Source organism: Nonomuraea sp. NPDC050783, assembly GCF_040802095.1.
Taxonomy (GTDB): Bacteria; Actinomycetota; Actinomycetes; order Streptosporangiales; family Streptosporangiaceae; genus Nonomuraea.
In genome coordinates, this window is the sequence record NZ_JBFAHK010000006.1 from 27,474 (window position 1) to 141,550 (window position 114,077).

Sequence of the window (114,077 nt, forward strand, 5' to 3'; positions counted from 1 at the left end):
CCCGCCTGCGGCTGAACCCCCGCCTGCGGCTGAACCCCCGCCTGCGGCTGAACCCCCGCCTGCGGCTGAACCCCCGCCTGCGGCTGAACCCCCGCCTGCGGCTGAACCCCCGCTCGCGCCGCGGCTGAACGCGCCGCTCTCCGCCGCGCCGTCGTCCCGGGCGCCCGTGGGAGCATCGTCCTGACGTGACAGGACCCCTGGAGGAGACCGGCATGAGCATCACCGCGTACACCGTGACCGACCCCGTCGCCGAGCACGGGGAGGGGCCCGTGTGGTCGGCGCGCTGGGGCGGGCTGCGCTGGGTGGACATGATGGCCGGCGACGTGCTGGCGCTGGAGGGCACGACGGTACGGCGCCGGCACGTGGGCAAGGTCGCCGCGGCCCTGCGTCCGCGCGCCACCGCCGGGTACGTGGTCGCCGCCGAGCGCGAGCTGCTGCTGGCCGACTCCGACGACCTCGACGCCCCGCTGCGCGGCCTCGGCGAGGCGTGGAGCGACCCGTCGGTCAGGATGAACGACGGCGGCTGCGACCCGGACGGCCGCTTCTACATCGGCAGCATGGCCTACGACGAGGCTCCCGGGCGCGGCTCGTTCTACGTGGCCGAGCCCGGCGGGACGCTGCGCGTGGTGCTGCCGGAGGTGACGATCTCCAACGGGTTCGACTTCAGCCCCGACGGCTCGCTCGCCTACTACGCCGACACCCCCACCGGCCGGGTGGACGTGTTCGACTACGACCCGGTCAAGGGGCTGAGCGGGCGGCGGCCGTTCGCGGACGTCGAGTCGGAGCACGGCCTGCCGGACGGGCTGACGGTCGACGCCGAGGGCGGGGTGTGGGTGGCGCTGTGGCAGGGCGGGGCCGTTCACCGCTACGACCCGGCCGGCCGCCTGGACGCCGTCGTCACGCTGCCGGCGCGCCAGGTCACCGCCGTCGCCTTCGGTGGCGACGACCTCGGCCGGTTGTTCATCACCACGTCCGCGCTGGGCGTGGACCGGGCGGAGCAGCCGGAGGCGGGGGCCGTGTTCGCGGCCGACCCCGGCGTGCGGGGCCGTCCGGTCCTGACCACCACGTTGTGAGGCGAAAACCCTTTGCACCCTCCTTCCTAGTGCCTCTAGGTTCGGGCCTAGTAATCCTAGGTTCGAGGAAGGCACATGAACCCCGTCACCGAGCGCGACCTGCGCGCGTCCTTCGTCAACTGCTCCAAGGGGGAGGCCCGCAGGCTCGGCCTCCCGCGCGACCTGGCCGCCGCGCCCTGGCCCGACCTCGACTTCCTCGGCTGGCGTGACCCGGGCGCGCCCGAGCGCGCCTACCTGGTGGCCGAGCGCGGCGACGGGCTCGTCGGCGTCGCGCTGCGCCTGGCCCAGGACGTACGCAGGAGCCTCGCCAAGAGCACCCTGTGCTCGGTGTGCGTGACCCCGCACGCGGGCACCGGCGTCGCCCTGTTCACCGCGCCCCGGGTCGGCGCCGCCGGCCGCCAGGGCAACACGGTCGGCGTCTACATGTGCGCCGACCTGGCCTGCCCGCTCTACGCGCGCGGCAGGAAGCGGACCGAGCTGGGCGTGCGGTTCGAGTCGCTGACGCCGGAGGAGCGGGTCGCGCGGGCCGTGGCCAACCTGGACGCGTTCCTCGGCCGGGTGCTCGACGGCACCCTCGCGGGCGCCTGAGCGCGGGACGCCGGGCCTGGTGGGGGCCCTGGTGGGGGCGACGCCCAGTGGCGCCTGCGGACGGGAAGGGCCGTCCGCGGCGACTCCGGCTCCGCGAACGGCCGCCGGTGTGGAACGTCGCCCATGTCTTGGACCCTCCGCCCCCGCCGTGCGGTTCCATCCCGGAGAAGAAAGGTTTCATCCTCCGGGAAAAACCGGCACCCCGGGCGGCGGCGTCAGGCGGAGCGGCGCCGGTCGCGTGGGACCAGGGCCGGGGCGGCGTGGTGCAGCACCGTGTCCCGGGTGATCACCACCCGGGCCACGTCGTCCCGCCGGTCCGGCACCTCGTACATCACGTTGAGCAGCACCTCCTCCAGGACCGCGCGGGCCGCCCTGGCGCCGGTGCGGCGCAGCAGCGCCTGCTCGGCGACCGCCGCCACCGCCTCCTCCGTGAACTCCAGCTCCACGCCGTCCAGCTCGAACAGCCGCCGGTACTGCCTGATCAGCGCGTCGCGCGGCTCGGTGAGCATCCGGACCAGCCCGGCGCGATCCAGCGGGCGCAGTGTCGCCAGCACCGGCAGCCGCCCGGTCAGCTCGGGGATCAGCCCGTAGGCGACCAGGTCCTGCGGCATGACGTGGGAGAGCACGTCCTCGTCCGGCGGCCGGTGGGGCGTCCCGCCGAACCCGGCGGCCCTGCGCAGCGCCCGCCGCTCGATCACCCGCTCCAGCCCGGCGAACGCGCCCCCGGCGATGAACAGCACGTTCGTGGTGTCCAGGGCGATGAGGTCCTGGTGCGGGTGCTTACGGCCGCCCTGCGGCGGCACGTTCGCCACCGTCCCCTCCAGGATCGTCAGCAGCGCCTGCTGCACACCCTCGCCGGAGACGTCGCGGGTGATCGACGGGTTGGCGGCCTTGCGGGCGAGCTTGTCGATCTCGTCGAGGTAGACGATGCCGGTCTCGGCCCGCCGCACGTCGTGATCCGCCGCCTGGACGAGCCTGAGCAGGATGTTCTCGACGTCGTCGCCGACGTAGCCGCTCTCGGTCAGCGCGGTGGCGTCGGCCGTGGCGAACGGCACGTCCAGCATCCGCGCCAGCGTCCGCACCAGGTGCGTCTTGCCGCTGCCGGTCGGGCCCAGCAGCAGGATGTTCGACTTGCCCAGCTCGACCGGGTCATCCCTGGAGGCGGGGGAGCGCAGGCGCTTGTAGTGGTTGTAGACGGCCACGGCCAGCGCCCGCTTGGCCCCGTCCTGGCCGATGACGTACTGGTCCAGGAACGCGTGGATCTCGCGCGGCCGGGGCAGCTCGGGCGCCCGCCCGCCCGGGGCCACTGGCTCCTCCTCGGCCACGAGCTCGGTGCACTGCGCCACGCAGCCGTCGCAGATGCAGACCGAGGCGGGCCCCGCGATCAGCCGCCGCACCTCGTGCCGGTCCCTGCCGCAGAACGAGCACGCCGGCTCGCCTGACCGTGCCATGTCCTCAGCCCGCCCTCAGCCCGCCGCGCCCAGGGTCACCGGCAGGGACAGCAGCCGCGCTGTGCCCGGGTCGGGGGCGCGCGGCGGCTCCCCGGCGAGCGCCAGGCCGGGGAAGCGGTCCAGCAGCGCGCCGAGCGCGACCGCCGTCTGCACGCGGGCCAGCGACGCCCCGGCGCAGAAGTGCGGCCCGTGCGCGAAGCCCAGGTGCCCCGCCGGCTCCCGCGTCACGTCGAACCGGTCCGGATCGGCGAACACCCGCGGGTCGCGGTTGGCGGCCGGGATCGCGACCGTCACCGGCTCGCCCGCCGGCACGGGCACGCCGCCGATCTCGATCTCCTCCGTCGTGAAGCGGGGGATGGTCAGCAGTTGCGGCCCGCACCAGCGCATCAGCTCCTCGACGGCGCCCGGCATGAGCTCCGGGTCGGCGCGCAGCGCGGCGAGCTGGCCGGGGTGCTCGTGCAGGACGGCCACGGCGTTGGCGATGAGGTTCGTCGGGGTCTGCCCGGCCAGGACGAGCTGCCACACCAGGGTCACCAGCTCGGCCTCGGACAGCCGGTCGCCGTCCTCCTCCTGGACGCGGGCCAGCTCGGAGATCAGGTCGTCGCCCGGCTCGGCCCTGCACCGGGCCACCGCGGCCCTGGCGCCGTCCAGGATGCGGGGGATGGCCTGCCCGAACGCCTCGCCGTGCCCCGCCGCGACGGCGGCGCCCCACTCGCGCCAGGCCGGCCGGTCGGCGGCCGGGATGCCGGTCAGCTCGCAGATCACCTCCATCGGCAGCGGCCGGGCGAAGTGCTCCAGCAGGTCCACCGTGCCGTCGGGGCCGGCGCGGCCGGGCAGCTCGTCCAGCAGCGCCCCGACGACGCGCTCGACGCGCGGCCGGAACTCGGCCGCCCTGCGCGGCGTGAACGCGGGCGCGACCAGGCGGCGCAGCCGGGCGTGCTCGGCGCCGTTCATCTCGGTCATCGTGCGCATGTAGGGCAGGCAGTCGGCGGGGACGTCCGGCCGCAGGTAACTGTCCTCGTTCGTCCGCAGGCGCGGGTCGGACAGGACCGCGCGGCCCTCGGCGTGCCGCAGCACCACCCAGAACGCGAGCCCTGGCCCGACCAGCCGGGCCACGGGGGCGTCGGCGGCCGCCCGCACGTAGGCGGCGCCGGGGTCGCGCAGCAGCGCGGGGTCGGTCATCTGGAGCTCAAGCACGCCGGACATGGCACCTCGGATTTCGGATGATCTCATCATTTGAGTGTTCACGGTATCCTGACCGCCGGGTCACGGCAATCGAGGAGGGCGATGGTCCGGCTCACCAGAGCGCAGGCGCAGGAGCGCAACAGGGCGAAAGTGCTGGCCGCGGCCAGGGCGGAGTTCGCCGAGCGCGGATACCGCGAAGCGAAGATCGACAACATCGCCGACCGCGCCGAGCTCACCCGCGGCGCGGTCTACTCCAACTTCCCGGGCAAGCGCGCCCTGTACTTCGCCGTGCTGGCCGAGCTGGCCGAGTCCGCCACGCCGCCCGCCCCCGAGGAGCCCGCGCTGACGGTGCAGGAGGCGCTGGGGGCGGTGGCCCGCGCCTGGGTGACCCGGCTGCCGCTGGCCACCGACGACGAGCGCGGGCCGAGCCGGCTCGGCATGGACCTGATCCCCGAGATCCTCGCCGACGAGTTCACCCGGGTCCCGTACGCGCAGCTCATGAAGCTGAACGCGATCCTGCTCGGGCTGGCGCTGGAGCGGCTGCGGCCGCCGCCCACGCCGGACGGGCGGCTGGTACGGCTCGCCGAGGCCGCGCTCACGGTGCTGCACGGGGCCGGGCAGCTCGCCGCCGCGGCGCCGGGGTTCGTGGAGCCGTTCAACGTCGTGCGGGCCTGCGAGCACCTGGCCGGGCTCGACCTCGGAGACCGGTGGTTCGTCGCGCCCATGCTGCCGCGCGTGTCGGCGGGCGACGAGCCGTGGTCGCCCCCCTCGCCCGTGCCGGACGCGGTCACCGGCGAGCCCGCCCCCCTGGAGGCCGACGGGGTGGTGGCGGTGCTCGGGCTGCACCGGCTGTCGGCCGTCGAGGACGCCGTACGGGCCGCGTCCCCCGGCGCAGGGGTCACCGCCGTCGTCGTCACCGGTGAGCCGGCCGAGCTGTTCCCCCTGGCCCGGCTGGCCCTCGCCGACCTGTGCGGCTGCCTGCGCCAGGCGTTCCCCCGCCCGGCCTGGCCGCGGCTGCGGGTCGTGTACGACGAGTCCGGCGAGCTGGCGGCGGCGGCCGGCGTACGCGAGGTGAGCGACGCGACCGAGACGGCCCTGCGCGTCGAGGGGGGCCGCGTCACCCTGCGCGCCGACGGCTACGGCGCCTGCCACGCCGCCGCCCGCCCCCGTTGAGGCGGGCCCGGGCGGCGGGCTCCATTCGGGTGGTGCCGTCCCTGTGACCCCGCTTCGGAGGGGCGGATCGCCGTGGTATGAGCGGTCTCTGATAGGAAAGACGCTCATGTCGGTCTTTTCATCGCATGTGCCGGGTCAGGAACCCGTCGCGGACCCGGATCTCGTCGCCAGGCTCCGGGCCGCCGGCTGCGTGTTCGCCGAGGAGGAGGCCGAGCTGATCCTCAGCACCGCCCGCACCCCCGGCGAGGTGGCCATCATGGCCGAGCGGCGGATCTCCGGGCAGCCGCTGGAGCACGTGCTGGGCTGGGCCGAGTTCTGCGGGCTGCGGCTGGTGGTGGAGCCTGGGGTGTTCGTGCCGCGGCCGCGTACCGCGTTCCTCATCGGGCAGGCCGTCGCCCTGGCCCGCGCGCTACCCGGCACGCCGGTCGTGCTCGACCTGTGCTGCGGCACGGGCGCGATGGGCGCCGCGCTGGCCGCCGGGGTGGAGCGGCCGGTGGAGTTGCACGCCGCCGACCTCGACCCCGCCGCCGTCCGCTGCGCCCGCCGCAACCTGCCCGGCGCCCACGTCCACGAGGGCGACCTGTACGAGCCGCTGCCCGCGGCGCTGCGCGGCCGGGTGGACCTGCTGATCGCCAGCCCGCCGTACGTGCCGTCCGACTCCGTCGGCCTGCTGCCGCCCGAGGCCCGCCTGTACGAGCCGCTGACCGCGCTCGACGGCGGCGGCGACGGCCTCGACGTCGTCCGCCGGGTGATCGCCGGCGCGCCCGGCTGGCTGGCCCCCGGCGGGCACCTGCTGGTGGAGACCAGCGAGCGCCAGGCCGCCGCGACCGCGCTGGCCGCCGAGCGGGCGGGGCTGACCGCCCGCGTCACCGGCTCCGACGACCTGGACGCCACCGCCGTCATCGCCACCGCCCCGCACCACTGACCGCACACCGCCACCATCACCCGGCCACTCGGGGTGAATCGGGGGCGATCGCCATCCGGGCCGCGCCGCCGGCCCGGCCGTCTCTCCGTCGGGCCGGCCGTCTCTCCGTCGGGCCGGCCGTCTCTCCGTCGGGCCGGCCGTCTCTCCGTCATCTCGCCTGCCCCGCCGTCATCTCGGCGCGGCCGCTCTCGGGGGTGCTCTCCTCCGGTCGCGGGGCGGCCGGGGTCCTCCTGCCGGGGGCCAGGGGGACGGCGAGGAGGGACGCGGCGGCGGCCAGGGCGTACACGGTCTCCCAGTTCGAGGCGGCGAGCACGACGGGGACGAGCAGCGGCGTGAGGAAGCCCGCCCCGAACAGCGTCGTGCCGAGCAGCCCCAGGGCCGTCCCCGCCCTGGACGCCCCCGACATGGCGGCGATCTCGGTGTAGGCGACGCCGTGCCAGGAGTTGGCCAGCAGCCCCGCGACGGCGAGCGCGGCGACGGTGACCGGGGTGGGGGCGCCGGTGAGCACGGCGGCGCCGGCCATGGCCACGCCGCTGAGGACGCCGATGCCGCGCAGGTACCCGCGGCGGTCGCCGCCCCGGTCGGTGCGCCGCCCGGTCCAGATGCGGGCCACGCCGCCGCCGACCTGCGCGATGAGCACGGTGGCGCCGGCCAGCGCCGCGCCCTCGCCCTTGACGTCGTGCAGGAAGATCGCGGTGAAGGAGAGCACGGCGAACTGCGGCACGGTGAGCAGCGCCCCGGCCAGGGCCAGCCGCCAGACGTCCCAGCGCAGCAGCGGCGAGCGTCCCGCCCGCGGCCCGCCGTCCCGGGCGGGGCCGGGCGCGGCGGGCGGCTCGTGCAGCCAGCGCCAGGTGGCCGCCGCCGCCAGCAGGCACATCGTGGCGGGCACGGAGTAGGCGGCGCGGAAGCCGTACGTGCCGGCCAGCCAGGGCAGCAGCGCGACGCCCACGGCCCCGCCGGCGGGGATCGCGGTCTGCCGCACGCTCATCGCCAGGCCGCGCTCCCCTTCGGCGAACCACGTCATGATCGCCCGCCCCGACGCCCCGTTGACGCTGCCGCCCAGCGCCCCGGCCAGCAGCAGCCCCGCGCCGAGCGCCACCGCGCCCGCCCCGTCGGCGGGCGTGACGGCGGTGGCCATGACCGCCATGAGCACGCCGGTGGACGTCAGCCCGATCAGCAGCACGCGCCGGTCGCCGAACCGGTCGGTGAGCAGCCCCCAGGCGATGTCCGACACCGCGACGCCGAGCCCCAGGCAGGCCAGGACCGCGCCGAGCGCGCCCGTGGACAGGTGGTAGCCGGTACGCATCGCGATCCCGGTGACCGGGATGCCGGAGAACATCGCCGCGAAGCTCCCCTGCGCCCCGACCCCGACCGCCAGCACCACCCATCGGTGCCGGGGCCCGTACCGGCGCGTGCCTTCTCCCATCACGACCTCCAGAAGTAACCGCAGACAACGGTTACTAACTCTGGCGGTACCGGAACTAACCTGTCAATCCGGTTATCATGGACGGGTGGACTTCACCTTCGTCAGCGGCAACCTCGGGCTCGACCTGGCCGGCACCGTCGGCCACCGGCGCGGCGCGCGCGTGGACCTGCTGGCCACGCCCGGCGACCTGGCCCGGTGGACGGTCGCCGCCCAGCTCCTCACCTCCCCGCCCGACGTGGACGCGGACGGTCTCGCCGAGGCCGTGGCGCTGCGCGAGGCGATCTACCGGCTGGCCACCGCCGCCCGCACCGGGGCGCCGTACGCGCCGGCCGACCGGGAGACGCTCAACCGGGCCGCCGCCCACGAGCCGGCGGGCGTGCTGCTCGCCGCGCACGGCCTGGAGCGGCGGGGCGACCTGCGGGCCGCGCTCTCCACCGCCGCCCGCGCCGCCGCCGAGCTGCTGGGCGGACCGCAGGCGGCGCTGGTCCGCGAGTGCGAGGCCGCGCCCTGCACGCGCCTGTACGTGGACACCTCCCACCGGCGCACCCGCCGCTGGTGCGACATGCGCGGCTGCGGCAACCGCGCCAAGGCGGCCGCCTTCCGCGCCCGCGGCAGGACCACCTGACAGCGGCACACCCGGAGCCCGCGGCTTCACCCGCCTGATGGGGGGCTGCCCTGAGCCGGCTGCTTTCCTCGTCTGACGGCTGGACGCCCGGAGTCGGCGGGCGCGGGCCGTGGTTTCACCGGTCGGCCGGAGGGGCGTCCGGAGCCGACAGGCGCGGGTCGTGGCGTCAGGCCGTCGTGGCGGCCGGGCCGGGGCTCGGCGCCGGGGCTGCCCCGGTCGGGTGGGTCGCGCTGTCCGGCCACACCCGCCCGGTCAGCGACGGCAGCCTCTACCCGGCGATCAGCCGCCTGGTGGGAGCCGGTCTCCTGGAGCGGCGGGCCGAGCCGGGCGCCTCCGCGGCCCAGCGCCAGGTGCTCAGCCTGACCGGCGCCGGCCGTACCGAGCTGCTGCGCCGGCTCCGCGAGCCGGCCGATCACGACATCACCGACAGCACCCGCTACTTCACCATCCTGGCCTTCCTGTCGCTGCTGCCCGACGTCGCCGACCAGCACGCCGTGCTGGCCCGGCGGCTGAGGTTCCTGGAGCAGCCGGCCGGCTTCTTCTACGACGGCGACCGGCCCGTACGCGCCCGCGACATGGACGATCCCTACCGGCGCGGCATGCTCGTCATCGCTGGCGCCACCAGCCGCGCCGAACGCGCCTGGCTCCGCGAGACCCTCGCCGGAGGCGGCGCCGACCCGCGCGATGCCGCATCCCGCGGCGCCGACCCGCGCGGCGCCGACCCCGCGGGCTCGCACTCGCCGTGAGCCCGGCCCGCCCTGACCCCGGCTCCGCCGGTTCCCTTAGCGCTGTTACAGTGACGGGCGATGGCACCCAAAGGACTGGCCCGCGAGAGCGTCGTCCGCGCCGCGCTGGAGCTGCTCGACGAGGCGGGACTCGACGGCCTGACCGTCCGCCGCCTGGCCGCGCGCCTGGGCGTGCAGAACCCCGCGCTCTACTGGCACTTCCGCGACAAGCAGGAGCTGCTCGACGAGATGGCCCGCGAGCTGCTGGCCCCCGGCATGGGCGGCCCGCGCGAGGGTGAGGGCTGGCGCGAGTGGCTGGCCCGCCGCGCCCACCACTACCGGGGCGTGCTGCTGGGCCACCGCGACGGGGCGCGGCTGATCGCGAGCGGCGACCCCGGCCTCACCGTGGCCCGCGCCTTCGAGAAGGAGCTGGAGATCCTGACCGGCCTCGGGTTCACGCCCGCCCAGGGGCTGCACGCCATCAGCACCGTCAGCCACTACACGCTCGGCTTCGTCCTCACCGAGCAGGCCCGGCGCGAGCGGGTGGCCGCCGGGCGCGGTCCCGACTACGCGGCGTACGCCGCCGAGTTCCCGCTGACGCTCGCGGGTGCCCGGGAGGGGGGCGAGCCGGCCGGGGACGAGGCGTTCGCCCGGGGGCTGCGGCTCATCCTGGACGGCGTGGCCGCCGCCCTCGGCTGACGGCGGCGTTCCCGCCAGAGCCCGTCTCCCGCGTTCCCGCCGGGGCCCGTCTCCCGCGTTCCCGCCGGGGCCTTCTCGGTGTTCTCCCCGGGACGGAGGGACCAACGGCCCTGCGATCCGGGACTTCGTCCCCGGGCGCGCCGCGCCCGTCCCCGCCAGGCTGGGGGAGGCGCAGGGGTTCCGCCGCGGGGCCGTGCCGGGGGAGGGGGAGGCGGATGTACGCGCTGGTGGTGTACGAGTCGATGGCCGGCAACGCGGCGAGGGCGATCGCCGAGGCCGTGGCCAGAGGGCTGGCGGACGGGATGCGGGCGGAGGTGGCCGAGGCCGCCTCGGCGCCCGCGACCATCGGCGAGGACGTGGGGCTGCTGGTCGTGGGGGCGCCGGCGTACGCGTTCTGGATGAGCGGGGCCTCGACCCGCCGCTCCGCCGCGCGGCAGGCCGGGGGCGCGTCGCCGGGTGTTCAGGGGTGCGGGGTGCGCGAGTGGCTGGGCGTGTTGCGTACGTCGTCGGCGTCCCTTGAGGCGGTGGCGTTCGACGTCCGTGTCGCCAGGCCGCGCCTGCCCGGGTCGGCGGCGCGGGGTGTCATCAGGCGCTTGCGCCGGGCGGGGGTGCGGCCGGCCGGTCCGGCGTGGAGCTTCTACGTCACCGGTACGCGGGGGCGGCTCGTGGCGGGCGAGCTGGGCCGGGCCAGGGAGTGGGGCCAGAGCCTGGCCGCCTCCCACGCCGTCCGGGTTCCCTGACCCGGCGTACCCCACACCGTTTCCGCCTCCTCCCCGGCTATCCGCTCCTGGGTCAGCCTCCGGATCACCCGCCCTCGGGCGCCCAAGGCGGCCGGATTTTCCTTAGGGGGCATTTTTATTGTGTGACATGTCGGAATTAGCCGTCTTAATGGCATCTACCTGCGTGGACTTCCCGGTAAATCCGCGATTTCATTCTCCCGTCATCGCCATTCCATGATGGGAGATAAATGGTTCACAGGCGGAGAACAATGGCGATCGCCGTCATTCTCGCAATGGCGGCGACGGTCGCCGCGCACCCGGCGGCGTCGGCGGCGCCGGCGGCGGTCACGCGGCGGGAGCCCGTCCGGATCACCCGCTTCCTCGGCGAGCAGCGGCTGCCGCACATGGCCCGCCTGGACGGCACCACCGTGGGCGGCCTGTCCGGCCTCGACCGCGACCCCCGCACCGGCACCTGGTACCTCATCTCCGACGACCGCTGGCGCTACAACCCCGCCCGCTTCTACACCGGCCGCCTCGACATCGACCGCCTCACCGGCGCGTTCACCGGCGTGCGGCTGACCGGCGTCACCACGCTCACCCGCGTCGACGGCACCCCCTACCCCGGCTACGGCAAGCCCGGCTCGGCCGACCCGGAGTCGATCAGGTTCGACCGCTGGAGCGGCCGGCTGCTGTGGGGCGACGAGGGCGACAGGCCCGACACCGACAACCCGGACATCCCGCTCTCCCAGCCCGCCGTCCGCCTCATGGACCTGCAAGGACGCCACCTCCACCGGCTCCCGCTGCCGCGCGGCCTGCGGCTGACCGCCGCCGCGCGCGGGCCGCGGCGCAACTTCGGGTTCGAGGGCCTGGCGGTCACGCCCCGCGCGTTCACCGCCGTCACCGAGGGTCCCCGCCACGAGGACGGCCCGCTGCCCACCGCCGAGCGCGGCTCGACGGCCCGGGTGACCGTGTGGAGCCGGCGGGGCGCGCTGCGCGCCCAGTACGCCTACCCCCTCGACGCGCTGGCCGCCGCGCCCGTCCCGCCCACCGGGGGCGCCGACAGCGGCGTCTCGGAGATCCTGGCCGTGGACGAGCACCGCTACCTCGCCCTCGAACGCTCCTGGATCCAGGGCACCGGCTACCGCACCCTCCTGTACGCGTTCGACCTGCGCGGCGCCACGGACGTCCTGGGCCGGCGCTCCCTGGCCGCCGGGCCGCCCTACCGGCCGGTGGCCAAGCGCCTGGTCCTCGACCTGGGCCGGGCCGGCCACCCCGCGGAGAACTACGAGGGCCTGGCCTGGGGCCCGCGCCTGGCCACCGGCGAGTGCACGCTGGTCATCGGCTCCGACGACAACTTCAGCCAGGAGGAGAGCACCCGGTTCCTGGCCTTCGGCGCGACGGGCTGCCACTGACCCGCCGGTCCGCTGACCCGCCGGCCCGCCGGTCCGCCGGCCCGGGGACCTACGGCCCTGTCGCCCCGAGCCGGCCCGGCGCACCCTCGAAGGGAAGGAGGTGGCATCCGCCATGACCGTCATCGTCGCGCCCCCGTACCTCACGGACGAGGCCAGACGGGACTGGGACCTGCTGCAGGAGCCCACCGGCCGGGTACGGGCGTTCGACCCCGACCAGGCCGGCCTGCTGCCCGAGCCCGCCCGCCGCTGGCTGCTGCACGCCGTCGCGCCCGGCACGCCGCTGCTGCGCGCCGTCGTCCTCAGCACGCACGGCACGATCAGGCTGAACGGCTGGCGCGACTTCCGCGCCCAGCAGGTGCTCGCCCCCCTGAAGGGGTACGTCTGGACGGCCGACACCCGGCTCGGGCTGCTCCCGGTCCGCGGCTTCGACCGTTACCGCGCCGGAGCGGGCGAGCTGCGCTGGAAGTCGCTCGACGAGCGCGAGGCGGTCGCGTCGGTGCCGGTGGACGGCGAGGAGCACGAGGTCCGCCTGACCGTGGCCGCCGACGGGCGGCTGGAGCGGGTCACCGTCCCGCGTTGGGGCAACCCGGACAGGGGCGCCTGCCGGCGGCACCTGTTCGGGGTGGAGTGCCTGGACGAGCTCACCTTCGACGGCTTCACCGTCCCGGGGCGCGTGCGGGCCGGCTGGTGGCCGGGCACCCCGCTGTGGGAGGAAGGCGAGCTCGTCCGCTTCACGATCGACGACGCCGTCTACCGGTAGCGGCGGCCGGTCAGGTGCCGGAGACGGCGGCGGTCACGGCGGTGGCGAAGCCGCGCATGCCACGCGCGTTGGGGTGGAAGGGCGCGGCCGGGGAGGCCGGGACGTACGGCTCGATCCAGCGGGTGCTCGCCGACGCGCAGGGGTCGTGGCCGACGCTCGGCGTCTGCAGGTCGATGAAGCCGACGCCGGCCGCCGCGGCCTGCTCGGCGAGCATCTGGTTGAAGTACTGCAGGGTGGCGCGGATGTAGTTGGCGTCGGCCCGGATGATCGGGACGCGCGGGTAGCAGCCGTTGGGCGGGGCGTAGGTGGCGTAGCCGACGACGAAGATCCGGGCCTGCGGGGCGCGGGCGCGGATGTCGGCGGCGAGCCGCACCAGCGTGGGCCGCAGGGCGTCGGTCGCGACGCGCCAGCTGTCCTGGCCGTTGACCACGTAGTCGTCGTTGCAGGCGTCGCCGACGGGCGGCGGCAGGATGTTCAGGCAGTCCTCGATGAAGTCGGTCAGCCCGACGTCGTTGGCGCCGATCTGGACGGTGACCAGCGTGGTGTCCTGGCTGAGCGCGTCGAGCTGCGGCGCCACCGAGCCGAGGTCGGTGCTCTGCGACTGGTACATGTGGGTGGTCTTGGCGCCGGAGCAGGTGACGTCGCGCAGCGTGCGGGCGCCGATGGCCTCGGCGGTGAGGTGCGCGTAGTTGTGGTCGGAACGCCAGCACCCCAGGTCGGGGACGACCTGGTCGGGGATGAGCGGTCCGGCCGCGGCCGAGTCGCCGAGCGCCACGTAGACGTCGTCCGCGGCGGCGGCCTGGGCGGGTGGTGAGATCGCCAGCAGCAGCGCGGCGGCGGCGAGCAGGGTGAGGATGCGTCGGGGCATGGGAACTCCTCCGGCGAGGGGTGAATGGGGGGTGCGGAGTTCTCGATCAACAATGGGCCGCGCCGGTCGTTCTGTGAATGCGGGCGCGGTGAAACCACGCTGTCATCGGCGCGACATGAGCCACACCCCTATGGGCCCTTGCGTGCCCCTGTTTGTTACACAAGGGCCCGATGGGGGGCAGAACGTTCCGGTCGTGGTGCCGGCGTCGCCGCTCGCCGGGGTGGTGAGCGAGGTGTTGCCGCCGGGCTGCCACTGGTCGGCGGTGTCGGGGAAGCCGTCCTCCCGCCGCTTGACGCACTTCCACTCGACGGTCGTCTCCGGCGGCAGGCCGGTGACGGTGCCGGTCCAGGCCGGGTACGCGGTCGGCGACAGCTTGACCGCGTCGGCCACCGACCACGCCCCGAGCTGCGGGACGCCGCCGACGGCGTAGACCGACTGGCCGGGCCTGGTGGTGCCGTTCTCGCAGCGGAACGTGGCCGACACCGGCGGCTGCCCCAGCGTGAACGCGAACGTCCGCGCCGCCGTGACGGGCATGCCGGCCGACTTGGCGACCACCAGGTCACCGCCCGCGTTGTACCAGCCGCTCGGCGCCGCGTCGAAGGCGGCCCTGGTCGGCAGGCGGGGGAGCGCGGCGCCGTTCAGCGTGACGGCGGCGGCCTGGGTGCCGGTGACCAGCTCGACGACGGCCTGGCGGCTGTCCGGCGCGCCCGCGTAGGAGCCGTCGGCCGGCTCGACCGTGACGGTGGCCGTGTCGCCGGTCCGCCGCTGGCTGATCCGGGTGGTGCGGACGTCCCCGGCGCGGTAGGCGGTGGTGGCGCCGTCGTCCTCGTAGAGGGTGAAGGCGGTGGCGGCGGTGTCGGGGTAGACGCGGGCGACCAGCTCGTCGCGGGTGGTGCCGTCGGTGCGGCGGCCCAGGACGTTCATGGTCCTGTCGTCCACGTGCATCTTGGGCAGGATCGCGCCGGCCCGGGCGAAGGCCGGCAGGCGGAAGACGCCGTCCACCCACAGCGGCCGGTCCATGAACCACTGGCCGGTGCTGGTCAGCCTCTCTCCGGTGTGGTAGTCGTACCAGGTGCCGGCGGGCAGGTACACGTCCCGCTCGCGCTCGCCGCGGCCGGCGACGACGCCCACCAGCAGGTCGCGGCCGATCAGCTTCTCGCCGCCCATCTCGCGCAGGGCCGGGTCGTCCTGGTGGTAGAACGCCGGCGGCGGCACGACCGGCTCGCCGTAGAGGTGGGCGCGGTGGGCCAGCGAGTAGTAGTAGGGCGTCAGCTCGTAGCGCTGGCGGAGGTTGGCCAGGTTGCTGGCGACGTGGCCCACCTCGTCCGGGGCGGTGTGCCGGCAGTTGCACGCGTTGTCGGTGTGCGGGCGCACCGGCACCTCGAACCACGCGGCGTCGGCGAACCACTGCGTGTAGAGCTCGTCCAGGTCGGAGTTCAGCTCGTCGCGGTGGAAGCCGCCGACGTCGGAGCCGTAGTAGTCGATGCCGGACATGGACATCTGCATCTGCGCGTTCTGCTGCTGGGCCAGCGCGGTCAGCCGGGAGCCGATGTCGGCCGACCACATGGCCACGCCGAACCGCTGCAGGCCGGCCGCGCCCGAGCGGGTCAGCATGAACGGGCGCCGGTCGCCGGAGGCGTACCCGCGGGCGACGCTCTCGGCCCACTTGAGGTTGTAGAGGTTGTGGTAGTCGGCGTGGGCGTGCTCGCCGGGCAGCAGGCCGGCGGTCCAGTCGCCCGGGTCGTACATCTCCGGCTCGCCGAGGTCCAGCCAGTGGCCCATGACGCCGGCGTCGACCAGCGGCTGCCGCTTGAGCGCGTGCCAGTAGTCGCCGGCGGCGTCCCGCGTCCAGTCGATCATGCCGCCGCGGCCCCACCAGTCGTTGCCGGTCAGGTACACGGGGGCGCAGGACGGGCAGCCGGCCCGGACGAGGTAGCCGCGGGCGGCGAGGTCGGCGTGCTCGGGCAGGCCCCGGCCGACGTAGGACTCCTCGATCGTGATCAGGCCGAGGCCCTGCCGGTCGCGGTAGGCGGCCAGGTGCGCCGCCGGGTCGGGGAAGGCGGCGGGGTCCCAGGTGAGGGAGCCCATGCGGGTGTTGTCGGACCCCTGCCGCACGCCGCCGAACCACTGTAGGTCCAGCACGAAGCCGTCCACGGGGAACGCCGCCGCGCGCAGCCCGGCCAGCCGGGCGTCGATCTCGGCCCAGTCGTCGTAGCCGTACTCCGACACCCACAAGCCGAACGCCTTCTTCGGCGGCACCGGCGGCCGCCCGGTCAGCTCCAGGTAGTCGGCGCGCAGGTCGGGCAGGCCGGGGCCGGTCATCGTGTACCAGCGGAGCTGGTCGCCCCAGGTGTCGACGGTCCACGGGTCGCCGGCCAGGTTCCACTCCTGCTTGTAGACCTGGTCCAGCAGCAGCCCGTAGGTGAGGTCGCCCGCGCCGACCGCGAACAGCACGGGGATCTGGGCGTTGCCGACCGGGCCGTTGTCGGTGTCGAACACCATCGCGTTGCCGAACGGCCCCCCGGGGCCGCGGACGCGCCCCACCCAGTCGCCGTCGGCGCTGCCGCCCATGAAGAACTGCTCGCCCAGCCCGTACGCGTTCCGCATCGCCCCCTTGGCGATGGTCAGGCCCTTCCACGCCTGGGAGAGGTTGCGCGGGCACGCCTCGTACAGCAGCCGCGCCGGGTCGGAGACCTTCACGCACAAGGTGCCCGCCGCCACCTCGACCTTCATCGCGGAGGTGGTCATGGTGGCGCCCGCCTGGGTGAAGCTCTCCGGCCCCGGGTAGTCGGTCCTGGCGACCTGCGGGGTGACGGGGATCGGCGTGCCGGTGCCGGGCGGCGGGCCCTGGGCCAGCTCGAAGTGCACCAGGTCGTCGTCCAGGAACTCCACCACCAGGTACGCCGGCCCGCTGGTGAACTCCACCCGCCGCACCGCCGCCTGCGCGGACGACGACACCAGGGCCAGCGGCGCCACCGGCACCAGCAGCGCGGCCAGGACGAGCAGCGAGCCTCTCATGGCCGGGCCACCACCAGATGGTCCAGGTTGATCCCGCCGGTGTCGGCCGCGCCGTAGGCGACGGTGACGCTGTGGGGGCCGGCGGTGAGCGGCACGGCCAGCGTGGCGGTGTCCCAGGTGTCCCAGCCGGGCAGGGCGGGCAGGGCGAGCGTGCCGGCGGCGGCGCCGTCCACGTGGATCGTGCGGGTGGCGGCGACCGTGGTGGAGTAGCGGAAGCGCAGCAGGTGCCCGCCCGTCGCGTCCGCGTTGACCTGGAACGTCAGCGCGTCGCCGGGGGTGGCGAAGCCGTCCGCGAAGCCGGTGCCGGTGTAGCCGGGGTGGTCGGTGCCGACGGTGGTGCCGGTGCCGGTGGCGAACTCGGCCTCGTAGGCCGCCTTGTCCACGCCGGCGAGCGTGACGGTGCGGGCGGCGGCGGCGCTCGCCAGCTTGACGTGGGTGAGCTGCCGGGCCGGGTCCCACCACCAGCCCTCGGGCGCGGCCTGGAGGCCGGCGAGGCCGGCCCGGGGGGTGGCGCCAGTCACCGACGCCGGGCGGGTGCTGGCGACCTGGAGCGTGCCGGTGGTGGTGAGCGGGGGCACGGTGACGGTGACCGTGTGGGCGGCCCAGTCCGCGGCCGAGGTGAAGGTGCGGACGGCGCCGGCGGCGTCCTCGAAATAGGCGTACGACGTGGTGCCGGCCGGATGGATGCGGAAGGTCAGGTTCTGGTAGGCGTCCACGCTGTTGCCGATCTCGCCGCCCAGCAGGTAGCCGTCGCCGAGGTTGAGTGGGATGATCGCGCCCGGCCTGGCGTAGACCGGGATGGTGTCCAGGCCCGCGCCGTAGGTCTTGACGCCGGGGCCGGTGAAGCGGCCGCCGTTCCACAGGTCGGTCCACTCGCCGGCGGGCAGGTAGACGTCCTTGACGGTGGCGCCCTGCGTGGTGACCGGCGCCACCAGGAGCTGGGAGCCGAACAGGTACTGCTGGTCGCGCGCCGCCGCGGCCGGGTCGCCGGGGAAGGCGAAGCTCATGGCCCGCGCCATCGGCGCGCCCGTCCCGGCGCTCGCCCTGGCCTCGGTGTACAGGTACGGGACGAGGCTCATGCGCACGCGGGCGAACGTGCGGAAGATCGGCAGCACCCGGGTGTCGCCGGTGCGCGCCTGCACGTTCCACGGCGTGCGGGCCTCGGACCGGCCGGGGTCCGACTTCTCCGAGTGGTACTGCATGATCGGCGAGAACGTGGCCTGGGCCGCCGAGCGCAGGTACAGCTCGGCGCTCGGGAAGTCGCCGGTGAAGCCCGCCAGGTCCCACGCCGTGTACGGCACGCCCGACTGCCCGGCGCTGAGCTGGGCCCGCACCGCCTCCTGGAAGGCGGGGAAGCTGGAGTTCTGGTCGCCCGCCCAGAAGATCGACCGGGTCTGCGCGCTCGTGGTGCCCGCCCGGCTGAAGATCGCGCCGTCCGGCCTGCGCTCCCTGACGTAGGCGTCGTAGGCGCCGGTGTAGCTGTTGGGGTAGGCGTTGTGCATCTCGTCGCCGCGGCGGCCGTCGGCGAAGCGCACGTCCCTGCCGAAGACGGCCTCGCTGCCGTCGGTCTTGAAGCCGTCGATGCCGACCTCGTCCAGCAGGTAGTCGCGCTTGCCCATCCACCAGGCCGTGGCGGCCGGGCTGGTGAAGTCGGGCACCATGCTGTCGCCGAACCACTGGCCGGTCGGGATCCGGTAGGGGGCGCCGGTCGCGTCGCGGGCGACATGGCCCTGCGCCTGCGCGTACGCCTTGTCGTTGAGGTGCTGCTGCGGCGCGGCCGACGGGTTGACGTCGAAGTGCTCCTTCAGCACCGGGATCTGCCACAGGACGACCTTGATGCCCCGGGTGTGGGCGTCGGCGACCATCGCCTTCGGGTCCTGCCAGGCGGTGCCGGGCGGGAACGTCAGGTCCGCGTAGCGCGGCTTCTCGCCGCCCGGCCGCGGCGCGTACGTCGCGCCGTGCCAGAGGTAGAACGTGGCCTCGTCGCTCCACTGCTCCAGCACCATCGCGGTGTGCGGGACCCGGTGGGCCGCCACGTTCGCCAGCTCGCGGGTCACCTCGGCCTGGGTGTTCCATTCGTTGGCCGACATCCACACCCCGAACGCCCACTTCGGCGGGAGCTGCGGCCGGCCGGTGAGCGCGGTGAAGCTGTCCAGGATCTCGGCGGGCGTGCCGGTGAACAGGTGGTAGGTGAGCGTGGAGTCCAGGGCGCCGCCGGTGTCCACGGTGAAGCCGGCCAGGTCGTCCAGGTGGGTGTGGAGGTTGAAGACGGCGTAGCGGGTGCCGGCGACGTGCAGGCCGTAGCCGGCCGAGTTGAGGAAGAACGGCACGCTCAGGTAGGTGCGGCGGGTGGCGCCCTGGTCGCGGTACTGGTTGTAGACGTAGTTGTGCACGTCGGTGCCGCGCTGGTCCAGGCGGTCGTAGCGCTCGCCGAAGCCCTCGAAGCGCTCGCCCGACGGCGACAGGAAGTGGTCCTCGATCCTGGTGATCGTGGTGGCGCCGTCGCTGGCCCAGCCGAGGTTGCGGAAGACGGCCGGGTCGGACTGGCGGGTGATCGGCGTGGTGCCGTCGCCCTGGAGGACCGACAGCCGGTACGGCGACTTCTGGATCTCCAGCACGAGCGAGCCGGTGGAGATCGTCAGCGTGCCGGGGGAGTCGGCCACCTTGTAGCCGGGCAGGCCTGAGATGCCGAGGCCCGCGCCGCTGGGGGCGATCTGCGTGGCGAAGCGGCCGGGCGCGGGGAAGGCGAAGCGGATCCTCGGCGTGAAGTCGCCCGCGCTGTCGCCGGTCGTGACGTCCACCGACGTGCCGTTGTCGGCGAACGCGGTCACCTCCGTCACCGTGCTCCACGAGGTGACCGTGAACGCGAACGGGCCGATGCCGCGCCGCCCGCCGCCGTTCACCTCGGCCTCGACCGTGTAGGAGACGCGGTCGCCGCGGGCGAACGGGCCGAGGTCGGCCCGCCAGTAGCTGTTGCCGCCGCTGTTGTGGTCCCAGGCCGCGCCGACCGGCGGCTGGGCCGTGCCGTTGCGCGTCCAGCTCACCCGGACGCTCTGGCCGGGCTCGACCGGCCAGGTGGTCGCGTTGATCCGGACCAGGTCGCCGGCCATCGGGTCGCGCGGGGAGCGCTCCGTGGGCTCGCTGGAGTAGAGGTCGTCGATGCCGGTCGGGTTGTGGTACACACCGTCCAGCGCGTCGGCGAGGGAGGAGGGCATGAGGGACGTCGAGACGACGTCGGCCGACCGTGACCGGCTCATGGCGGACGCTCCTTAGGGCACGGGGGTTCAGGGCACAGGGGTTCAGGGCACAGGGGTTCAGGGCACGGGGGAGAAGACAGGGGACAGGCGGGACCAGTGCTCCGCCGCGCACAGCACGGGCGGCTGGTCGAAGGGGGCGGGCAGGGTCACCGTCCGGCCGCCGGCCAGGGTGCGGCCGGTCCAGGCGTCCACCCAGCCGCCCGCGGGCAGGTAGGCGTCGATCTCGCGGGCGCCGGGCCCGGTCACGGGCACCACCAGCAGCGCGTCGCCCAGCTTGAACTGCAGCGGGTGCCGCCAGATCGCCGGATCGCCGGGATGGTCGAAGAACAGGCCGCGCATCAGCGGCGCGCCGCCCGCGCAGGCCGCCCGCGCCTGCTCGGCCAGGTACGGCACCAGCCGCTCCCGCAGCCGGGCCAGCCGCCGGAACACCGGGACCACCCGCTCGTCACCGGTCCTGGCGGCGACGTTCCACGGCGTGCGGTCCCTGCTCGGCGTGCGGTGGTGGTTGAACTCCGAGTGGTACTGCATGATCGGCATGAACGCGGCCGCGCCGGCCGCGCGCAGGTAGAGCTCGGCGTCCGGCACCGGCCCGGAGAAGCCGGCCAGGTCCCAGCCCCAGTAGACGATCCCGCAGGCCGAAGCGGTGATCCCGGCCCGGATCGAGGCGCGGAACGCCTCCCAGGTGGAGTCCTCGTCCCCGGCCCAGAACGCGCCGTGCGGCTGCGAGCCGGCGAACCCCGCCCGGCTGAAGGTCACCGGCGGCCTGCCGCAGGCGCGCAGCAGGTCGCCGAAGGCGCGCGCGTAGTGCACGGGGAACAGGGCGTTGCCGGCCGCGCCGTCACGCCCGTCGGCGTAGCGCAGGTCGTGGCCCCACGCGTGCTCGCCGCCGTCGGTCTTGAACCCGTCCACGCCGACCTCCTCGACCAGGTAGCGGCGCTTGGCGGTCCACCAGTCGCGCACCCGCGGCGAGGACAGGTCGGGCACGAGCGCCAGCGGGAACCACCAGCCCCGGTTGCGATAGGGACGGCCGTCCGCCTCGCGCACGCCGTAGCCGCGCTCGACGAGCTGCCGGGCGTCCACGGCGGCCTGGTGGCGGGGGTGCGGCCGGGTCCGCTGCAGCGGGATCTGCCACAGCAGCACCCTGACGCCGCGGCGGTGCGCCTCGTCCACCAGGCCCTTCGGGTCCGGCCACGGGCCGTCCTGCGGGAAGGCGTAGTCGGCCAGCCGGTGGGGCTCCTCCGACGGCTCGTACACCGCGCCGCGGAACGCCGTGAACGTGCTCTCGTCGCTCCACGCCTCGATGACCAGCACGCCGACCGGGACGCCGTGCTCGCGGTGGGCGTCCAGCTCGGCCAGGACCCGCTCCTGGGTGTTCCACTCGTTGCCGCTGGCCCACAGCCGGAACACCCACGGCGGCAGCTCCGAGGGCAGGCCCACGCCGTCCTCGGCGAGGAAGGCGCGCAGCACGTCCGCCGGGCGGTCCCCGTCGTGGAAGCGCACCTCCAGCTCGCCGTCGCGGCCCACCTCGGCCTCGACGGCGATCCGGTCCCGGCGGGCCGCGCCGACGTCGTACCAGGTGCGGCGGGAGGTCCGCACGTGCCAGCCCCAGCTCGCCGGGCCGCCGACGACCATCGCGTACGGCATCGGCAGGTACGTGCGGCCGTGCCGGGCCTGCGCCTTGTACTGCTCGAAGACCACCGCGTCCAGGGCGCGGCCCCGCTGGTCCACGGCGTCGAACCGCTCGCCGAAGCCCACCACGTGCTCCCCCGGGCCGAGCGGCAGCTCGAAGCGCACCCGCAGCGGGCCGTCGCCGTCGGCCAGCCAGCGCACACTGCCCGGGACGACCCGGCCGGCGCCGGTGACCGTCAGCTTGCCGCCCGCCGCCGACCAGGTGGCCGCCGTCACCGCGAACCAGCCGGTGCGGCGGGTGGCGCCGGTGGCCGTGGTGGCGCGGAAGCGGTAGGCGTAGCGGTGGCCGCCGCGCAGCGCGGGCGTGCGTACCGCCCACGCGCCCGCCGTCGCCCGCGCGGCCCTCGCCTGCGCCGCCGCCAGATGCCCGCCGCCCTCCACCCCACCAGCCCCCGCCGTCCCCGCTCCGGCCGCGCCCGCGCCCGCGCCCGTATCCGCGGCCGTTCCCGCGGTGCCGGGGGCGGGGCGTCTGGTCAGGGGGAGCTCGACGGGGGCGCCGCCGTCCACCGTCCACTCGCACACCACGGCGGTCACCGCCGCCGCGGCCCGTACCCGCAGCTCGACGCGCTCGCCGGCCAGCGGCCGGGCCGGGACGCGCTGGTCCTCGCCCTCCGCGTACGGATGCCCCGAGCCGTGGGGCCGGTGCCGGATCACGACGTCACCCCCAGCTCGTCGGCCAGGATCAGGTACATGCCGTGCGACCACAGCAGCGGCGTCGCCACCGGCCCCCACCGCTCCAGCCACTCCCGCCGCCGCTCCGGGGCCAGCAGCGGCCCGGCCACCTGCTCGGGCAGGTCGCCCTCCGGGGTCGCCTGCGCCGCCATCCACCCCAGGTACCGCGCCGCCTCCACCCGCCGTCCCGCCCGGGCGTGGTTCCAGCCGAGGAGCCCCGACAGCAGCGGCCACCGGCCCCCGCCGTAGAAGGTGTCGGCCAGGTAGCGGTACACGCCGCCGTCGCGGGCCAGCCGCCGCTCGACCTCGGCGACCGTGGCCGCGCCGACCGGATGCCCCGCCGGGTACAGCCCGAACGGCTCCACGCAGGCCAGCAGGCTCGCGTCCACCGCGTCGCCGCCGAGCCACTTGCGCAGGTGCCCCTCCGGGGTCACGCCCTCGCGCGCCACGAGCCCGGCGATGCCCGCCACCGCCTCGCCGGCCGCCGCCGACTCCGACGCGCTCAGCACGCCGAGCGCGGCGGCCGCCCGCAGGCCCGCGTGGACCGCGCCGAGCGTGGCCACGTGGCGCTGCTCCAGGTGCTCCTCCCACCAGTCGTAGCAGGGCCGGTGCCAGAACGCGCTCAGGTAGCGGGCCGCCGTCCTGACGCCCTTCTCGACGCCGGCCGGCGCCGTGCCGTGCCGGGCGGCGTGCTCGCGCAGCGCCCACAGCCACGTGCCGTACCCGTCGAGCTGGAAGTCCCACCAGGCGTCCGCGCCGGCCACGCCGTCCAGCGTGAACCGGGTGGGCAGCATCTCGGCGGCCGGGATCGGCTCGCCGCGCGCCGCCCGCGCCACCAGCGCCTCCACCTGGCCCGCGCGGTCCCCCACCACCCGCGCGGACCAGGCGTGGAAGGCGTCCGCGCCGGCCACGTCGCCGTGCCTGCTCGCCCCCTCGGCGATGAACGCGCCGTCGCGCAGCCACGAGTAGCCGCGGTAGGCGGAGAAGGTGGGCGAGGCCGGGTAGGCCCCGGAGGGCGCCTGGAAACGCCTGATGACGTCGAGGCTGTGCGCGACGAGCGACAACGGAACTCCCCTCGGTACGGCCGGACGGGACGGCCCGGCCGGGCGGCGCGGCTAGCCGAGCAGCGCGTCCACCTCGGCGGCGGCCGCCTTGAGCGCGGCCTGGACCGACGTGCGCCCGGCGGCGGCCTCGCCCAGTTGCCTGGTCACCGCGTCCTGCATCTCCTGCTGGCGCTTGATCACCGGCGGCAGCGCGATGGACTTGAGCGAGTCGAAGACCGCCTGCCGGTTGGCCGGCTCGGGGTCCTTGAGGTAGCCGGCCAGCACCCGCTGGTCGGAGATCGGCGGCAGTTCCCACGACGAGCGGATGCGGGTGGTGGCCGCGACGTCCGAGGCCGACAGGTAGCGGGCCCAGGCCCACGCCTCCTTGGCGTGCCTGGTGGTGGCGGAGGCGGCCACCGCGTTGTGGAAGACGGCGCTGGCCTTGGCCCGGTCACCCGGCTCGACGACGATGTCCCACCGGAACGGCACGTCCTTCAGGCCCGCGAACTGCCAGATGCCGTTGTGCCACAGGGCGAGCTTGCCGGACTTGAACAGGTTCGTGTCGTAGTCGGCGGTGCCGCCGATCTCGGCCTCGGTCGGCATCGTCCTGCCCACCTTCGACACCAGCCAGGTCGCGGCCCGGACGCCGGCCGGGCCGTCGAAGGTCGCCTTCCTGTCGTCGGGGGACAGGAACGCGCCGCCCGCCTGCTTGAGCGTCTTGTAGAACTCGAAGAACTGCACCGGCTGGAAGTCGCCGAACACGCCCTTCTTCCGGTCGGTCAGCCGCTCGGCGGCGGCCTGCTCGTCGGCCCACGTCCAGGAGGCGGTGGGCGGGGCCACGCCGGCCGCCTCGAACAGGTCCTTGTTGTAGAAGAGCACGACCGTGGAGAAGGAGGCGGGCAGCGCGTACTGCTTGCCGTCGTGCTTGAAGGCGTCCAGCGACTGCGGGGCGTACCCCGAGGTGCCGCCGTCGCCGGCCACCGTGCCGAGGTCGAGCAGCGAGCCGGCGGCGGCGTAGGTGACGAAGTTCTCGTAGTTGAGCTCGAAGGCGTCCGGCGCGGTGCCGCCCGCGATGCTGGTCTGCAGCTTGGTGAAGTACTGGTCGAAGGGGGCGGTCTCGACCGCCACGGTCACGCCCGGGTTCTCCTTCTCGAAGGACCTGACGATGGTGTCGAGGTCCTTGAGGTGGTCGGGCGCGGCCGAGAAGGTGGAGTACCGCAGCGTCACCCTGCCGTCCGCGCCGGTGGAGCCCCGGCTGGCCGAGCCCTGCGAGCAGGCGGTGGCGAGCAGCAGCGCGGCCGCGGCGCCGGCCGTCGCGATCCTGAGATGTCGTGACATGGGGTCTCCTTCACTTGAGCCCGCTCTGCGCCACGCTGGCGATGACGTGCTTCTGGGCGAAGACGTACAGGACGAGGATCGGGACGACGCTGACGACCGAGCCCGCCATCACCACGTCCCACTGCGTGGTGAACTGGCCGTGCAGGGTGGCCAGGCCCAGCGGCAGCGTCATGAGTTCCGGCGACTTGATGATGATCAGCGGCCAGAGGTAGCTGTTCCAGCTCGCCATGAAGCCGAAGATGGCGAACGTGGCCAGGGCCGGCCGGATCAGCGGCAGCACCACGAACACGAAGATGCGCACGTGCCCGGCGCCGTCCAGCACCGCCGCCTCGTCGAACTCCCTGGGCACCTGGTTGATCGCCTGCCGCAGCAGGAACACCCCGAACGCCGAGGCGAACGTCGGCGCGAGCAGCGCGTAGTACGTGTCCACCAGGTTGAACAGGCGCATCTCCAGGAACAGCGGCACGACCAGCACCGGCAGCGGCATCATCAGCGTCGCCAGGTAGACCGCGAACAGCGCGCCCCGCCCGGGGAAGGGCAGCCGCGCGAAGGCGTAGGCCGCCATCGCGCTGGTGAGCAGCTGGGACGCGGTGGAGGCGGCGCCGATCCAGGCGCTGTTGAGCACGATGCGCCAGAACGGAAGCGTCTCCAGCAGCCGGCCGTAGGCGTCCAGGCTCGCGCCCTCGGGGGTGAGGTCGGGCGGCACCGCCAGCACGGCGTCGCCCGGCGTGACGGAGGTGATCACCGCCCAGCCGAACGGGAACAGCATGGCCAGCGCGCCGAGGCCCACCAGCAGGTAGCGGATCGCCCTAGCCATAGGTCACCCACCGCCGCTGGCCGCGGATCTGCACGACGGTCACCAGCAGCACGAGCACGAACAGCAGCCACGACAGCGCCGAGGCCGCGCCGGCCCGGCCGTAGCGGAAGGTGAGGTCGTAGATCTGCGAGACCACCACCTGCGTCGTGCCGCCCGGCCCGCCGTTCGTCATGATCTTGACCTGGTCGAACACCTGGAAGCCGTTGATCAGCGAGATCACCACCACGAAGAACGTCGAGGGCGACAGCAGCGGCAGCGTGATGTGCCGGAACCTGCGCCAGGCCGTCGCGCCGTCCACCATCGCGGCCTCCTGGTACTCGCGCGGGATCGCCTGCAGCCCGGCCAGCAGGATGATCATCACGAAGCCGAGGTCCTTCCACGCCGAGGCGAGGATGATCGACGGCATCGCCCAGCCGGGATCGGTCCACCAGCCCGGGCCGTGCACCCCCGCCAGGCCGAGCGCCCGGTTCACGATGCCGCTGGCCGGGTTGAGCAGCCACTTCCACATCAGCGCGACGACCACCCAGCTCGTGATCACCGGCAGGAAGTACACGCCGCGCAGCAGGGCGCGGGCGGGCATCGCGTGGTCGAGCAGCAGCGCCAGGCCGAGACCGCCGGCGTAGACGAGGGGGAGGTAACCCGCGATGAAGTACAGCGTGTGCAGGAACGCGGCGCGGGTGCCGGGGTCGCCGAGGAGGTCGGCGTAGTTGCGCAGGCCCACCCAGCGCATGTCGGTGATGAGGTCCCACTCGTGCAGGCTCGTCCAGAGCGAGCCGGCCATCGGGATCAGCGTGTAGAGGGCGAGCGGGACGAGGCTCGGCAGCAGGAAGAACGCGACCGTGCCCGCGTAGCGCCAGCGGCGCCGCCGCGGCGAGGGCGGAGCAGGAGGGTGCGGATCCGGTGGGTGCGGATCCGGTGGATGCGGATCCGGTGGATGCGGATCCGGCGGGTGCGGATCCGGCGGGCGTGGATCAGCCGGTCCTGCTCGCCCGCCGTTCATAAGGCGGCTTCGATCAGGCGGGCGCGGACCAGGCGGCCCTGCTCGCCCGCCGCGCCGGCCGCGTCGAACGGGGTGGCCAGCACCAGGGCCGCCGCGCCCTGCGCCCAGCTCGTGTCACCCCAGCTCTCCACCTCGACCGGGATGCCGCGCCGGTCCGGGTACAGCTGCGCCCGCAGCGCCGGCTCGAAGCCCGGCCGCCACAGCGGCCAGCCGGCCGTGCCCTCGCCCAGCACCACGACCACCTCCGGGTCCACCACGTTGACCAGCCCCGCCGCCGCCCGGCCCAGGATCGCCCCGGCCTCGGCGAACACCTCGCGCGCCGCCGGGTCGCCCGCCTCGGCGGCCCGGGCGAGCCCGGCCACCGAACCGGTCCCGGCGCAGCCCCTGGCGCGGGCCGCGGCGAGCAGGCCCGCCGATCCGACGAACGCCTCCAGGCAGCCCCGCGCCCCGCACCCGCAGCGCGGCCCGCCGGGATCGACCGGCAGGTGGCCGAACTCGCCCGCGCCCCCGCGCGCCCCCCGGTAGATCCGGCCGTCCGCGACGATGGCCGCGCCGACGCCGCGCCCGATCGTCATCACCAGGAAGTCGCGGTGCGTGCGGCCCCGCCCGTACAGGCGCTCGGCGGCGGCCAGCGCGTTCACGTCGTTCTCCACCAGGACGGGCAGTTCGAGCCGGCGGCGCAGCCGCTCGCCGACCGGCATGGCCTGCCAGCCGAACGTCGGTGTGCTGACCGTCCCCACCGCCTGGTCGTCCACGCTGCCCGGCACGCCGACCCCCACCCCGAGCAGCGGCGGCGCCTCCGGGATCGCGCGGACCACCGACTCCACCGCACCGGCCAGGTGGTCCAGGGCGTCGGGGGCCGCCGGGTCGTAGGGGACCTGCCAGGAGCCGAGCACCTCGCCGTCGAGCCGGACGTCCACCAGCACCAGGTGATCGGCCGTCACCTTCACGCCCAGCGCCCGCCCGGCGTCACCCACCAGCCCGAGCCGCCGGGCCGGCCGGCCGCCGCGCGAGGGTCTGTGGTCCAGCTCCTCCAGCATCCCGTGCCCGATGAGCTCCTTGGTGAGCTGCGTGACGGTGGCCGGGCTGAGGTCCAGCTCGCGGGCCATCTCGCTGCGGCTCAGCGGGCCCAGGGTGCCGAGGAGGGCGAGGATCGCCGTCCTGGTGAGATCGCCGCGGTCCGTACCTGCCATGTGTCCGGACTTTCTTCAGCAATAAAGTTAGTGGTGAAGATAGTGAGCCGCCGTCCCTCTCCTGTCAAGGGCCCGCTGCCGTGCCGGCGGTGCCGGTGACGCATCACGGGGCGCGATGTGGGTATGTGAAACGTCTGACGCTCACTCCTCCGGTGGGACGGTGATCCGGCTGCTGAACCAGCAGGAAGACGGCGACCCGGACGGGGGCCCGCTCCCTCCGGCGCAGCCGCCGGAACTCGTACGGGCGGCCCGCGCCCATCTGACCGACCGGTACGCCACCGGCGTCAACCGCCTGTTCTGGCAGACCCGCAAGCAGCCGATGCCCGACGTCGAGGCGATCACCGAGGCCATCGGCGCCGCGAGCCGGGGCCGCGCCGCCGAGCCGGACCTCGCCTCCGCCCTGGTGGTCGTCCAGGCGCTCCGGCTCGACGTGGACCGGCTGGAGCACCGGCTGCTCCTGGCCGCCCGCGCCGCCGGCCTCGACTGGGCCGGCGTCGCCGCCGTGCTGGAGCTGCCCTCCGCCGAGGCGGCCGAGCGCCACTTCGCCCGCCTCCAGCGGCGCTCCCGGCAGCCGGCCGACGAGGTCGAGTTCCGGTTCGGGCCCGGCACGCCGCCCGTCCAGCAGGCCCAGCAGACGGGCCGCCGCGCCGAGCGGGTCGCGCACCGCGCCCACGAGGCGGGGGAGCGCGCCCAGCAGGTCCGGCGGCGCTGGCAGGACCTGGTGACCTGGCGTCCCCAGCCCGAGACCGAGGACGGCGGCGCCTGACCCGCGCCTGATCCGTGACCGGCCCCGCGCCTGGCTCGCGCCTGGTCCGCGCCTGGTCCGCGCGTGGCCCGTGCGTGGCCCGTGCGTGGCCCGTGCGTGGCCCGCGCGTGGCCCGTGCCGGGCCCGCGCCTGCCGGGCTCCGTCCGCGGTCGTTTCGGCGCCGCCACCTGGGGAACCAGAGGCCGATGCCTCTCGACAACACCCCGCTCATGCTCCTGGAAGGCTACGGCTGGCTCCCCGCCCGCCGCCGCGAGGCCCCGGACGGCGTCGCCCGTACCCGCGTCCTGGGCCGCCGCGCGACGGGCCTGTGCGGGCCGGAGGCCGCCCGCTTCTTCTACGACGAGGACCACGTCCGCCGGCACGGCGCCCTCCCCGAGCCGGTGCGCGGCACGCTGACGGGCCACGGCGCCGTGCACACCCTGGACGGCGCCGACCACCGCGTCCGCAAGGCCATGTTCCTGTCGCTGATGACCCCCGACGGCGTCGCCGACCTGACCCGCCGCACCACCGCCGCCTGGGACGAGGCCGTGGCCGAGTGGGCGGGCCAGGACCGGGTCGTGCTCTTCGACGCGGCCGCCCGCGTGCTGGGCCGCGCCGTCACCGGCTGGGTGGGCGTCCCGATGACCAGCGCCGAGGCCGACGACCTGGCCGCCGACTGCGTGGCCATGGTGGACGGCTTCGCCACGCCCGGCCCGCGCCACTGGCGCGCCCGGCGGGCCCGCGCCCGCCAGGAGGCCCGGTTCGCGCGCCTGCTGGAGGACGTGCGCCGCGGCGCGGTCCACGTGCCCGCCGACTCGGCGGCGGCCGCGGCCGCCCGGCACGCCGACGCCCACGGCGAGCGGCTCGACCCGCGCGTGGCGGCGGTGGAACTGCTCAACGTCATCCGGCCCACCGTGGCCGTCACCTGGTTCGTCGCGTACGCGGCCCACGCGCTGCACCGCTGGCCGGAGCACCGGGCGCGGCTGCGCGCGGGCGACCGGGCCTTCGCCGAGGCGTTCAGCCAGGAGGTGCGGCGCTTCTACCCGCTCGCGCCGTTCGTCGGCGGGCTGGCGGCGCGCGACCTGACCTGGCGCGGCCACGACATCCCCGAGGGATCGCTGGTGCTGCTCGACCTGTACGGCCAGAACCACGACCCCGGGCTGTGGCCCGAGCCCTACACCTTCGACCCGGAGCGTTTCCTCGACCGCCCGATCGACCCCTACGAGCTGGTCCCGCAGGGCGGCGGCGACCCGCGCACCAGCCACCGCTGCCCGGGTGACGACATCACCGTCACGCTCCTGCGCGAGCTGGTGATCCGGCTGGCGCGGCTGGAGTACGACGTCCCGCCGCAGGACCTCGGCATCTCGCTGCGCCGCATCCCGGCCCGCCCGGCCGACGGGATGGTGCTGGCCGGCGTGCGCGCGCACGCGGAGACGGCCGCCCCGGCCAGGTAACCGCGCGCCCGGACCGGTGGCCGCGCCTGGGCCGGTAGCGGCGCCCGGGCCGGTGGCGGCGTGCCCCGCCCGATGGCCGCGCCCGGGTCGGTGGCGGCGTGGCCCGCCCGGTGGCCGGGCAAGTGCGGTCAGGTGCCGGCCAGGTCGCGGGCGGCGGTCCTGGCCTCGGCCAGGGCGGTGTGTTCCGCCTCCACCAGCCGCCGGCACGCGGCCACCTCCTGCTCCACCCGCTGCTCGTCCCAGCCGAGCAGACCGGCCATCAGCTCGGCGATCAGCGGCGCCGCCTGCTCGGCCAGCTCGCTGGACTCGATGAGCATCCGGGTGCGCCGCGCGACGATGTCCTCGGCGTGCAGCGCGCCCTCGTGGGTGACGGCGTAGCACACCTCGGCCCGCAGCCACGGTCCCGGTTCGATCAGCGGCTCGGCGAGCGCGGGGTCGCGGGCGACGAGGTCGAGCACCTCCAGGGCGAGGGTGCCGTAGCGGCGGACGAGGTAGCGCACGGTCTCGGGTTCGAGATCGTGGTCCTCGGCCAGCCGGTCCACGGACAGCTCCAGCGCGGGCAGCCCGTCGGCGCCGATCAGCGGCAGCCGGTCGGTGACGGAGCCGGGCACGTCGTAGCCTTCGAGCGCGGCGTCGATCACGTCCCTGGCCATGATCCGGTACGTCGTGTACTTGCCCCCGGCGATCGCCGCCAGGCCGGGGATCGGCACGTCCACCACGTGCTCGCGGGAGAGCTTGGTCGTCGAGGTGCTCTCGTCGGCGGCCACCAGCGGGCGCAGCCCGACGAACAGGCCCACGACGTCGTCGCGGGTCAGCGGCCTGGCCAGCACGTCGTTGGCGTGCTGGAGGATGTAGTCGACGTCCTCGCCGGTGGCGGCGGGCTCGGCGCGGTCGCCCTCCCACGGGGTGTCCGTGGTGCCGACGATCCACCGGCGCCTGGTCCACGGGATGATGAACAACACGCTCTTCTCGGTACGGATGATCATGCCAGTGTGCGAGTCGATGGCCTCGCCGGGCACCATGACGTGCACGCCCTTCGACATCCTGACCCGGAAGCCGGGCTCGGCCCCGCCCGGCAGGGAGGTCACCGGGCCGGTCCACACGCCGGCGCACACCACCACGGCGTCGGCGGTCACCTCGATCTCGGCGCCGCTCTCCTCGTCGCGGACGCGGGCGCCGACCACGCGCTCGCCGCGCTCGTCGCGCAGCATCTCCGTCACCGACGTGCGCGTCGTGATCACCGCGCCGTGCGCGGCGGCCGTGCGGGCCAGGGCGAGGGTGAAGCGGGCGTCGTCCACCTGGGCGTCGTAGTAGATCATGCCGCCGCTCAGCGCGTCGGTCCGCAGGCCGGGCACCAGGCGGCGGGCCTCCTTCAGCGACAGGTTGCGGTGCCGGGGCATGGGCCGGCGCACGCCCTCCAGCGCGTCGTACAGGGTCAGCCCCGCCGCCACGTACGGCTGCTCGATCACCCGGTTGCGGATCGGGTACAGGAACGTGACCGGCCGCACCAGGTGCGGGGCCAGCCGCGACACCAGCAGGTCGCGCTCCTTCAGCGCCTCGCGCACCAGCTTGAAGTCGAACTGCTCCAGGTAGCGCAGCCCACCGTGGATCAGCTTGCTGGACCGGCTCGACGTGCCGGCCGCCAGGTCCCGGCTCTCCACCAGGGCGACCCGCAGGCCGCGCGAGGCGGCGTCCAGGGCCGCGCCCGCGCCCGTCACCCCGCCGCCGACCACCAGCACGTCGAAGGTCCGCGCGCGGAGCTGGTCGAGGTGGTCCTGGCGGCTGCGCGCGTCGAGCGCGCTGGTCATCCCCATCGCCATATGCTCACTTTCCGTGACAGATCGCGTACGAGTCGTATGCATTCCCTGAAAGGGGGAAGGCTCACCTGAGCTGAAGGGAGGTGGCGGTGGCGCCACGCAGCAGAGAGCTGGCCGGTGAGCTGATCGCCGAGTTCGCCGGGACGATGGTGCTCATCGTGTTCGGCGCCGGTGTCGTCGCGCAGGTCGTCGCGGGCGGTCTCGGCGGCCACGACAGCATCGCTTGGGCCTGGGGCATCGGGGTCATGCTCGGCGTCTACGTCGCCGGCCGCACCACGGGGGCGCACCTCAACCCGGCGGTCACGCTCGGGTTCGCCGTCTTCCGCGGGTTCGAGTGGCGCAAGGTCGTGCCGTACGCGCTGGCCCAGACCGCCGGCGCCTTCGCCGGCGCGCTGCTGATCCGCTGGAACTACACCGAGGTCCTCTCCGCCGTCGATCCCGGCCACACGCTCAAGACCCAGGGCGTGTTCTCCACACTGCCGGGCAACGGCACCCTGCCGGTCGGCCAGTGGGGCGCGCTGCGCGACCAGGTCATCGGCACCGCCGTCCTGCTCTTCGTGCTCTTCGCCCTGTCCGACACGCTCAACATGGCGCCCGGCGCGAACCTCGGCCCGTTCGTCGTCGGCCTGCTCGTCGTCGGGATCGGCATGGCGCTCGGCACCGACGCCGGCTACGCGATCAACCCGGCCCGCGACTTCGGGCCGCGCCTGGCGAGCTTCCTCACCGGTTACGGCGGCGCCTGGCGCGACCAGTACGGCGGGCTCTACTTCTGGGTGCCCATCGTCGGCCCGCTGGTCGGCGGGGTCATCGGGGCCGGCCTCTACCAGGCGTGCATCGCCCGCCACCTCCCCCGGGAGGCGGACCGCGACACCGTGAAGCCGTCCGACTGAGGGAGTACGAGATGCCTGACTTCGTGGGCGCCGTGGACCAGGGCACCACCAGCACCCGGTTCATGATCTTCGACCGCGAGGGCGCCGAGGTCGCCAAGTTCCAGCTGGAGCACGAGCAGATCCTGCCCCGGGCGGGCTGGGTGGAGCACAACCCGATCGAGATCTGGACCCGGACCGCCGCCGTGATCCAGACCACGCTGCAACGCGCCGGGCTGAGCGACCGCGACCTGGCCGCGCTGGGCCTGACCAACCAGCGCGAGACCACGGTCGTGTGGAACCGGCGCACCGGCCGGCCCTACTGCAACGCGATCGTCTGGCAGGACACCCGCACCAGCGGGATCGCCGCCGCGCTGGAGCGGGACGGCCGGGGCCAGGTCATCCGCGACCGTACGGGCCTGCGGCCGGAGGCGTACTTCTCCGGTGGGAAGATCCAGTGGATCCTGGAGAACGTCGAGGGCGTGCGCGCGGACGCCGAGCGCGGCGAGGCCGTCTTCGGCACCACCGACACCTGGACGTTGTGGAACCTCACCGGCGGCCCCAACGGCGGCGTGCACGTCACCGACGTGACCAACGCCAGCCGCACCATGCTGATGGACCTCGGCACGCTCGACTGGGACGAGGAGCTGCTGTCGTTCTTCGGCGTGCCGCGCGCGATGCTGCCCGAGATCCGCCCGTCGTCCGACCCCGGCGCCTACGGCGTCACCTCCCGCTACGGCCCGCTCGGCGGGGAGGTCCCGCTCACCGCGATCCTCGGCGACCAGCAGGCCGCCACCGTCGGCCAGGTCTGCTTCTCGCCGGGCGAGGCCAAGAACACCTACGGCACCGGCAACTTCCTGCTGCTCAACACCGGCACCGACCGGGTGCGCTCGGACAGCGGCCTGCTCACCACCGTCGCCTACAAGTTCGGCGACCAGCCGGCCGTCTTCGCCCTGGAGGGCTCCATCGCGGTGACCGGCTCGGCCGTGCAGTGGCTGCGCGACCAGCTGCACATCATCACCTCGGCGGCCCAGAGCGAGGTGCTGGCGCGGCAGGTCGCCGACAACGGCGGAGTGTACTTCGTCCCGGCCTTCTCGGGGCTGTTCGCGCCGTACTGGCGGGCCGACGCCCGGGGCGCCGTGGTCGGGCTGTCGCGCTACAACACCGACGCCCACCTCGCCCGGGCCACCCTGGAGGCGATCTGCTACCAGAGCCGCGACGTGGTCGAGGCCATGCAGCGGGACTCCGGGGTGGTGCTGGACGTGCTGCGGGTGGACGGCGGCGTGACCGCCAACGACCTGTGCATGCAGCTCCAGTCCGACATCCTCGGGGTGCCGGTCAGCCGGCCGGTGGTCGCCGAGACGACCGCGCTGGGGGCGGCGTACGCGGCCGGGCTGGCGGTGGGCTACTGGCGGGATCTCGACGAGCTGCGCTCCCACTGGGCGGAGGACCGCCGGTGGGAGCCGTCGTGGGGCCCGGAGGAGCGGGAGCGGGCGTACGCCGGCTGGCGCAAGGCCGTCACCAAGTCCTTCGGCTGGTTGTGACGGCGAGCCGGTCGCGGATCATCGGCGTGACCAGGCAGGGAAGCCTCCCTTCCCGGCGGCGGCGTTTAACGATCGGCCGCCGGGTAACCGGAGAAGGGCCCGTGAAAGTTTCACCTCCGACTCCCACCAGCGCGGGCATGACGGTTATGAGCATGCGGTTCGAGCTGCGCTGCCCGGTCAGCGCCGATCTAGGCTTCATCCGGGACCTCGTCGAGGTCTGCGGACGGCACGCCGGTCTCCAGGGTGAACGGCTGGAGGAGCTGGTGCTGGCCGTGAACGAGGCGGTCACCAACGTCCTCGACCACGGCGGCCGGGCTGGCCTGGTCACCGCGCGCGGGCACGACGACGGCATCACCGTCGAGATCCTGGACACGGCGGGGCGGCTCAGCCGCGAGCACCTGGCCGGGGCACGGGTGGACCCGACGCGCGGGCACGGGTTCGGGTTGTGGGTGATCCAGCGCCTGTGCGACGAGGTCACGCTGGAGCAGACCGGGCTCGGCTCCCGGCTCAGCCTGACGGTCCACCGCCCGGCGGCGGCGCCCGCGACCCGGCACCACGGCGAGCGCTCCGGCAGGCACGGCGACGGGCACGCGGTCCGGCACGACGGGCACGCGGTCCGGCACGACGAGCGCGCGGCACGGCACGACGGCGAACGCCGATCGGTGTCCTGACCAGGGCCCGCCGGGACCGACCGGGGCCGACCGGGGCTGATCAGGGCCGACCGGGGCCGCTCAGGGCCGGTCCGGCTGCGGGTCCCTCTCCGGCTGCGGGTCCCTGCGCGCGTTTGCGGCCTCCGGCACGGCGACGCCCGCCGAGTACAGCCGCAGGTCGCCGCCGACCTGCCAGCCCAGCAGCACCAGCAGCTTGCCGACCAGGGGAGTGGCCGGTCGGAGCACGACCCGGCGCGGCGCGGGCAGCTCGGCCGCGCAGGTCACGATCAGCCGCAGCCCGCCCGCGTCGATGAACGCCAGCGCGCCCAGGTCGAGGTGGAGGTCGCCGTCGCTCATCCGCGCGGCCCACGTCAGCGAGCGGGCCAGCAGGTGGCGGGTGTCGCGGTCGATCTGGCCGCTCAGCCGCAGCCCGAACGGGTGCAGGACGGGTGTGACGTAGGTGTCACCGCCGGCCAAGGAGATCATGGCCCCTCCTGACGAGGGTCTCGGGGCACAGCCGGGCCACCGCCCACCCGCGTTGCCTGCACTCTACCCTCCGGCGGCGCGTTCCATGTCGCGCCCGCGCTCCGGGCCGGGAGGGTCGGGAGGATCAGGAGGGATCAGGAGGGGTCAATAGGACTGGACCTCGATGAGGTGCCCTTCCGGGTCGCGCAGGTGGGCGGTGCGCAGGCCCGGCCCCCACTCGGGCCGGTCCTGGGGGGCGGCGGCGAGCGTCGCGCCGTGCCGGGCCAGGCAGGCGGCCGCGGCGTCCACGTCGTCCACCCGCATGACCAGCATCGCCGCGTCCTGCGCCGGCGGGGCGCTCTCGGGCAGGCCGCCGGTGCCGACGGCGGCGGCGACCGCCGCGCGGGCGAACAGCACGAGGCCGGTCCCGCCGTCGAGGTCCCAGTTGGCGTAGCCGGCCGCGGGGATCACCTTGACCGGGTCCACGCCGTGCAGCTCGCGCAGCACCGCCGTGTAGAAGGCGACGCCGGCCGGGAAGTCGCGCACGAGCAGGCGGGGGTAGAGGGCGTCCATCCGGGTCCTTCCATTAGTGGGTGACTACCAACTATTGGAAGGAGCCTACTATGGGGCGGCATGGAGCTGCCGCCGACCCTGCTGGAGACCACCACGTTCGTGCTGCACAAGGTCGGCGTGGCCGGCCGGCGGGCGGTCGCGGCGCGGCTGGCCGCCGAGACCGGGCTGAGCCTGTGGGAGTTCGCCGTGCTGGCCACGCTCGCCGACACCGGCCCGGCGGCCCAGCGCGAGGTGGGCGGGCGGCTCGGGGCGGACCCGAGCGACATGGTACGGATCATGGACGGCCTGCTCCGCGAGGGCCTGGCCGCCCGCGAGCGCGACCCGGCCGACCGCCGCCGCTACCGGGTCACCCTCACCCCGTCCGGGCGCCGGCGGCTGGCCCGGGCCAGGGCGGCCGTCGCCGAGACGGAGCGGGAGCGGCTGGCGCCGCTGTCACCGGACGAGCGCGCCCAGCTCCACGGCCTGGTGGCCAGGTTGTTCCACGGAGCGGGCGGCTGACGGCCCTCAGCCCAGGTGCCCGGCGATCTCCGCGATCTCGCCGGTCTGCGTCGTGATGATGCGGCCGGCCAGCTCGCGGGTGGGCTGGTGCCGGCCCGCCGCCTGGACCTCCTTGGCCATGTGGACGCCGTGCTCCAGATGCGCGGACATCATCGTCAGCCACCCCTGGTCGAAGCCCGGCCCGGCCTTCAGCTCGGTGGCCGCCGTCGAGGGCTCCTCCGCCGGCACCGGCTGCTTCCAGGACGTGAGCCAGCCCGACATGGTGGTGATGTCGGCCTTCTCGCCGGGGATGATCCGGGCGCTCAGCTCCCGCACGTACGCGCCGGACCCGCGCTCGGCGGCCAGCTCGGCCAGGTGGATGGTCTCGCGGTGGTGGGCGATCATCTGCTGGCTGAACCGTACGTCGGCCTCGGAGTAGCCGGGGTCGGCGCCGGCCGCCGCGCAGCCGGTGAGCATCGTGAGCGAAGCGATCAGCAGGGCCGCTGCGGCCGTCCTCAAGCGCATGTACGGGGGTACGCGGCGGGCGGCCCCCGGGTTCAGCGCCGGCCCGGGGTCCGATGCCGGTGCCGGTGCCGCCCGCCGTTCAGGCGGGCAGCCGGGCGGCGAGCGCGGCGGCCAGGGTCAGCTCCTCGGCGAGCAGCCCCGCCGAGACGAACAACGTCGGCGCGCCGGGCGGCGGCGCCCCCTGGCCGGTCAGGACGCGGTGCAGGTCGGTGTCGCAGCCCGGCACGCCGGCGTGCTCGGCCACCACGTACGGCCGTCGCCCGGCCAGGGACGGCGGACCGGCGTCGATCGTGTTGACGTGCGCGCCCGGCGCCGGAGGCGGCCCGGCGGACAGGGCACCGGGGACGCAGGCGCACACGATGTCGGCCCCCTCCACGTCCTCGGGGCGGCCCGGGACGGCCGCGCAGCCCTGCTCGGCGCTCAGCTCCTCGGCCAGCCGCGCCGCCCGCCGGCCGTCCTCGGCGACGACGCGCACCTCGCCGGGCTGGCGCACCGCGAGCACGGCCCGCGCGTGGGCACGGGCGTGCGCGCCGGCGCCCAGCACCACCAGCGTCCCGGCGTCGGCCGCGGCCAGGTGCCGCGTCGCGAGCGCGCTGGCCGCCGCCGCCCGCAGCACGGCCAGCGCGCGGGCGTCGAGCAGCAGGCGGGCGCGCAGGCCGGCGTCGAACAGCACGAGCACCGCCGCCGTCCCGCCCGGCGGGGCGGTGAGGCGGGCGGCGGACCAGGGGCCGTGGGCGGCCGCCGCGAGCAGCAGCTCGCCGCCCGGCAGCGCGGCGCGGGCGGCGGTCGCGTCCGGGGCCGGCGGGCCCGCGCGGAAGGCCGCCTCCAGCGCCATCACCGCGTGCTCCATCGGCAACATGCGCCCGATCTGCTCGCCCCCCAGGTACGGCGGCCCCGCCACGCGCGCCTCCCCTCCTGTCCGCCGACGTGCCGCGCCAGTCTCCACCAGCCCCGCACCGCCCGACAGGGCCCCGGGCACGGTGAACCGGCGGGGGAGTGGTCGCCGCGCACATCCCCGGCGCTCCCCGCCGGGTTACCGTCGCGGTCACCGCCTTGCAGAGAGGAGCTCGCCCATGAGCCGATACCGGGTGTCCATGGATATCGGCGGCACGTTCACCGACGTCATCGGGTACGACGAGACGACCGGCCGCTACCACGTCGGCAAGTCGTCCACCACGCCCGACGATCTGACGAGGGGCGTGCTGACCGCGCTGGAGTCCCTGGTGGACTCACCCGCCGACATCTCGTTCACCGTGCACGGCACCACCCAGGGACTCAACGCCTTCCTCGAACGGCGCGGGGTCAAGGTGCTGCTGCTGGCCTCCAAGGGCGCGGGCGACCAGTACCACATCGCCCGCGGCCCGCGTACCCGCCTGTACGACCTGCACTTCCGCAAGCCCGAGCCGCTCGTCCCCAAGCGCGACATCGTGGAGATCGGCGGCCGCTTCGACGCGGCGGGCGAGGAGCTGGAGCCGCTGGACGAGCAGGCCGTGCGCGAGGCCGCCCGCCGCTACCGCGAGGGCGGGTTCGGCGCGATCGCGGTGGCGTACCTGTTCAGCTACCTGGACCCGGCGCACGAGCTGCGGACCAGGGACATCCTGCTGGAGGAGCTGGGCGGCGAGGTGACGGTGTCGCTGTCGCACGAGGCGGCCAAGGAGTGGCGCGAGTACGAGCGCACCTCCTCGGCCGTGGTCGAGGCGTACACCGGCCCGGTGGTGCGCCGCTACCTGGAGCGGCTGGAGGCCAACCTCCAGGAGCGCGGCCTGACCGTCCCGATGCACGTCATGCAGTCGTCCGGCGGCATCCTGACCGCCGAGTCGGCCCGCCGCCGCCCGCTGCAGACGCTGCTGTCCGGCCCGGTCGGCGGCGCGATGGGCGACGTGGAGCTGGCCCGCGCCATCGGGCGGCCCAACCTCATCGGCGTGGACATGGGCGGCACCTCGTTCGACGTGTCGCTGGTCATCGACGGGCAGCCGGACATCTCGCCCGAGGCCAACATCGAGGGCCTGCCGATGCTCATGAGCGTCGTCAACATCCACACCATCGGCGCGGGCGGCGGCTCGGTGGCCTGGCTGGAGGCGGGCGGCCTGCGGGTCGGGCCGCGCTCGGCCGGCGCGACCCCCGGCCCGGCCTGCTACGGCCGCGGCGGCACCGAGCCGACCGTGACCGACGCCAACCTGGTGCTCGGCCGCATCGACCCGGACTGGTTCGCCGGCGGCACGCTGGAGCTGGACACCGAGGCGGCCCGGCGCGCGCTCGACACCGTCGGCCGGGGCCTCGGCCTGGACACCCTCGCCATCGCCGAGGGCGTCTGCGACGTCGCCAACGCCAAGATGGCCCAGGCCATCAGGACCATCACGGTCTCGCGGGGCATCGAGCCGCGCGAGTTCACGCTGGTCGCCTTCGGCGGCGCCGGCCCCATGCACGCCGTCTTCCTGGCCCGCGAGCTGGGCATCAAGGAGGTCGTGGTGCCGCGCTTCCCCGGCGCGTTCTCCGCCTGGGGCATGTTGCAGACCGACATCCGCAAGGACTTCTCCGACACCTACTTCCACCTCGACGCCGACCTCGACGGCGCCGACATGGCGGCCAGGCTGCGCGCGATGTCCGCCGAGGGCCTGGCCTCGCTGGCCGGCGAGGGCGTCCCGGAGGACAACCGCCGCGTCGAGCACGCCGTGGACATCCGGTACGCGGCCCAGGAGTACACCCTCACCGTGCCGCTGGCCGACGCCGACGAGCCGGCCGCCGAGGGCTTCGTCGAGACCATCGCCAAGCGCTTCGCCCAGCAGCACGAGACCCGCTACGGCCACGCCAACCTGGGCGCGCCCATCGAGTTCGTGACGCTGCGCGCGACCGCCTTCGGCGACCTCGGCCGCGGCGCCGCCGAGCGGGTCGAGCCGGCCGGCGGCCAGGACTTCGCGCACGAGACGCGCGAGGTCGTCTTCGACGGGCAGGCCCGCCCGACGATCCTGGCCCGGCGCGAGGCGCTGGCCCCGGGTCACACCTTCGAGGGCCCCGCGATCATCGTGGAGAGCACCGCCACCACCGTCGTCCCGCCCGGTTTCTCGGTGTCGGTCGACCCCATCGGCTCGCTGGTCATTCGCAACACCCAGGAGGAGCAGTGACGGACACCAGGACCGTCGACCCGGTCGTCGTCGAGATCATCCGCAACGCGCTCGCTGCCGCGGCCGACGACATGAACGCGACGCTCATCCGGTCGGCGTACACGCCCATCATCTACGAGTGCGGCGACTGCGTCGTCGCCCTGCTGGACGACCAGCACCAGGTGCTCGGCCAGTCCGCCGGCCTGCCGATCTTCCTGGGCAACCTGGAGACCTGCACCAAGGCCACCGAGGAGCAGTTCGGGCGGGAGGTGTGGCAGCCGGGCGACGTGTGGATCCTCAACGACAGCTACCTCGGCGGCACCCACCTCAACGACGTGACCATCTTCGGCCCGGTGTTCGTGGACGGGGAGCTGGTCGGCTTCACCGCCACCCGCGCCCACTGGATCGACGTCGGCTCCAAGGACCCCGGCGGCTCCATGGACTCGGTCAACATCTTCCAGGAGGGCCTGCGGCTCGGGCCGCAGAAGCTGGTCGAGGGCGGCGTGGACGTCCACGGCGCGATGAGCACGATCGCCACGAACGTGCGCTTCCCGTACCAGACCAGCGGCGACATGCACGCGATGATCGCCACGATCAAGATGGGCCAGGCCCGCCTGGAGGAGATCGTGCGCCGGTGGGGGCTGGAGACGCTCCGCGCCGCCCGCGACGAGATCTTCAACCAGACCGAGGTCCTGGAGCGCGAGGTCATCGCGGCCATCCCGGACGGCGTGTACGAGGCCGAGGGCTGCCTCGACAACGACGGCATCGACCTGGACACCCCGATCCCGATCAGGCTGCGGATCACCGTGTCCGGCTCGGACATCGACTTCGACGTCCGCGACTCCGCCGACCAGACCGTCGGCCCGGTCAACTGCGGCGTCGCGCAGACCGTCTCGGCCTGCCGGGTCGGCTACAAGCTGCTGGTCAGCCCGGACGTGCCCGGCAACGGCGGCTCGTTCCGCCCGATGAGCGTGCAGGTCAGGGAGGGCTCGGTGTTCGGCGCGGTGGCCCCGGCCGCCTGCCAGTGGTACTTCTCGCACCTGGGCCTGCTCATCGACATGGTGGCCAAGGCGCTGGCCCCGGCCATGCCGGACAAGGTCGCCGGCGCCAGCCACGGCGACTCCATGATCGTCCTGCTGGCCGGCACCGACCCGCGCACCGGGCGCGACTACGTCAGCCTGGAGGCCACGCTCGGCGGCTGGGGCGCCTGGGACGGCTCCGACGGCGAGACCGCGCTGATCAACAATGTGAACGGTTCGCTCAAGGACATCCCGGTCGAGGTGTTCGAGACCCGCTACCCGTTCCGGATCGGCGAGTACCGCATCCGCCCCGACTCCGGCGGCGCCGGCCGCTTCCGCGGCGGCAACGGCGTGGTCCGCGAGTACACCGCGCTGCACGACTGCACGGTGTCGCTGTGGTTCGAGCGCTCGCTCACGCCCGCCTGGGGCCTGTTCGGCGGCCACGACGCCACCCCGCCGGAGATCGTGGTCAACCCCGGCCGCGAGGACGAGCGCCGCCTGCTCAAGTGCAACGGCATGAAACTGAGGAAGGGCGACGTCATCCGCTGCGCGACCGGTGGCGGCGGCGGGTTCGGCGACCCGGCCGGGCGCGACCCCGAAGCGGTGCGGGCCGACCTGCTCGACGGGCAGGTCTCGGCCGGGCGGGCCGGCGAGGTCTACTCCCTGCCCGCCTGACCGCCCGCCTGGAGCTCCGGGAGGAGCGCGTAGCAGGCGAGGTGGAGCGCCAGCCGCTGGTCGGGGTTGTCGAAGTCGACGCCCCGGCCGCGGATGCGCTCCACCCGGCCGAGCACCGTGTTGCGGTGCAGGCCGAGCCGGGCCGCCGCCCGCCCGGTCGAGCCGCCGCAGTCGAGCACCGCGGCCAGCGTCACCACCAGGACCGGGCCGTCCGGCGCGGCCAGCAGGCCGGCCAGCACCAGCCGGGCCGCGGCGGCCAGCTCCGCCTGGCCCAGCGTGCCGAGCAGCGCCCGGTAGCCCAGCTCGTCGAACGTGCGGACCTCGCCGTGCCCGAGCCGGACCGTCGCGCCCGCGGCCAGCACCGCCTGCTCCAGCGAGGCCCGCAGCCCGTCGCCGCCCTCGGCGGCCCGGCCCACGCCCGCGCTGAGCGGGACCGGGACGCGCATCCTGGCCAGGTGCCTGCGCAGCGCCGCCGCGACCTGGCCGGCCTCGGCGTCCGGCTCGGTCCACCAGCTCGCCCAGCCGTCCCGCCACGGCGCGAGCGGCAGGTCCGGCAACACCTCCTGCCAGGCCGACACCACGCCCGGCGACAGCGCGGCGCCGTCCAGGGCGGGATCGGTACGCAGGAAGACCGCCACGTGCCGCCCCTCCAGCCGCCAGCCCGGCAGGTCCACCCCCGGCGCGGCCGGCGCCTCCCGCCCCGGCCGGGCGAACAGCGCGGTCAGCGCGGCCCTGGCCTCCTCGGCGCGGTAGACGGCGCTGACCCGCTCGCGCGCCACCGACGTCGTCAGCGGGGCGCGGGCCAGGCGCAGGATCAGCCGGACGCTCTCGGCCCACGCCGGGGCCGGGGGAGCGGCCAGGCCGGCGACGAGGTCGGCCCAGCGGCGGCCGTCCGGGCCCGGCACCTCCACCCGCACCTGGTGCTCGGCCCTGGCCGCCGCGCCCTGGCCGGCCAGGACGTGCCCGTCGGGCAGCAGCAGCGCCGCCGACACGCCGGGCACCTCCGTGTTGATCACGCCGAGGATGCCCCGGGCGCTGCTGCGCTCGGTGAACAGCTCCGCGCAGCGCGCCGCCAGCCGCGCCCGCGCCGCCTCGGGGCTGGCCACCGCCGCCGCGAGCTCCAGCGCGTACGCGGAGGTGTCCTCGCCCACCGCGAACACCGGCAGCCGCATCCGCGCCGCGAGCTGCGCCGTCGCCGGCTTGGGCCCGGCCTCGGCCGGGCTGACCAGGCAGGACGCGCTGCGTTCCCACGCCAGCCGGAGCGCCGACTCCACCACCCACGCCCCGTGGCCCAGCGTGCCGGACAGCACGACGACCGTGCCGGGGCCGTAGGAGCGGATCTGGTCCAGCTCCGACACCAGCGCCACCCGGGAGACCCGGCGCGTCAGGTCCTCGCCGACCAGCATCCGGGCGCGGCCCAGCGGGCCGTACCTGACCAGCTCGTCCACGGTGAGCTGCTCGGCCACGCGGGGCCGTCGCGGGCTGCTCAACGGCCGGCCTCCTTCGGGTGCCGCAGCGGGAAGCCGAACGCGCCGGGACCGCCGAGCGCCAGGCCGGGGATCGTGTGCCACAGCGGCGCGGCGGGCACGACCAGCACGTCCACCTGGTCGCCCGCGGTCAGCCTGCCGGGGCCGGTCATGCGCAGCGTGCCGCGGTCCAACAGGCACAGCAGGTCGGGGACGGCCGCCGCCAGCGAGCCGTCCGACAGCGCCAGGATCAGCTCGTTGTGCGCCTCGATGCGGATGAGGCGGCCGCTGTCGTGGTCGTGCACGGCCAGGCCGACCGGGTTGCCGGGGAACAGGGCGGCGGCCTGGCGCACCGAGGGGCCGATCTCGACCAGCCGCCCGCCGCCCAGCACGCTCGCGCCGGTGGCGGCGGCCAGCTCGGCCAGCAGCCGCTCGTGCGGCGCCACCTGGCCACCCCGCAGCCCGGGGCCGCCGGGGGAGCCGGGAGAGTCGAGGGGGCCGGGAGAGCCGAGGGGGCCGGGGGCGCCGGGAGAGCCGAGGGGGCCGAGGGCGCCGGGGGAGCCGTTCCAGGAGGGGCGGGCGGAGGCGGCGTGGGCGTGTAGGACGCGGCCGACCTCCAGCACCCGGCTCATCGAGCCGGGGATCGCCGCCCCGGCCAGCCGCCCCACCCGCGTCGGGTAGAGCGCGCACAACAGCCAGCCGCCCGCGCTCTGCGCCACCACCCTGGCCAGCCGCTCGGCCCGCGCCGAGCCCGTCTCCAGCAGCAGCGCGTCGTAGCCCGCGCTGACCGCCGCCATGGGCGCCAGCGGCAGCCCGGCCAGCTCGAACGTGGTCTGGTGGATGAGCGGGAACACCCGCCCCATGCCGTCGCAGTCGATCAGCGGCAGCCCGAGCAGCGCCGCCGCGGCCACCGGGAACAGCGCGTTGACGCTGGCGGCGTTGAGCGGCAGCACCGCGCCGAGCGGCCCCCCGCACCGGCCGGCCAGGCTGCGCGCCAGCACGGCGGGCTCGTCCCCGGAGGGCGGCAGCTCGGCCATGGCGGTGGTGGAGCCCATGGCGCCGATGGCGGCGCAGACGGTGCCGGGGTCGAGGCCGGCGGGCGGCACCAGGCGTACGGGCCCGGCGTGGGCGAGGACGTCGCCGAGCCAGACCCCGGCGAAGTCGATGCCCTCGCCGGCGGCGCTGGTGGAGAAGAACTCCGCCCCGGCCAGCAGCGCGGGCACGTCCGCGGCGGTGATCAGCCGCTCGCTCACGCGCTCTCTCCCGCCTCGCCGCCCGCGCGGACCATCAGCCGGTAGGAGCCGCTGCGCAGGAAGGACATCGACACCGCCCGGGAGCTGACCACGCGCTCGCTGCCGAGCCGGGCGCCGCTCTCGGCCACCAGCGTCAGGGCGCGCTGCTCGGCGATGCCGCGCTGACGCTCCAGCTCCTCGCCGGACTCGGCGTACACGACGGAGTCGAGCCAGGCCGTCGGCTCGGTACAGGCCGCCCCGACGGCGGCCAGCTCACCGCCGGGCAGCACCATTCCTTCCGGTGCGGGCAGGCGGGCCGCGGCGGCGCGGGCCCGTTCGGCCGCCTCGCCGCCGCGCATCGCCGCCACCACGGCCGGGCGGGGCTCGTGCTCGGCCAGCAGCGCGAACGCCGCCGCCGAGGCCGCGGGCGGGCCCGGCAGGCGGGTCAGCGACGCGGTGGGGATCGCCATGCGCACCCCGCCCGGCCCCGGCCGGTCGACGGTGACCTCCGGCAGCCCGCCCGCGACGTGGCCGACCGCCAGCGCGTCCGGCAGGGCCAGCCCCACCAGCGCGTCGGCCGCGCCGGCCAGCCGGGCCGCCCCGGTCAGGGCCACGGCCTCCGACGCCGACAGCGCGAGCACCGGCAGCAGCCGCAGCCGCTCGGCGGAGACGCGCCCGCCGTCGCCGGCCGCGAACCACGTGGACACCTGCGGCCCGACCAGCTCGCCCACCCGTACGCACCGCTCGGCCAGCTCGGCCGCGCGGGCCAGCAGCGCCGCGTTGATGACGGTGGCGGCCTCCCTGTCGAGCAGCCCCAGCCCGCCCACCTGGTGCGACAGCGACACCCGGGCGTCGGGGCGGGTGTCGTAGATCAGCTCGGCCGCGGCCAGCTCGTGGTCGGCGCAGCCGGGCGCGCCGCTCGCGGTGACCGCCAGCGCGGGGATGTCGCGGGCGGCGGCGCACTCGGCCAGCACGGCGTACACGTCGAGCGGCGCCAGCTCGACGCCGAACAGGTCGTGCCCGCCGACCACCGCGCCGCGCCGCGCCTGCAACGCGCGCAGCAGCGGCGAGGGGTGGCCGGAGCCGAGCCCGGCGGCGGGCGGCCGGGGCACGATGCGCACCGCCGCGACCGGCGTGCCGGCCAGCGCGGGGTCGAGCTCGGCGGCGACGTCCCAGGTGACGGAGGCGACGCGGGCGCCGCCCGCGAGGTCGCGCAGCATGCGGGCCAGGACCCGCTCGCTCGCGTTGGGACCGGTGGCGTGGCGCACCTCGCCGCCGCCCGCCGGGCCGCCGACGAGGGCGGCGTGCGCGCGCCCCGCACCCAGCAGGATCCCGATCCGCGCGCCCTCCACCTAGCTCCTTCGGCCTCGCAGCAGCCGGTCGAGGCTCACCGCGCCGAGGATGAGCGCACCCTGTACGACCTGCTGATATATCGTATCCCAGCCCAGCAGGTTGAACCCGTTGCCGATCAGCGTGATGAGCAGGACGCCGATCAGGCCGCGCCAGATCGCGCCCTCGCCGCCCATGACGCTGGTGCCGCCGACGACGGCCGCGGCGATGGCGGTCATCTCCATCCCGGTGGCCAGGCTCGCCTGCGCCGACCCGCCGCGCGCGGCCAGGACGAGCCCGCCGAGCGCCGCGCACACGCCGCTGATGGCGAACACCGCCACCTTGATCTGCCCGGTCCTGATGCCGGACAGCCGCGCGGCCTCCTCGTTGCCGCCGATGGCGTACACGCGGCGGCCGAACGTGGTGCGCGACAGCAGGACCCAGCAGACCGCCACCACGGCCAGGAACAGCAGCGAGGCCGCCGTCACCCCGCCGAGCACGGTCGGCCAGCTCAGCGCCTGGAAGGCGGTGGCCCGGTCGTCGGCCGGGTAGACGATCGCGCCCGCCGTCAGGATGACCGCCACGCCCCGGTAGATGATGCTCAGGGCCAGCGTCGCGATGAACGAGTGCACCTTGATCCGGACGACCACGATGCCGTTGACCGTGCCGAGCACCGCGCCGGTCAGCACGCCGGCGGTCATGCCCGCCCCGACCCCGGCCGCGTTCGTGACCGCGACGGCCACGATCGCCGACAGCGCCAGCACCGCGGTGATCGACAGGTCGAACGAGCCCGAGATGATCACCAGGGTGGCGGCGGTGGCCAGCAGCCCCACGACGGCGGCCTGGTCGAGCAGGTTGACCAGGTTGCCGGCGGTCAGGAAGGTCGAGGTGCTGAGCGACAGCACCACGACGATGAGGACCACGCCGAGCACGATCCCCAGGTCGCGCAGCCGGGCCGAGCGGCCGGGCGCGGCTTTCACGTCCGCTTTCACATCCGCGGTGGTGGCGGTCATGCGTTCTCCTCAGAAGGTTCGGTGTCGGGGGTGTCGGCGAAGGCCAGCGCGATGACCTGCTCCGGGGTGGCCCGGCCGCGCGCGAACTCCCCGACGAGGCGGCCGTGCCGCATGACCAGCACCCGGTGCGCCAGGCCCAGCACCTCCTCGACCTCCGAGGAGACCACCAGCACCGCCATGCCCTCGGCGGCCAGCTCGACCAGGAGCCGGTGGATCTGGCCCTTGGCGCCGACGTCCACGCCGCGGGTGGGCTCGTCCACCATGAGGACCTTGGGCCGGTCCATGAGCCACTTGCCGAACAGCACCTTCTGCTGGTTGCCGCCCGACAGCGTCCACACCGGGCCGCCGAGGTCGGAGCCGCGCACGTCGAGCCCGGCCAGCATGGTCCCGGCGGCCTCCCGCTCGGCGCCGCCGCGTACGAACCCGGCCTGCTGCCGCGAGCCCAGGCTGGCCAGGGCGACGTTCTCCCGGACCGAGCGGCCCAGCACGAGGCCCTGGTCCTTGCGGGACTCCGGCACCATGGCCAGGCCGGCGCGCATCGCGCGGGCGGGCGAGCCCGGGGCGACGGCCCGGCCGTCCACCTCCACCACGCCCGCGTCGGGCGCGTCCGCGCCGAAGAGCGCCCGCAGCGTCTCGGAGCGGCCGCTGCCCACCAGGCCCGCGATGCCGACGATCTCGCCCGCGCGGATGTCCAGCGACACCTCCCGCACGGCCGTGCCGCGGCTCAGGCCGCGCGCGCTGAGCAGCACCGGCGCGTCCGGGCGCACCGGTCGCGGCTCGGGGTAGAGCAGTTCGATGGGGCGGCCCACCATGTCGGCGACCAGGCTCTGCGGCGTCTGCCCCGCGGCCGGCCCGGTCTTGATGTGCCGGCCGTCGCGCAGCACGGTGATGTCGTCGCAGACCGACAGCACCTCCTCCAGGAAGTGCGAGATGAGCACCACGGCCGCGCCGTCGGCGGCCAGGCGCCTGATCACCTCCAGCAGGCGCTCGGTCTCGTTCCTGGTCAGCAGCGCGGTTGGCTCGTCCATGCCGATGACCGACGCGCCCGAGGCCAGCGCCCGCAACACCTCGACCTGCTGCTGCGCGGCGATCGGCAGGTCCCGCACCAGCGCGGACGGGTCCAGCTCGAAGCCGGTCCTGGCGGTCAGCTCGGCGAACTCCCGCCGGTTGGCGCGCCGCCGCCGCCAGCCCAGGCGGTTGCGCCAGCGGCCCAGGTACACGTTGTCCAGCACGGTCATGGCCGGCACCAGGGCCAGCTCCTGCGAGATCAGCGTGAACCCGTGCCGCAGCGCGTCCCTGGGCGAGCCGACCGCGATGGGCCGCCCGTCCAGCAGGACGCGGCCGGCGTCCGGGGTCACCGCCCCGCACACCGCCTTCAGCAGGGTGGACTTGCCCGCGCCGTTCTCGCCGAGCAGGCCGTGCACCCGGCCGCCGCGCAGGGTGAACGACACGTCGCGCAGGACCGGCACGCCGCCGTAGGACTTGCCGAACCCCTCCAGGTCGATCCTCACCGGCGGGCCCTCCTACTCGTCGTACTCGCCGGTGACGCCGGCCAGCGCCTCCTTGGTGCCCTTGCCCTCGTTCGGCGCGAGCGCGGTCTCGCTGTTGGCCTCCTGCACCTGCCCGCCGCGGGCCTTGGCCAGGCCCAGCTCGGCCGCCTTGGCGCCGGCGGTCTTCTCCGGCAGGTAGTAGGTGGCGAACCAGCGCCCGTCCTGGACGGCCTTGACCGCCTGCCGGGAGCCGCCGTTGCCGACGAGCAGCACGCCCGTGCCCTTGACCACGCTCTCGGCGCCGGCGACGGCCTGCGAGCTGCCGATGACCACGTCGACGTCCGGCTGGGCCTGGAGCACGTCCTGCATGGCCTTGCGGCCGCTCTCGCGCGTGTAGCCGCCCTCGACGCGGGAGACCAGCTCGACGCCGTCGGCCGCCTCCAGGGCCTTGACCGCGGCCTCGGTGCGGGAGTTGTCCAGCGGCAGCGACTTCAGGCCCTCCAGGTAGGCGACCTTGCAGGGCTTGAGGTTCTTGCTCCGGCAGGCCGCCACGCCCAGCTCGCCGAGCTTCCTGCCGTTGTCGGCGGGCACGTCCACGAGCGTGATCACGCCGGGGACCTGGGAGCGCGTGGTGTCGTAGGCGGTCCCGACCGGCGTGAACTCGGCCACCACCGTGATCCCGGCGGCCACGGCCTGCTTGAGCGCCGGCACCACGGCCGCGCCGTCGTTGGCCTGCACGACGAACACGTCGAAGCGCTTGCTGGTGACCGCGTCCTGGATCTGCTGGACCTGCGTCTGGGCGTCGAAGTTCGGGTCGAAGAACTCGGCGGTGGCGTTGTCCGCCTTGGCCTGCTCCTCGATGCCGTTCCAGGTGGCGACGGCGAACGCGTTCGCCCGGGCGAAGCCGAAGAAGGCGATGCGCTTCCGCGCGCCGGCGTCGCCCTGGGCACTCTGGGCGCCCTGGGAGGCCGTCGCGGCGGTCCCGGCCCCGGCGGCGCCGCTCCCGGACCCGGGCGCGACGCACGCGGCGGAGAGCGCGAGGATCGCGGCGGCGGCGCCGGCGGCCGTTCCTGTCCTTCTGATCTGCCCGTATTTCCTGATGTGCATGGGCTTCCCTGTTTCTCGGTGCGCGAGGTGCTGGAAACTGTAGAAAGCCCCTCGCGGGCCCCCTGGGCACCGCGCACAAGCAGGCCGCGCGCCACTGTGCGGCGCGCCGGGAGGCGGCCCGCCGGGCCGCCCGACGCGCCCTCGGCCGCCCTCGGTCCCGCGTGCGCGCGCGAGGCGGTTAGGGTGGGCTTCCTGCGCGCTGGCGCGCTGACGGAGCAGTCACGAACGGATGGTCGGTCATGGGTGGCAAGCCGGAACGGCGGGTGGCGGTGTTCGGGGCCGGGTACATCGGTCTGGTGACCGGCGCCTGTTTCGCCGAGCTAGGGCACCGGGTGGTGGTCAGGGACATCGATCCCGAGAAGGTCAGGCTCCTGCGGGCCGGTGACGTGCCGATCTACGAGCCCGGGCTCGGTGACATGATCACCCGCAACAAGGAGCGGCTGACGTTCACCCTGGACCTGGAGGAGGCGCTGGACGGCGCCGAGGTCGCGTACGTGTGCGTGGACACCCCGCCGTCGGCCTCCGGCGACGCCGACCTGTCACGCGTGTGGTCGGTGGTGCGCTCGCTGGCGGGCGCCCGCGAGCTGCGGGCGGTCGTGGTGAAGTCCACCGTGCCGGTCGGCACCGGGGCGCGGGTGCGGGCCGTCCTGGACGAGGCCGGCCTGTCGCACGTCGGCTACGCCTCCAACCCGGAGTTCACGGCCGAGGGCACGGCCGTCAACGACTTCCTGCACCCCGACCGGGTCGTCGTCGGCGCCTCCGACGAGGCGGTCGCGCGGCTCGTCGCGGAGCTGCACGAGGGCGTGGACGGCCCCGTCGTGACGATGGACGTGCGCTCGGCCGAGATGGTCAAGCTGGCCTCCAACGCGCTGCTCGCCACCAAGATCAGCTTCATCAACGAGATCGCCACGCTCTGCGAGAAGACCGGCGCGGACGTCACCGAGGTCGCCCACGCCGTCGGCCTCGACCACCGGCTCGGCCCCCACTTCCTGCGGGCCGGCATCGGCTGGGGCGGCTCCTGCTTCCCCAAGGACTCCGAGGCGCTGCGGCAGCTCGCCAGCAACACCGGCTACCACCTGCAGCTCCTGTCGGCCGTCATCGAGGTCAACAACCTGCAGAAGCGGCGGGCGATCCGCAAGCTCGCCGACGAGCTGGGCACGCTCGAGGGAGCCCGGGTGGCGCTGCTGGGGCTGACGTTCAAGCCGGGCACCGACGACATGCGCGAGGCGCCGAGCACGGTGCTGGCGGCGCGGCTGCTGGCCGAGGGGGCCGAGGTGCGCTGCTGGGACCCGATGGCCCGGCCGGGCACGGCCGAGCCGTGGGCGTCCACGACCCGCCACCCCACGCCGGAGCAGGCGATGGCCGGCGCGGACGCGGCGATCGTGGTGACCGAGTGGCCGCAGCTCAACGACGTCGACTGGGCGGGCGTCGCCGCGGGGATGCGGCGGCCGGTGCTCTACGACGGCCGCAACCTGCTGGACCCGCCCGCGATGCGGGCCCTCGGGTTCACCTACATCGGGGTCGGCCGGCCGTAGCGCCCGCTCAGTGCTCCACCGTCAGGACGATCTTGCCGACGTGGGCGTGCGCGTCCAGGTAGCGGTGGGCCTCGGCCGCCTCGGCCAGCTCGAACGTGCGGTCCACCACCGGGCGGAAGGCCCCCGAGCGCAGCCCCGAGGCCACGAACGCCGCCGCCCGCCGCAGCCGCTCGGGTCGCCGGGTCGTCTCGTGCACCGTGTACGTGCGCACGTTGAGCGCGGGCATGCCGAGCTCGATGCCGGGGTAGGGGGTCGGCTCGCCGCTCAGCGCGCCGACCACCATGAGCGTGCCCTCGTCGGCGACCAGCCGGGCCAGGGCCGTCATGCCGGGCCCGGCGACGGCGTCCAGGACGAGCTCGGCGCCGCGCCCGCCGGTCGCCGCCCGCACCCGCTCCAGGATCTCGGCCTCGGGGACGTCCGGGCCGGTCACGACGACCTCGGCCGCGCCCTCCTTCAGCAGCGCCTCCCGCTTGGCGGCGCTGCGGGTGAGGGCGACGGGCACGGCCCCGATGCGCTCGGCGACGTGGATGGCCGCCAGCCCGACGCTGCTGGAGGCGGCGTTCAGCACCACGGTGTCGCCGGGGCGCAGGCCACCCACCTCGATCAGCGCGCCGTAGGCGGTCATGTAGGGCATCCACACCGCCGCGCCGTCCACCGCTCCTGACGCGCCGGGCCGGCGCAGCACCGCCGCCGCGGGCACGATCGCCCGCTCGGCGTAGACGCCGTAGTCGTTCTGCGAGAACGCCGGCACCACGCTGACCTGGTCGCCGGGGCGCAGCCCCGCCACCTCCGGGCCGACGGCCTCGATCTCGCCCGCCGCCTCGGTGCCGAGCCTGGCGGGGAAACGCCGCACCGGCTCGATGTAGTGGCCGGAGCGGAACAGCGCCTCGGCCCGGTTCACGCCGATCGCGTCCACCCGGATGCGGACCTCGCCCGGCCCGGGCTCGCCGACCGGCACGTCCGCCAGCCGCAGCACCTCGGGCCCGCCCAGCTCGTCGAACAACACCGTCCTGGCCATCACGGCTCCTCGCTCTAAAGGGGTTCGTCAGCAAGCACTCATAGGCAAGCATGAAGTACGACGGCTGTCAAACTTCGATCCGTGTCGTACTATGGGCTCATGGACGACGACCGCATCCCGCCCCACCCCGACCCCCGTGACGTCACGCTGCAGCAGATCCTCGAAGCGCTCGTGGACCCGGTACGGCGCAGCATCGTCACCCAGCTCCGCGCCGCCTCGGCCGACATCAAGTGCGGCTCCTTCGACCTGCCGGTGAGCAAGTCCACGGCCACCCACCACTTCCGCGTCCTGCGCGAGGCCGGCCTCATCCGCCAGTACTACCAGGGCACCGCCCGCATGAACGCGCTGCGCCGCGACGAGTTCGACGCCGCCTTCCCCGGCCTGCTCGACGCCATCGTGGCCGCCGAGCGCGTGCCGGCCTGACCGCCCCGCCGGGAGGGTCAGCAGGCGGCGGCGCGCCGCCGGAGCAGGGCGCGCTCGCGGGTGTTGCGGGTCAGGGCCGCGGCGCGCTCGAACTCGGCCCGGGCCTCCTCGCGGCGGCCCAGCTTGAACAGCAGGTCGCCGCGGACGCTGGGCAGCAGGTGATAGCCCTTCAGCGCCGGCTCGCCGACGATCTGGTCCAGCAGGGCCAGACCCGTCAGCGGGCCGTAGGCCATCGACAGCGCCACCGCCCGGTTCAGCTCGACCACGGGGGAGCGGAGCAGCTTGGCCAGCTCCTCGTAGAGGGCGGCGATGCGGGTCCAGTCGGTGTCGGCGGCGACGACGGCGCGGGCGTGGCAGGCGGCGATGGCGGCCTGGAGGGTGTACGGGCCGGGCTCCCCGCCGGCCAGCTCCTCGGCGCGCCGCAGGGCGGCCAGGCCGCGGCCGATGAGCAGGCGGTCCCAGCGGGTGCGGTCCTGGTCCAGCAGCAGGATCGGCTCGCCGTCCGGGCCCACGCGGGCGGCCGAGCGGGAGGCGTGGATCTCCATGAGCCCCACCAGGCCGTGCACCTCGGCCTCCCCGGGCATCAGCCCGGCCAGGACGCGGCCCAGCCGCAGGGCGTCCGCGCACAGCGCCGGCCGCAGCCAGTCGTCGCCGGCCGTGGCCGAGTAGCCCTCGTTGAAGATCAGATAGATGACCTCCAGGACGGCCGCCAGCCGGCCGGCCAGCTCGCCGCCCCGCGGCACCTCGAACGGGACGCCCCTGTCGGCCAGCGCGCGCTTGGCGCGGACGATGCGCTGCGCCACCGTCGGCTCCGGCACCAGGAACGCGCGGGCGATCTCCTCGGTGGTCAGGCCGCCGAGCACGCGCAGGGTCAGCGCCACCCGCGCCTCCATCGACAGCGCCGGATGGCAGGCCGTGAACACCAGCCGCAGCAGGTCGTCCTCGATCTCGTCGGGCTCGGGCGGCTCGCCGGCGGCGCCGTCCCGCTCCAGGCGGCGGCCCAGCTCGGCCAGGTTGCGGTGCAGGCGCTCGTTCCTGCGGATCAGGTCGATGGCGCGGCGCTTGGCGACCGTCATCAGCCAGGCGCCCGGGTTGCGCGGCACCCCCTCCGCCGGCCACTGCTCCAGGGCGGCGACCAGCGCGTCCTGCGCCAGCTCCTCGGCCAGGCCCACGTCGCGGACCAGCCCGGCGAGCCCCGCGATGAGCCGCGCGGCCTCGATCCGCCACACCGCCTCGACCGTCCGGTGAGCCTCGGCGGAGGCGGTCCTCACGGCGGGCGACGAGGCGGGCGGTGGGGTGGGAGACGTCACGGGACCCATCCCACCAGCGGCACCCCGCACCCGCAACCCGGGACCCCGGCGCGGGCGGGGGCCGGTCAGGCGTCGGGATCGTCCACGCCCAGGCGTGCCCGCAGGGTCCGCTCGCGCTCGCGCTCCTCGGCCGGCATCGACTCGTCCGGCGCGTCGGCCGGGTCGAAGACGCGCCACACGTCGAGCCCGGTCCCCTCGTGGCCCGGCGGCACGGGCACCCGCAGGGCCCACTCGATCGCCTCCTCCCTGGACTTCACCTGGATCAGCCAGAAGCCGGCGATCAGCTCCTTGGCCTCGGCGAACGGCCCGTCGATCGCGGTCGCCCTGCCGCCGCTGTAGGCGATCCGCGCCCCCTGCGAGCTGGGGTGGAGCCCTTCGGCGGCCAGCAGCACCCCGGCCTTGGCCAGCGCCTCGTTGTAGGCGTGCATGTCATCGACGAGCTGCTGGCTGGGCAGCTCCCCGGCCTCGGTCGCGGCGTTGCCCTTGCCCACGATCATGAACTTCACGGTCTGCTCCCTCTTCCGGGCGGATACGGCCTGTCGGCGACGCGTCGAACGGCATGCCGCCGGATCGACACCACCCCCGATTCTCGTCCAGAGGCGGATCAGCCGATCTGCATGACGACGGCCTTGGGCTCGGTGAAGAACTCGCGGCTGAACGTGCCGCCCTCGCGGCCCACCCCCGAGTCGCCCGCCCCGCCGAACGGGGCCCGCAGGTCGCGGACGAAGAAGCAGTTCACCCAGACCGTGCCGGCCCGCAGCCGGGCCGAGACGCGGTGCGCCCGCGACAGGCTCTCGGTGAACAGCATGGCGTTGAGGCCGTAGCGGGTGCCGTTCATGAGGGCGACGACCTCGTCCTCGGTGTCAAACGGCGTCACGGTCACGACCGGGCCGAAGATCTCCTCGCGCTGGTGGCGGCCGGTGGCGGGCATGCCGGTGACGATCGTCGGGCGGACGAACCACCCGTCGCCGAGCCCGCCCGCGTGGATCGTGCCGCCCTCGGCGGCGACGGTCTCGACGTAGCCGCGCACCTTGCGGTAGTGGGTCTCGGAGGCCAGCGGGCCGATCTCGGTGCTGTCCAGCTTCGGGTCGCCCAGGCGCATGGCCCCGGCGGCGGCGGTGAAGCGGGCCAGGAACTCCTCCAGGACCGGGCGCTGGACGTACAGGCGGGAGCCGGCCAGGCAGACCTGCCCGGCGTTGGTGAAGATCGCCCGCAGGGACCAGCTCACGGCGTTGTCCAGGTCGGCGTCGGCGAAGACGGCGTTGCCGCCCTTGCCGCCGAGCTCCAGGCTGACCGGGACCAGGTTGCGGGCGGCGGCGGCCGAGATGGCCCGCCCGGTCGCCGACTCGCCGGTGAAGGTGATGCGGTCCACGCCGGGGTGCTCGGTCAGCGCCTGCCCGGCCGATCCGGGGCCGTGGCCGTGCACGACGTTGAGCACGCCGGGCGGCAGGCCCGCCTCCAGCGCGAGCCGCGCCAGGAGGGTGGCCGAGGCGGGGGAGTCCTCGGCGGGCTTGAGCACGACGGTGTTGCCCCAGGCGAGCGCGGGCGCGATCTTCCAGGTCTCCAGCATGAGCGGGAAGTTCCACGGCGCGACGGCGGCGGTGACGCCGGCCGGCTCGTAGCGGGTGTAGGCGTGGTGGCCCGAGTCCATCGGCAGGGTCTCGGCGGTGGACAGGCGGGCGTGGTCGGCGAAGAAGCGGAGGTTGTCGGCGGCCCGCGGCACGTCGTTGCCGCGGCTCTGGGAGATCGGCTTGCCCATGTCGCGGGTGTCGGCCAGGCCGAGCCGTTCGGCGTCGGCGAGGACGAGGTCGGCCAGGCGGTGCAGCAGCCGGCCGCGCTCGGCGCGTCCCATGCGCGGCCACGGCCCCTCGTCGAAGGCCCGCCGGGCCGCCGCCACGGCCCGCTCCACCTCGGCCGGGCCGCCGAGCGCGACCTCGGCCCACGGCTCGCGCGTGTAGGGATCGACGTCGGCGAACGTCTCGCCGCTCGCGGAGGCGACCTCCGCGCCGTCGATCACGTGCCCGAAGAACTCCATGTCACCCGCCCTCGCCGATCGCGTCGCGCTCGGCGAGCGTCCGGTCGCCGGCCGCCCAGTGGGTACGCGGCACCTCGCGGACGATCACCCGGATGCTCTGGGCCGGCGAGCCGATGGAGCGCTCGACGGCGGCGTGCAGCTCGTGGATGAGCGCCCGGATGGCGGCCGGCTCGCGCCCGGCGGACAGGGTCACCTCGACCAGCGGCATGTCAGTCCTCGTTCCTCGACGGCAGGGGGCGGCGGATCTGGGGCTGGGTGTGGACGCGGCGGGTCGGGCCCTGCCACATGTCGATCGAGCCCGGCTCGGCGGGGTCGAAGTAGCGGGGGCGCCAGGCGTCCTCGTCGGTGATGAGGCGCACGCCCCATGAGTACTCGTAGGTGATGCCCTCGGGGCCCTTGAAGTAGACGAAGACGGCCGTGGACTGCGGGTGCCGGCCGGGGCCCATCTCGATCTCGACGCCGTTGGCCTCCAGGAAGTGCCAGTTGCGCATGACGTCGTCGAGCGAGTCCACCTGGAAGTTGATGTGGCACAGGCCGGGCCTGCTGCCCTGGAAGACGGCCAGCTTGTGGTGGACCTGGTCGATGCGCATGAGGCAGGCCCAGTCGCCGATCCAGTCGGAGACGCGGGCGTTGAACAGGCCCGACCAGAAGCGGTACGCCTCGCGCACGTCCGGCGCGTCCAGGCACAGGTGGCCGAACTCGGTGATGCCGGCCTCGCGCCCGTGCCGGACCGGCGCGGTGAGCGTCACCTGGTCGATCACCAGGTCGATCCGGTTGCCGAACGGGTCGTCGAAGGACAGGAAGTCGCGGACCCGGCGCGAGCGGGCCTCCTCGGCGCCGCCCCGCGCGACGGCGACGCCCGCCTTCTCCAGCTCGGTCTCGGCGGCGGCCAGCGCGTCCTCGTCGCGGACGGCGAAGCCGGAGCTGATGACGCCGGACTCGCCCCCGACCAGGGCGAGGCAGTGGTGGCGGTGGTCGGCGCGCAGGTAGGCGACGTCGTCCTCGCGGGCGGTCAGCTCCATGCCGACGACGTCCACCGCGAAGCTCACGGCGGTGTCGAGGTCGGCGGCGCCGGAGCGGACGTAGGCGATGTCCGTCAACTCGATCATGAGGACTCCTGGAGGTGGGACCAGATGCGGGGGAGCAGCTCGGGGCCTGCGGCCCGCCACGCCTCCTGCTCGGCGGGGCTCAGGGGGACGGGGGTGCCGGCGGCGGTGGCGGTGGCGTTCATGCGGGCGCTGGCCTCCAGCACCCACATGAGGGCGACGGCCTCGCCGACGCTCGCGCCGGTGGTGACCGCGCCGTTGCCGCGCAGCACGAGGGCGGGGGCCCCGCCGAGCCGGTCGGCCAGCGCCCGCCCGCGCGCCCGGTCGCGGACGAGCACCGCGTCGTCGAGCACGGGGACCTCCGGCCCGAGGAAGGCGCCCTGCCCGTGCAGCGGCCGGATCGGCACCCCGGCCGAGGCCAGGGCGGTGGCGGTGGGCGGCTGCGCCCGGCAGATCGCGCCGGCGCCGGGCCGGGCGCGGGCGATCTCGACGTGGATCCACGCCTCGCGGGGCGCGCCTCCGGGCAGGTCGCCGGCGTCGAGGTCGAGCACGGCGTACGGGGAGTCCTCGGTCAGGGTGCCGAGGGGGACCGGCGGCGTCATCAGCAGGCGCCCGTCCGCGATCCGGGCGGAGACGTGCCCGAACGCGGTCACCAGCCTCGCCGCCGCCAGCGCCCGCCCCGCCCGGGCCAGCTCCGTGCGCACCGCCGCAGCACCTCCCCGGTCGCTCGTCCGCCCACGCGGAAGATCGCCCGCGTACGACAGGGAGGACAATACCTGTATCTCCATACATGTTCCAGGGGAACGAGTCAGCGCCTCCCTATGCTGGTGGGCATGTCGCTTCAGCACGCGCTGCTCGGCGTCCTGGAGGCGCGCCCCATGAACGGGTACGAGCTGACCCGCTTCTTCGAGGCCGCCCCGCGCTGGGTGTGGTCGGCGCCGCAGAGCCAGATCTACCCGACCCTGCGCCAGATGGAGGAGGCCGGGCTCATCGAGGGCCAGAAGGAGATCCGGGGCACCAGGCTGAGGCGGACCGTCTACTCGATCACCGAGCGCGGGCTGGAGGAGCTGCGGACCTGGCTCGGCACCGCCCACCCCCCGCCCCCGGCGCGCGACGCGTTCTTCCTGCAGGCCCTGTTCTTCGACATGATCGAGCCGGACCGGGCGGCGTCGGTGCTCAAGGCGTTCATCGCCGAGCAGGAGCAGCTCGCCGCCGAGTGGCGGGCGCACCGGGAGGCGCTGCTGGCCAAGGACACCGACCTGCTCAGGGAGCGGCTGAAGAACCGCCCGCCGGCCGAGCACGACCGCATCGCCGCGCTGAAGGCGCACGTGTTCGCGGGCCAGATCGCCGTCGCGCGGGCCCGCGCCGAGTGGGCCCGCGAGAGCCTGCGCCTGCTGGAACAGGACCCGGGCCGGTAGCCGCCAGGGGCCCGCTCCCGCCGGTCACCGGCCGCGATCCCCGCGGGCCTCGCTGGGGCTCAAGCGGCGGGGGTGACGACGGCGGCGGCCTGGTCGAGGAAGGCGCGGGCGGCGGGGGAGCAGGCGGCGCGCGAGGTCACCGCCAGCGCCAGCGTCCGGGTGGTCCGGGGCTCCAGCGGCCGGGTCACCACCGTGCCGAGGTCGGCGGGCAGGCCCAGCGTGGGCACGATGCTGACGCCGAGCCCGGCGGAGACCATCTCCAGGATCGCGCCTGCCCCGCTGGCCTCGAAGGCGATGTCCAGCGCGGCGCCCGCCTCCCGCGCCGCGCCCGTGATGAGCGGCCGGCAGCCCGCGGTGGTGAGGATGAACGGGTGCCCGGCCAGCGCGGCCACGGGCACCACCGGCCGCGCGGCCAGCGGGTGCCCGGCGGGCAGCGCGGCCACCATGTCGTGCGTGCTGAGCGGCACGGTCTCCAGCCCGGGGGCGGGCAGCGTGACGACGCCCACCTCGACGCCGCCGCGCCGCAGCCACTCGCGGATGTCGTCGTCCACGCCCTCCAGCAGCCGCACGCGGATGTGCGGGTGGCGGTCGGTGAGGGCCCGCAGCAGGCGGGCGATGAGGGTGCCGGTGGCGGTGGGCAGGCTGGCCAGGCGCAGCTCGCCGGTGATCGCGCCGGCGGCGGCGGCCACGTCGGCGCGGACGAGGTCGAAGTGGCGCAGCGCCTCGCGGGCGCGCTCGACGGCGCGCCGGCCGGCCTCGGTGAGCGCGACGCCGTCGCGGTGGCGGACGAGCAGGGCCGCGCCGAGCTCGCGCTCCAGGGCGGCGACGGCGCGGCTGACGGCGGGCTGGGACATGCCGGTGTGCTCGGCGGCGGCGGTGAACCCGCCGTGCTCGGCGACCGCGATCAGTGCCCGGAGCTGCGCCAGAGTCATACCGCCATACCCTAACTGGTATTTGACCGGCCACCGTCCAGAACACGATGGTTATGGCATGGCTGAACGGATGACGATCGAGATCGACGGGTTGCGGGCGAGCTACCTCACGGCGGGCGAGGGGCCGCTGGTGCTGCTGCTGCACGGGACGTACTGGAGCCGGGTCTGGCGGCCCGTGCTGGACGGCCTGGCCGCGGCCGGGCTGCGGCCGGTCGCGGTGGACCTGCCGGGGCTGGGCCGCTCCGAGGGGGAGCTGACCCTGGAGACGGCGGCGGTGCCCCGGCTGGCGGAGTGGGCGGCCCGCTTCGCCGCGGCGCTGGGCGCGGCCGGGCCGCTGGACGTAGCCGGCCACGACATCGGCGGCGCCGTGGCGCAGCACCTGCTGGCCGCCGGGACGGCGAAGGTGCGGCGGCTGGCGCTGGTCAACTCGGTGACCTACGACTCCTGGCCGGTGCCGGGCGTGGCCCGCTTCCGCGACCCCGCGGCGGTGGCCGCGGTGACGGCCGAGGAGCTGCTGGCGGCCCGCCGCGCGGCGGTCACCACGGCGCTGGCCCGCCCGGCGTCGGAGGAAGAGCTGGCCGACTACCTGAGCCCCTGGCGGGAGGCCCGGGTCCGCCGCTCCTGGATGGCGCTGGCGGGCGCCGCCGACAGCCGCTACACGCTCGACCTGGTGCCCGCCCTGCGGGCCGACCGGACGCCGAAGCTGCTGGTGTGGGGCGAGGACGACACCTTCCAGGAGGTGCGGTACGCCGAGCGCTTCGCCGCCGAGATGCCGGAGACCGAGCTGGTCCGCGTCCCGCGCGCCGGGCACATCCCGATGGAGAACGACCCGGCCGCGGTCACCGCGGCCCTGGCCCGCTTCTTCGCCTGAGGGGGCGGGCCGGAGCCAGGCTCAGGAGGCGTACTCCGGGTAGCCGTAGCCGACGACCTGCGACTTCGGCCGGACGCGCTCCTCCACCTTGCCGTTGCCGGTGTTGCCCTCGATCGTGGAGATCGTGCCGTCCCTGTTGTCCTTGACGACGAACCCGACGTGGTTGATGTCGTCGAGGTCCTTGCTGCCGCTCCAGGAGAAGAACACCACGGCGCCGGGCTTGGCGAGGGTCCCGAAGCGGTCGTTGGCCTCGAACCACTTGGCGTAGGTGACGGTGTAGGCGTCCCAGCCGACCTGCGGGCGGGCGCCGGTCTTCTCGCCGACCCAGGAGACGAACATGGCGCACCAGGGGGCGTTGAGGTAGTCGGCGGGCCTGCCGCCGTCGCGGGCGATGGTCTCGGCGGCCCGCCGGGAGGCGGCGTACCACTGCTGGTACGGGGTGCCGCCGCCGGCGTCGTTCTCGCTGGTGCCGACCTGGGAGCGGGCCAGGGCCAGGACCTGGTCGGCGGTGACGCTGATGCGGGTCTCGTCGTTCGTGCGGGACCGGGGCGCGGCGTGGTCGGCGGCGTGGTCGGCGGCTGGGGCCTGCCCGGTGATCTGCTGCTCGGGAGCGGGGGCGCTGTCGGCGTTCGCGGAGGCGTGCGCGCCGAAGGCGCCGGCGATGACGGTCGCGCCGAGCGCGGCGCGGGCGATGCTCATCTTTCGGGCAGCGGTGATGCGGTGCTTGGCCATCGAGGGGCTTACTCCTTGCTTCCATGCCGCTTACCGGGTTAGCTGACGGGTTCGGGCGTGGAAGCTGCCCTACGGCATGTCTATGCCGATTCACCCCAAGGACGTGGGTCCCCGGTTCCGCGCACGGGCGGATTCAGCGGTCACAGGACGATCCTGTGATGCGATGTCACTCGCGATGGTCAGACATAGTCGGACAAACCGGACGTATGCCCTGAGATGCCCCACAAGGTAATACATGTGGCAAGGGGATTACAAATCCCTAAAAGTCCAGCTAGCCGAGTTGCCGCCGCGCGTCGGCCAGAAGCCCCATCATGGCAAGGGATTCGTCAAGAGGCATGATCGCCGATTCGGTCCTGCCCTCGGCCACCGCCGCGCGGACCTCGCGCAGCTCGCCGGCGTAACCGTTGTCGGCCGGGTCGAGCACGTGCTCCTCCGCCTCCGTGCCGGGCGGCCCGGTCAGCACGATCCGCTCCGGCGCCCAGAACGGCGCCGGGAGGTGCGCCCGCAGCCCGGTGCCCACCACGTGGGCGTCGTTGGGGTAGTGCGCCAGCAGCGAGGCCGCCACCAGGGCGTGCCCGCCCCCGGGATACACGAGCACCCCGGCCGCCTCCGCGTCCACCCCACTGGGCGCCAGGGAGCCGGTCACCCGCAGCTCGGCGGGCCGGCCGAGCAGGAGCTGGGCCAGCCCGAACGGGTAGATGCCGAGGTCGAGCAGGGCGCCGCCGCCCAGCTCGGGCGCCCACAGCCGGTGCGCCGGGTCGTAGGGCAGCGAGAAGCCGAACGACGCCTGCACCGAGCGGATCTCGCCGAACCGCTCGTCGGCGGCGAGCCTGCGGATGAGCGGGTTGAACCGCATCCACATCGCCTCCATGAGGAAGACGCCCGCCTCGCGCGCCAGGCGCACCATCGTCGCGGCGTCCTCCACGGTGGCGGCGAGCGGCTTCTCGCACAACACGGCCTTGCCGTGCGCGATCGCGGCCGCGGCCACCGGCAGGTGCTGGGCGTGGGGCGTGGCGACGTAGACCGCGTCCACGGCCGGGTCGGCGCACAGCTGCTCGTAGGAGCCGTACGCCGACTCCGCGCCCAGCGTCGCGGCCAGGGCCTGGGCCCGCCCGAGGTCGCGGGAGCCGACGGCGGCCACCCGCATGCCGGGCTCGGCCGCGATGGCCGCCCCCACGGTCCGCGCGATGCCGCCGGTCGCCGCTATGCCCCACGTGAAATCTCGCACAGGGCGAGATCGTAGACGGGTCAGGCGGCGTTGAAGGTGTCGGGGTCGGGTCCGAGGCGCTTGCCCTGGTTGAGGGCCCCGATGGCGGCCATGTCCTCGGTGTCGAGGATGAAGTCGAACACGTCGATGTTCTCCTTGATCCGCGCCGGCGTGGCGGACTTGGGGATGACGACGTTGCCGAGCTGCAGGTGCCAGCGCAGCACGATCTGGGCGGGCGTCCTGCCGTACTTCTCCGACAGCACCCGCAGCGCCGGGTCGCCCAGCAGGCCCTTGCCCTGCCCGAGCGGGCTCCACGCCTCGGTGAGGATGCCGTTGGCCTCGTGGAACTCCCGCATCTCGCGCTGCTGCAGGTAGGGGTGGAGCTCGATCTGGTTGAGCGCCGGGGTGATGCCGGTCTCCTCCGTCAGCCGGGTGAGGGTCCGGACGGTGAAGTTGGACACGCCGATCGCCCTGGCGCGGCCGTCCCGGTAGATCTTCTCCAGGGCCTTCCACGCCTGCACGTACTTGTCCTGCCGCGGGACCGGCCAGTGGATGAGGAAGAGGTCGACGTAGTCGAGGCCGAGCCGGGACAGGCTCTCCTCGAACGCCTGCTCGGCGCGGCCGTGGTCGCCGTTCCACAGCTTGGTGGTCACGAACACCTTCTCGCGCGGCAGCCCGCTGCCGCGCACGGCGCGGCCCACGCCCTCCTCGTTGCCGTACGCGGCGGCGGTGTCGATGTGCCGGTAGCCGGTCTCCAGCGCGATCCGTACGGCCTGCTCGGCCTCGTCGTCGGGAATCTGCCAGACGCCGAACCCGAGCTGCGGGATCTGCACGCCGTCGGTGTTGAGCATGAGCGAGTTCATACCTCCCATTGTTCACATCGCGTTCCGAGCGCCTTAAAGCGGCAGGGGTAACTTAACGGGGTCATGAACGGGCCATCACCCCCACTGGGAGGGCCCATCACCCGGCTGGGAGGGCAACGAGTGGTCGCACGGGCGTCGGCCTGGGTGGAGTCCCCGCTCCAGATGCTGTGCGCCGTCGAGGCCCACCACGCCGGGCTCCTCGGGCCCGAGACGGCCGTCGTGCCGCGCGCGGGCCTGCGGCCGCTGAAGGCCACCCGCGCGGAGCTGCGCTCCCTCGTGCTGCCCGACGGGCTGGTGCTGGCCGAGCCGCGCGAGCGCATGCCCCGCCGGGTCCAGGCCGTCGGCGACGCCTTCTCCGGCAAGGTGCAGCTGCGCTGGCTGGCGTCCTGGCCGGGCCGCGTCGTCATCGTGGACGACGGCCTGGCCACGCTGCGGCTGCTGGAGCTGCTGGCCGCCGGGCCGACCCGGCCGCTGCTGCGCGCCCGCGCCGAGCAGGCCGTGCCGCGCGCCGCGCTGGGCCTGGCCGCCGCGCTGCGGCTGCGGCTGAGCGAGGTGTCGGTCTTCACCGCGCTCAGCGTGGGCGACGAGCTGGCCGCGGCCGTCCGCGCCGCCGGCGTCGAGCTGGTCCGGCACGACTTCGCCTGGCTGCGGGCCCAGCCGCCGAGCGCCCACGGCCCGGCCGAGCGCACGGTCGTGCTCGGCACCTCGCTGGTCCGCAACGGCCTGGTCCACCGCGACCGCTACCTGCGCTGGCTGAACGAGCTGGCCGCCCAGGAGCCGCTGGCCTACTACCCCCACCGCCGCGAGGACCCGGTGGACGTGGCGCTGATCCGCGAGCGCCCCGGCATCACCGTGCACGACGCCGGCGCGCCCGCCGAGCTGACGCTGCGCGGCCTGAGCCCCGGCCAGCGCGTGCTCAGCCTCCCCTCGACCGCCCTCACCTCGCTGCGGGTCCTGCTCGGCCCGCGCGGCGTCGCCGTCGAGCCCGTGGACGTTCCCGACGACTGGTGGACCAGCAGGGCGGCCCCCGCCCTGCGCTCGCATCTGACTGGAGTGCCCGGTTGAACGTGTTGGCGGTTGCCGACTCCGACTCGTACCTGAAGTGGGCGGCCTGCCTGCTCGACGACCTGCCCGCGGGCTGCGCGACGGACCTGGTGGTGGTCCGCACGCCGATCGCGCCCTCGCCCGAGCAGATCGCCGCCGCCGTGGGAGGCCGGGCCGCGCCGCCGGTGTTGTCGGCCCGGTCGGTGCGCCGGCTGGCCGAGCGCGTCCGGCCCGACGTGATCCTCGTGGCCTGCACGGGGCCGGTGGTGGACGTGCTGGTGGCCGAGGTCCTGGACGGGCTGCGCCCACGCCCGGTGTTCGCCAGCGGGCTGCCCGGCATCTCGGTGCCGGCCACGGAGAAGGCGTGGATCTTCCGCAGCGGCTGCGACCTGTTCGTGGTGCACAGCGAGCGGGAGGCGGCCGAGTTCCGCGAGATCGCCGGGCGGCTCGGCGGGGGAGGGGCGGTCGGCCTGGCCCGGCTGCCGTTCCTGCGCGCGGGCACGGCCGTGGCGGGCGGCGACCGGGTCGTGTTCGCCACCCAGGCCAAGGTGCCGCGCGAGCGCGAGCAGCGCGAGCGCGTCCTGCGGGCGCTGGCCGGGCTGGCCGCCCGCCGGCCCGACCTGGACGTGGTGGTCAAGCTGCGCGCCCTGGAGGACGAGCGGCAGACGCACAACGAGCGCCACCACTACCAGCGGCTGTGGCGGGAGATGGGCGAGCCGGGGCGGCTGAGGTTCGCGGCCGGGCCGATGCACGAGCACCTGGCGCGGGCGGCCGGGTTCGTCACGGTCAGCTCGACGGCGGCGCTGGAGGCGATCGCGCTGGGCGTGCCGTCGCTGGTGCTCGCCGACTTCGGCGTCAACGCCGAGATGATCAACCTGGTGTTCGAGGGCAGCGGCCTGCTGGGCACGCTCGACGACCTGGCCGCGGGCGATTTCCGCGCGGCCTCGCCCGCCTGGTGCGCGGCCAACTACTTCCATCCCGCCGAGCGCGCCGACTGGGCGACGCTGCTGGCCGGGCTGGTCGCCGCCCGGCCGGGCCGGCCGGCCACGTCACTGCTGGACGGCCCCGAGCACGCGGCCGCGCGGCGGCGGGCCCGGCTGCGCGTGGAGGTGCACCCGTCGATGTTGCGGGCCGGCTACCGGGCCAGGCGGCGGGTGCGCCGCTACCTCAGGGCCCTCACCTGAGCGACGCGCGAGGGGCCCCGGGTCGTACCTCCCCCGGGACCCCCTCGCGCGTTCCTACATGGCGGCCCGGATCTTCCTCCGCAGCCGGGACAGCGCCGTCGGCCGGTCCAGGAACCCCAGCGTCTCCAGCCGCTTGCGCTTGAAGTAGCGCGCGTCGAAGGCGATCCGCTCCGGCCGCAGCCCGGGATGGGCCTCCGGCTGCATGCAGTAGCCGACCGAGCGCACCAGCTCCTCCAGCTCCACCGGCGGCGGGTCCTCGACGCTCCCGTCCGCCGACAGGCGGGGCAGCAGCGCGTCCACGACGGTGACCGGGACGCGGTTGCTGTTCTCGTACGGGGTCAGCCGCTCCAGCACCAGCCCGGTCCCGTACGAGGCGACCGGCAGCCCGAAGTAGCGCCGCGCGGTGACCAGCCCCGTCGAGAAGCAGCCGACGACCAGCTCGGGCCGCAGCGCCGCGAAGCACACCTCGGCGGGCACGCTCTCCCCGGCCACCGACAGCCGCACCCCCAGCCGGCCGGCCGCGGCCCGCAGCAGCCGCGCGTGCCGCCGCCCGGCCGCCGGGTGCGGCTTGAACAGCACGTGGTCGTGGCCGCGGGCGGCCAGCGCCCCGAGCATCGTCTCGTGCAGCCCCGCCTCCTCCTCGGCGCTCAGCAGCTCCAGCGCCGACAGGTACTGGCCGAGGACGACCGCCCGCGCGTCCGGCAGGTCCGGCGCGGTGGCGGCCACCTCGGCCACGATCGCGAGGAAACGCTCGCCGGGCAGCACCTCGGGCGGCACGCCGTACTCGCTGAGCAGCAGCGGCGTCAGCCCCGGCACCAGGTCCAGGTGCAGCAGCCGGGTGACGCGGCGGAAGATCTCGGCCGGCAGCGGGTCGCGGGTGGGGCCGTAGCTCATCAGCCCGTCGGAGTAGACGGTGATCGGGCAGTCGCGCACCAGCCCGGCGATCGTGCGGGCCGGCGGCACCGCGATCGACTCCAGCACCAGCTCCTCGACGCCGTCCAGCCCCCAGTGGGAGCGGATCAGGCGCTCCATCATCGGCACCTCGATGACCCGCGCCCGCCAGTCGGACGGGTGCAGCGGCGCGATGAGCTCGTTCCAGGAGTGCACCGCGTCGAAGCGCGAGCGCAGCGCCGCGAAGCCGGGCGCCTGGTCCAGCGGCGTGGCCACCTCCGGGACGGCCGCGTTGCTCGACACCACGAGCACGCGCCGGCCCTCGCCGAAGCGGCCGTCGTCGATCGCGGCGGCCAGCGACATCGCCCCGAACAGCGTCGAGGCGTAGAAGACCCTCACTTACGTCTCCTCCCGGTCGCGGCGGACCCGGACGTGCGGGCTGGGGGGCAGGTCGGGCACGAGGGCGCGCAGCCGCGCCTCGCGCTCGACCGACATCCGCGCCACGGCCTCGCCCACCAGCTCCCGGGGCAGCGAGCGCACCATCCGCGCGCCGCGCTCCTCGAAGCGGGCGCGCAGCGGCGGCGTGAACCGGTCGCCGAGCTCCAGGTGGTGGGCCAGCAGGGCGCAGAAGTTACGCACGGCCTTCGGCAGGAACTCCGGCTCCAGGCCGTCGAGGATCAGCTCGAAGGCGTCGAAGAAGTGGAGCTGCCGCTCGTCGCCGACCTGGGTGAGCGACCCGGCGACCTGGCGCCGGTAGAACACCCCGGCCAGCGACACCACGGCGAACGAGGCCGCCTCCCGGTGCAGCCGCCAGATCCACGGCCGGTCCTCGGCCGTGTGCAGCGAGCCGGGGAAGTGCAGCAGGTCGCCCAGCGAGCGCCGGTAGATCCCGGCCCAGGCGTAGGGGTAGTCCACCATGGTGCGCACGTCCGCCGGCAGGATCGCCCGGCGGGGGTCGAGCACCGCGTTCCTGGGCGCCGCGAGCGGGGCCCGGTGCACGACCCGCTTGCGGCCCTCGACCTGCACGTGGTCGGCGCGTACGAAGTCGCAGCCCAGCCCCTCGGCGGCCTCGACCAGGCGGGCCAGGTAGCCGGGGGCGAGCCAGTCGTCGCCGTCCATGAAGGTCACGTACCGGCCGGACGCCTTGGCCAGGCCGGTGTTGCGCGCGTCGGCCAGCCCGACCGCGGTGGCGTTGCGCACCACGGCCAGGCCGGGCAGCTCGGCGCGGAAGTCGTCGATGATGTCCGGGGTGGCGTCCACGGAGCCGTCGTCGACGACGATGAACTCGAAGTCGGGCCGGGCGTTGCGGCCCAGCGAGGTGAGGGCGTCGGCGATGTACCGCTCGCCGTCGCGGATCGGCACGACGACCGAGAGAGTGATCAACGCGGATGCTCCGGGGCCGGCGGCGGTCAGACGGTCACCCGGCGCAGGCGGGCCTTGGGGGCCTCCTCGCCGGGGAAGACGCGCTTGACGCCGTCGCCCAGGGCCTGCTCGATGATCCGGATGTCGCGCACCAGGTGCTCCAGCCCGGACGGCTCCAGCGAGGCCGCGTGGTCGGAGCCCCACATGGTCCGGTCGAGCGTGATGTGCCGCTCCACGCACACCGCGCCGAGCGTCACCGCGGCCAGCGAGATCTGCAGCCCGCGCTCGTGCCCGGAGTAGCCGACCGGCACGCCGTAGCGCTCCTTGAGCGTGATGATGGTGCGCAGGTTCGCCTCCTCCGGCGGCAGCGGGTACGTGGACGTCGCGTGCATCATGATCAGCTTGTCGGTGCCGAGGATCTCCACCGCCGCGTCGATCTCCGACAGCGTGGACATGCCGGTGGACAGGATGACCGGCTTGCCGGTGGCGGCCAGCGCGCGCAGCAGCTCGTGGTCGGCGACGCTCGCCGAGGCCACCTTGTGCACCAGGACGTCCATCTCCTCCAGGAACTCCACGGAGGGCACGTCCCACGGCGAGGCGAACCAGTGCAGGCCGCGCTCGTCGCAGTACTTGGCGATCTGCGTGTACTCGTCGCGGCCGAACTCGGTGCGCTCCTTGTACTCCAGGTACGTCATCTCGCCCCACGGCGTCTGCCGGATCTGGCCCTTCTGCTCCTCGGGCACGCAGATCGCGGGGGTGCGCTTCTGGAACTTGACCGCCTGGCAGCCGGCCTCGGCGGCCACGTCGATGAGGCGGCGGGCCAGGTCGAGGTCGCCGTTGTGGTTGATGCCGATCTCGCCGATGACGTAGACGGGCTCGCCGTCGCCCACCAGCACGTCGCCGATGGCCACCGGGCCCAGCCTCGGGCGCGCCTTGGCCTCGGCCGCGGGCGGCTGCGGGCGGGCGGCCACGACGCGGTCGCACAGCTCACGCACCGCGCCCGACCCGCCGGCCCTGGTCAGCACGACCCGGGCGGCGGCGCGTACCCGCGGGTGGGCGTCGGGGGTGGCGACCGGCCAGCCGACCTCGGCCATCGGGCCCAGGTCGTTGACGTCGTTGCCGACGTAGGCCACCCGGGCCGGGTCCAGGCCCTCGATCTGCAGCCAGTCGCGCAGCACCGTGCGCTTGTCGGCCAGGCCCTGCAGCACCGGCACGCCGAGCTTGCGGGCGCGGGCGGCCACCACCGGGTTGTGCTCGGTGGACATGATCAGCACCTTGACGCCGGAGCGGCGCAGCAGCGACACGCCCATCCCGTCGGAGCGGCTGACCAGCACCATCTCGCGGCCGTCGGAGTCCACGTAGGCGCGGTCGTCGGTGTGCACGCCGTCGAAGTCGGTGATGACGGCGTCCACGTCGATCGGCTCCGGCGTGTCCAGGAGCGGCGCCAGCGCCCGGACCAGCTCCAGGTCCTCGGGGTCGTCCACCTCGACGGCGTGCTGGACCGGCACCGGCTGGACGGCCGTGCGGCCGAAGAAGCGGTGGCCGTGCTCGCGCAGGCCGGCGGTGCGCATGACGTAGAAGGCGCCGTTCTCGCGGAACTGCGGCTCGCGGTCCTGCCGGCGCGGGCGGACGGCCGGGTCGTGGTTGACGCCCGCGCCCGCGGCGGTCCACAGGAACTCGTGCGTGGGCAGGCCCGACACCACCGAGTCGGCCTCGCCGTCGAGGACCTTGCGTACCGCGGCCGACAGGTCCTCCGGGTCGATGAACGCGCTGGTGCACTGCACGAGCACGACGACCTCGGGGTCCGCGCCGAGCGCGTCGAGGGCGTGCAGCACCGCCGACTCGCTGGAGGCGGTCGCGCCGCTGAGCTCCGCGGGCCGCTCCACCACGAGCGCCCCGGCCTCGCGGGCGGTCTCGGCGATGCGGTCGTGGTCGGTGCTGACCACGACCTGGTCCACCAGCTCGGCGCGCAGGCAGGCGCGCACGGCCCTGGTGACCAGCGGCACGCCCCCGACCAGGGCGAGGTTCTTCAGGGGAACGCCCGCCGAACCTCCGCGGGCGGGAACAACGGCCAAGACTCGCAACGGTTTCTCCTCAAGGCTTCTGACTGCAACCAGAAGCTAGAGGCCCGGATTGAACGGGCGGCGTCACCGTCATTAACGTTCCATGGGGATCCGGTAGAGCAACTCTGGCCGGCCCACCCCGCCGTACTGCGGCATGCGGACCGCCACCCCCAGCTCCACCAGGTGTTCCAGGTAGCGGCGGGCGGTCACGCGGGACACTCCGATGGCGTCGGCCACCCCCTGCGCCGCCATGCCCTCCGGCCGCCCGCGCAGCTCGGCCGCGACCGCGTCGAGGGTGTCGCCGGACAGCCCTTTGGGCAGCTCCGAGCTGCCGCGCAGGGTGCCCAGCACGCGGTCCACGTCGCCCTGCCCGACGGCGACCCCGGCCTCCTCCTTGAACCGGGCGTAACGGGTGAGCTTTTCGAGCAGTGTCGGGTACGTGAACGGCTTGAGAAGGTACTGGGAGACGCCGAGCGACACCGCCGAGCGCACCATGGCCAGGTCGCGGGCCGAGGTGACGGCGATGACGTCGCACATCAGGCCGCCCGCCCGGATGGCCCGCACCACCTCCAGGCCGTGCAGGTCGGGCAGGTAGAGGTCGAGCAGCACGAGGTCCACCGGCGTCCCGCGCAGGAAGCGCAGCGCCTCGCCGCCGGAGCGGGCCACCCCGGCCACCGCGAAGCCCGGCACCCGCTCGACGTAGATGCGGTTGGCCTCCGCCGTGATCTCCTCGTCCTCCACCACCAGGACGGTGATCGGGCCCGGCGCGGCGCTCACCGGGCCCGCTCCGGCAGCGGCAGCCGGACGGTGAACGCCGAGCCGCGCACCTCGACGGTGCCGCGCAGCCGGCGCACCGCCTGCCCGACGAGCGCCAGGCCGAGGCCGCGGCCGTCGCCCTTGGTGGTCCAGCCCCGGGTGAAGGCGGCCGGGTCGGCGAGTCCCGGGCCGTCGTCGGACACCTGGATGACGGCCTCGCCGTCCTGGACGCCGAGGCGCACCTCGACGCGGGAGGTGGCGGCGTCGATGGCGTTGTCGATGAGGTTGCCCACGATGGTGACCAGCTCGCGCGGGTCCAGGCCCCACCCGTCCGGCTCGTCGCCCAGCGCGCCGCCCGGCCCGCCCGGCCCGCCCGGCCCGCCCGGCCCGCCCGGCCCGTCGCCCGGCCCGCCCGGCCCGTCGCTCGGCCTGCCCGGCCCGTCGCCCGGCCCGTCGAGCGTGCCGTCGCGGCTGATGACCAGCTCGGCGCCGCGCTCGGCGGCCTCGGCGCTCTTGCCCAGCAGCAGCGCCGCGAGCACCGGCTCGCGCACCGCGCCCACCACCCGGTCGGTCAGCTCCTGCGCCGCGCGCAGCTCGGCGGTGCCCAGCGCCACCGCCTGCTCAGCGCGGCCCAGCTCCACCAGCGTGATCACGGTGTGCAGGCGGTTGGCGGCCTCGTGCGCCGCCGAGCGCAGCGACTCGGCGAAGCCGCGCTCGGCGTCGAGCTGGCCGGTCAGCGCCTGCAGCTCGGTGGTGTCGCGCACGGTCACCACGCGGCCGAGCCGGCTGGCGGCGCTGTTGACCGCCAGCACCCGCTCGCCCACCAGGTGGACCCGCTCGTCGTCGGCGGTCAGCACCTCGGCCAGGCCCAGCTCGTCCACGTGCCGACCCTCGGCGTCGGCGGGCAGGCCGAGCAGGAGCCGGGCGGCGTCGTTGCACAGCGCCAGCGTGCCGTCCTCGCCGACCAGCAGCAGGCCCTCGCGCACGGCGTGCAGGACGGCGTCGTGGTGGGCGTGGATGCGCCCCAGCTCCACCGGGCCGAGGCCGTGGGTCTGGCGGCGCAGCCGGGCGGTCACCAGCCAGGTGCCGGCCGCGCCGAGGCCGAGCGCGAGCGCCACGATGAAGCCGCCCCAGCCGAGCTGGCCGCGCAGCATGGCGCTGATCCTGTCCACGGTGATCCCCGCGCTGACCAGGGCCACCACCCGGCCGCCCGACAGGACGGGGGCGACCGCCCGCTCGGAGGGGCCCAGCGTGCCGGTGTAGGTCTCGGTGAACGTCCGGCCGCGCAGCGCCGGGCCGGTGTTGCCGAGGAAGCGCCGGCCGATCTCCGCGCGGTGCGGATGGGTGTAGCGGGTGCCGTCCGGCTTCATGATGGTGACGAAGTCGACGCCCGTGCCCAGCCGCACCCGCTCGGCGTACGGCTGCAGCACCGCGCTCGGGTCGGGGTCGTCCAGGGCGTCCAGGACGAGGGGCGCGGCGGCCACGCTGACCGCCACGGCCGTGGCCCGGTGGCCGGCGTCGTCGGTGAGCAGCCGGTGCGCCTGCACCAGGGCGAGCACGGCGCCGCCCGTGGCGGTGACCGCCACCACGAGCAGCTGCAGGACCAGCATCTGGCCGGCCAGGCTCCAGCGCCGCATGTGTGAGAAGACCTTTTCGTGCGGATGTCGTGAACGTAACTTACGCAATGGTGACCTGGGTCACGTACGCCGCGCATAGTCGCACGACTGGAATCTCCCTCCGATGTCGCTGGAGAAGCCCCCCATGCGCGATCGCACCCGCTATCTGTACCTGGCCGTCATCGTGGCGGTCCTGCTCGGGATCCTGGTCGGGTTCGTCTGGCCGGACGTCGGCCAGGCGCTCAAACCCCTCGGCACCGGCTTCGTGGCCCTCATCAAGATGGTGATCGGGCCGATCATCTTCTGCACCATCGTGCTCGGCATCGGCTCGGTGAGCGAGGCGGCCAAGGTCGGCAAGGTGGGCGGGCTGACGCTCGGCTACTTCCTGGTGATGTCCACGGTCGCGCTGCTCGTCGGCCTGGTCGTCGGCAACGTCATCCACCCCGGCGAGGGGCTGCGGCTCACCGACACCGCCCGGCAGGCCGCCGAGGCCGAGGCGGCCAAGGGCGCCGAGAGCGGCACCGTGGACTTCCTGCTCGGCATCATCCCCGACACGCTGCTGTCGTCGCTGACGTCAGGGTCGGTGCTGCAGGCGCTGCTGGTGGCGCTGCTGGCCGGCTTCGCGCTCCAGGCCATGAGGGACAAGGGCGCGCCGGTCCTGCGCGGCGTGCGGCACCTGCAACGGCTGGTCTTCCGCATCCTCGCCATGATCATGTGGGCGGCGCCGGTCGGCGCGTTCGGCGCGATCGCGGCCGTCGTGGGCGCCACCGGCGTCGAGGCGCTCAAGAGCCTGGCGATCATCATGGTGGCCTTCTACCTCACCTGCGTGCTCTTCGTCGGCCTGGTGCTCGGCCCGATCCTGTGGCTGGTCGCCCGGGTCCACCTGTGGTCGCTGCTGCGCTACCTGGGCCGCGAGTTCCTGCTGATCCTGTCCACCTCCTCCTCCGAGACCGCGCTGCCGCGGCTCATCGCCAAGATGGAGCACCTGGGCGTCAGCCGGACCGTGGCCGGCATCACCGTCCCGACCGGCTACTCCTTCAACCTGGACGGCACCGCCATCTACCTGACGATGGCCACGCTGTTCATCGCCTCGGCGACCGGGGCGCCGCTGGAGGTGGGGGAGCAGGTGGGGCTGCTGCTGTTCATGATGGTCGCCTCCAAGGGCGCGGCGGGCGTGACCGGCGCGGGGCTGGCCACCCTGGCCGGCGGCCTGCAGGCGCACCGGCCCGAGCTGGTGGACGGCGTCGGCCTCATCGTCGGCATCGACCGCTTCATGTCCGAGGCCAGGGCGCTGACCAACTTCGCCGGCAACGCCGTGGCCACCGTGCTCGTCGGCACCTGGACCGGCGAGTTCGACCGGGAGCGCGCCGACCGGGTGCTGGCCGGGCACGTGCCGTTCGACGAGGCCACGCTGCTCGACGAGGACGAGCGCCCGGAGCCCGGCCGCCCGGAGGACGGCGAGCGGGAGACGGCCCGCGCCTGACCGTCCCGCACCCATCCGTACCCGTCCCGTGGGCCGGCCGGGCCCCCGTGCCCGGCCGGCCCGCCGGTCATATGCCGTAGCTGACGCCGGGCAGGTTCACGCGCCAGTGCGACCCGTAGCCGATCAGGCGCCTGGCCCGGCCGCTCTCGACGTCCACGGCGTAGGCGGCGCGCTCCTTCCGCCCGTCGGCGACGACCACGACCTCGGAACTGCTCCGCCAGAGGGTGACGGCCGTCAGCCCCGGCTTCTGCGGCAGGCCGCGGACGGTCACCTTGCGCAGGGCGCGCCCGGTCCTGGTGTCCAGGACGGTCAGGATGCCCTTCTGGTGCTCGGGGAACTCGGTGGCGACCACGGTGCGGCCGTCGGGCGCGAGCTCGCTGAACATGATGTGGGGCCCCTTGAACCGCACCGGCTCGCCGCCGCCCCCGAACGGCCGCAGCCACAGGTCCGTCTTGCGGTAGCGGATCAGCTCGGCGGTGCCGTCCTTGATGCTGATCACCTCGTACACGCCCGGTATGGACGTGGTCCTCCGGCTCGCCAGGTCCATCATGGTCGCGTCCTGCTTGGTGCCCTCGCGCGGGTCGAAGGCCAGGTAGCGGCCGTCGTCGGAGAGCGTGAGCATGGCCCCGACGCCGATCCGCCGCGCGGGGACGAGCACCGGCGCGGCCCGCTCGCCGCCCTTGACCAGGTCGCGCACCACGAACGTGCCGGCGTCGCGCCGGTAGTAGGCGAACATGCGCCCGTCCCGGCTGATCGCCACGGGCGTGTCGCGCTCGCCCGTGGCGTGCAGCAGGGCCTGCGCCACCCGGTAGGTCCGGCCGCTCACGGTGACCACCCGCAGCTCCGCGACGCCGCAGTCCGCCTCATGGGTCGCCCGGTCGAAGGCGCAGGGGATGCGGTAGGAGTGGCTGATCGCCCCCACCGGCCCGTCGGGCAGGTCGGTCACCGCATCCTGGCCGGCCGGAGCGGCTGGGGCGGCCGGGGCGGCCGGGGCGGCCGGATGGGCGGCCTTCGGCCGCAGCACCGTCACCCCGGCCGTCGTCGCCGTCACCACCGCCACGGCCGCCGCGACGGCCGCCACCGTCGCCCGCCGCTGCCGCCTGCGCCGGTGCGTGGCGATCGCGGCGTGGACGAGGTTTTCCCCCAGGCTCATCGCCGGGGCCTCCTCGGCGAGGCCGACTAGGGCGTCGCGCAACCGGGTCATCGCAGTGCCTCCTCGGCTTCGGCGTTCATCAGCTCGGGCGCGAGCGTGCGCAGCCGGGCCAGCGCGTGATGGGTCTGGCTCTTGACGGTGCCGACCGAGCAGCCGAGCACCTCGGCGGTCTGCGCCTCGGTGAGGTCCTCCCAGTAACGCAGCACGATGACGGCCCGCTGCTTGCGGGTCAGCCGGGCCAGTGCCCGCCGCAGCACGAGCCGGTCCAGCGCCGCCTCGACCGGCGAGAAGCCGTGCTCGGGCAGCGTGGCGCTGGGCGACTCCGGCCTCGGCCGGCGCCGCCACGAGATGTACTGGTTGACCAGCGCCCGGCGCGTGTACGCCTCCGGGTTGCCGTCCCTGACGAGCTTGGGCCACTGCCCGACGACGTTGGCCAGCACGCTCTGGAGCAGGTCCTCGGCGAGGTGGGGGTCCCCCACGAGCAGGTACGCCGTCCGCACCAGTGCCTGTTGCCGGGCCAGCACGAACTCGCGGAAGCCCTCGTGATGATCCATGCACTCTCCTCTCGCCCGTAGCCAACGCGAGTCGGGAGGCGAAAGGTTGCAGGCGCCGGGAAAGTCAGCGCTGGATCCAGACCGCCGTGTCCGGCGGGATCGAGCCGTCGGCCGGCAGCGGGCCGCTGGACAGCAGCACCTCGCCCGCGACGCCGGGCCGCACCGGCTCCTCGCCGGTGTTGAGCACCACGACCAGGCCGGGGTCGCGCTCGATGGCCAGGACGTCCTCGGGGGAGTCCAGCCAGGCGAGCGTGCCGCCGCCGAGCGCGGGGTGCCGCTTGCGCAGGCGCAGCGCCGCCCGGTAGAGGTTCAGCGTCGAGCCGGGGTCGTGCTCCTGGGCCTCGGCCGACAGCTCCGCCCACTCCGGCGGGATCGGCAGCCAGGGGTCGCGCCAGCCGCAGCCGGGCTCGGAGGTCCACGGGATCGGCACCCGGCAGCCGTCGCGGCTCTCGCCGCGGCGCAGGAACGCCGGGTCCTGGCGCAGCTCGTCGGGCAGGTCGAGCACCTCGGGCAGGCCCAGCTCCTCGCCGTTGTAGAGGTAGGCCGAGCCGGGCAGGGCCAGCATGAGCAGGGTGGCGGCGCGGGCGCGGGCCAGGCTGCCGTGGCGGGTGACGTGGCGCGGCTTGTCGTGGTTGGACAGGACCCAGGTGGTGGGCGCGCCGACCAGCTCGGCCTCGGCGAGCGACTTCTCGATGACCGCGCGGAACGACTTGGCGTGGAAGTCGGCCATCATGAACTCGAAGTTGAACGCCTGGTGCAGCTCGTCCGGGCCGATGTAGCGGGCCAGGCGCTCGGGGGAGGAGACCCACGCCTCGGCCACGGCCATCCGGCCGCCGGGGTAGGAGTCGAGGATCGGCCGCCACTCGCGGTAGATCTCGTGCACGCCGTCCTGGTCGAAGTAGGGCACCTGCTCGTCGCCGAGCATCTCGGCCTGCGGGCCGTCCTTCTGCCCGACGTCCGGCAGGCCCGCGGCCTTGATCATGCCGTGCGCGACGTCCACGCGGAAGCCGTCCACGCCGCGGTCCAGCCAGAAGCGCAGGATGTCGCGGAACTCGGCGCGTACCTCGGGGTTGTCCCAGTTGAGGTCGGGCTGCTCGGGCGCGAACAGGTGCAGGTACCACTGGCCGTCCTCGACCTGGGTCCAGGCCGGGCCGCCGAAGATCGACTCCCAGTCGTTGGGCCGGTCGCGGAAGATGTAGCGGTCGCGCAGGCCCGCCAGGAACCAGGGGTGCCGGTCGGAGGAGTGGTTCGGCACCAGGTCCACGATGACCCTGATGCCCCTGGCGTGCGCGTCGGCGACGAGCGCGTCGAAGTCGGCGAGCGTGCCGAAGCGCGGGTCCACGTCGCGGTAGTCGGCCACGTCGTAGCCGCCGTCGGCCAGCGGGGAGGTGTAGAACGGGCTCAGCCAGAGGGCGTCCACGCCGAGGCCGGCGAGGTAGCCGAGGCGGTCGCGCACGCCGGCCAGGTCGCCGGTGCCGTCACCGTCGGCGTCGGCGAAGCTCCGCGGGTACACCTGGTACACGACGGCGTCCCGCCACCAGTCGTCGTTGCCGAGCAGCATGGGTTGTCCTTCCCCCCGGGGGCCCGAGTTCTCGGGTGATGTTCCGGTGAAGGATGTCCTGATCGTCCGACTCCGGTCAAGTGCAACTTTCCGAAACTTGCAGAAGCCGCGTTGGCGTTTGATAACGCTCTTTCGCAAGTTCTTCCAATTCTTGCAAAGAGCCGCTAACGTCCCGGAAACGTTCGGGCTTTCCCACCGCGGCGGCGCGCCCTTTCCCGCGTGCCGCCGCTCCTGCGTGACCTCAGGAGGTCTCATGCGCAAGCGTGCTCTGGGTGTGGCCGCGCTGGCGACCCTCGCCTTCACCGCCACGGCCTGCGGCGGCTCCGAGCCGGCCGCCCCCGCCGCGACGTCCGGCGCGTCCGCCCCCGCCTCGTCCGCCGCGGGCGGCGGCACGCTCGTCATCTGGGCCGACCCCAGCCGCGTCCAGCCGCTCAAGCCGTTCGCCGACGCCTTCGGCAAGGAGAACGGCGTGACGGTGGAGGTGAAGGAGATCAGCAAGGACAACCAGCAGACCTTCCTGACCGCCTCCCAGCAGGGCAGCGGCCCCGACATCATGATCGGGGCGCACGACTGGATCGGCAACCTCGTGCAGAACGGCGCCATCGACCCGGTCACGCTGACCGAGGAGCAGAAGGCCGCCTTCTCCGAGAAGGCCGTCCAGGCCGTCACCTTCAACGGCCAGATCTACGGCGCGCCGTACGCGGTGGAGAACATCGCCCTCATCCGCAACACCGAGCTGGCCCCCGACGCCCCCGCCACCATCGAGGACATGATCGCCAAGGGCAAGCAGCTCAAGGCCGACGGCAAGGTCAAGGAGGTGCTCTGCCTGCCCGTCGGGCAGAAGGGCGACGCCTTCCACGTCTACCCGATCTTCGCCTCGGCCGGCGGCGCGCTGTTCGGCACCACCGCCACCGGCGACCCGGACCCGAAGAAGGTGCTGCTCGGCGCGCCCGACTCGGTCAAGGCGTTCGAGAAGCTCAAGGACCTCGGGGAGAAGGGCGACGGCGCGCTGCGCACGTCGATCACCAACGAGAACTACATCGTCAACTTCTCCGGCGGCAAGTGCGCCTACCTCGTCTCCGGTCCGTGGGCCATCGCCGACATCAAGAAGGCCGGCGTCTCCTACGACATCAGCGCCGTCCCGTCGTTCAAGGGCGGCAAGCCCGCCACCCCGTTCGTCGGCGTCCAGACCTTCTTCGTCGCTTCCAAGGGCAAGAGCAAGGCCCTGGCCCAGGAGTTCGTCGCCAACTACGTGACCAACGTCGACGTCGCCATGGCGCTCTACAAGGCCGACCCGCGGCCCCCGGCGCTGACCGCCGCCCTCCAGCAGGTCCAGGCCGAGGACCCGGACGCCGCCAAGTTCATGGAAGCCGGCAAGGAGGGCATGCCCATGCCCGCCATCCCCGAGATGGCCGCCATCTGGGAGCCGTTCGGCATCGCCGAGAACGCCGCGGTCAAGGGCGGCGACGCGGCCGAGGCCGCCGCGGCCGCGCAGAAGGCCATCGACGGCGCGCTGAAGAACAACTGACGCCGTGTCGCTCGACGTGCGCGAGGCCGGCCGGGCGGCGGCGACGCCCGCCCGGCCCCGCCGGGAGATCACCACGGCGTTCGTGGTGAGCAGGATCGCGGTGCTCGCCGTGACCGCCGCGATCCTGCTGTACGCCGTGCCGCCGCTGGTCGCCGCGGAGTCGTGGACCGCGCTCGCGCTGCTGTGCGCCGCCGCCGCGGCCGTCGCCTGCCTGTACCTGACCAGGCGCTTCGTCCCGGCCAAGTACCTCGTCCCCGGCACCGTCTTCCTCCTCGCCTTCCAGGTCTTCCCCGTCGCCTACACGGTGACCACCGCGTTCACCAACTTCGGCGACGGGCACCGGGGGAGCAAGGCCGAGGCGGTCACCGCCATCGAGGCCGGCTCGGTGCGCCAGGCCCCCGGCTCGCCCGAGTACGGCCTGACCCCCGCCCTGCGCGGCGAGGAGCTGGTGTTCCTGCTGGTCGATCCCAAGACCAAGCAGGTCTCCCTGGGCACCGCCGACGGGCTCACCCCGCTGGCCGGGGCCGAGCTCGGCCTCACCGGCAAGGTCGTCGCCGCGCCCGGCCTGACCGTGCTCAAGGCCCCCGAGGCCGCCGCCCGCGCCGCCGACATCTCGGCCATGGCCGTGCCCACCGACGGCGGCCTGATCAAGGCCAACGGCCTCAGCCGGGCCGTCGAGGGCCGGGCCACGCTCACCTACGACGCCGCCTGTGACTGCGTGCGCGGCGACGGCGGCACCTGGGCGGCCGACGAGGAGCAGGGCTACTTCGTCAACGCCAGAGGTGAGCACCTGGCCCAGGGCTGGCAGGTGAACGTCGGCCTGGACAACTTCGCCCGCGCGCTGACCGACCGTACGATCTCCGGCTACTTCCTCGGCGTGCTCGGCTGGAACGTGATCTTCGCGCTGGCCTCCGTGCTCGGCACGTTCGCGCTGGGCATGGCGGTCGCGCTGGCGCTGCACCATCCGCGCATGCGCGGCACCAAGGTCTACCGGATCGCGGTGATCCTGCCGTACGCGATGCCGTCCTTCGCGATGCTGCTGGTGTGGCGGGACCTGTTCAACCGCGACTTCGGCCTCGTCAACCAGATGCTCGGCGCGCACGTGGACTGGCTCGGCGAGCCCGGCACCGCCCGGCTCGGGGTGATCCTGGTCAACCTGTGGCTCGGCTTCCCGTACATGTTCCTGGTCACCACCGGCGCGTTGCAGGCCATCCCGCGCGAGCTGACCGAGGCGGCCGCCATCGACGGGGCCACCCCGTGGCGGGCGTTCCGGCGGGTGACGCTGCCGCTGCTGCTGGTCGCGCTGACGCCGCTGCTGATCTCGTCGTTCGCGTTCAACTTCAACAACTTCAACGCCATCGCGCTCACCACCGAGGGCGGGCCGTTCCCGGCCGCCAGCCCGCAGGTCGGCTCCACCGACCTGCTCATCACCTACACCTTCCGGCTGGCCTTCGGCGCGGGCGGGGCGCAGTTCGGCTTCGCCGCGGCGATCTCGGTGTTCATCTTCACCATCGTGGCGCTCATCTCGGCGGTGGCCTTCCGCCGCACCCGCAAGCAGGAGGAGGTCTACGCGTGAAGCTCGCCCTCAGGCACGTGTTCGTGCTGGCCGTCTGCGCGTTCGCGCTGTTCCCCATCCTGTTCGTGGTGTCGGCGGCGATCAACCCGCTGGGCACGCTGGCCTCGACCGAGCTGCTGCCGACCGGGGCGAGCCCGGCCAACTTCGCGAACCTGTTCGCCTCCGACACCTATCCGTTCGCGCGCTGGTTCTTCAACTCGGTCTTCATCGCGCTGGTGTCGTCGTTCGCGAGCCTGCTGCTGTCGATGTTCGCCGCCTACGCCTTCAGCCGTATGCGCTTCGCCGGCCGCCGCGCCGGGCTGCTGGCGCTGCTGCTCATCCAGATGTTCCCGCAGTTCCTGGCCATCGTGACGATCTTCATGATCTTCACCGAGGTGACCGAGCTGTACCCGGCGTTCGGCTTCAACACCGTGTGGGGCCTGCTGCTGCTCTACCTGGGCGGCGCGCTCGGCGTGAACACCTGGCTGATGAAGGGCTTCCTCGACACCGTGCCCAAGGAGCTGGACGAGGCCGCCACCGTGGACGGCGCCACGCACGCGCAGATCTTCTGGCGGGTCATCATGCCGCTGGTCACGCCGATCCTCGCGGTCACCGCGCTGCTGGCCTTCATCGGCACGATGAGCGAGTTCCTCATGGCCAACGTGTTCCTGCGCGACCCCGGCAGCAAGACCCTCGCCGTCGGCATGTACGGCATGATCGCCGGCGACCACCGCAACGCCAACTTCGGCATGTTCGCCGCGGCCACGCTGCTGACCGCCGTTCCCACCGTGGGTGTGTTCCTCTGGTTGCAGAAGTACATCGTCTCCGGGCTGACCGCCGGGGCTGTCAAGGGGTAGGCGCATGCGTTACATCGACGACCCGCACCACGACGGGTCCGCCCTGTACGTCCCCGACCAGGAGCCCGAGCTCGGCGCGCGGGTGACGCTCTGGCTGCGCGCCCCGCTGGCCGCGGGCGTCAGCGGCGTGACCGTGCGCGCCGTGCACGACGGCGAGCCGCGCTACGCCGAGGCCGTGCCCGCCCCCAGGAACGTTCCCGGGCCCGGCCGCGGCGACGTGTGGTGGCGGGCCGAGATCACCGCCGTCAACCCGGTCACCCCCTACCGGTTCCTGCTGGCCACCCCGCGCGGCCCGGCGTGGCTGACCGCCGCCGGGCTCGCCCGCCACGACCTGACCGACGCCACCGACTTCCGGCTGGTCTGCCACGAGCCGCCGCCGGCGTGGATGCGCGACGCGATCGTCTACCAGATCTTCCCCGACCGCTTCGAGCGCTCCCGCCCGATGCGCGACCTGCCGGACTGGGCGCTGCCCCGCGACTGGGACCGCGACCCCGTCATCCCCCGGGGCCCGGGCACCTCCCAGCAGTTCTACGGCGGCGACCTCGACGGCGTCGTCCGGCGGCTCGACCACGTCGAGAGCCTGGGCGCCGACACCGTCTACCTGACGCCGTTCTTCCCCGCCCGTTCCAACCACCGCTACGACGCCTCCAGCTTCACGCGCGTGGACCCGCTGCTCGGCGGCGACGAGGCCCTGCACCGCCTGGCGGACGCGCTGCACGCGCGCGGCATGCGCCTGATCGGCGACATCACCACCAACCACTGCGGCGACGCCCACGAGTGGTTCACCGCCGCCGTCTCCGACGTCGGCGCGCCCGAGCGGGAGATGTTCTACTTCGACCCCCACACCGGCGAGTACGACTCCTGGTGGGGCTACAAGTCGCTGCCGAAGCTCAACTGGGGCAGCGAGCGCGTACGGACCGGGATGCGCGAGGTGCTGACCCGCTGGCTCGGCCCGCTGGACGGCTGGCGGGTGGACGTGGCCAACATGACCGGCCGCCGCGGCGCCGACGACTTCGCCCACGAGGCCGCGTCCTGCCTGCGGGCCGCGCTCGGCCCGCGGGCCGCCCTCATCGCCGAGCACAACCACGACGCCGGCGGCGACCTCGACCGCGGCGGCTGGCACGGCACCATGAACTACGGCGGCTTCACCCGCCCCGTCTGGGCCTGGCTGCGCGACCCCGGCCTGGAGCTGGAGCACTTCCTCGGCGTGCCGGGCGGCGTCCCCGAGCGCGACGGCCCGGCCACGCTGGCCACCTTCCGCTCCTTCGCCTCCCACATGTCGTGGCGCTCGCTCGTGCACTCCTGGCAACTGCTCGACTCCCACGACTCGCCGCGCATCCGCACCGTCACCGGCTCGCGCGAGCGGCACCTGCTGGCGCTCGGGCTGCAGGCCACGCTGCCCGGCACCCCCATGGTCTTCGCGGGCAGCGAGTTCGGCCTGACCGGCGTCAACGGCGAGCACTCGCGCACCCCCATGCCCTGGAACCGGCCCGCCGACCAGGACCTGGCCACCCTCGCGGGCTACCGGGCCCTGCTCGGGCTGCGCCGCGCCGAGCCCGCGCTGCGCCACGGCGGGCTGCGCTGGCTGCACGCCGACGCCGACTGCCTGGTCTTCGCCCGCGAGAGCGAGCGCGAGACGCTGGTGGTGGCCGCGCGCCGGGCCCCGGGCGAGCCGCTGCCGGTCGGGGTGCGCATGGAGGGCGTCCACGGCGCGGCGGACGGCGAGGTGATTCCCGGAGACGGACCGTCACTCTCCGTATGGCGCATCACGCACTGAACACGCTACGGTGTTCTCTGTTACTTGCCGTTTCAAATAGATCATGGTGTGCCCCGATGAGGTTGCTGTCCGTAGCCGTCATGGCCTCGCTCCTGCCCGCCGTCCCCGCCACGGCGGCCGCCGCCCAAGCGGGCACCACCTACTACGTCGACTCCAGGTCGGGCGACGACTCGGCCGCGGGCACCAGCGCCCGCAAGCCCTGGAAGTCGCTCGACGCGGTCAACGCCGCCGACCTCAAGCCGGGCGACACCGTCGCGGTCAAGCGCGGCAGCTCCTTCACCGGCCCGCTCGCCCTCACCGCCAAGGGCACCGCCGCCCGCCCCATCTCCATCAAGGCGTACGGTGAGGGCCCGCTCGCGAAGATCACCAGCACCGAGGAAGACTGCGTGGTCGTCACCGGCGACCAGTGGCGCGTCAGCGGCCTGCGCGCCTCCCGCTGCCACTGGGCCGGCTTCCGCGTCGAGGGCCACCACAACCAGCTGTCCGGCGTGCAGGCCGACCACAACATCGCCGGCGTGCAGGTCACCGGCTCCCACAACACCGTGCGCGACAGCGTCCTGACCGACAACAACCGCATGAGCGTCAACGACGTGGGCGGCGACAACGACTCCGGCGCCTTCGGCGTGCTGCTCAACGGCGACGACAACGTGGTCACCGCCAACACCATCACCGGCAGCTTCGCCAGGAGCGCCGACTACGGCACCGACGGGGCCGCCGTCGAGATCTTCGACGGCGACCGCAACCTCGTCACCCGCAACATCGCCAGGGACAACGAGACCTTCACCGAGCTGGGCGCCCGCAAGGGCAAGACCGCGACCGGCAACGTCTTCGCCTTCAACGTCGTCACCTCCACCCGCTCCCGCGGCTCCTTCCTGATCACCCGCGGCCCCCGCCACGTCGTCGGCCCCGTCAGGGGCACCATCGCCGTCCACAACTCCGTCTCCCTGCCGGCCAAGGACACCGTCGGCTGGTCCTGCCACGACGGCTGCTCGCCGGCGATCCTCAAGCTCCGCAACAACGTCATCTCCGTCGGCGGCAACGCCGGCTGGGAGGACGGCCAGGGCGCCGACGAGGACGGCGGCGTCTACCAGGGGCGCAAGGCCAGCTTCAAACTCGGCCCGAAGTCCGTGCTGGCCGACCCGAAGTTCGTCTCCGGCAGCGACCTGCGGCTGCGGCCCGGCTCCCCGGCCCTCGGCCGCGCCCTGCCGCTGAGCGCCGCCTGGTTCGGCGGCGGCCGGCCCGTGGACGCCGCGGGGCGGCAGCTCGACGGCTCACCGGACTCGGGGGCCTACCAGGCCGGACGCTAGCATGAGCGGGTGGCAGAACCAGACCTTCGCCGGCCGCTGGTCAAGCAGCTCGCTGAGTCCGAGAGCCCGCGCCGCTACTGGCACACCGCCGACGACGCCGGCCGGGTGTGGCTGTTCGAGAGCGTCGAGGGCGACGGCGAGCACTGGGCGGTCCGGCAGGTGACGGTCGGCGCCGACCGCGCCGCCCGCCGCTACTGGTGGGGCCACCTGCAGGACGAGCAGGGCTTCCTCACCGACCAGCCGCTGGAGATCTGGGATCTCGCCGAGATCAACGGGGCCGCCTTCGAGTCCGTGTGGGAGGCGGCCGGCTGATCAGCCGCGAGGGCGCGTGACGCCCTCCAGCCCGCGCACGATCAGCTCGACGGCGAGGCCGAGGCTGCGCTCGATCTCCCCGGCCTCCTCCGGCAGGTGCCCCTGCAGCTCCGACAGGATGAGCCCCGAGACGAACGCGTGCAGCACGTCGCTGGTGCGCCGCAGCTCGCCCTCCGGCACCCCGGCCAGCCGCAGGATGCGGTCGAGCACCTGCCACAGCGGCATCGTCCGGTCGGCGATGACGCGCGGGTTGTTGTGGATGTGGATCCACAGGGCCGGGTGCTGCCGCGCGTACTGGTGGTAGGCCAGCGCCAGGGCGCGCAACTGCTCCTGCCACGGCGCGTCGTCGTCGGCCGGCAGGCGCATCCGGGCCGTCGCGGTGGCGCAGATGAGCTCCACCAGCGCGTCCTTGCTCGCCACGTGGTGGTAGAGCGACATGGGGTTGACGTCGAGCTCGGCCGCCAGCTTGCGCATGGACAGGCCCTCGACGCCGCCCGCGTCCATCAGCCGCAGGGCGGCCGAGCTGATCTCCTCGATGCTCAGGGGGGCGCCCCTGCGCGCGCTTACGGCCATACACCGTATGGTAGCGTGAGCCATACGGTGTATGGCTACCTTTCAGGAGCGATCATGGCGCGCATTCCCGTCCCGCAGGGGCTGCCCCTCCTGGGCAACACCCTGCAGATCCCCTCGCACTCGCCGATGGAGTACTTCGTCGAGGTGGCCTCGCGCTACCAGGAGGAGGGCATCTTCCGGCTGGAGGTCGCCGGCCGCACGTTCGCGCTGGTTTTCGACCCCGACCTGGTGGCCGAGGTGTGCGACGAGAGCCGGTTCGTCAAGCGCATCCAGCCGCCCCTGTCGATCGTGCGCGACTTCAGCGGCGACGGGCTGTTCACGGCCGAGCAGGACGAGCCGGTCTGGGGCCAGGCGCACCGCATCCTCATGCCCGCCTTCAGCCAGCGCTCGATGAAGGCGTACTACCCGCAGTTCCTGGAGGTCGCCGAGCAGCTCGTCGCCTCGTGGGCGGCCCGCCAGGGCCAGGACCTGCCCGTGGCCGACGACATGACCCGGCTCACGCTCGACACGATCTCGCTGACCGGCTTCGGCCACCGCTTCGACTCCTTCGCCTCGCCCGAGCTGCACCCGTTCCTCAAGGCCATGGGCGGCGCGCTCACCGAGGCCATGCTGCGCAACCAGCAGCTCCCGCTCGTCACCAGGCTCCGGCGCGGCCGCGAGGAGAGCTACCGGCGCGACATCGCCACCATGCAGGCCCTGGTGGACGACGTCATCAAGGCACGCAGGGCCGGCGGTGGCGGTGGCGGCACCGGCGACCTGCTCGGGCTCATGCTGGAGGCGGCCGACCCGCGGACCGGCGCCCGGCTGCCGGACGAGAACATCCGCAACCAGGTGCTCACCTTCCTCATCGCCGGCCACGAGACCACCAGCGGCCTGCTCTCCTTCGCGCTGTACAACCTGCTGCGCGAGCCCCACACGCTGGCCCGAGCCTACGAGGAGGTGGACCGGCTGCTGCCGGGCGACGAGCCGCCGGCGTACGAGACGATCATGAAGCTCGACGTCATCCCGCGCGTCCTGGAGGAGACGCTGCGGGTCTGGTCGCCGATCCCCGCCTTCAGCGTCACCGCCATCGAGGACACCGAGATCGGCGGCTACCCCATCCCCGCGGGCCTGGGCGTCGGCGTGCTGCTGCCCGTGCTGCACCGCCACCCCAAGGCGTGGGAGCGGCCGGAGGAGTTCGACATCGACCGCTGGCTGCCGGAGCAGCGCAGCAGCCACCACCCGGCCGCGTACAAGCCGTTCGGCAACGGCGAGCGGGCCTGCATCGGCCGCCAGTTCGCGCTCACCGAGGCGCGGCTGGCGCTGGCGATGATCCTGCGCCGCTTCGCGCTGTCCGACCCGGACGCCTACCGGATGCGGATCAAGCAGACGCTCACCCTCAAGCCGGACGGGTTCACGCTGCGGGTGCGCGAGCGCCGCGCCCACGAGCGGGCCGTCCCCGCGGCTCCGGAGGCGGCGCCGGCCGAGCAGGGGGACGACGTCGCGGTCGCCGGCGTGCCGCTCACCGTCGCCTACGGCTCCAACCTCGGCACCAGCGCCGACCTCGCCGAGCGGCTGGCCGAGCGGGCCGGGCGGGCCGGGTTCGCCACCACGCTGACCACGCTCGACGAGCTGGAGCCGCCGCGCGAGGGCCTGCTCGTCGTGGTCGCCTCCTCCTACAACGGCAAGGCCCCCGACAACGCCCAGCGCTTCGACGCCCTCGACACGCTGCCCGACCTGTCCGGGGTGCGGCTGGCGGTGCTCGGCTGCGGGAACACGCAGTGGCCGACGTACCAGGAGTTCCCGCGCCGCGCGTACGAGAAGCTGACCGCCGCCGGGGCGGTGCCGCTGGTCGAGCGGGGCGAGGCCGACACCGACGGCGACTTCGACGGCGACGTGTCGGCGTGGACCGCCCGCCTGTGGGCGGCGCTGGCCGAGGAGTACGGCGCCGGCGCCGCCGCGGCCGGCCCCCGCTACACGATGGAGGTGCTGAGCGAGGCCGAGATCCGGCCCGCGGTGGTCTCCGAGCGCGCCTTCCCGCTGACCGTCGTCGCCAACGAGGAGCTGACCGGCGACCCGGCCGGGCTCTGGGACTTCTCCACCGAGGCGCCGCGGCCCGGCGTGCGCTCCATCGTGGCCCGGCTGCCCGAAGGGGTCACCTACTCGGCCGGCGACCACGTGGCCGTCTTCGCCAAGAACGACCCCGAGCTGGTCGAATGGGCGCTGCGCTGCCTGCGCGTGCCCCGGGAGCAGGTCGTGCGGCTGCGTGCCGCCGGCGCCACCCACCTGCCCGTGGACACGCCGGTGACGGCCGGGCTGCTGCTCGGCGAGTTCGCCGAACTGCAGGAGGTGGCCACTCGGGCCGACCTGGAGGCGCTGGCCGCCCACACCGGCTGCCCGTGGACCCGCCGCCAGCTCGCCGAGCTGACCGCGAACTACGCCGAGGAGATCCTGGCCAAGCGCGTCTCCCCGCTGGCGCTGCTGGAGCGCTTCCCCGCGATCGAGCTGCCGCTGCCGGTGTTCCTGGAGCTGGCCGGGCCGATCAGGCCCCGCTACTACTCCGTCTCCTCCTCGCCGCTGGCCGACCCGTCCCTGGTGCGGCTCACGGTCGGGCTGGTCGAGGGCCCGGCCTGGTCCGGGGCGGGCACCTACCACGGGACGTGCTCGGCGTACCTGGCGGGGCTGCGGGAGGGCGAGGTCTTCTACGGCTACGTCCGCGTGCCCGCGCCGGCCTTCCGGCTGCCCGCCGACCCGGCCACGCCGGTCGTCCTGGTCGGGCCCGGCACCGGGTTCGCGCCGCTGCGCGGCTTCCTGGAGGAGCGGGTGCTGTCCGGGGCCGCCGGGCGGGCCATCGTGTTCGCCGGCTGCCGGCACCCGGAGCACGACCTGCTGTACCGGGACGAGCTGGCCGCCTGGGCGGAGCGGGCGGAGGTGAGCGTGCACACCGCGTTCTCCGCCGTGCCGGGGCATCCGTACCGTTACGTCCAGGACGCCATCGCGGCGCACGCGGGCGAGGTGTGGGAGCTGCTGGAGCAGGGCGCCCACGTGTACGTCTGCGGCGACGGCCTGCGCATGGCGCCCGCCGTGCGGCAGGCCCTGCTGGCCCTGTACCGGGAGCGTACCGGCGAGGACGGCACCGCGTGGCTGGCCGGGCTGGAGGCGGAGGGCCGCTACCAGCAGGACGTGTTCGCCTGAGCGCGGCCCGCTCCGGGAGGGCGCGGTTCTTGGGCCACGATCTGCGAAAATCCCAGCTCGTCATGGGCAGACCGTGGCCGATAATCCGGACTTAACCCTTCATCTTGGGATATAAGCGCAGCATGGCCGACATATCCGTGGAACATGCCGGAAACCTTTCCACGGCACTGTGAGAGCTCTGGAAAGGGGGCGGCAATGCTGTTGCGACTGAGGGTGTCGCTGCCGGACCGGCCGGGCGGTCTCGGCCAGGTGGCCAAGGCCCTGGGCACGCTCGGGGCCGACATCCTGCAGGTCACCGTGCTCGAACGCGAGGCCGGCCGGGCCGTGGACGACTTCACCGTCTCCTGGCCGGGGCCGGTGACCCCGGCCGAGGCCCGCGACCGGCTGGCGGCCGTGCCCGGCGTGCGCGTCGAAGGCGCGTGGAGCACCAAGGAGGTGCCCGGGACGGCGCTGGACTACGACCTGATCTCGCACGTCGCCGCCGAGCCCGCGCGCGGCCTGGCCACCCTGGTGGACGCGCTGCCCGGGCTGTGCGGGGCGGAATGGGCCCTCGCGGTGGCCGACGGCGCCGTGCGGCACGCCTCGCTGTCCGCCCCCGGCGCCTTCGACCTGCCCGAGCCCCCGCCGCGCCCCGCCGCCGTGGACGCCAGCGAGCTGCGGCTGATGTTGCTGCCCGTCCTGGGCCACGGCGTGCACCTGGTCGTGGCGCGGGCCGCCGAGGCGCCCGCCTTCCACCGCGCGGAGCTGGACCGCGCCGCCCGCATCGTGGACGTCGTCGCCGGCCTGTCCGCCCGGTCCGCGTAGGTCATTGACCCGGTAAGTACCGCCTTATTAACGTGAGCTGCCTGATCAGTGTGCGGACCGGGGATCGAGGCAGATGGATTTCGAGCTGACCGACGAGCAGAAGGACTTCCGCGCGAGCCTGCGGGCGTTCGTGGACAAGGAGATCCTGCCGGTGGCCGTCGAGTGGGAGCACTCCGGCAGGTACCCCACCGAGATCGTGGAGAAGATGAAGCAGATGGGCCTGTTCGGCCTGTCCGTGCCCGAGGAGTACGGGGGCATGGGCGCCGACATGGTCTCCTTCGCGCTGGTCTTCGAGGAGATCGCGCGCGGCTGGATGGGCGTGGCCGGCACCCTCGGCTCCCACTCGCTCGCCTGCTGGATGATCAACCGCCACGGCACCGACGAGCAGCGCCGGCTCTACCTCAAGGACCTGGCCACCGGCGCCCGCCGCACCGGGATCGCGCTCACCGAGCCCGGCGCCGGCACCGACCTCCAGGGCATCCGCACGCGCGCCGTCCGCGACGGCGACCACTACGTGGTGACCGGCACCAAGACCTGGATCACCAACGCCCGCCACGCCGACCCGCTGCCCGTCCTCGTCAAGACCTCCGTCACCGAGCCCGCCCACAAGGGCATGTCCGTGCTGCTCGTGGACCCCTCGTCGCCGGGCTTCAGCGTCAGCCGCGACCTGCCCAAGCTCGGCTACAAGGGCACCGAGACCTGCGAGGTGGTGCTCCAGGAGGTGCGGGTGCCGGTGTCCGCCCTGCTCGGCGGGGTGGAGGGGCGCGGCATGCAGCAGGTGCTCGGCGGGCTGGAGATCGGCCGCGTCAACATCGCCGCCCGCGCCGTCGGCGTGGCGCAGGCGGCCTACGACGCCGCGCTCTCCTACGCCAAGGAACGCACTGCGTTCGGGCAGCCCATCGCCGACTTCCAGGCCATCCAGCTCAAGCTCGCCGACCTGGCGACCGAGATCCAGGCGGCGCGGCTGCTCACGTACTGGGCGGCGTCGCGGGCCGACGGCGGCGCGCGGGTGGACATGGAGGCCGGGATGGCCAAGTACTTCGCCTCCGAGGTGGCGTTGAAGGCGTCCCTGGAGTCGATGCGCATCCACGGCGGGTACGGCTACTCGCAGGAGTACGTGGTCGAGCGGCTCTACCGGGACGCGCCGCTGATGGCGATCGGCGAGGGCACCAACGACGTGCAGCGGCTGGTGATCGCCCGCGCGCTGATCTCCGGCAAGGGCCGCGTCGGCTGGTGACGCCCGCCCGCCCCGTGACTCCATATCCTGGTCGCCGGAGACGAGGTGCGCGAACGAGGGATGTCATGGCTCACCAGCACGGGCATGAGCACGGACATGGGCACGGACATGGGCATGAGCAGGGACATGGACATGGGCACGGGCATGAGCAGGGACATGGGCATGAGCAGGGACACGGACACGGGCACGGTGGGGGCGGGGGTCGGGCCGGGCGGGCGGTGAGAGGGGCGCTGGGGCGGATCGCGCACGCGGTGACCCCGCACAGCCACGACAGCGCCGACAAGACCGACACCGCCCTGGAGTCCAGCAGCCGCGGCATGCGCGTCCTCGCCGTCTCCTTCGCCGTCCTGATGGTCACCGCCGCCCTCCAGGCGGTCATCGTGGTGGCCAGCGGGTCGGTGGCGCTGCTCGGCGACACCCTGCACAACCTCGCCGACGCCCTCACCGCCGTCCCGCTGGCGATCGCGTTCTCGCTCGGCCGCCGCGCCGCCACCCGGCGCTTCACCTACGGCTACGGCCGGGCCGAGGACCTGGCGGGCATCGTCATCGTGCTGATCATCGCCGTCTCCGCGGCCCTGGCCGGGTACGAGGCGGTCCGCCGCCTGCTGCACCCCGAGGACGTCCGCGCCCTCGGCTGGGTGGCGGCCGCCGCGGTGGTCGGCTTCCTCGGCAACGAGTGGGTGGCCCGCTACCGCATCAGGGTGGGCAGGGAGATCGGCTCGGCCGCCCTGGTCGCCGACGGCCTGCACGCCAGGACCGACGGCTTCACCTCGCTGGCCGTCCTCCTGGGCGCGGGCGGCGCCGCCGTCGGGCTGCCGGTCGCCGACCCCGTCGTCGGCCTGCTGATCACGGTCGCCATCTGCTTCGTCCTGCGCGACGCGGCCCGCGAGATCTACCACCGCCTCATGGACGCCGTGGACCCGGACCTGGTGGACGCCGCCGAGGGCATCCTGGCCACGGTGGACGGTGTCCGCAAGGTCGGCTCGGTGCGCCTGCGCTGGATCGGCCACGCCCTGCACGCCGAAGTGGAGATCCAGGTAAATCACGATATGTCTGTAGTGGACGCCCACGCGGTCGCGGTCGAGGCCGAGCACCGCCTCATCCACGACCTGCCCCGCCTGCGCGCCGCCACCGTCCACACCGACCCCTTCGGCCCGGACGGCGCCGACCACCACGCCAGCCTCTCCACCCACCGCACCCCCTGACCGGACAGCGGCCTCGCCGAGCCACCACCACACCGGCCTTCCCGCCCACCGCACTTCCCGGCCGGACGGCGGGTATCGCCGGGCCACCAGGCCGGCCTTCCCGCCTGCCGCACTTCCCGGCCGGACGGCGGCATCGCCCGGGCTTCGGCGGGTAAGTTGGTGCGGGTGTCCGCAGCCGCCACGCCCTTCATGCCCAGCGACTCCCGCCCCTCCGGCGGCCCGCCGTCCCCCGCGAGCCCGCAGACGGGCCCTGGCGGTGGCCCTGGCGGTGGCCCCGGCGTGGCTCGCCTGGCCTGGCTGGACGCCCTGCGCGGCGTCGGGGCCCTGGCCGTGGTGGCCGAGCACCTGCTGCCGTGGTTCCTGCCGGGGCTGCGGCCCTACTGGTTCAGCCTCGGGGTGTACGGCATCCTGGTGTTCTTCCTGGTCAGCGGCTACATCATCCCCACGTCCCTGGAGCGGCACGGCGACGTGCGGGCCTTCTGGATCAGCCGCGTCTTCCGCCTCTACCCGCTCTACCTGGCCGTGATCGCCCTCGTCCTGGCGCTGGCCTGGTGGGTGCCGGTGCGCGAGGGGGTGCCGCGCGACGGGAGCGCGGTCGCGGCCCACGCCACGATGCTGCTCGACGTGGTCAGCGTCGGCGGCGTCGCCGACACGATGTGGACGCTGTCGTACGAGATGGTGTTCTACCTGATGGTCACCGCGTTGTTCCTGCTCGGGACGCACCGCAGGAGCGGGCTGCTGGCGATGGCGTTCGCCGGCGGCTCCGTGGTCGTGGGGCTGGTGGCGTCCGGGGCGGTGCTGAGGGGCGGCTGGACGGCGTACCTGACGTGCGCGCTGTTCGCGGCCGGGCTCGGCTGCGTGGTGTGGGGACGGGCCCGCACGGCGGCGGCCTGCGTGCTGGGCGTGATGGCGCTGGCGGCGCTGGTGCTGAGCAGCCGGGTGCCGTGGCTGGGCGTCGCCGTGGTGGCGGTGATGTTCGCCGGGACGGCGATCCGCCGCTGGGAGCAGGGCGCGGGCGGGCTGTGGCCGGTGGCGGTGACGGCGGCCCTGGTGGCGGCCGCGCCGCTGTGGGCGATCGAGGGCGGCTGGTGGTGGGTGCGGGCCGACGTGTGGGTGACGACGATCGCGCTGGCGGGGGCGACGTTCGCGGGCGGGATGGCGCTGCGCGGGCGGCGGCTGCCCAGGGCGGTCGTCTGGCTGGGGCTGGTCAGCTACTCGCTCTACCTGGTGCACCACCCGCTGCTGAAGTACTTCACCGCGATCACCGGGGACCTGCGGCGGGCCAAGCCGGCCTACCAGGTGGCGATGTCGGCGCTGGCCCTGGCGGTGGTGCTGGGGGCCAGCGCGCTGGCGTACCGCTATGTCGAGCTGCCCGGGCAGGCGTGGGGGCGCCGCGTCTCGGCGCGCGTCGCCGGCCCGCGCTCAGGGGGAGGCGGGCTCCAGAGCGGCACCGGCGGGACGGCTCCCCGCCGCGACCCCGGCTGAGGCAGAGCCGGGCCGAGGAGCGGGTGGCGGGCCAGGACGCGGGCCACGACCGGGTCCTCGGCGACGAGGAAGGCCAGGTGCCTGACGGCGTGCGCGACCACGTGGGCGAGCGCGACGCGCTGCGGCGCCGGCGTGGCGGGCGCGGCGCCCCGGGCGATCTCCAGCTCGGGCACCTCGACGGCAGGCAGCCAAGGGGCCGGATCGGGGCACACCGCGTACGTGAGCACGATCCGGCCGTCCGGTTCGTACCGCCAGCTTGTGGAATGCAGGACGATGTCTGGATCGTCCGCGCGCACCCCGGCCAGCCGCCGGGCGGCCTCGTCCGGGCTCTCGCCGGGCCCGGGCCGGGCCGTGGCATGCCGGTACGACCAGCGATTGTCGGTGCCCACCCGTAGCATGAGCGTCTCAACCGAGACCACGTGTCCTGCCGTCACCGTGACCAACTTACTGCCATTCATGTGCAACTGCGTTCAGCATGCATATGTCTCCGGCACTTGAACCACACGGCGGGCCCGGCTGTAGTCGAGGGCGTGCGAGAGAGAGGCCGAACAGCCATGCCAGGTTTGCTGGTGCTGATGGGGTCGGGCGAGACGAGCCCGACCATGGTCGAGGTCCACCGTGCCGCCGCCAGGGCGCTGCGCGCGGGGGCGCGGGCCGTGCTGCTCGACACCCCCTACGCCTTCCAGGAGAACCACGCCGACATCTCCGCCCGCGCCCGCCGCTACTTCGCCCAGAGCGTGGGGCTGCCGGTCGAGGTGGCGGCGGGCATCGCCGGGGCCGACTGGGTGTTCTCGGGGCCGGGGAGCCCGACGTACGCGCTGGAGCGCTGGGCCGAGTCCGGCGTGGCCGGCGACCTGCGCGCGCGGGTGCGGGCCCGGCAGGGCGTGACCGTGCTGGCCTCGGCGGCGGCCTGCACGGCGGGCCTGGCCACGGTGCCGGTGTACGAGATCTACAAGGTGGGCACCGATCCCCACTGGCGCGAGGGCATCGACCTGCTGGAGCCGCTGGGGCTGCGGGCCGTCCTCATCCCGCACTTCGACAACGCCGAGGGCGGCACGCACGACACCCGCTACTGCTACCTGGGCGAGCGGCGGCTGTCGCGGATGGAGCGCGAGCTGCCCGAGGGCACCGCGGTGCTCGGCATCGACGAGCACACGGCGCTCGTCATCGACCTGGAGAGCGAGAGCGTGCAGGTGGCGGGGCGGGGCGGGGTCACCGTGCGGCGGCCGGGCTCGGCGGTGGTGCTGCCGGCGGGCACCCGCACCGACCTGGCGCGGCTGCGCGGCCTGGCCGAGGGCGCGAGCGAGAGCGCGGGCGCCGCCGTCGCGCCGCAGCCTCCCGCGCGGCCGGAGGGCCGGGTCGCCGAGGTGACGCTGGAGGAGACGATCCGGGCCGGCGAGGAGCGCTTCCGCGTGGCCTCGGCCGAGCCCGACCCGGTGGGCGCCGCGCAGGCCGTCCTCGACCTGGAGGCGGAGATCGTCAAGTGGGCCGCCGACACCGAGGAGGACTCCGGGGGCGTCGAGCAGGCGCGCGAGCTGATGCGGCTGCTCATCGCCCGCCTCGGCGAGCTGGCCGCCTCGGCGGGGCTGCGCTCGGCGGCGCTGGGCCGCCTGGTCGAGTCGCTGATCGCCCTGCGCGCCACCCTCCGCGGGCAGGGCCGCTACGACGTGGCCGACGCGCTGCGCTCGGCCGTGCAGGCGGGCGGCGTCCACATCGAGGACACCCCCGACGGCTCCCGCTGGACCCTCGCCCCGTGACGGGGCACGCCTGCCCGGGCCCGGCCCGGCGGGGCGGTCAGTAGCGGGGCGGTCAGTAGCGGGGCGGTCAGCGGCAGGGTGGTCAGCGGCGGGGCGGGTCGATGCGGGCGCCGTCCGGGGTGAAGATCATGATGCGCGAGAGGTCCACCGCGACCTTGGCGGCGTCGCCGGCGCGCCACACGGGGCGGTTGCCGAGGCGGACGATCAGGTCCGAGCGGCGGTGGATGCCGCTGCCCGGGTTGCCGACGCGCTCCTGCTCCTGGGGCTCGACGTGCCGGCCGGGGGAGAAGAAGCGGCGCACCAGGCCGTTCAGCCCGCCGGAGCCGTTCTTGCCGCCGTTGGCGCGGCCCCGCCCGCTCGGGTCCGGCGGCTCGGGCACCGGCACCGCGGGCATGCCGCACTCCAGGTACGCCAGCCACTCGTGCCCGTGGTACTCCAGCGCCCGCACCCGCCCGAAGAACGACGGCCCCTCGTACGACTCCGGCACCGGCGCCAGCCCGTCGGGCCGCATGCCCACCAGGACGTGCCCGCCGGTGTGCTGGGAGATGGCGTACGCCCTGGGATCGCTCCAGGGCATCGTGAGCCGGTGCGGACCGAAGTCGAGCATCACGTACTGGTTCTGCGGCGTCCTGACAGTGGCCGCCAACAGGTTCAACTGCTGGGAGTTGAGGAAAGCGGCCACGAAGGCGGTCGCTGGATCGTTGTAAATCTGGGCCGGAGTGCCGACGTCCTGGAGGACCCCGCGATTGAGGATCGCGATGCGGTCCGCCAGCGTCAGGGCCTCCACCTGGTCGTGCGTCACGTAGATGGTGGTGACCCCGAGCGACCTGACCAGCGCCGAGATCTCCATGCGCAGCTCGGTGCGCATGCCGGCGTCCAGGTTGGACAGCGGCTCGTCCATCAGGAACAGCTTCGGCTGCCGGACGATCGCCCGGCCCATCGCCACGCGCTGCCGCTGGCCGCCGGAGAGCGTGCCGGGGCGCCGGTCGAGGGTCTCGTCGATGTGCAGCGCCTTCGACAGCTCCGTCACCCGCTCGCGCACCAGCGCCGGGTCGGACTTGGCGATCTCCAGGGGGAAGGCGATGTTGCCCCGTACGGTCCGGTGCGGGTAGAGGGCGCCGTTCTGGAAGACCATGGCCACGTCTCGGTCGCGCGGGGCCAGGTGGTTGGCGAGCTGGCCGTCCAGCCACAGCTCGCCCTCGGTGATCTCCTCCAGCCCCGCGATCATGCGCAGCAGCGTGGACTTCCCGCATCCCGACGGTCCTAGGAGAACGAGGAACTCACCGTCTTCCGCTCGCAGGCTCAGGCGATCGACGGCCAGGTAGTCGCCCGGATACACCTTGGTCACTTTGTCGAGAACGACCGAGCTCATGGGCCCACACCTTGCGCGCGTGTCACCTGTGACGAGACGGATTGAAGAGGTAGTACATCGCGCCTTAACGCTACATGTCCACCCTTGACATAAAGAATCTCCTTCCGTGGTGTTTCGGACGGGCGTTTTGGGCATCCGAAGGGAGAAATTTCCGGATTGCTGATGGCTGGAAGGGCTTGCGTAAACTTGCGGAAACAGCTTTCATAGTCGGGACGTCGGGGGGAGAACATGACCGCATGGTGGCGAAACGCCGTGATCTACCAGGTGTACGTGCGCAGCTTCGCCGACGGCGACGGCGACGGGATCGGTGACCTGATCGGCGTCCGCGATCGCCTGCCGTACCTGGCGGGGCTCGGCGTGGACGCCCTCTGGCTGACGCCGTTCTACCCCTCGCCGATGGCCGACTTCGGCTACGACGTCGCCGACCACCGCGACGTGGACCCCCTGTTCGGCACGCTCGCCGACGCCAAGGCGCTGCTGGACGAGGCGCACGAGCGCGGCCTGCGGGTCATCGTGGACCTCGTCCCCAACCACACCTCCGACCGGCACCCCTGGTTCCAGGAGGCGCTGCGCGGCCGCAACCGGGAGCGCTACATCTTCCGCGACGAGCCCAACGACTGGGAGTCGATCTTCGGCGGCCCGGCCTGGACCCAGGTCGAGGACGGCCAGTGGTACCTGCACCTGTTCGACTCCAGCCAGCCCGACCTCAACTGGGACAACGACGAGGTGCGCGGCGAGTTCGAGTCCATCCTGCGCTTCTGGCTCGACCTGGGCGTGGACGGCTTCCGCGTGGACGTCGCGCACGGCATGGTCAAGCCGGCCGGCCTGCCCGACATCGGCAGGGGCGGCCAGGCCACGCTGATCGGCCGTGAGCCGGTGCCGTTCTTCGACAACGACGGCGTGCACGACATCCACCGGGCCTGGCGCCGCGTGCTCGACTCCTACCCGGGCGAGCGCATCGGCGTCGCCGAGGCGTGGGCGCCCACGCCCGAGCGGCTGGCCCGCTACGTCCGTCCCGACGAGCTGCACCAGGCGTTCAACTTCCCCTACCTGTTCGCCCCCTGGGACGCCGCCGAGCTGCGCGCGGTGATCGACTCCTCGCTGGCCACCGCCGGCTCGGTCGGCGCCCCCACCACCTGGGTGTTGTCGAACCACGACGTCAAGCGGCACGTCACCCGGTACGGCAGCCTGGCCAGGGCCCGCGCCGCCGCCCTGCTGACGCTCGCGCTGCCCGGCTCGGCCTACCTCTACAACGGCGAGGAGCTGGGCCTGCCCGAGGTGCTGGACCTGCCGCCCGAGCTGTGCCAGGACCCGCAGCGGCTGCGCGACCCCGACAGCGGCCGCGACGGCTGCCGGGTGCCGCTGCCGTGGACCCGCGACGGCGGCGGCTGGCACGACCCGTGGCTGCCGATCCCCGCGGAGTGGGCCGAGCTGAGCGTGCAGGCCCAGGACGGCGTGCCGGGCTCGACGCTGGAGCTGTACCGCGAGGCGCTGCGCCTGCGCCGGACCTTCGACGGCGAGCTGACCTGGCACGACTCCCCGGAGGGCACCCTGGTGTTCTCCCGCGGCGACCTGGTGTGCGCCGTCAACCTCACCGGCGAGCCGGTGCGCCTCGGCGTCACCGGGCGGCTCCTGCTCGCCTCGGATGTCCCTGGAGCAGCGGATTCGGCGGCGTGGTGGAAAGTAAAGTAGCAACCATGAATGGTCACGCTCGCCTTGCCGACATCGCCGCCCAGGCCGGGGTGAGCGAGGCCACGGTCAGCCGCGTACTCAACGGCAAGCCAGGGGTCTCCTCCGCCACCCGCCAGGCGGTCATGACCGCCCTCGACCTCATGGGCTACGAACGCCCGCCCCGCCTGCGCCAGCGCAGCAACGGGCTGGTCGGGCTGGTGACGCCCGAGCTGGACAACCCCATCTTCCCCGCGTTCGCGCAGGCCATCGAGAAGGCGCTCACCCAGCACGGCTACACGCCGGTGCTGTGCACCCAGCTACCCGGCGGCGCGCCCGAGGACGAGTTCACCGAGCTGCTGGTCGACCGCGGGGTGAGCGGCATCGTCTTCGTCTCCGGGCTGCACGCCGACACCACCGCCCGCATGGACCGCTATACCCGGCTCACCGACCGCGGGCTGCCGATCGTGCTGGTCGACGGCTACAGCGAGCACATCGACGCGCCCTTCATCTCGCCCGACGACCGCATGGCGGCCCGGCTGTCCGTCCAGCACCTGGTCGACCTCGGGCACGAGCGCATCGGGCTGGCGCTCGGGCCGCGCAGGTTCGTCCCGGTCATCAGGAAGATCGAGGGCTACAAGCAGTCGATGGCCCAGCTCCTCGGCGCGACCGACGTCGACGACCTCATCGCGCACTCGTTGTTCTCGGTGGAGGGCGGGCAGGCGGCGGCCGCGCAACTGCTGGCGCGCGGCTGCACCGGCATCGTCTGCGCCAGCGACCTCATGGCGCTCGGCGCGATCCGCGCCTGCCGGGAGAAGGGGCTGGCGGTGCCGGGCGAGGTGTCGGTGGTCGGGTTCGACGACTCGCCGCTGATCGCGTTCACCGACCCGCCGCTGACCACCGTGCGCAAGCCGATAGGAGCGATGGCCTCGGCGGCGGTGCAGACCCTGCTGGAGGAGGTCAACGGCGCGCCCGCCAAGCACGTCGAGCTGATCTTCCAGCCGGAGCTCGTCGTGCGCGGCTCCACCGGCTCGGGGCCGCTGGTCAACCGGTGAGCCGCGACGTCCTCGTCCTCGGCGGCGCCGGGGTCGACACCACCGTGTACGTGCCCGAGCTGCCGCTGCCCTACCGCGACACCTACCAGGTGCCGCCGGTCGTCGACCGCATCGGCAACACCGGGGCGGGCGTCGCGCTCGGCTGCCACGCCCTCGGCCTGGACGTCGCCTTCGCCGACCTCATCGGCGACGACCCGCAGGGCGCGCTGATCCGGCACGCGCTGCGCGATCTCGACTGCTCCTTCGGCGTGGCGCGGGCGGGCACCCGCAGGAGCGTGCTGCTCGTCGGCCCCGACGGCCGGCGCACCTCCTTCTACGACCCCAAGGACACCCCCGGCGAGCGCCTGCCCCGCCACACCTACACCGGCGTACGCCCCCGCCACGCGCACGTCTCCATCGTCGGCTTCTGCCGCTACGTCTACGACGACCTGGGCGGCGTGCCGATCTCCACCGACCTGCACGACTGGGACGGCGTCAACGACCACCACAAGGACTTCGCCTACCGCTCCGACCTGGTGTTCCTGTCGGCGGCGGCGCTGCGCGACCCGGCCGCGGCCATGCGCGGCATCCTGTCCAGGGGCCGCGCCCACACCGTCGTCTGCACGCGCGGGGCGGACGGCTGCCTCGTGCTGACCCGCGACCACGACGAGGTGCGGGCCTTCCCGGCCGAGCCGCTGCCGGGGCCGGTGGCCGACAGCAACGGCGCGGGCGACGCGTTCGTCTCCGGCTTCCTGTACGGGACGCTGCGCGGGCGGCCGCTGGAGGAGTGCGTGCGGCTGGGGGCGATCGCGGGGGCGCACGCGTGCAGCGTGCCCGGCACCCACGAGTCCCCGATCACCGAGGACCTGCTGCTGCGGCGGGCGGCGGGCTGACGGGGCGCAGCGGCGTGCATTCTGTCGGCGCCGCCGTTCATACTCGCCATCAGCGCCGGTTTCAGCGGGAGGAACGATGGCGAGGCGATCCAGGAGCCGCAGGAACAAGCGGTCCAAGTCCGCAGGAAACGAGCTGTCGTGGCTGCTCGCAGCGGGGGTGGTCGTGGCCGCGGCCGTCCTCGTCGCCCGGTTCGCGGCCGAGCACCCGGGGTGGGCGGCGGCCGTCGCCGCCCTCCTGGCCGCGCTCTTCGGCGGCGGGCTCGTCCTGCGCTACCGGGTCATCCAGGCGCAGCGCCGGCGGTTCCTCGCCGCCAACGCGGAGCTGGCGAAGGTCGATCTCATGACCGGCCCGCAGTTCGAGCACCTCGTGGCCGAGCGCATGATCGCCGAAGGGTTCCGGCGCGTCCGGGAGCGGGGCGGGAGCGGCGACGGCGGGGTGGACATCACCGCCGTCGCGCCCGGCGGGGCGCCCTACGCCGTCCAGTGCAAGCGTTACAGCAGGAGCGTCGGCGCGCCGGAGGTCCGCAACTTCCTCGGCGCGCTGGCCAACACCTTCGCCGGGCACACCGGGGTGCTCGTGACCTCGGGCCGTCTCACCCGGCAGGCCCGCACGGAGGCGCTCAACGCGCGGCAGGCCCTGGTGCTGGTCGAGCGCGACCGCCTGGCCGACTGGCTGATCGGCAGGAGCGCGCTGTTGCCCCGGCGGGTGCCGCCACTGACCCAAGGGGACGAGCCGGCGAGCGCGTGACCGGCCCGGCGAGCGGGTGACCGGGCCGGCGAGCGGGTGACCGGCCTGGCGAGCGGGTGACCGGCCTGGTGAGCGCATGATCGACTCGCGGGCGAGGGCTCCGCTAAGGTGGGGCGCTTCGTTCCGCGTTCCCCGCACACCCCCCAGGAACCCGCGTGCTACGTCATCGTTCCGGCCCGATCGCCGCGCTGTTCGTGGCCGTGGTCGTCGTCGTTGCCGGCGTCGTCGCCTTCGCCACCGGCGACGTGCGCTTCTCCCTGCGGCTCGTCTACTGGGGAGGCTACTGGGGCTTCGGCGGGCCGGAGCGGGGGTTCGATCCCGGCTTCGCCGTGACGCTGGTCCTGGTGGGGCTGTTGCAGGCATGGGCGCTCTGGCAGCTCCTGCCGGGACGGCACGCCGGTAGGGGAGGGGAGCCGGGCCGGCGCCGAGGAGCGGTGGGCTGGGAAGAATGGTCGTTGCGGGTCGCGCTGTGCGCCTGGGCGGCGACCGCGCTCGCTGACCGCCTGCCCTGGGACGGCTTTCCGGAGGAGCTCGCGCAGCTCGCCGTCGTGGTGCTGTTCCACCTGGTCATGCGCGGGGTCTCCCGCCCGCTGCGGCTGGCGGCGCTGGCGGCCGGGCTGTGCCGGCCGGTGGTGTCGATCGTCGGCATGGCGCTGGAGCTGTCCGGGAACGACAGCGGGTCCCTCCTCTGGTCGAGCGGGCCGCCGGCGAACGTGTTGTGGCTGGTCTGGACGGTGCTCATCCTGGTGGCGCAGGCGAAGGACGGCCGGTGGCGGCGCGGCACGCTGTGGGCGGGAGCCGCGGCGGCCGCCGGGTCGCTCCTCGCGCCGGGCCTCCTCCCGCCGGACCCCGGAAGCCTGCTCGAAGGAGCGAGCGCCTGGCAGGAGGGGGTTGGGCTGGCGACGAGCGTCCTCACGGCGGTGTGGCTCGTCCGCTCCGCCCGGGAGCTCGGCGACCGGCCGGGGGAGCCGCGTCCCTCCGCGCCCGCGATCCCGCCGGGCCGGTGGCCGGCGCGGGCGGCGGCGGTCCTGCTGCCGCTGGCCCCCGCCGTGGTCAACATGACGGACGGAGTGCTCACGTGGATCGGGCCGCGTGGCGCGATCGCGTCCTGGTTCGCCACGGACGGGTGGTACCTCCGGTCGCTCTGGTCGTCGCTCGACGTGCTGGTGGGTGTCGGCGGCGCCACCGGGCTGGTGCTGGCGGCCGTGCTGGTGCGGACGCGGCGGCTGCTCCTCGGCACGATCTGGGCCCTGCTGCTCACCGCCGCGATGGGCGTGGCGAGCGCGCTGACGGCGGGAGACGGAGGCGCGTACGGGGCCGAGGGCCACCCGGCCGCCCTCTTCCGCGCGAGCGACTCCATCAGGGTGCTCGGTCTCGACGGAGTGCCCCCGGCCGAGATGACCGGCATCTCGCCGCTCTGGTACAGCGCGGCCCTCGCGGGCTCCGCTCTCCTCCTGACGCTCACCTCCGCGTACCGCGAAGGCGGTCCGGGCCGGACGGCCGCCGCGAGCCTGGCCACGGCGGCGCTGCTCGCGCTCGCCGCGCGGGAATGAGCCCGCCGGGCCCATGTTCCGGCTCCGCGGGAACATTCGTCCAAGACCGGCAGCCGGCCGCCCGTGCACAGTCTCCCCATGAGGGAATACGACATCGAGCACTCGCATGGGATGCACGTGGTCCATGACGGCCCGCGGCAGGCGCCGCCGTTGCTGCTCATCCACGGGTCGGGGGCCTCGGGCGGTTTCTGGGGTCCAGTGGTGCCGGCACTGGCGGGCCACCATCACGTCGTCCAGGTCGACCTGCCGGGGTGCGGCCAGTCCCCGCCCGCGCCGTCGTACGACGTGCCCGCGCAGGCGGGTCAGGTGGCGGCGCTGCTGGACGACCTCGGCCTTCGTCATGTCCCGGTGGCCGGGCACTCCAGCGGCGGCTACGTCGCCACCGCGCTCGCCGAGCAGCGGCCCGACCTCGTCGGTTCGCTTTCGTTGATCAGTAGCGGCCCGAGCCCGGACGCGCTCCTCCGGCAGCCGCTCATTCTCCGGGCGCTGCTGGCCCCGCCGTTGGGCCCGCTCATCTGGCCGAGGCGTTCGGACGCGATGATCCGCAAGGGGATCAGCGCGACGGCCGCCCGCCCGGTGGACCTCCCGGACGACGTGGTCGCCGACGTACGGAGCATCACCTATCGCGTCATGAGAACGGTGCTGCGCCAGAACACCGCCTACATCGCCGAACGGAGCCTGCCCGAGCGTCTGGCCGCCCTCGGGGTCCCCGTACAGGTGATCTTCGGTGCCGCGGACCCCCGCTGGGAGCCGTCCTCGGCGCACCGGTACGACGCGGTGCCCAACGCCCGGGTCGAGGTGCTGCCAGGCGTCGGGCACCTGCCCATGCTCGAAGCGCCCGAGACGGTCGGCGAACTGCTGCTGAGCTTCACGGCAACGGGACCGCCGACCGCTCGCCATGCCTGATGCCTAGCCCGCCCGGCGGAGCTGCCGCGCCCTCGCGACCGCGCCAGGCCGGTCGGGCACGCCGGACCGGTCGGGCTTGCGCTCCCCGGGGATGGCGCCGGGGCGGTCGAGTTCCCGCCAGGCTCGGCCGACGAACGGCGGGAGCGAGATCAGCAGGTAGCCGCAGGTGAAGGCGTACAGGGTCGGGGCGAGCCCGGCGAGCGTCGTCAGCGTGCCGGCCAGCAGGCCGCCCACGGGCATGGCGGCGCAGGCGGCGGCGGTCATCGCCCCGATCACCCGGGCGCGCAGGCCGGGCGGGATCCGGTCGTACTGGAGCACGCCGAGGATGGGGTTGATCGCGCCCGCGGCGAAGCCGGAGGCCGCCGCGACCGCGACGGCGGCCGGCAGCGGCGCGCCGAGGGCCAGCACCAGCACCCGCGGCACCCCCGCCAGCAGGAACGCCGTGCCGTAGGTCAGCCTGCGGGGCAGCCGGTCGCCGACGGCCGCGTAGACGGCCGTCCCGGCGAGGGCGCCGGCGGCCACCGCCCCGGCCAGCAGGCCGAACGCGCGCGGGTCGCCCGCCACGTCCCGCGCGTACAGGGCCAGCAGGACCTGGGTGACGCCAGTGTCCAGCATGTTCACCACCACGAGCATCGCCGTGGCGCTGAGCTGCAGCCGGTCGCGCCACAGGAAGGCGAGCCCGTCGCGCAGCCCGCTCAGGTACCTGTCCCGCCCGCCGCCCGTGCCGGCGTCCGTGCGGCCGTCCGTGCGGCCGTCCGTGCCGGTGTCCGCGCCGCCGGCGCGCGGGAGCCCGCCGCCCACCAGGCACGCCGACAACACGAACGACACGCCGTCCACCACGAGCAGCGCGTCGGTGCCGAGCCAGACGATCAGCACCCCGGCCAGCGGCGCGCCCGCCATCGCCGCGCCGCGGTAGACCCCGTCGTAGGCCGCCGCCGCCCGCTCGATCCGCACCCCGCCGAGCGCCGCCAACTCCGGCAGCATGGCCTTGCGCGCGGTCTCGCCCGGCGTGGCCACCAGCCAGCGCAGGAACAGCAGCGCCAGCAGCACGGTGTACGACAACCCCGACGTCGCCGCCAGCACCGGCACGGCCAGCACCACGACCCCGCTGACCAGGTCCGACAGGACGCTGGCCCGCCGGAACCCGAGCCGGTCCACCAGCGTCCCGCCGAAGGCGGCCGAGACGACGACGGGCAGCGTGGTGGCGAACGCCGCCAGGCCCGTGAGCGCTGCGCTGCCCGTGGTCTCCAGCACGAACCACGGCACGGCCAGCACGCAGAGCATGGTCCCGGTGACGGAGAGGGCGTTCGCGGCCAGCAGGGTGATGAATGGACGCCTCACGCGCGAATGCCTCGTTTCCCGACCCGAAAGTTGCTCACGGTAGACGGGTGAGGCACGGGTCCGGATGACACCGGCCAGCCGATTGGACAAACGTGATTTGATACTACTATTGGGACACCTGATCCACCGGCCGTCACAGGAGGTCCGTCGTGAGCGTCGTGGTCTGCGGCGAGGCGATGCTGCTGATGCTGGCCGAGCCCGGCGTCCCTCTGGAACGTGCCACCGCCTTCCGCCGCTCGATCGCCGGCGCCGAGTCGAACGTCGCCGCCGGCCTGGCCCGGCTCGGCCACGAGGCCCGCTGGCTCGGCCGGGTCGGCGCGGACCCGGCGGGCAAGTCCGTGCTGGCCATGCTGCGCGCCGAGGGCATCGACACCCGCCACGCGATCGTCGATCCGCACGCCCCGACCGGGCTGCTGCTGCGCGACAGCCATCCGGCGCGGGCCATCGACGTCCAGTACTACCGCACGGGCTCGGCCGCCTCCCGCCTGGCTCCCGGCGAGCTGACGCCCGCGATGGTGAGCGGTGCCCGGATCGTCCATGTCACCGGTATCACGCCGATGTTGTCCGACTCGGCGCACCTGGCCACGCTCCGCCTGCTCGACCTGGCCCGCGAGGCGGGCGCGACGGTCTCGTTCGACCCGAACGTGCGGCTCAAGCTCGGCCCGCCCGAGCGGTGGCGCGAGCGGGTCGCGCCGCTCCTCGCCCGCGCCGACGTCGTGTTCGCCGGCGAGGACGAGCTGGAGCTGCTCGGCGTGGACCCGGCCGGGCTGCCCGGGCTGGCCGTGGTCAAGCACCGCGACAAGTCGGCGAGCTGCGCCGGGCTGCGGCAGGAGGCGTTCCCGGTGCCCGTGACGGACCCGGTGGGGGCGGGGGACGCGTTCGCGGCCGGGTTCCTGTCGGGGCTGCTGCGCGGGCTGCCGTACGAGGTGTGCCTGCGCGAGGCGGCGGCCGTGGCCGCGCTGGTCGTGCAGTGCGCCGACGACACCTCAGGGCTGCCCGACCGGGCCGGGCTGGACCGGGCGCTGGCCGCGTTCACCTCGGCCGGTGAGACCGTCCACCGTTGAGCACCGGGCCGGCGCGTCACCGGGCCGGCGCGTCGTCTGGCCGGCGCGTCGCCAGGCCGTCAGAGAGGGAGTCATGTACCGCTGGGAGATCGTCCGCGCCGTCACCGAGCAGCGGGTGTTCGGCATCGTCCGGAGCGCCGGGCCCGAGCAGGCGCTGGCCGCGGCCGGGGCCGTGCTCGACGCCGGGCTGCGGGCCGTCGAGGTGGCGCTCACCACGCCGCGCGCCCTCACCGCCGTCGCCCGCCTCACCGAGCTGCGGCCGGACGCCCTGGTCGGCGCCGGGACCGTGCTCGACGCCGCCGCCGCCCGCGCCGCCGTCGAGGCGGGGGCGCGTTTCCTCGTCTCGCCCAACCTGCATCCCGAGGTGATCCGCGCCGGTCACCGCTACGGCGTGCCGGTCTTCCCCGGCGTCGCGACCCCCACCGAGATCGTGCGGGCGCTGGAGGAGGGCGCGGACGCGGTGAAGATCTTCCCCGCGTCCGGACTGGCGCCGTCCTGGCTGCGTGACCTGCGGGCCGCGCTGCCGCAGGTGCCCGCCATCCCCACCGGGGGCGTGACGATCGACAACGCGCCCGAGTGGATCGCCGCCGGAGCCGTCGCCTGCGGCATGGGCTCGGCGCTGACCTCCGGCGGGGCCGAGGCCGCCGGAGCGCGCGTCACCGCGCTGCTCGCCCGCCTCGCCGAGGCCGGCTCGCCGCGATGACCGCGGATCGGCTCGCCGCGACGACCGGAGGCCGGCTCGCCGCGACGACCGGGGGCCGGTTCGCCGCGATGACCGGGGGCCGGTTCGCCGCGACGACCGGATCGACGGGGCCGTCCTGATGGAGCCGCGGGGCCTGCACGGGCAGGTGGTCGATCGGCTCGGCCGGGCGCTCGCGGCGGGGGAGCTGGACGAGGGCCAGGTCCTGCGGCTGGAGGACGTCCAGGAGCGGTACGGCGTCTCGCGGACGGTCGCCCGCGAGGCCGTCCGCGTGCTGGAGTCCAAGCGGCTGGTCACCAGCCGTCCCCGGGTCGGCGTCACCGTGTGCCCGATGAGCGCCTGGAACCTCTACGACCCGCAGGTGATCCGCTGGCGGCTCGCCTCGCCCCGGCGCGGCACGCAGCTCCGGGAGCTGGCCGAGCTGCGGGCCGCCGTCGAGCCGGCCGCCGCCGCGCTGGCCGCCGCGCACGCGGGCGAGCAGGCCCGGCGGGAGCTGGTCGCCGCCGCGCGGGCGTTGACCGGGGCGGCCCGGGCAGGGGACCGGGAGGGCTTCGTCGCCGCGGACGCCGCCTTCCATCGGGTGCTGCTCGCGGCGTCGGGGAACGGCATGTTCGCCCAGCTCGCCGGGGTGACCGAGGAGCTGCTGGTGTCCCGGGAGGAGCTGCGGCTGCTGCCCGAGCCGCTCGACACCGCGGCGGTCCTGCGGCACCTGGACGCGGCCGAGGCCGTGGCCGCCGGGCGCGCCGAGGAGGCGGCGCGGGCGGTGGGCTCGATCGTGCGGGCGGCGGGGGAGGAGGTGGAGCGCATCCTCGAAGGCGGGCCCTGCGCCCTGAGCCCGTCGGCCTACGACCGGCCGCCGCCGCCACCATCGCCATCGCCATCGCCATCGCCGTGAACCGGCCCATGCCAGTCGCCCAGCCCGCACCAGTCAACCGGTTCGAAGAACCAGGAGGAGTCCCGATGACCGTCGCCGTTCACGTCGGCCCCGAGCCCGTGCCCGTCCTCGTCGAGGCGGTCCGCCGCGCGGGCGGGCAGCCGGTGCCGCTGGAAGAGGCCGAGGCGATTGTCTACTACGGCAGCGGCGACCCGGACGAGCTGCGCGGCATGGTGCACGACCGGATCCGGTGGGTGCAGCTGCCGAACGCGGGCGTCGAGCGCCTGGCCGCCGCCGGGGTGATCACCGACGAGCCGGTCTTCACCGCGGCCACCGGCTCGTACGGCCCCCAGGTGGCCGAGCACACCCTCGCCCTCATGCTGGCCGCCGCCCGCCGGCTGTACCGGGACGCCAGGGCCACGAGCTGGGGGCCGAACGACTCGGCGGTGTTCGCCGGCTCGACCGTCGCGATCGTGGGCCACGGCGGCATCGGCCGGGCGCTCGTGCGGCTGCTGGAGCCGTTCGGCTGCCCGGTGATCGCCGTCACCGACCGCGGCGAGGCACCCGGCGCGGCCCGGGTCCTGCCCCGGGACCGCTTCCGCGAGGCGCTGCCCGAGGCCGCCTACGTGGTCGTCGCCGCGCCCCTCACACCCCGCACGCGCGGCATGTTCGGGGCGCGCGAGTTCGCGCTCATGCGCGAGGACGCCTGGCTGGTGAACGTCGCCCGCGGCGCCCTCGTCGTCACCGACGACCTGGTGGCCGCGCTGCGCGAGCGGCGCATCGGCGGCGCCGCGCTCGACGTCACCGACCCCGAGCCGCTGCCGGACGGCCACGCGCTGTGGGAGCTGGACAACGTCCTCATCACGCCGCACAGCGCGAACCCGCGGCCCGCCTACTGGCGGGGGCTGGTGGAGCGAGTCACGAGCAACGTGCGCCGCTTCGCCGAGGGCGCCCCGCTGGAGGGCCGCGTCTCCCCGTCCGAGGGTTTCTGAACGGGGAGCCGCGCGGCCGGCCCGGTCAGCTCGCGGGGGCCGGGTAGCTGACCGGCCCGCGGTGGCCCTGCCGGTCCACGGCGCGCACCCCGAACTGGTAGTTGTCCTTCGACAGCCCCTCCACCGTGTACGAGGTCACGTTCCCGACGAAGCGCGAGTGCGTCCACATCGGCTCGGTCGTGCCCCGCCAGACCACCTCGTACCCGGCGACGTCGGGCTCGGGGTTGGCGTCCCAGCGCAGGTCCGTGTCGTTCGTGAGCCGGCTGGTGACGATGGCCGCCCGCACCGGCGCGCGTGGCCCGCGGGCCAGTGCCGCCAGCGCGGCGACGTTGACCTGCGCCACCCGCGCCACGTAGCCGGTCTCCACGAACCGCGTCAGGTCGCCGTACTGGACCCCGTCCTCGACCCGCACGTCCTGGTGCTGGTGGCGGTAGTCCTCGTGCACCTCGGTGAAGCGCACGGCGGGGTAGCCCTGCTGGAGGAACGGGATCTGGTCGCCGCCCCGCAGGTACCGGTCCCTGCGGTAGTACAGGCTCGCGTCGAACCACGGCACGTACCGCTCGGCCGTCTCGCGGACGAAGCGGGCGAGCTGCCGGGAGACCCCGTCGTTCTCGCCGCCGACCGACTGGCGCACGCTCGCCTGGGCCGGGGTCTCCGAGGTGGGCACGCCCTCGGAGAACACCCGCACGGCCCCGGGGGCGCTCCCGTTCTCGCCGTCGGCGCTGCCCACGATGTCGTTGGTGAACATGCCCTGGATGTCGGTGTTGCTCTGTCTGGCCTGCTGGGCATAGTACGCCGACCCGTACAGGCCCTGCTCCTCGCCCGCGACCGCCATGAACACCACGGTCGCGTCGAACGTGCGGGTGGCCATGACGCGGGCGGCCTCGATGGCGACCGCGACCCCGGAGGCGTCGTCGTCGGCGCCGGGGGCGTCGCAGGTGGCGTCCATGACGTCGGTGCAGCGGGAGTCGTAGTGGCCGCTGACCACGTACGTGCGCCCCGCCGAGGCGTCCTGCGAGCCCCGCAGCGTGGCGACCACGTTCGTGATCGTCGTGGGGACGGGGACGCGCGGCGAGACGGGCTGGACGAACGACTGCTTCTCCACCGTCATGCGCCCGCCGGAGGTGGCGGCGATCCTGGCGAACTCGCCGTGGATCCAGTCCCGGGCGGCGCCGATGCCGCGGGCGGGGTCGTCCTGGCTGGACAGCGTGTGCCGGGTGCCGAACGAGACCAGCTTGGCGATGGTCCGGCCGATGGCCCGCGCGTCCACCTGCCGGACCATCGCGTCGATGTCCGGGTCGCGGGGCGTGTCCGCCTCGGCGGCCGGGGTCAGCACGCCGGCCAGCAGGAAGACGATCAGTAGCGGAAAAGCTGATTTATAGGCTCTTTTCAGGGCAAGAGGGGATAGTGCCATGACGTGGCTCCATGAGAATGCAGGGATGCTCCGGGCCGGCTCTTCTCCGTGGGCCGGCCCGGAGGGCTTCCGGGGCGATCGTTCCCGATGGCTACCGGGTGATCGTTCCCGAGGGTTGCCGGGCGATCGTTCCGAGGGTTACCGCGTGATCGTGACGTCGTCCACGCCCGCCTCGACCAGCGAGGCTCCCGACGCGTCGGCCGCGTCCACGACCACGCGGACCGTCTGGCCCGCGAACGCGTTCAGGCTCGCCGTGGCGGTGGCCCAGGCGCCGTCGCGGTTGGTGGCCGCGCCCGCCTGGTTGAGCACGGTGAGCGTGGTGGTGCCCACGACGCGGACCCGGAGGTAGTCGGCGCTGGAGGCGTTCGAGCCGTGCGCCAGGTACCACGACAGCGACAGGTTCAGCGGCCCCGAGGCAGGCAACGTGATCGGCGGCGACTGGATCGAGGTGACGCCGCCGTCGATGTCGTACGCGCCTGCCGACGAGCCCGCCAGCCGGCCCGTGACCAGGTCGTTCGTGCCACTGACCGTGGTGCCGAGCTGCTTGGCGCCGCTGGAGGAGGTGGCCTCGGGGTCGCCGCGCTCCCACTGGCCGAGCGTGGCGGTGTCGGTGCCGGCCGGGTCGGCCGTCCATCCGTTCGCGCTCTCGAAGGTGTCCTGCCACACCACGACGGGCGGCGTGGCGGTGGCGATCGTCCACACCGCGTACGCGATGGCGTCGGCGTTCCTGTCCAGCGCGGTGTCGTTGATGTTGGCGGTCGTGTCGCACGAGCGGTGGTAGCAGCTGTCGAACGCCTGCCCGGAGGTGCCGCCCCACAGCGCGGCCTGGGCGGCGGTCTTGATGCCCTCCGCGCCGGTGAACGTCCCGCCCGCGGCGATGCCGGCGGCGATGAAGGGCCCGTAGTCGGAGCGGCCGTCGAAGTCGGTGCCGCGGGTGGGCACGCCGATCGAGGTGAAGTAGTCCTGGAGGACGCGCTCCAGCGCCGCCGACCCGGCGGGCCCCGGCCCGGAGCCCGTTCCGTCCGAGTTGTCGCCGTCGTACAGGAAGTATCCGGGGTTGGGGGAGCCGACCATGTCGAAGTTCAGGTACGCCTTGATCCGCGCCCGCTCGGCGGCCGGCAGGTTGTTCACGTAGAACTGCGACCCGCGCAGCCCCAGCTCCTCCGCGCCCCACCAGGCGAAGCGCAGGTGCTTGACCGGTTGGAGCGCCTGGCGCGAGACCGCGAGCGCGGTCTCCAGGACGGCCGCGCTGCCCGAGCCGTTGTCGTTGATGCCGGGCCCGGCCGTCACGCTGTCGAGGTGCGCCCCGACCATGAGGACGTCGTCGGGGTTGCCGCCGGGCCAGTCGGCGATGACGTTGTAGCCGGTGGCGCCGTTGTAGGTGAACGACTGGAGGGTGGTGGTGAACCCGGCGGCGTCGAGCCGGGACCTGACGTAGTTCGCCGAGGCCAGGTAGCCGGGCCGGCCGTGGGCGCGGTTGCCGCCGTTGGCGCTGGCGATCGACTGCAACTGGCTCAGGTGGGCCTTGACGTTGGCCAGCGGGATGTCGGGGGCCGCCGCCGCGGTGGCGGTGGCGGTGGCGGCCCGGGCGGGCGTGCCCAGCAGGGGCAGGCAGAGGGTGACGATCGCCGCGACGATGGTCGATCTCATGCTGTTCGTCCAGGCCGAACGGCTGGATAAGAGCATGGCGGCGCCTCCATCCGAGGTCGAGGGTGGAAGATCCCGAGATGGTGCTCTCTGGACCGTAACCTCCCGAACCGTCTTCGCCCAGGGCCCCTGCCGGGGACGGGCGGGCGCGCCCCGGGCCGACCGCTAGGCGGACGCGCCCGGGGCTGACCGCTAGGCGGACGCGCCCCGAGCGGACCGCGCGGCCGGGTCCTGGACGGGCCGTGCGGCGGAGTCCTGGACGGCGGCCGGGGTCCGGGCCGGGCGGGCCGAGGCGGCGACCAGGACGGCCAGCCCGGCCACGGTGATCCCGGCGCCCACCCATAGCGGCGAGACGTAGCCCAGCCCGGCGCCGATGGCCAGGCCGCCGAGCCAGGCGCCGAACGCGTTGCCGATGTTGAAGGCGGCGATGTTCGCGCCGGAGGCCATCGTGGGCGCGTCCGGGGCGTACCGCATGATCCGGAGCTGCAGCCCCGGCGCGGTGGCCATCCCGACCGCCCCCATGAGCAGCAGCGACACGACGGTCACGACCTGGCTCCCCGCCGTCAGCGCGAACACCGCGAGCACCGCCGCCAGCAGCGCCAGGATCACCGTCAGCGACCCGTTCAGCGACCGGTCGGCGGCCCTGCCGCCCGCGTAGTTGCCCGCGAAGGTGCCGGCCCCGAACAGCACCAGCAGCCACGGCACCGTCGCCGCCGCGAACCCGCTGACCTCGGTGAGCGTGAACGCGATGTAGGTGAACGCGCCGAACATCCCGCCGAAGGCCAGCACCGTGATCAGCGCCGAGACCCAGACCTGCGGCCTGCGGAAGACCGCCAGCTCGCCGCGCAGGCTCCCCCCTGCGGGCGCGGGCGTCCGCGGCACCAGCACCTTGATCCCGGCCAGGGCCACGACACCGATGACGGTGATCGCCCAGAACGTCGAACGCCAGCCGAGCTGCTGGCCGAGCAGCGTGCCCAGCGGCACCCCGAGCACGTTGGCCGCGGTCAGCCCGGCGAACATCAGCGAGATGGCCCCGGCCCGCCGCTCCGGCACGACCAGGTCGGCCGCCACCACCGAGCCGACGCCGAAGAACGCGCCGTGGCACAGCGCCGCGACCACCCGGCCCGCCAGCAGCACGCCGTACGTGGGCGCGACCGCCGAGATCAGGTTGCCCGCGACGAACAACACCATCAGCGCCATCAGCACCTTCTTGCGATCGAACCGGGTGATCGCGGCGGTCAGCACGATCGCGCCGACCGCGACGCTGAGGGCGTAACCCGAGACCAGGTACCCGGCCACCGGCTCGGTGACCCCGAAGTCGGCCGCCACCTCGGGCAGCAGGCCGATGATGCCGAACTCGGTGAGCCCGATGCCGAAACCCCCGAGCGCCAGGGCGAGAAGCCCGATGGGCATGACGTCATCCTCCAATAAATGCTTCAGCCGTTATGAGGCGTATGCAATTATTGCAGGCGCGGATCACTCGTTCGAGTGGCCGACCGGCCATCATCCGAAAGAATCCGGCCAACGGTGTGCGCTCACGGCACGACCTCCGCCCACCTGCCGGCACCACCCGCACTCCCGTCCCCGAAAGCCACCAGGCACGGCCATGCCACACCCGGCGGGCCTGCTGTCACCGCCGCTAGGGGAGCGGGTGACGGCGCACAGGACGGCGCCGCCGAGCAAGGGCCCGCGGGCAGGCCCCCAGCCGGGGCGACCCTCACCGCCCGGTTCCCCACGGAACCGGCCACGCCGCCCCGGGCCTCGACACCGCCGACCCGGACACCACTGGCCTGGATCCAGTCGTCACCCGCACGTATCCGGGCACCATCCGCCCGGACCCGAGTGCCGTCGGCACGCGGATCCGGGTGCCACTCGTACAGGACCTGGGGGCTGCCGGCCTGGTCCCAGGTGTCGCCTGCGCGGATCTGGACGCTGCCCGTACGGGTCGGGGACCCCAGACGCGCGGACCCGGGCGCCGCTCGCGCGGGTCCGGGTGGACGGCCTCCGTCGCGGTCAGGCGAGCCGGGTCGGGCGCCCGGCCCGAGTCCGGCCGGATGTGCGGTCGGAGCCTGGTCAGGTGTTCGGCCCGAGCCCGGTCGGGTTTTCGGGCTCGGGCGGCCGGTCAGGCGCTCGGACTCAGGGCCGTTCGCCGAGCTTCAGGCGACGGGCTGGACGTTCTCTAGCAAACCGGACACCGGCGTGCGGAACGTCAGCGTGCCGGACACCGGCGTGCCGGAAAGCGTCGCGCCGGAGAGCAGCGTGCCGGAGAGCGGCGTGCTCACCTTCGCCTGCTCGGGGTGGTGCCCGGCCGTCACTGCGAGCGCGAGCCGCCCGCCCTGCACCGGCGCCTCCGCCCCCGTGTCAGGGCCGCCACGGAAGAGCCAGGCCAGGGCGGCCAGCACCAGCACCAGGAGGACGACCGTGATCACCAGCGCGGTCAGGCACCCCGTGGCCAGCCCCCGCCTGGGCCGGGCCGGCCGGTAGCCCGGCAACGGGCCCTGGCCGGTGGCCGTGTGGTGGGGGAGTGGCCCCTGGCCGGTCCGGTGGTGAGGACGCGAGAGCGGCATCCGCCCCGCCCGAGGAGGAGGCGGCGGCACGACCCCACTCGACATCGGCCCGGTGCGATCGGCGTGCGGCATCGGCCCGGTCCGGTCCACGTACGGCCCAGGTCCCGTGTGGTCCGCGTGCGGCACTGGCCCTGTACGGTCGGCGTGCGGCGCCGGTCCCGTACGGTCGGCGTACGGGACCGGTCCCGTGTGGTCGGCGTGTGGCGCCGGCCCTGTACGGTCGGGGCGTGGTGCCGGGCCGCCGCCGTGGTCAGGGTGCGGCGGGTGGCCGTGGCCGCCTCGTGCGGGCGGTCGCGGGGCCTGCTGGCCGCCGGGCGCCTGTCCCGTACGGTCGGCGTGCGAAGGCGGCGCCATGCCGGGCACGGGCCCGCTCCGCTCGGCGGGCGGCACCGGCGAGCCTGGCGGCACGGACGGTCCCGGCATCGCGGACGGCCCCGGCCCCGGCGGCGCGGTCGGCCCCGGCGGCGCGGGCGCCCCCTGGGGGACCGGTGCTCCCGGCGGGATCGAAGACCCCGGCGCCCCCTGCGGGATTGGCGACCCCGGTGCTCCCTGCGACCCCGGTGACCCTTGTGGAACGGGTGCCCCAGGCGGGACCGGCGGCCCCGGTGGGGGCGGCTGCATGCCGGCCGGCGGGCCCGTGCGTTCGGCCGGGGGGACCGGGCCGGGGGCGCGGGTGAGGGGGGCGAACTCGGAGGCGTTCCAGGCGTTGGTCAGGTGCTTGGAGGCGGCGAGCTCGGCGGCCGGCTCGTCGGCCGCCTCGACCAGCTCCAGCAGCAGCTGCCGCGCGGTCGGCCGGCGCGCCGGATCGGGGTGGATGGCCGCCGCCACCAGCCGGTCCAGCGGCGCGGGCAGCCCCCGCAGGTCCGGCGGCGCGGTACGGGCCCGCGCCGCCATGACGTAGGCGTCCCCTTCGCCGAACGGGTGCCCGCCCAGCCCCGCGTACGCGATCAGCGACCCCCACGCGAACACGTCTCCGGCCGGGCTGGTGCGCCCCTCGAAGACCTGCTCGGGAGCGATCCAGCCGGGCGTGCCCATGACCATGCCGGCGTTGGTGTGCCGGGCGTTGACGTGCGTGGAGCGCGCCAGCCCGAAGTCGATCACCCGCGGCCCGGCCAGCGTCAGCATGACGTTGGCCGGCTTGAGGTCGCGGTGGACCAGCCCCGCCGCGTGGATGGCGGTCAGCGCGGCGGCCACGCCGACGGCGGCGGCGTGCAGCACCGACGGCGACAGCGCCCCGTGCTCGATGAGGTGGTCTTCCAGCGAGATGCCGTCGATGTACTCGGTGACCAGGTAGAGCACGCCCCGGTCCTCGCCGTGGTCGAGCACCCGGGCCGTGCAGAACGAGGCGACCTTGCGCGCGTTGGACACCTCTTCGTGGAAGCGCGCCCGGTAGACCGGGTCGGCGGTGTAGTCGCGCCGGATGGCCTTGAGGGCCACCCGCGAGCCGTCGGCGGCCTTGGCGAGGTAGACGA

The 114,077-nt window shown here is 74.4% G+C and carries 97 protein-coding genes and 1 riboswitch (1 of these 98 only partly in view); of the genes, 48 read left to right on the top strand and 49 right to left on the bottom strand.

Features of this window, described 5'->3' with window-relative positions; all coding sequences use genetic code 11:
• The first annotated feature begins 212 nt into the window (after positions 1-212).
• Both AB0H75_RS17625 and AB0H75_RS17630 read left to right on the top strand, forming a co-directional pair.
• Positions 213-1,073 (top strand): SMP-30/gluconolactonase/LRE family protein, encoded by an 861-nt coding sequence (locus tag AB0H75_RS17625; protein ID WP_367797222.1) that lies wholly within the window; start codon positions 213-215, stop codon positions 1,071-1,073.
• Positions 1,074-1,148: 75 nt separating this feature from the next.
• Complete coding sequence (locus tag AB0H75_RS17630) at positions 1,149-1,661, top strand: FBP domain-containing protein (protein WP_367797224.1); 513 nt, start codon at positions 1,149-1,151, stop codon at positions 1,659-1,661.
• Between the two features lie 215 nt (positions 1,662-1,876).
• Here AB0H75_RS17630 and clpX read toward each other — a convergent pair whose 3' ends face one another.
• Positions 1,877-3,112, bottom strand: coding sequence for an ATP-dependent Clp protease ATP-binding subunit ClpX (gene clpX / locus AB0H75_RS17635; protein ID WP_367797226.1), 1,236 nt, complete (start codon positions 3,110-3,112; stop codon positions 1,877-1,879).
• Between the two features lie 15 nt (positions 3,113-3,127).
• Positions 3,128-4,318 carry a cytochrome P450 gene (locus tag AB0H75_RS17640; RefSeq protein WP_367797228.1) on the bottom strand — a complete coding sequence of 397 codons (1,191 nt, stop codon included), beginning with the start codon at positions 4,316-4,318 and terminating at the stop codon, positions 3,128-3,130.
• Positions 4,319-4,399: 81 nt separating this feature from the next.
• On the opposite strand from AB0H75_RS17640, the gene AB0H75_RS17645 reads away from it, so the two are divergent.
• Together AB0H75_RS17645 and AB0H75_RS17650 are read left to right on the top strand one after the other, a co-directional pair.
• Entirely contained in the window at positions 4,400-5,470 is a 1,071-nt protein-coding gene (locus tag AB0H75_RS17645) for a TetR/AcrR family transcriptional regulator (RefSeq protein ID WP_367797230.1), read from the top strand.
• Positions 5,471-5,597: 127 nt separating this feature from the next.
• Positions 5,598-6,395, top strand: coding sequence for a putative protein N(5)-glutamine methyltransferase (locus AB0H75_RS17650; protein ID WP_367797232.1), 798 nt, complete (start codon positions 5,598-5,600; stop codon positions 6,393-6,395).
• A gap of 148 nt (positions 6,396-6,543) precedes the next feature.
• Here the strand turns inward: AB0H75_RS17650 and AB0H75_RS17655 are convergent, their stop codons facing one another.
• Positions 6,544-7,821, bottom strand: a complete 1,278-nt coding sequence (locus AB0H75_RS17655) for an MFS transporter (RefSeq protein ID WP_367797234.1) — start codon at positions 7,819-7,821, stop codon at positions 6,544-6,546.
• 85 nt (positions 7,822-7,906) lie between these two features.
• On the opposite strand from AB0H75_RS17655, the gene AB0H75_RS17660 reads away from it, so the two are divergent.
• The 6 genes from AB0H75_RS17660 to AB0H75_RS17685 all read left to right on the top strand — a co-directional run bounded on the left by AB0H75_RS17660 (position 7,907) and on the right by AB0H75_RS17685 (position 12,761).
• Complete coding sequence (locus AB0H75_RS17660) at positions 7,907-8,446, top strand: ABATE domain-containing protein (RefSeq protein ID WP_367797236.1); 540 nt, start codon at positions 7,907-7,909, stop codon at positions 8,444-8,446.
• A 176-nt stretch (positions 8,447-8,622) separates the two neighbouring features.
• Entirely contained in the window at positions 8,623-9,192 is a 570-nt protein-coding gene (locus tag AB0H75_RS17665) for a PadR family transcriptional regulator (RefSeq protein ID WP_367797238.1), read from the top strand.
• 60 nt (positions 9,193-9,252) lie between these two features.
• A complete protein-coding gene (locus AB0H75_RS17670) occupies positions 9,253-9,870 on the top strand; it encodes a TetR/AcrR family transcriptional regulator C-terminal domain-containing protein (protein ID WP_367797240.1) in 618 nt (205 codons plus the stop codon).
• A 215-nt stretch (positions 9,871-10,085) separates the two neighbouring features.
• Positions 10,086-10,610 (top strand): flavodoxin, encoded by a 525-nt coding sequence (locus tag AB0H75_RS17675; RefSeq protein ID WP_367797242.1) that lies wholly within the window; start codon positions 10,086-10,088, stop codon positions 10,608-10,610.
• Positions 10,611-10,882: 272 nt separating this feature from the next.
• Positions 10,883-12,001, top strand: coding sequence for an esterase-like activity of phytase family protein (locus AB0H75_RS17680; RefSeq protein WP_367797244.1), 1,119 nt, complete (start codon positions 10,883-10,885; stop codon positions 11,999-12,001).
• A 112-nt stretch (positions 12,002-12,113) separates the two neighbouring features.
• Complete coding sequence (locus AB0H75_RS17685; RefSeq protein WP_367797246.1) at positions 12,114-12,761, top strand: DUF6544 family protein; 648 nt, start codon at positions 12,114-12,116, stop codon at positions 12,759-12,761.
• 10 nt (positions 12,762-12,771) lie between these two features.
• Here the strand turns inward: AB0H75_RS17685 and AB0H75_RS17690 are convergent, their stop codons facing one another.
• From AB0H75_RS17690 to AB0H75_RS17730, 9 genes are all read right to left on the bottom strand, one after another.
• Positions 12,772-13,629 (bottom strand): SGNH/GDSL hydrolase family protein, encoded by an 858-nt coding sequence (locus tag AB0H75_RS17690; RefSeq protein WP_367797248.1) that lies wholly within the window; start codon positions 13,627-13,629, stop codon positions 12,772-12,774.
• Positions 13,630-13,731: 102 nt separating this feature from the next.
• Positions 13,732-16,647 carry a TIM-barrel domain-containing protein gene (locus tag AB0H75_RS17695; protein WP_367797250.1) on the bottom strand — a complete coding sequence of 972 codons (2,916 nt, stop codon included), beginning with the start codon at positions 16,645-16,647 and terminating at the stop codon, positions 13,732-13,734.
• Entirely contained in the window at positions 16,644-19,904 is a 3,261-nt protein-coding gene (locus AB0H75_RS17700; RefSeq protein WP_367797252.1) for a TIM-barrel domain-containing protein, read from the bottom strand. Before AB0H75_RS17700 ends, AB0H75_RS17695 begins: the two co-directional genes overlap by 4 nt.
• A gap of 57 nt (positions 19,905-19,961) precedes the next feature.
• A complete protein-coding gene (locus AB0H75_RS17705) occupies positions 19,962-22,247 on the bottom strand; it encodes a TIM-barrel domain-containing protein (RefSeq protein WP_367797254.1) in 2,286 nt (761 codons plus the stop codon).
• On the bottom strand, positions 22,244-23,329 hold the full coding sequence (locus AB0H75_RS17710) for a glycoside hydrolase family 15 protein (RefSeq protein ID WP_367797256.1): 1,086 nt from the start codon (positions 23,327-23,329) through the stop codon (positions 22,244-22,246). The genes AB0H75_RS17705 and AB0H75_RS17710 overlap by 4 nt, the downstream gene beginning before the upstream one ends.
• Positions 23,330-23,380: 51 nt before the next feature.
• A complete protein-coding gene (locus tag AB0H75_RS17715) occupies positions 23,381-24,646 on the bottom strand; it encodes a sugar ABC transporter substrate-binding protein (protein ID WP_367797258.1) in 1,266 nt (421 codons plus the stop codon).
• Positions 24,647-24,656: 10 nt separating this feature from the next.
• On the bottom strand, positions 24,657-25,463 hold the full coding sequence (locus AB0H75_RS17720) for a carbohydrate ABC transporter permease (RefSeq protein WP_367797260.1): 807 nt from the start codon (positions 25,461-25,463) through the stop codon (positions 24,657-24,659).
• Positions 25,456-26,244, bottom strand: a complete 789-nt coding sequence (locus AB0H75_RS17725) for a carbohydrate ABC transporter permease (RefSeq protein WP_367797262.1) — start codon at positions 26,242-26,244, stop codon at positions 25,456-25,458. Before AB0H75_RS17725 ends, AB0H75_RS17720 begins: the two co-directional genes overlap by 8 nt.
• Positions 26,245-26,459: 215 nt before the next feature.
• Positions 26,460-27,656, bottom strand: a complete 1,197-nt coding sequence (locus AB0H75_RS17730) for an ROK family protein (protein ID WP_367797264.1) — start codon at positions 27,654-27,656, stop codon at positions 26,460-26,462.
• Between the two features lie 160 nt (positions 27,657-27,816).
• Between AB0H75_RS17730 and AB0H75_RS17735 the strand changes: the two genes are divergently transcribed.
• The gene (locus AB0H75_RS17735) at positions 27,817-28,422 is read left to right on the top strand and encodes a hypothetical protein (protein ID WP_367797266.1); all 606 of its coding nucleotides are present in this window, start codon (positions 27,817-27,819) and stop codon (positions 28,420-28,422) included.
• Positions 28,423-28,607: 185 nt separating this feature from the next.
• Complete coding sequence (locus tag AB0H75_RS17740; RefSeq protein ID WP_367797268.1) at positions 28,608-29,855, top strand: cytochrome P450; 1,248 nt, start codon at positions 28,608-28,610, stop codon at positions 29,853-29,855.
• 128 nt (positions 29,856-29,983) lie between these two features.
• Here AB0H75_RS17740 and AB0H75_RS17745 read toward each other — a convergent pair whose 3' ends face one another.
• Positions 29,984-31,675, bottom strand: a complete 1,692-nt coding sequence (locus AB0H75_RS17745) for a glycerol-3-phosphate dehydrogenase/oxidase (protein ID WP_367797270.1) — start codon at positions 31,673-31,675, stop codon at positions 29,984-29,986.
• 86 nt (positions 31,676-31,761) lie between these two features.
• Here AB0H75_RS17745 and AB0H75_RS17750 point away from each other — a divergent pair, with 86 nt between their 5' ends.
• The 3 genes from AB0H75_RS17750 (at position 31,762) to AB0H75_RS17760 (ending at position 34,753) form a co-directional block, all read left to right on the top strand.
• Positions 31,762-32,562: an MIP/aquaporin family protein gene (locus AB0H75_RS17750; RefSeq protein WP_367797272.1), complete on the top strand. Its 801-nt coding sequence runs from the start codon at positions 31,762-31,764 to the stop codon at positions 32,560-32,562.
• An 11-nt stretch (positions 32,563-32,573) separates the two neighbouring features.
• On the top strand, positions 32,574-34,082 hold the full coding sequence (gene glpK / locus AB0H75_RS17755; protein ID WP_367797274.1) for a glycerol kinase GlpK: 1,509 nt from the start codon (positions 32,574-32,576) through the stop codon (positions 34,080-34,082).
• A 152-nt stretch (positions 34,083-34,234) separates the two neighbouring features.
• Positions 34,235-34,753 (top strand): ATP-binding protein, encoded by a 519-nt coding sequence (locus AB0H75_RS17760; RefSeq protein ID WP_367797276.1) that lies wholly within the window; start codon positions 34,235-34,237, stop codon positions 34,751-34,753.
• Positions 34,754-34,813: 60 nt separating this feature from the next.
• Here AB0H75_RS17760 and AB0H75_RS17765 read toward each other — a convergent pair whose 3' ends face one another.
• Positions 34,814-35,218 (bottom strand): STAS domain-containing protein, encoded by a 405-nt coding sequence (locus AB0H75_RS17765; protein ID WP_367797278.1) that lies wholly within the window; start codon positions 35,216-35,218, stop codon positions 34,814-34,816.
• A 144-nt stretch (positions 35,219-35,362) separates the two neighbouring features.
• A complete protein-coding gene (locus AB0H75_RS17770) occupies positions 35,363-35,770 on the bottom strand; it encodes a VOC family protein (protein WP_367797280.1) in 408 nt (135 codons plus the stop codon).
• A gap of 60 nt (positions 35,771-35,830) precedes the next feature.
• Between AB0H75_RS17770 and AB0H75_RS17775 the strand changes: the two genes are divergently transcribed.
• Complete coding sequence (locus AB0H75_RS17775) at positions 35,831-36,268, top strand: MarR family winged helix-turn-helix transcriptional regulator (RefSeq protein WP_367797282.1); 438 nt, start codon at positions 35,831-35,833, stop codon at positions 36,266-36,268.
• A 6-nt stretch (positions 36,269-36,274) separates the two neighbouring features.
• Here AB0H75_RS17775 and AB0H75_RS17780 read toward each other — a convergent pair whose 3' ends face one another.
• Both AB0H75_RS17780 and AB0H75_RS17785 read right to left on the bottom strand, forming a co-directional pair.
• The gene (locus tag AB0H75_RS17780) at positions 36,275-36,772 is read right to left on the bottom strand and encodes a DUF305 domain-containing protein (protein WP_367797284.1); all 498 of its coding nucleotides are present in this window, start codon (positions 36,770-36,772) and stop codon (positions 36,275-36,277) included.
• 79 nt (positions 36,773-36,851) lie between these two features.
• The gene (locus AB0H75_RS17785; protein WP_367797286.1) at positions 36,852-37,673 is read right to left on the bottom strand and encodes a hypothetical protein; all 822 of its coding nucleotides are present in this window, start codon (positions 37,671-37,673) and stop codon (positions 36,852-36,854) included.
• A gap of 172 nt (positions 37,674-37,845) precedes the next feature.
• Between AB0H75_RS17785 and AB0H75_RS17790 the strand changes: the two genes are divergently transcribed.
• Positions 37,846-39,894, top strand: coding sequence for a hydantoinase/oxoprolinase family protein (locus AB0H75_RS17790; protein ID WP_367797288.1), 2,049 nt, complete (start codon positions 37,846-37,848; stop codon positions 39,892-39,894).
• Positions 39,891-41,567, top strand: a complete 1,677-nt coding sequence (locus AB0H75_RS17795) for a hydantoinase B/oxoprolinase family protein (RefSeq protein ID WP_367797290.1) — start codon at positions 39,891-39,893, stop codon at positions 41,565-41,567. The genes AB0H75_RS17790 and AB0H75_RS17795 overlap by 4 nt, the downstream gene beginning before the upstream one ends.
• Here AB0H75_RS17795 and AB0H75_RS17800 read toward each other — a convergent pair.
• Genes AB0H75_RS17800 through AB0H75_RS17825 form a run of 6 tightly spaced genes read right to left on the bottom strand, consistent with a single transcriptional unit; the run spans position 41,549 to position 49,204 of the window.
• Complete coding sequence (locus AB0H75_RS17800; RefSeq protein ID WP_367797292.1) at positions 41,549-43,057, bottom strand: PucR family transcriptional regulator; 1,509 nt, start codon at positions 43,055-43,057, stop codon at positions 41,549-41,551. The two genes, AB0H75_RS17795 and AB0H75_RS17800, sit on opposite strands and share 19 nt — an antisense overlap.
• A complete protein-coding gene (locus tag AB0H75_RS17805; protein WP_367797294.1) occupies positions 43,054-44,286 on the bottom strand; it encodes a DUF917 family protein in 1,233 nt (410 codons plus the stop codon). Before AB0H75_RS17805 ends, AB0H75_RS17800 begins: the two co-directional genes overlap by 4 nt.
• Positions 44,283-45,617 carry a hypothetical protein gene (locus tag AB0H75_RS17810; protein ID WP_367797296.1) on the bottom strand — a complete coding sequence of 445 codons (1,335 nt, stop codon included), beginning with the start codon at positions 45,615-45,617 and terminating at the stop codon, positions 44,283-44,285. The genes AB0H75_RS17805 and AB0H75_RS17810 overlap by 4 nt, the downstream gene beginning before the upstream one ends.
• On the bottom strand, positions 45,618-46,607 hold the full coding sequence (locus AB0H75_RS17815; protein ID WP_367797298.1) for an ABC transporter permease: 990 nt from the start codon (positions 46,605-46,607) through the stop codon (positions 45,618-45,620).
• The gene (locus tag AB0H75_RS17820) at positions 46,604-48,118 is read right to left on the bottom strand and encodes a sugar ABC transporter ATP-binding protein (protein WP_367797300.1); all 1,515 of its coding nucleotides are present in this window, start codon (positions 48,116-48,118) and stop codon (positions 46,604-46,606) included. The genes AB0H75_RS17815 and AB0H75_RS17820 overlap by 4 nt, the downstream gene beginning before the upstream one ends.
• Before the next feature lie 12 nt (positions 48,119-48,130).
• Positions 48,131-49,204, bottom strand: coding sequence for a sugar ABC transporter substrate-binding protein (locus AB0H75_RS17825; protein WP_367797302.1), 1,074 nt, complete (start codon positions 49,202-49,204; stop codon positions 48,131-48,133).
• A gap of 239 nt (positions 49,205-49,443) precedes the next feature.
• Between AB0H75_RS17825 and AB0H75_RS17830 the strand changes: the two genes are divergently transcribed.
• Positions 49,444-50,739 (top strand): UDP-glucose/GDP-mannose dehydrogenase family protein, encoded by a 1,296-nt coding sequence (locus tag AB0H75_RS17830; protein ID WP_367797304.1) that lies wholly within the window; start codon positions 49,444-49,446, stop codon positions 50,737-50,739.
• A 7-nt stretch (positions 50,740-50,746) separates the two neighbouring features.
• Here AB0H75_RS17830 and AB0H75_RS17835 read toward each other — a convergent pair whose 3' ends face one another.
• Positions 50,747-51,757, bottom strand: coding sequence for a zinc-dependent alcohol dehydrogenase family protein (locus AB0H75_RS17835; protein WP_367797306.1), 1,011 nt, complete (start codon positions 51,755-51,757; stop codon positions 50,747-50,749).
• A gap of 99 nt (positions 51,758-51,856) precedes the next feature.
• On the opposite strand from AB0H75_RS17835, the gene AB0H75_RS17840 reads away from it, so the two are divergent.
• On the top strand, positions 51,857-52,180 hold the full coding sequence (locus tag AB0H75_RS17840) for an ArsR/SmtB family transcription factor (protein WP_367797308.1): 324 nt from the start codon (positions 51,857-51,859) through the stop codon (positions 52,178-52,180).
• A gap of 17 nt (positions 52,181-52,197) precedes the next feature.
• Here AB0H75_RS17840 and AB0H75_RS17845 read toward each other — a convergent pair whose 3' ends face one another.
• From AB0H75_RS17845 to AB0H75_RS17870, 6 genes are all read right to left on the bottom strand, one after another.
• The gene (locus AB0H75_RS17845) at positions 52,198-53,451 is read right to left on the bottom strand and encodes an RNA polymerase sigma factor (protein WP_367798176.1); all 1,254 of its coding nucleotides are present in this window, start codon (positions 53,449-53,451) and stop codon (positions 52,198-52,200) included.
• A gap of 104 nt (positions 53,452-53,555) precedes the next feature.
• Entirely contained in the window at positions 53,556-53,987 is a 432-nt protein-coding gene (locus tag AB0H75_RS17850) for a YciI family protein (protein ID WP_367798178.1), read from the bottom strand.
• 107 nt (positions 53,988-54,094) lie between these two features.
• Positions 54,095-55,525, bottom strand: coding sequence for an aldehyde dehydrogenase (locus tag AB0H75_RS17855; RefSeq protein WP_367797310.1), 1,431 nt, complete (start codon positions 55,523-55,525; stop codon positions 54,095-54,097).
• A 1-nt stretch (position 55,526) separates the two neighbouring features.
• Positions 55,527-55,733: a 4-oxalocrotonate tautomerase family protein gene (locus AB0H75_RS17860; RefSeq protein WP_367797312.1), complete on the bottom strand. Its 207-nt coding sequence runs from the start codon at positions 55,731-55,733 to the stop codon at positions 55,527-55,529.
• A gap of 1 nt (position 55,734) precedes the next feature.
• The gene (locus AB0H75_RS17865) at positions 55,735-56,634 is read right to left on the bottom strand and encodes a VOC family protein (protein WP_367797314.1); all 900 of its coding nucleotides are present in this window, start codon (positions 56,632-56,634) and stop codon (positions 55,735-55,737) included.
• The gene (locus tag AB0H75_RS17870) at positions 56,631-57,275 is read right to left on the bottom strand and encodes a class II aldolase/adducin family protein (RefSeq protein ID WP_367797316.1); all 645 of its coding nucleotides are present in this window, start codon (positions 57,273-57,275) and stop codon (positions 56,631-56,633) included. The genes AB0H75_RS17865 and AB0H75_RS17870 overlap by 4 nt, the downstream gene beginning before the upstream one ends.
• Positions 57,276-57,404: 129 nt before the next feature.
• On the opposite strand from AB0H75_RS17870, the gene AB0H75_RS17875 reads away from it, so the two are divergent.
• Positions 57,405-57,989, top strand: coding sequence for a PadR family transcriptional regulator (locus AB0H75_RS17875; protein WP_367797318.1), 585 nt, complete (start codon positions 57,405-57,407; stop codon positions 57,987-57,989).
• Between the two features lie 59 nt (positions 57,990-58,048).
• Here the strand turns inward: AB0H75_RS17875 and AB0H75_RS17880 are convergent, their stop codons facing one another.
• Complete coding sequence (locus tag AB0H75_RS17880; protein ID WP_367797320.1) at positions 58,049-58,921, bottom strand: LysR family transcriptional regulator; 873 nt, start codon at positions 58,919-58,921, stop codon at positions 58,049-58,051.
• Between the two features lie 58 nt (positions 58,922-58,979).
• On the opposite strand from AB0H75_RS17880, the gene AB0H75_RS17885 reads away from it, so the two are divergent.
• The gene (locus AB0H75_RS17885) at positions 58,980-59,792 is read left to right on the top strand and encodes an alpha/beta fold hydrolase (protein WP_367797322.1); all 813 of its coding nucleotides are present in this window, start codon (positions 58,980-58,982) and stop codon (positions 59,790-59,792) included.
• Positions 59,793-59,813: 21 nt separating this feature from the next.
• On the opposite strand, the gene AB0H75_RS17890 is transcribed toward AB0H75_RS17885, so the two are convergent.
• The 3 genes from AB0H75_RS17890 to AB0H75_RS17900 all read right to left on the bottom strand — a co-directional run bounded on the left by AB0H75_RS17890 (position 59,814) and on the right by AB0H75_RS17900 (position 62,594).
• Complete coding sequence (locus AB0H75_RS17890) at positions 59,814-60,524, bottom strand: CHAP domain-containing protein (RefSeq protein ID WP_367797324.1); 711 nt, start codon at positions 60,522-60,524, stop codon at positions 59,814-59,816.
• Positions 60,525-60,536: 12 nt separating this feature from the next.
• Positions 60,537-60,673, bottom strand: a riboswitch (cyclic di-AMP (ydaO/yuaA leader).
• Between the two features lie 122 nt (positions 60,674-60,795).
• Positions 60,796-61,752 (bottom strand): Gfo/Idh/MocA family protein, encoded by a 957-nt coding sequence (locus tag AB0H75_RS17895; protein ID WP_367797326.1) that lies wholly within the window; start codon positions 61,750-61,752, stop codon positions 60,796-60,798.
• Positions 61,753-61,772: 20 nt separating this feature from the next.
• A complete protein-coding gene (locus AB0H75_RS17900; RefSeq protein WP_367797328.1) occupies positions 61,773-62,594 on the bottom strand; it encodes an aldo/keto reductase in 822 nt (273 codons plus the stop codon).
• Between the two features lie 120 nt (positions 62,595-62,714).
• Here AB0H75_RS17900 and AB0H75_RS17905 point away from each other — a divergent pair, with 120 nt between their 5' ends.
• Together AB0H75_RS17905 and AB0H75_RS17910 are read left to right on the top strand one after the other, a co-directional pair.
• Positions 62,715-63,659: a hypothetical protein gene (locus AB0H75_RS17905; protein ID WP_367797330.1), complete on the top strand. Its 945-nt coding sequence runs from the start codon at positions 62,715-62,717 to the stop codon at positions 63,657-63,659.
• Positions 63,660-63,661: 2 nt separating this feature from the next.
• On the top strand, positions 63,662-64,822 hold the full coding sequence (locus tag AB0H75_RS17910; protein WP_367798180.1) for a DUF6716 putative glycosyltransferase: 1,161 nt from the start codon (positions 63,662-63,664) through the stop codon (positions 64,820-64,822).
• 54 nt (positions 64,823-64,876) lie between these two features.
• Here the strand turns inward: AB0H75_RS17910 and AB0H75_RS17915 are convergent, their stop codons facing one another.
• The 5 genes from AB0H75_RS17915 to AB0H75_RS17935 form a co-directional block, all read right to left on the bottom strand.
• Positions 64,877-66,112 (bottom strand): polysialyltransferase family glycosyltransferase, encoded by a 1,236-nt coding sequence (locus AB0H75_RS17915; protein WP_367797332.1) that lies wholly within the window; start codon positions 66,110-66,112, stop codon positions 64,877-64,879.
• Positions 66,113-67,096: a glycosyltransferase family 2 protein gene (locus AB0H75_RS17920; RefSeq protein ID WP_367797334.1), complete on the bottom strand. Its 984-nt coding sequence runs from the start codon at positions 67,094-67,096 to the stop codon at positions 66,113-66,115.
• A 26-nt stretch (positions 67,097-67,122) separates the two neighbouring features.
• A complete protein-coding gene (locus AB0H75_RS17925; RefSeq protein ID WP_367797336.1) occupies positions 67,123-69,159 on the bottom strand; it encodes an N-acetylneuraminate synthase family protein in 2,037 nt (678 codons plus the stop codon).
• A 72-nt stretch (positions 69,160-69,231) separates the two neighbouring features.
• On the bottom strand, positions 69,232-69,915 hold the full coding sequence (locus AB0H75_RS17930) for a response regulator (protein WP_367797338.1): 684 nt from the start codon (positions 69,913-69,915) through the stop codon (positions 69,232-69,234).
• On the bottom strand, positions 69,912-71,531 hold the full coding sequence (locus AB0H75_RS17935) for an ATP-binding protein (RefSeq protein WP_367797340.1): 1,620 nt from the start codon (positions 71,529-71,531) through the stop codon (positions 69,912-69,914). The genes AB0H75_RS17930 and AB0H75_RS17935 overlap by 4 nt, the downstream gene beginning before the upstream one ends.
• 124 nt (positions 71,532-71,655) lie before the next feature.
• On the opposite strand from AB0H75_RS17935, the gene AB0H75_RS17940 reads away from it, so the two are divergent.
• On the top strand, positions 71,656-72,993 hold the full coding sequence (locus tag AB0H75_RS17940; protein ID WP_367797342.1) for a cation:dicarboxylase symporter family transporter: 1,338 nt from the start codon (positions 71,656-71,658) through the stop codon (positions 72,991-72,993).
• Between the two features lie 67 nt (positions 72,994-73,060).
• On the opposite strand, the gene AB0H75_RS17945 is transcribed toward AB0H75_RS17940, so the two are convergent.
• The 3 genes from AB0H75_RS17945 to AB0H75_RS17955 form a co-directional block, all read right to left on the bottom strand.
• Positions 73,061-74,197: a hypothetical protein gene (locus AB0H75_RS17945; protein WP_367797344.1), complete on the bottom strand. Its 1,137-nt coding sequence runs from the start codon at positions 74,195-74,197 to the stop codon at positions 73,061-73,063.
• Positions 74,194-74,700: a SigE family RNA polymerase sigma factor gene (locus AB0H75_RS17950; RefSeq protein ID WP_367797346.1), complete on the bottom strand. Its 507-nt coding sequence runs from the start codon at positions 74,698-74,700 to the stop codon at positions 74,194-74,196. The genes AB0H75_RS17945 and AB0H75_RS17950 overlap by 4 nt, the downstream gene beginning before the upstream one ends.
• A 64-nt stretch (positions 74,701-74,764) precedes the next feature.
• Positions 74,765-76,261 (bottom strand): glycoside hydrolase family 13 protein, encoded by a 1,497-nt coding sequence (locus tag AB0H75_RS17955; RefSeq protein ID WP_367797348.1) that lies wholly within the window; start codon positions 76,259-76,261, stop codon positions 74,765-74,767.
• 253 nt (positions 76,262-76,514) lie between these two features.
• Between AB0H75_RS17955 and AB0H75_RS17960 the strand changes: the two genes are divergently transcribed.
• The 6 genes from AB0H75_RS17960 to AB0H75_RS17985 are packed head-to-tail and all read left to right on the top strand — an operon-like array spanning position 76,515 to position 83,597.
• Entirely contained in the window at positions 76,515-77,789 is a 1,275-nt protein-coding gene (locus AB0H75_RS17960; protein WP_367797350.1) for an extracellular solute-binding protein, read from the top strand.
• A gap of 4 nt (positions 77,790-77,793) precedes the next feature.
• A complete protein-coding gene (locus tag AB0H75_RS17965; RefSeq protein ID WP_367797351.1) occupies positions 77,794-79,365 on the top strand; it encodes an ABC transporter permease subunit in 1,572 nt (523 codons plus the stop codon).
• Positions 79,362-80,201: a sugar ABC transporter permease gene (locus AB0H75_RS17970; RefSeq protein WP_367797353.1), complete on the top strand. Its 840-nt coding sequence runs from the start codon at positions 79,362-79,364 to the stop codon at positions 80,199-80,201. Before AB0H75_RS17965 ends, AB0H75_RS17970 begins: the two co-directional genes overlap by 4 nt.
• Positions 80,202-80,205: 4 nt before the next feature.
• The gene (locus tag AB0H75_RS17975) at positions 80,206-81,978 is read left to right on the top strand and encodes a glycoside hydrolase family 13 protein (RefSeq protein ID WP_367797355.1); all 1,773 of its coding nucleotides are present in this window, start codon (positions 80,206-80,208) and stop codon (positions 81,976-81,978) included.
• Positions 81,979-82,034: 56 nt separating this feature from the next.
• Positions 82,035-83,285 (top strand): NosD domain-containing protein, encoded by a 1,251-nt coding sequence (locus tag AB0H75_RS17980; protein ID WP_367797357.1) that lies wholly within the window; start codon positions 82,035-82,037, stop codon positions 83,283-83,285.
• A 9-nt stretch (positions 83,286-83,294) separates the two neighbouring features.
• Positions 83,295-83,597 (top strand): hypothetical protein, encoded by a 303-nt coding sequence (locus AB0H75_RS17985; RefSeq protein WP_367797359.1) that lies wholly within the window; start codon positions 83,295-83,297, stop codon positions 83,595-83,597.
• On the opposite strand, the gene AB0H75_RS17990 is transcribed toward AB0H75_RS17985, so the two are convergent.
• The gene (locus AB0H75_RS17990) at positions 83,598-84,170 is read right to left on the bottom strand and encodes a TetR/AcrR family transcriptional regulator (protein WP_367797361.1); all 573 of its coding nucleotides are present in this window, start codon (positions 84,168-84,170) and stop codon (positions 83,598-83,600) included.
• A gap of 54 nt (positions 84,171-84,224) precedes the next feature.
• On the opposite strand from AB0H75_RS17990, the gene AB0H75_RS17995 reads away from it, so the two are divergent.
• The 7 genes from AB0H75_RS17995 (at position 84,225) to AB0H75_RS18025 (ending at position 93,832) form a co-directional block, all read left to right on the top strand.
• The gene (locus AB0H75_RS17995; protein WP_367797363.1) at positions 84,225-87,344 is read left to right on the top strand and encodes a bifunctional cytochrome P450/NADPH--P450 reductase; all 3,120 of its coding nucleotides are present in this window, start codon (positions 84,225-84,227) and stop codon (positions 87,342-87,344) included.
• Between the two features lie 195 nt (positions 87,345-87,539).
• A complete protein-coding gene (locus tag AB0H75_RS18000) occupies positions 87,540-88,148 on the top strand; it encodes an amino acid-binding protein (protein ID WP_367797365.1) in 609 nt (202 codons plus the stop codon).
• Between the two features lie 73 nt (positions 88,149-88,221).
• Positions 88,222-89,385: an acyl-CoA dehydrogenase family protein gene (locus AB0H75_RS18005; protein ID WP_367797367.1), complete on the top strand. Its 1,164-nt coding sequence runs from the start codon at positions 88,222-88,224 to the stop codon at positions 89,383-89,385.
• Positions 89,386-89,469: 84 nt separating this feature from the next.
• Positions 89,470-89,607 carry a hypothetical protein gene (locus tag AB0H75_RS18010; RefSeq protein ID WP_367797369.1) on the top strand — a complete coding sequence of 46 codons (138 nt, stop codon included), beginning with the start codon at positions 89,470-89,472 and terminating at the stop codon, positions 89,605-89,607.
• Positions 89,604-90,590: a cation diffusion facilitator family transporter gene (locus AB0H75_RS18015; protein ID WP_367797371.1), complete on the top strand. Its 987-nt coding sequence runs from the start codon at positions 89,604-89,606 to the stop codon at positions 90,588-90,590. The genes AB0H75_RS18010 and AB0H75_RS18015 overlap by 4 nt, the downstream gene beginning before the upstream one ends.
• 165 nt (positions 90,591-90,755) lie before the next feature.
• Positions 90,756-92,075, top strand: coding sequence for an acyltransferase family protein (locus tag AB0H75_RS18020; protein WP_367797373.1), 1,320 nt, complete (start codon positions 90,756-90,758; stop codon positions 92,073-92,075).
• 554 nt (positions 92,076-92,629) lie between these two features.
• Complete coding sequence (locus AB0H75_RS18025; protein ID WP_367797375.1) at positions 92,630-93,832, top strand: hypothetical protein; 1,203 nt, start codon at positions 92,630-92,632, stop codon at positions 93,830-93,832.
• 82 nt (positions 93,833-93,914) lie between these two features.
• On the opposite strand, the gene AB0H75_RS18030 is transcribed toward AB0H75_RS18025, so the two are convergent.
• Entirely contained in the window at positions 93,915-95,204 is a 1,290-nt protein-coding gene (locus tag AB0H75_RS18030) for an ABC transporter ATP-binding protein (protein WP_367797377.1), read from the bottom strand.
• Positions 95,205-95,432: 228 nt separating this feature from the next.
• Between AB0H75_RS18030 and AB0H75_RS18035 the strand changes: the two genes are divergently transcribed.
• The 6 genes from AB0H75_RS18035 to AB0H75_RS18060 all read left to right on the top strand — a co-directional run bounded on the left by AB0H75_RS18035 (position 95,433) and on the right by AB0H75_RS18060 (position 102,006).
• Positions 95,433-96,896, top strand: a complete 1,464-nt coding sequence (locus tag AB0H75_RS18035) for an alpha-amylase family glycosyl hydrolase (RefSeq protein WP_367797379.1) — start codon at positions 95,433-95,435, stop codon at positions 96,894-96,896.
• Between the two features lie 5 nt (positions 96,897-96,901).
• Positions 96,902-97,927, top strand: coding sequence for a LacI family DNA-binding transcriptional regulator (locus tag AB0H75_RS18040; protein ID WP_367797381.1), 1,026 nt, complete (start codon positions 96,902-96,904; stop codon positions 97,925-97,927).
• Positions 97,924-98,799 carry a PfkB family carbohydrate kinase gene (locus AB0H75_RS18045; protein WP_367797383.1) on the top strand — a complete coding sequence of 292 codons (876 nt, stop codon included), beginning with the start codon at positions 97,924-97,926 and terminating at the stop codon, positions 98,797-98,799. The genes AB0H75_RS18040 and AB0H75_RS18045 overlap by 4 nt, the downstream gene beginning before the upstream one ends.
• 76 nt (positions 98,800-98,875) lie before the next feature.
• On the top strand, positions 98,876-99,547 hold the full coding sequence (locus AB0H75_RS18050) for a restriction endonuclease (protein ID WP_367797385.1): 672 nt from the start codon (positions 98,876-98,878) through the stop codon (positions 99,545-99,547).
• A 155-nt stretch (positions 99,548-99,702) separates the two neighbouring features.
• On the top strand, positions 99,703-101,100 hold the full coding sequence (locus AB0H75_RS18055; RefSeq protein WP_367797387.1) for a hypothetical protein: 1,398 nt from the start codon (positions 99,703-99,705) through the stop codon (positions 101,098-101,100).
• A gap of 78 nt (positions 101,101-101,178) precedes the next feature.
• Positions 101,179-102,006, top strand: a complete 828-nt coding sequence (locus AB0H75_RS18060) for an alpha/beta fold hydrolase (RefSeq protein WP_367797389.1) — start codon at positions 101,179-101,181, stop codon at positions 102,004-102,006.
• A gap of 3 nt (positions 102,007-102,009) precedes the next feature.
• Here AB0H75_RS18060 and AB0H75_RS18065 read toward each other — a convergent pair whose 3' ends face one another.
• Entirely contained in the window at positions 102,010-103,347 is a 1,338-nt protein-coding gene (locus AB0H75_RS18065) for an MFS transporter (RefSeq protein WP_367797391.1), read from the bottom strand.
• A gap of 149 nt (positions 103,348-103,496) precedes the next feature.
• Here AB0H75_RS18065 and AB0H75_RS18070 point away from each other — a divergent pair, with 149 nt between their 5' ends.
• From AB0H75_RS18070 to AB0H75_RS18085, 4 genes are all read left to right on the top strand, one after another.
• Complete coding sequence (locus AB0H75_RS18070; RefSeq protein WP_367797393.1) at positions 103,497-104,411, top strand: sugar kinase; 915 nt, start codon at positions 103,497-103,499, stop codon at positions 104,409-104,411.
• Between the two features lie 73 nt (positions 104,412-104,484).
• Positions 104,485-105,114 carry a bifunctional 4-hydroxy-2-oxoglutarate aldolase/2-dehydro-3-deoxy-phosphogluconate aldolase gene (locus AB0H75_RS18075; protein WP_367797395.1) on the top strand — a complete coding sequence of 210 codons (630 nt, stop codon included), beginning with the start codon at positions 104,485-104,487 and terminating at the stop codon, positions 105,112-105,114.
• Positions 105,115-105,232: 118 nt separating this feature from the next.
• Complete coding sequence (locus tag AB0H75_RS18080) at positions 105,233-106,006, top strand: FadR/GntR family transcriptional regulator (protein WP_367797397.1); 774 nt, start codon at positions 105,233-105,235, stop codon at positions 106,004-106,006.
• 65 nt (positions 106,007-106,071) lie between these two features.
• On the top strand, positions 106,072-106,977 hold the full coding sequence (locus tag AB0H75_RS18085; protein ID WP_367797399.1) for a D-isomer specific 2-hydroxyacid dehydrogenase family protein: 906 nt from the start codon (positions 106,072-106,074) through the stop codon (positions 106,975-106,977).
• A gap of 25 nt (positions 106,978-107,002) precedes the next feature.
• Here AB0H75_RS18085 and AB0H75_RS18090 read toward each other — a convergent pair whose 3' ends face one another.
• The 4 genes from AB0H75_RS18090 to AB0H75_RS18105 all read right to left on the bottom strand — a co-directional run.
• Complete coding sequence (locus tag AB0H75_RS18090; protein ID WP_367797401.1) at positions 107,003-108,391, bottom strand: M20/M25/M40 family metallo-hydrolase; 1,389 nt, start codon at positions 108,389-108,391, stop codon at positions 107,003-107,005.
• Positions 108,392-108,529: 138 nt separating this feature from the next.
• Positions 108,530-110,041: a M28 family peptidase gene (locus AB0H75_RS18095; protein ID WP_367797403.1), complete on the bottom strand. Its 1,512-nt coding sequence runs from the start codon at positions 110,039-110,041 to the stop codon at positions 108,530-108,532.
• 189 nt (positions 110,042-110,230) lie between these two features.
• Positions 110,231-111,451 carry an MFS transporter gene (locus tag AB0H75_RS18100; RefSeq protein ID WP_367797405.1) on the bottom strand — a complete coding sequence of 407 codons (1,221 nt, stop codon included), beginning with the start codon at positions 111,449-111,451 and terminating at the stop codon, positions 110,231-110,233.
• Positions 111,452-112,194: 743 nt separating this feature from the next.
• Positions 112,195-114,077: the 3' portion of a protein kinase gene (locus tag AB0H75_RS18105; protein ID WP_367797407.1), read on the bottom strand. Its footprint extends 97 nt past the window's final position; 1,883 of the gene's 1,980 nt are visible here — the last part of the coding sequence; its start codon lies beyond the right edge, outside the window; it ends in the stop codon at positions 112,195-112,197.

What these genes read in the sequence shown, in the direction of transcription:
- AB0H75_RS17625 (WP_367797222.1), top strand. Translation starts at nt 213, where the DNA reads ATGAGCATCACCGCGTACACCGTGACCGACCCCGTCGCCGAGCACGGG.
- AB0H75_RS17630 (WP_367797224.1), top strand. Translation starts at nt 1,149, where the DNA reads ATGAACCCCGTCACCGAGCGCGACCTGCGCGCGTCCTTCGTCAACTGC.
- clpX (WP_367797226.1), bottom strand. Translation starts at nt 3,112, where the DNA reads ATGGCACGGTCAGGCGAGCCGGCGTGCTCGTTCTGCGGCAGGGACCGG.
- AB0H75_RS17640 (WP_367797228.1), bottom strand. Translation starts at nt 4,318, where the DNA reads ATGTCCGGCGTGCTTGAGCTCCAGATGACCGACCCCGCGCTGCTGCGC.
- AB0H75_RS17645 (WP_367797230.1), top strand. Translation starts at nt 4,400, where the DNA reads ATGGTCCGGCTCACCAGAGCGCAGGCGCAGGAGCGCAACAGGGCGAAA.
- AB0H75_RS17655 (WP_367797234.1), bottom strand. Translation starts at nt 7,821, where the DNA reads ATGGGAGAAGGCACGCGCCGGTACGGGCCCCGGCACCGATGGGTGGTG.
- AB0H75_RS17670 (WP_367797240.1), top strand. Translation starts at nt 9,253, where the DNA reads ATGGCACCCAAAGGACTGGCCCGCGAGAGCGTCGTCCGCGCCGCGCTG.
- AB0H75_RS17675 (WP_367797242.1), top strand. Translation starts at nt 10,086, where the DNA reads ATGTACGCGCTGGTGGTGTACGAGTCGATGGCCGGCAACGCGGCGAGG.
- AB0H75_RS17680 (WP_367797244.1), top strand. Translation starts at nt 10,883, where the DNA reads ATGGCGGCGACGGTCGCCGCGCACCCGGCGGCGTCGGCGGCGCCGGCG.
- AB0H75_RS17685 (WP_367797246.1), top strand. Translation starts at nt 12,114, where the DNA reads ATGACCGTCATCGTCGCGCCCCCGTACCTCACGGACGAGGCCAGACGG.
- AB0H75_RS17690 (WP_367797248.1), bottom strand. Translation starts at nt 13,629, where the DNA reads ATGCCCCGACGCATCCTCACCCTGCTCGCCGCCGCCGCGCTGCTGCTG.
- AB0H75_RS17695 (WP_367797250.1), bottom strand. Translation starts at nt 16,647, where the DNA reads ATGAGAGGCTCGCTGCTCGTCCTGGCCGCGCTGCTGGTGCCGGTGGCG.
- AB0H75_RS17700 (WP_367797252.1), bottom strand. Translation starts at nt 19,904, where the DNA reads ATGAGCCGGTCACGGTCGGCCGACGTCGTCTCGACGTCCCTCATGCCC.
- AB0H75_RS17715 (WP_367797258.1), bottom strand. Translation starts at nt 24,646, where the DNA reads ATGTCACGACATCTCAGGATCGCGACGGCCGGCGCCGCGGCCGCGCTG.
- AB0H75_RS17720 (WP_367797260.1), bottom strand. Translation starts at nt 25,463, where the DNA reads ATGGCTAGGGCGATCCGCTACCTGCTGGTGGGCCTCGGCGCGCTGGCC.
- AB0H75_RS17725 (WP_367797262.1), bottom strand. Translation starts at nt 26,244, where the DNA reads ATGGCCGGCTCGCTCTGGACGAGCCTGCACGAGTGGGACCTCATCACC.
- AB0H75_RS17730 (WP_367797264.1), bottom strand. Translation starts at nt 27,656, where the DNA reads ATGGCAGGTACGGACCGCGGCGATCTCACCAGGACGGCGATCCTCGCC.
- AB0H75_RS17740 (WP_367797268.1), top strand. Translation starts at nt 28,608, where the DNA reads ATGCCTCTCGACAACACCCCGCTCATGCTCCTGGAAGGCTACGGCTGG.
- AB0H75_RS17745 (WP_367797270.1), bottom strand. Translation starts at nt 31,675, where the DNA reads ATGGCGATGGGGATGACCAGCGCGCTCGACGCGCGCAGCCGCCAGGAC.
- glpK (WP_367797274.1), top strand. Translation starts at nt 32,574, where the DNA reads ATGCCTGACTTCGTGGGCGCCGTGGACCAGGGCACCACCAGCACCCGG.
- AB0H75_RS17760 (WP_367797276.1), top strand. Translation starts at nt 34,235, where the DNA reads ATGCGGTTCGAGCTGCGCTGCCCGGTCAGCGCCGATCTAGGCTTCATC.
- AB0H75_RS17765 (WP_367797278.1), bottom strand. Translation starts at nt 35,218, where the DNA reads ATGATCTCCTTGGCCGGCGGTGACACCTACGTCACACCCGTCCTGCAC.
- AB0H75_RS17770 (WP_367797280.1), bottom strand. Translation starts at nt 35,770, where the DNA reads ATGGACGCCCTCTACCCCCGCCTGCTCGTGCGCGACTTCCCGGCCGGC.
- AB0H75_RS17775 (WP_367797282.1), top strand. Translation starts at nt 35,831, where the DNA reads ATGGAGCTGCCGCCGACCCTGCTGGAGACCACCACGTTCGTGCTGCAC.
- AB0H75_RS17780 (WP_367797284.1), bottom strand. Translation starts at nt 36,772, where the DNA reads ATGCGCTTGAGGACGGCCGCAGCGGCCCTGCTGATCGCTTCGCTCACG.
- AB0H75_RS17790 (WP_367797288.1), top strand. Translation starts at nt 37,846, where the DNA reads ATGAGCCGATACCGGGTGTCCATGGATATCGGCGGCACGTTCACCGAC.
- AB0H75_RS17815 (WP_367797298.1), bottom strand. Translation starts at nt 46,607, where the DNA reads ATGACCGCCACCACCGCGGATGTGAAAGCGGACGTGAAAGCCGCGCCC.
- AB0H75_RS17825 (WP_367797302.1), bottom strand. Translation starts at nt 49,204, where the DNA reads ATGCACATCAGGAAATACGGGCAGATCAGAAGGACAGGAACGGCCGCC.
- AB0H75_RS17830 (WP_367797304.1), top strand. Translation starts at nt 49,444, where the DNA reads ATGGGTGGCAAGCCGGAACGGCGGGTGGCGGTGTTCGGGGCCGGGTAC.
- AB0H75_RS17835 (WP_367797306.1), bottom strand. Translation starts at nt 51,757, where the DNA reads ATGGCCAGGACGGTGTTGTTCGACGAGCTGGGCGGGCCCGAGGTGCTG.
- AB0H75_RS17840 (WP_367797308.1), top strand. Translation starts at nt 51,857, where the DNA reads ATGGACGACGACCGCATCCCGCCCCACCCCGACCCCCGTGACGTCACG.
- AB0H75_RS17850 (WP_367798178.1), bottom strand. Translation starts at nt 53,987, where the DNA reads ATGATCGTGGGCAAGGGCAACGCCGCGACCGAGGCCGGGGAGCTGCCC.
- AB0H75_RS17855 (WP_367797310.1), bottom strand. Translation starts at nt 55,525, where the DNA reads ATGGAGTTCTTCGGGCACGTGATCGACGGCGCGGAGGTCGCCTCCGCG.
- AB0H75_RS17860 (WP_367797312.1), bottom strand. Translation starts at nt 55,733, where the DNA reads ATGCCGCTGGTCGAGGTGACCCTGTCCGCCGGGCGCGAGCCGGCCGCC.
- AB0H75_RS17865 (WP_367797314.1), bottom strand. Translation starts at nt 56,634, where the DNA reads ATGATCGAGTTGACGGACATCGCCTACGTCCGCTCCGGCGCCGCCGAC.
- AB0H75_RS17875 (WP_367797318.1), top strand. Translation starts at nt 57,405, where the DNA reads ATGTCGCTTCAGCACGCGCTGCTCGGCGTCCTGGAGGCGCGCCCCATG.
- AB0H75_RS17880 (WP_367797320.1), bottom strand. Translation starts at nt 58,921, where the DNA reads ATGACTCTGGCGCAGCTCCGGGCACTGATCGCGGTCGCCGAGCACGGC.
- AB0H75_RS17885 (WP_367797322.1), top strand. Translation starts at nt 58,980, where the DNA reads ATGGCTGAACGGATGACGATCGAGATCGACGGGTTGCGGGCGAGCTAC.
- AB0H75_RS17890 (WP_367797324.1), bottom strand. Translation starts at nt 60,524, where the DNA reads ATGGCCAAGCACCGCATCACCGCTGCCCGAAAGATGAGCATCGCCCGC.
- AB0H75_RS17900 (WP_367797328.1), bottom strand. Translation starts at nt 62,594, where the DNA reads ATGAACTCGCTCATGCTCAACACCGACGGCGTGCAGATCCCGCAGCTC.
- AB0H75_RS17935 (WP_367797340.1), bottom strand. Translation starts at nt 71,531, where the DNA reads ATGCGGCGCTGGAGCCTGGCCGGCCAGATGCTGGTCCTGCAGCTGCTC.
- AB0H75_RS17940 (WP_367797342.1), top strand. Translation starts at nt 71,656, where the DNA reads ATGCGCGATCGCACCCGCTATCTGTACCTGGCCGTCATCGTGGCGGTC.
- AB0H75_RS17945 (WP_367797344.1), bottom strand. Translation starts at nt 74,197, where the DNA reads ATGACCCGGTTGCGCGACGCCCTAGTCGGCCTCGCCGAGGAGGCCCCG.
- AB0H75_RS17950 (WP_367797346.1), bottom strand. Translation starts at nt 74,700, where the DNA reads ATGGATCATCACGAGGGCTTCCGCGAGTTCGTGCTGGCCCGGCAACAG.
- AB0H75_RS17955 (WP_367797348.1), bottom strand. Translation starts at nt 76,261, where the DNA reads ATGCTGCTCGGCAACGACGACTGGTGGCGGGACGCCGTCGTGTACCAG.
- AB0H75_RS17960 (WP_367797350.1), top strand. Translation starts at nt 76,515, where the DNA reads ATGCGCAAGCGTGCTCTGGGTGTGGCCGCGCTGGCGACCCTCGCCTTC.
- AB0H75_RS17975 (WP_367797355.1), top strand. Translation starts at nt 80,206, where the DNA reads ATGCGTTACATCGACGACCCGCACCACGACGGGTCCGCCCTGTACGTC.
- AB0H75_RS17980 (WP_367797357.1), top strand. Translation starts at nt 82,035, where the DNA reads ATGAGGTTGCTGTCCGTAGCCGTCATGGCCTCGCTCCTGCCCGCCGTC.
- AB0H75_RS17990 (WP_367797361.1), bottom strand. Translation starts at nt 84,170, where the DNA reads ATGGCCGTAAGCGCGCGCAGGGGCGCCCCCCTGAGCATCGAGGAGATC.
- AB0H75_RS17995 (WP_367797363.1), top strand. Translation starts at nt 84,225, where the DNA reads ATGGCGCGCATTCCCGTCCCGCAGGGGCTGCCCCTCCTGGGCAACACC.
- AB0H75_RS18000 (WP_367797365.1), top strand. Translation starts at nt 87,540, where the DNA reads ATGCTGTTGCGACTGAGGGTGTCGCTGCCGGACCGGCCGGGCGGTCTC.
- AB0H75_RS18005 (WP_367797367.1), top strand. Translation starts at nt 88,222, where the DNA reads ATGGATTTCGAGCTGACCGACGAGCAGAAGGACTTCCGCGCGAGCCTG.
- AB0H75_RS18010 (WP_367797369.1), top strand. Translation starts at nt 89,470, where the DNA reads ATGAGCACGGACATGGGCACGGACATGGGCATGAGCAGGGACATGGAC.
- AB0H75_RS18025 (WP_367797375.1), top strand. Translation starts at nt 92,630, where the DNA reads ATGCCAGGTTTGCTGGTGCTGATGGGGTCGGGCGAGACGAGCCCGACC.
- AB0H75_RS18030 (WP_367797377.1), bottom strand. Translation starts at nt 95,204, where the DNA reads ATGAGCTCGGTCGTTCTCGACAAAGTGACCAAGGTGTATCCGGGCGAC.
- AB0H75_RS18035 (WP_367797379.1), top strand. Translation starts at nt 95,433, where the DNA reads ATGACCGCATGGTGGCGAAACGCCGTGATCTACCAGGTGTACGTGCGC.
- AB0H75_RS18040 (WP_367797381.1), top strand. Translation starts at nt 96,902, where the DNA reads ATGAATGGTCACGCTCGCCTTGCCGACATCGCCGCCCAGGCCGGGGTG.
- AB0H75_RS18050 (WP_367797385.1), top strand. Translation starts at nt 98,876, where the DNA reads ATGGCGAGGCGATCCAGGAGCCGCAGGAACAAGCGGTCCAAGTCCGCA.
- AB0H75_RS18060 (WP_367797389.1), top strand. Translation starts at nt 101,179, where the DNA reads ATGAGGGAATACGACATCGAGCACTCGCATGGGATGCACGTGGTCCAT.
- AB0H75_RS18075 (WP_367797395.1), top strand. Translation starts at nt 104,485, where the DNA reads ATGTACCGCTGGGAGATCGTCCGCGCCGTCACCGAGCAGCGGGTGTTC.
- AB0H75_RS18080 (WP_367797397.1), top strand. Translation starts at nt 105,233, where the DNA reads ATGGAGCCGCGGGGCCTGCACGGGCAGGTGGTCGATCGGCTCGGCCGG.
- AB0H75_RS18085 (WP_367797399.1), top strand. Translation starts at nt 106,072, where the DNA reads ATGACCGTCGCCGTTCACGTCGGCCCCGAGCCCGTGCCCGTCCTCGTC.
- AB0H75_RS18090 (WP_367797401.1), bottom strand. Translation starts at nt 108,391, where the DNA reads ATGGCACTATCCCCTCTTGCCCTGAAAAGAGCCTATAAATCAGCTTTT.
- AB0H75_RS18095 (WP_367797403.1), bottom strand. Translation starts at nt 110,041, where the DNA reads ATGAGATCGACCATCGTCGCGGCGATCGTCACCCTCTGCCTGCCCCTG.
- AB0H75_RS18100 (WP_367797405.1), bottom strand. Translation starts at nt 111,451, where the DNA reads ATGCCCATCGGGCTTCTCGCCCTGGCGCTCGGGGGTTTCGGCATCGGG.